Source organism: Brachybacterium endophyticum (genome assembly GCF_003130585.1).
In the GTDB taxonomy this organism is placed as follows: domain Bacteria; phylum Actinomycetota; class Actinomycetes; order Actinomycetales; family Dermabacteraceae; genus Brachybacterium; species Brachybacterium endophyticum.
The window spans coordinates 228,437-343,779 of record NZ_QFKX01000004.1 but is presented as its reverse complement, the minus strand read 5'-3'; the positions used below and the strand labels follow the sequence as shown (position 1 = coordinate 343,779).

At 71.5% G+C, this 115,343-nt stretch carries 98 protein-coding genes, 6 tRNA genes and 2 pseudogenes (2 of these 106 running past the window's edge); 68 read left to right on the top strand and 38 right to left on the bottom strand.

All coding sequences use genetic code 11. The annotated features are described in order from the left end of the window. The 7 genes from steA to DEO23_RS12015 all read left to right on the top strand — a co-directional run. A protein-coding gene (gene steA / locus DEO23_RS12045) for a putative cytokinetic ring protein SteA (RefSeq protein ID WP_109276266.1) crosses the window boundary here: on the top strand, positions 1-567 show its 3' end. 615 nt of this gene lie to the left of the window's left edge; 567 of the gene's 1,182 nt are visible here — the last part of the coding sequence; the start codon falls outside the window, past its left edge; it ends in the stop codon at positions 565-567. Positions 568-579: 12 nt separating this feature from the next. Then, the gene (locus tag DEO23_RS12040) at positions 580-1,611 is read left to right on the top strand and encodes a copper transporter (protein ID WP_109276265.1); all 1,032 of its coding nucleotides are present in this window, start codon (positions 580-582) and stop codon (positions 1,609-1,611) included. After that, a complete protein-coding gene (locus tag DEO23_RS12035) occupies positions 1,608-2,438 on the top strand; it encodes a hypothetical protein (RefSeq protein WP_205678959.1) in 831 nt (276 codons plus the stop codon). Before DEO23_RS12040 ends, DEO23_RS12035 begins: the two co-directional genes overlap by 4 nt. Further along, positions 2,435-4,132, top strand: coding sequence for a murein biosynthesis integral membrane protein MurJ (gene murJ, locus DEO23_RS12030; RefSeq protein WP_109276264.1), 1,698 nt, complete (start codon positions 2,435-2,437; stop codon positions 4,130-4,132). The genes DEO23_RS12035 and murJ overlap by 4 nt, the downstream gene beginning before the upstream one ends. Then, positions 4,129-5,301, top strand: coding sequence for a glycosyltransferase family 4 protein (locus tag DEO23_RS12025; protein ID WP_109276263.1), 1,173 nt, complete (start codon positions 4,129-4,131; stop codon positions 5,299-5,301). The genes murJ and DEO23_RS12025 overlap by 4 nt, the downstream gene beginning before the upstream one ends. A gap of 62 nt (positions 5,302-5,363) precedes the next feature. Next, the gene (locus tag DEO23_RS12020; RefSeq protein WP_165831824.1) at positions 5,364-7,157 is read left to right on the top strand and encodes a CTP synthase; all 1,794 of its coding nucleotides are present in this window, start codon (positions 5,364-5,366) and stop codon (positions 7,155-7,157) included. Further along, positions 7,154-7,741 carry an NUDIX domain-containing protein gene (locus DEO23_RS12015; RefSeq protein ID WP_109276261.1) on the top strand — a complete coding sequence of 196 codons (588 nt, stop codon included), beginning with the start codon at positions 7,154-7,156 and terminating at the stop codon, positions 7,739-7,741. Before DEO23_RS12020 ends, DEO23_RS12015 begins: the two co-directional genes overlap by 4 nt. A 9-nt stretch (positions 7,742-7,750) precedes the next feature. Here DEO23_RS12015 and DEO23_RS12010 read toward each other — a convergent pair whose 3' ends face one another. From DEO23_RS12010 to msrB, 3 genes are all read right to left on the bottom strand, one after another. Further along, complete coding sequence (locus DEO23_RS12010; protein WP_109276260.1) at positions 7,751-8,977, bottom strand: ribonuclease D; 1,227 nt, start codon at positions 8,975-8,977, stop codon at positions 7,751-7,753. Between the two features lie 4 nt (positions 8,978-8,981). Continuing rightward, complete coding sequence (locus DEO23_RS12005) at positions 8,982-9,590, bottom strand: DUF3000 domain-containing protein (protein ID WP_276309453.1); 609 nt, start codon at positions 9,588-9,590, stop codon at positions 8,982-8,984. A 91-nt stretch (positions 9,591-9,681) separates the two neighbouring features. After that, positions 9,682-10,104 carry a peptide-methionine (R)-S-oxide reductase MsrB gene (msrB, locus tag DEO23_RS12000; protein WP_109276258.1) on the bottom strand — a complete coding sequence of 141 codons (423 nt, stop codon included), beginning with the start codon at positions 10,102-10,104 and terminating at the stop codon, positions 9,682-9,684. 85 nt (positions 10,105-10,189) lie between these two features. Here msrB and DEO23_RS11995 point away from each other — a divergent pair, with 85 nt between their 5' ends. Continuing rightward, positions 10,190-11,545: an alpha/beta hydrolase family protein gene (locus DEO23_RS11995; protein ID WP_240613375.1), complete on the top strand. Its 1,356-nt coding sequence runs from the start codon at positions 10,190-10,192 to the stop codon at positions 11,543-11,545. A 28-nt stretch (positions 11,546-11,573) separates the two neighbouring features. Here DEO23_RS11995 and DEO23_RS11990 read toward each other — a convergent pair whose 3' ends face one another. Next, complete coding sequence (locus DEO23_RS11990; protein ID WP_109276257.1) at positions 11,574-12,326, bottom strand: dihydrofolate reductase family protein; 753 nt, start codon at positions 12,324-12,326, stop codon at positions 11,574-11,576. A 118-nt stretch (positions 12,327-12,444) separates the two neighbouring features. Between DEO23_RS11990 and zapE the strand changes: the two genes are divergently transcribed. Beyond that, positions 12,445-13,470 (top strand): cell division protein ZapE, encoded by a 1,026-nt coding sequence (zapE, locus tag DEO23_RS11985; protein WP_109276256.1) that lies wholly within the window; start codon positions 12,445-12,447, stop codon positions 13,468-13,470. A gap of 13 nt (positions 13,471-13,483) precedes the next feature. Here the strand turns inward: zapE and treZ are convergent, their stop codons facing one another. The 6 genes from treZ to DEO23_RS11955 form a co-directional block, all read right to left on the bottom strand. Next, a complete protein-coding gene (treZ, locus tag DEO23_RS11980; protein WP_109276255.1) occupies positions 13,484-15,295 on the bottom strand; it encodes a malto-oligosyltrehalose trehalohydrolase in 1,812 nt (603 codons plus the stop codon). Beyond that, positions 15,292-17,829 (bottom strand): malto-oligosyltrehalose synthase, encoded by a 2,538-nt coding sequence (gene treY / locus DEO23_RS11975; RefSeq protein ID WP_109276254.1) that lies wholly within the window; start codon positions 17,827-17,829, stop codon positions 15,292-15,294. The genes treZ and treY overlap by 4 nt, the downstream gene beginning before the upstream one ends. Positions 17,830-17,876: 47 nt before the next feature. Next, the gene (glgX, locus tag DEO23_RS11970) at positions 17,877-20,159 is read right to left on the bottom strand and encodes a glycogen debranching protein GlgX (protein WP_109276253.1); all 2,283 of its coding nucleotides are present in this window, start codon (positions 20,157-20,159) and stop codon (positions 17,877-17,879) included. A gap of 43 nt (positions 20,160-20,202) precedes the next feature. Next, a complete protein-coding gene (locus DEO23_RS11965) occupies positions 20,203-20,991 on the bottom strand; it encodes an NAD-dependent epimerase/dehydratase family protein (protein WP_109276252.1) in 789 nt (262 codons plus the stop codon). A gap of 127 nt (positions 20,992-21,118) precedes the next feature. Beyond that, a tRNA-Val gene (locus DEO23_RS11960) sits at positions 21,119-21,190 on the bottom strand. A gap of 26 nt (positions 21,191-21,216) precedes the next feature. After that, a tRNA-Gly gene (locus tag DEO23_RS11955) sits at positions 21,217-21,289 on the bottom strand. Between the two features lie 328 nt (positions 21,290-21,617). Here DEO23_RS11955 and DEO23_RS11950 point away from each other — a divergent pair. The 17 genes from DEO23_RS11950 to DEO23_RS11870 all read left to right on the top strand — a co-directional run bounded on the left by DEO23_RS11950 (position 21,618) and on the right by DEO23_RS11870 (position 37,744). After that, positions 21,618-21,689 (top strand) — tRNA-Val (locus tag DEO23_RS11950). Between the two features lie 26 nt (positions 21,690-21,715). Beyond that, a tRNA-Gly gene (locus tag DEO23_RS11945) sits at positions 21,716-21,788 on the top strand. Positions 21,789-21,866: 78 nt separating this feature from the next. Then, positions 21,867-21,937, top strand: a tRNA-Cys gene (locus DEO23_RS11940). 30 nt (positions 21,938-21,967) lie between these two features. After that, a tRNA-Val gene (locus tag DEO23_RS11935) sits at positions 21,968-22,042 on the top strand. Between the two features lie 250 nt (positions 22,043-22,292). Further along, positions 22,293-23,819, top strand: a complete 1,527-nt coding sequence (locus DEO23_RS11930; protein WP_109276251.1) for an L-lactate MFS transporter — start codon at positions 22,293-22,295, stop codon at positions 23,817-23,819. Between the two features lie 181 nt (positions 23,820-24,000). Next, positions 24,001-26,001 (top strand): threonine--tRNA ligase, encoded by a 2,001-nt coding sequence (gene thrS, locus DEO23_RS11925; protein ID WP_109276250.1) that lies wholly within the window; start codon positions 24,001-24,003, stop codon positions 25,999-26,001. A 5-nt stretch (positions 26,002-26,006) separates the two neighbouring features. Next, positions 26,007-26,561: an HIT family protein gene (locus tag DEO23_RS11920; protein WP_109276249.1), complete on the top strand. Its 555-nt coding sequence runs from the start codon at positions 26,007-26,009 to the stop codon at positions 26,559-26,561. 5 nt (positions 26,562-26,566) lie between these two features. Then, complete coding sequence (locus DEO23_RS11915; protein WP_109276248.1) at positions 26,567-27,868, top strand: PrsW family intramembrane metalloprotease; 1,302 nt, start codon at positions 26,567-26,569, stop codon at positions 27,866-27,868. A 73-nt stretch (positions 27,869-27,941) separates the two neighbouring features. After that, a complete protein-coding gene (locus DEO23_RS11910; RefSeq protein ID WP_109276247.1) occupies positions 27,942-28,703 on the top strand; it encodes a YebC/PmpR family DNA-binding transcriptional regulator in 762 nt (253 codons plus the stop codon). A 94-nt stretch (positions 28,704-28,797) separates the two neighbouring features. Next, positions 28,798-29,388 carry a crossover junction endodeoxyribonuclease RuvC gene (gene ruvC / locus DEO23_RS11905; protein ID WP_109276246.1) on the top strand — a complete coding sequence of 197 codons (591 nt, stop codon included), beginning with the start codon at positions 28,798-28,800 and terminating at the stop codon, positions 29,386-29,388. 26 nt (positions 29,389-29,414) lie between these two features. Continuing rightward, on the top strand, positions 29,415-30,035 hold the full coding sequence (gene ruvA / locus DEO23_RS11900; RefSeq protein WP_109276245.1) for a Holliday junction branch migration protein RuvA: 621 nt from the start codon (positions 29,415-29,417) through the stop codon (positions 30,033-30,035). An 80-nt stretch (positions 30,036-30,115) separates the two neighbouring features. After that, on the top strand, positions 30,116-31,138 hold the full coding sequence (ruvB, locus tag DEO23_RS11895; RefSeq protein WP_240613381.1) for a Holliday junction branch migration DNA helicase RuvB: 1,023 nt from the start codon (positions 30,116-30,118) through the stop codon (positions 31,136-31,138). A 177-nt stretch (positions 31,139-31,315) separates the two neighbouring features. Next, positions 31,316-31,759 (top strand): preprotein translocase subunit YajC, encoded by a 444-nt coding sequence (yajC, locus tag DEO23_RS11890; protein WP_240613374.1) that lies wholly within the window; start codon positions 31,316-31,318, stop codon positions 31,757-31,759. 50 nt (positions 31,760-31,809) lie between these two features. Continuing rightward, positions 31,810-33,603 (top strand): protein translocase subunit SecD, encoded by a 1,794-nt coding sequence (gene secD, locus DEO23_RS11885; protein ID WP_109276243.1) that lies wholly within the window; start codon positions 31,810-31,812, stop codon positions 33,601-33,603. Next, the gene (gene secF, locus DEO23_RS11880; protein WP_109276242.1) at positions 33,600-34,700 is read left to right on the top strand and encodes a protein translocase subunit SecF; all 1,101 of its coding nucleotides are present in this window, start codon (positions 33,600-33,602) and stop codon (positions 34,698-34,700) included. The genes secD and secF overlap by 4 nt, the downstream gene beginning before the upstream one ends. Then, on the top strand, positions 34,697-35,251 hold the full coding sequence (locus DEO23_RS11875; protein ID WP_109276241.1) for an adenine phosphoribosyltransferase: 555 nt from the start codon (positions 34,697-34,699) through the stop codon (positions 35,249-35,251). The genes secF and DEO23_RS11875 overlap by 4 nt, the downstream gene beginning before the upstream one ends. Positions 35,252-35,389: 138 nt before the next feature. Beyond that, positions 35,390-37,744 (top strand): RelA/SpoT family protein, encoded by a 2,355-nt coding sequence (locus DEO23_RS11870; RefSeq protein WP_109276240.1) that lies wholly within the window; start codon positions 35,390-35,392, stop codon positions 37,742-37,744. On the opposite strand, the gene DEO23_RS11865 is transcribed toward DEO23_RS11870, so the two are convergent. Both DEO23_RS11865 and DEO23_RS11860 read right to left on the bottom strand, forming a co-directional pair. After that, entirely contained in the window at positions 37,687-38,469 is a 783-nt protein-coding gene (locus tag DEO23_RS11865; protein WP_109276239.1) for a hypothetical protein, read from the bottom strand. The genes DEO23_RS11870 and DEO23_RS11865 overlap by 58 nt on opposite strands. Positions 38,470-38,572: 103 nt before the next feature. Then, a complete protein-coding gene (locus DEO23_RS11860) occupies positions 38,573-39,988 on the bottom strand; it encodes a DUF349 domain-containing protein (RefSeq protein WP_240613373.1) in 1,416 nt (471 codons plus the stop codon). 251 nt (positions 39,989-40,239) lie between these two features. Here DEO23_RS11860 and hisS point away from each other — a divergent pair, with 251 nt between their 5' ends. After that, complete coding sequence (gene hisS / locus DEO23_RS11855; protein WP_109276237.1) at positions 40,240-41,619, top strand: histidine--tRNA ligase; 1,380 nt, start codon at positions 40,240-40,242, stop codon at positions 41,617-41,619. Positions 41,620-41,645: 26 nt separating this feature from the next. Beyond that, positions 41,646-42,068, top strand: coding sequence for a thioredoxin (trxA, locus tag DEO23_RS11850; RefSeq protein ID WP_338067835.1), 423 nt, complete (start codon positions 41,646-41,648; stop codon positions 42,066-42,068). Positions 42,069-42,189: 121 nt separating this feature from the next. On the opposite strand, the gene DEO23_RS11845 is transcribed toward trxA, so the two are convergent. Further along, positions 42,190-44,103, bottom strand: coding sequence for a DEAD/DEAH box helicase (locus tag DEO23_RS11845; protein ID WP_109276235.1), 1,914 nt, complete (start codon positions 44,101-44,103; stop codon positions 42,190-42,192). Positions 44,104-44,271: 168 nt separating this feature from the next. Between DEO23_RS11845 and aspS the strand changes: the two genes are divergently transcribed. Then, positions 44,272-46,092 carry an aspartate--tRNA ligase gene (gene aspS, locus DEO23_RS11840; protein WP_109276234.1) on the top strand — a complete coding sequence of 607 codons (1,821 nt, stop codon included), beginning with the start codon at positions 44,272-44,274 and terminating at the stop codon, positions 46,090-46,092. A 138-nt stretch (positions 46,093-46,230) separates the two neighbouring features. Here aspS and DEO23_RS11835 read toward each other — a convergent pair whose 3' ends face one another. After that, positions 46,231-46,857, bottom strand: a complete 627-nt coding sequence (locus DEO23_RS11835; RefSeq protein WP_109276233.1) for a DUF3043 domain-containing protein — start codon at positions 46,855-46,857, stop codon at positions 46,231-46,233. An 89-nt stretch (positions 46,858-46,946) separates the two neighbouring features. Between DEO23_RS11835 and DEO23_RS11830 the strand changes: the two genes are divergently transcribed. The 6 genes from DEO23_RS11830 to DEO23_RS11805 all read left to right on the top strand — a co-directional run bounded on the left by DEO23_RS11830 (position 46,947) and on the right by DEO23_RS11805 (position 53,127). Next, a complete protein-coding gene (locus DEO23_RS11830) occupies positions 46,947-48,362 on the top strand; it encodes a dipeptidase (RefSeq protein ID WP_109276232.1) in 1,416 nt (471 codons plus the stop codon). A 73-nt stretch (positions 48,363-48,435) separates the two neighbouring features. Next, entirely contained in the window at positions 48,436-48,789 is a 354-nt protein-coding gene (erpA, locus tag DEO23_RS11825) for an iron-sulfur cluster insertion protein ErpA (RefSeq protein WP_109276231.1), read from the top strand. Between the two features lie 393 nt (positions 48,790-49,182). After that, positions 49,183-50,094, top strand: coding sequence for an aa3-type cytochrome oxidase subunit II (ctaC, locus tag DEO23_RS11820; protein ID WP_109276230.1), 912 nt, complete (start codon positions 49,183-49,185; stop codon positions 50,092-50,094). Then, positions 50,091-51,800 (top strand): aa3-type cytochrome oxidase subunit I, encoded by a 1,710-nt coding sequence (gene ctaD / locus DEO23_RS11815; RefSeq protein WP_109276229.1) that lies wholly within the window; start codon positions 50,091-50,093, stop codon positions 51,798-51,800. The genes ctaC and ctaD overlap by 4 nt, the downstream gene beginning before the upstream one ends. A gap of 3 nt (positions 51,801-51,803) precedes the next feature. Continuing rightward, positions 51,804-52,220 carry a cytochrome c oxidase subunit 4 gene (locus DEO23_RS11810; RefSeq protein ID WP_109276228.1) on the top strand — a complete coding sequence of 139 codons (417 nt, stop codon included), beginning with the start codon at positions 51,804-51,806 and terminating at the stop codon, positions 52,218-52,220. Positions 52,221-52,854: 634 nt separating this feature from the next. Next, positions 52,855-53,127: a hypothetical protein gene (locus tag DEO23_RS11805; RefSeq protein WP_109276227.1), complete on the top strand. Its 273-nt coding sequence runs from the start codon at positions 52,855-52,857 to the stop codon at positions 53,125-53,127. 166 nt (positions 53,128-53,293) lie between these two features. Here the strand turns inward: DEO23_RS11805 and DEO23_RS11800 are convergent, their stop codons facing one another. From DEO23_RS11800 to ctaE, 5 genes are all read right to left on the bottom strand, one after another. After that, positions 53,294-53,797, bottom strand: a complete 504-nt coding sequence (locus DEO23_RS11800; RefSeq protein ID WP_109276226.1) for a GNAT family N-acetyltransferase — start codon at positions 53,795-53,797, stop codon at positions 53,294-53,296. Positions 53,798-53,952: 155 nt separating this feature from the next. Beyond that, positions 53,953-55,644 (bottom strand): cytochrome bc1 complex cytochrome b subunit, encoded by a 1,692-nt coding sequence (qcrB, locus tag DEO23_RS11795; protein ID WP_109276225.1) that lies wholly within the window; start codon positions 55,642-55,644, stop codon positions 53,953-53,955. A 4-nt stretch (positions 55,645-55,648) separates the two neighbouring features. Next, complete coding sequence (gene qcrA / locus DEO23_RS11790) at positions 55,649-56,707, bottom strand: cytochrome bc1 complex Rieske iron-sulfur subunit (RefSeq protein WP_240613372.1); 1,059 nt, start codon at positions 56,705-56,707, stop codon at positions 55,649-55,651. A gap of 8 nt (positions 56,708-56,715) precedes the next feature. Beyond that, positions 56,716-57,516: a cytochrome bc1 complex diheme cytochrome c subunit gene (gene qcrC, locus DEO23_RS11785; protein WP_109276223.1), complete on the bottom strand. Its 801-nt coding sequence runs from the start codon at positions 57,514-57,516 to the stop codon at positions 56,716-56,718. Between the two features lie 70 nt (positions 57,517-57,586). Next, positions 57,587-58,303, bottom strand: coding sequence for an aa3-type cytochrome oxidase subunit III (gene ctaE / locus DEO23_RS11780; protein WP_109276222.1), 717 nt, complete (start codon positions 58,301-58,303; stop codon positions 57,587-57,589). A gap of 216 nt (positions 58,304-58,519) precedes the next feature. Between ctaE and trpD the strand changes: the two genes are divergently transcribed. Then, positions 58,520-59,581: an anthranilate phosphoribosyltransferase gene (trpD, locus tag DEO23_RS11775; protein ID WP_109276221.1), complete on the top strand. Its 1,062-nt coding sequence runs from the start codon at positions 58,520-58,522 to the stop codon at positions 59,579-59,581. Positions 59,582-59,586: 5 nt separating this feature from the next. Here trpD and DEO23_RS11770 read toward each other — a convergent pair whose 3' ends face one another. The 3 genes from DEO23_RS11770 to DEO23_RS11760 all read right to left on the bottom strand — a co-directional run bounded on the left by DEO23_RS11770 (position 59,587) and on the right by DEO23_RS11760 (position 63,463). Beyond that, a complete protein-coding gene (locus tag DEO23_RS11770) occupies positions 59,587-59,868 on the bottom strand; it encodes an Lrp/AsnC family transcriptional regulator (RefSeq protein ID WP_109276220.1) in 282 nt (93 codons plus the stop codon). A gap of 65 nt (positions 59,869-59,933) precedes the next feature. Continuing rightward, the gene (locus tag DEO23_RS11765) at positions 59,934-61,595 is read right to left on the bottom strand and encodes a DEDD exonuclease domain-containing protein (RefSeq protein WP_109276219.1); all 1,662 of its coding nucleotides are present in this window, start codon (positions 61,593-61,595) and stop codon (positions 59,934-59,936) included. Positions 61,596-61,642: 47 nt separating this feature from the next. Continuing rightward, the gene (locus DEO23_RS11760) at positions 61,643-63,463 is read right to left on the bottom strand and encodes an AMP-dependent synthetase/ligase (RefSeq protein WP_109276218.1); all 1,821 of its coding nucleotides are present in this window, start codon (positions 63,461-63,463) and stop codon (positions 61,643-61,645) included. Positions 63,464-63,710: 247 nt separating this feature from the next. Here DEO23_RS11760 and DEO23_RS11755 point away from each other — a divergent pair, with 247 nt between their 5' ends. Further along, the gene (locus tag DEO23_RS11755; RefSeq protein WP_109276217.1) at positions 63,711-64,655 is read left to right on the top strand and encodes an ROK family glucokinase; all 945 of its coding nucleotides are present in this window, start codon (positions 63,711-63,713) and stop codon (positions 64,653-64,655) included. A 42-nt stretch (positions 64,656-64,697) separates the two neighbouring features. Here DEO23_RS11755 and DEO23_RS11750 read toward each other — a convergent pair whose 3' ends face one another. Next, positions 64,698-65,072: a hypothetical protein gene (locus DEO23_RS11750; protein ID WP_109276216.1), complete on the bottom strand. Its 375-nt coding sequence runs from the start codon at positions 65,070-65,072 to the stop codon at positions 64,698-64,700. Further along, positions 65,069-65,866, bottom strand: a complete 798-nt coding sequence (locus DEO23_RS11745; RefSeq protein ID WP_109276215.1) for an alpha/beta hydrolase — start codon at positions 65,864-65,866, stop codon at positions 65,069-65,071. Before DEO23_RS11745 ends, DEO23_RS11750 begins: the two co-directional genes overlap by 4 nt. Here DEO23_RS11745 and DEO23_RS11740 point away from each other — a divergent pair. Continuing rightward, positions 65,865-66,665 carry a lysophospholipid acyltransferase family protein gene (locus tag DEO23_RS11740; RefSeq protein ID WP_240613371.1) on the top strand — a complete coding sequence of 267 codons (801 nt, stop codon included), beginning with the start codon at positions 65,865-65,867 and terminating at the stop codon, positions 66,663-66,665. The two genes, DEO23_RS11745 and DEO23_RS11740, sit on opposite strands and share 2 nt — an antisense overlap. A 36-nt stretch (positions 66,666-66,701) precedes the next feature. Further along, positions 66,702-68,108: a class II 3-deoxy-7-phosphoheptulonate synthase gene (locus tag DEO23_RS11735; RefSeq protein ID WP_109276213.1), complete on the top strand. Its 1,407-nt coding sequence runs from the start codon at positions 66,702-66,704 to the stop codon at positions 68,106-68,108. Positions 68,109-68,197: 89 nt separating this feature from the next. Here the strand turns inward: DEO23_RS11735 and pknB are convergent, their stop codons facing one another. Then, positions 68,198-70,303 (bottom strand): Stk1 family PASTA domain-containing Ser/Thr kinase, encoded by a 2,106-nt coding sequence (pknB, locus tag DEO23_RS11730; RefSeq protein WP_240613370.1) that lies wholly within the window; start codon positions 70,301-70,303, stop codon positions 68,198-68,200. Between the two features lie 106 nt (positions 70,304-70,409). Here pknB and DEO23_RS11725 point away from each other — a divergent pair, with 106 nt between their 5' ends. After that, positions 70,410-70,838: an Rv2175c family DNA-binding protein gene (locus DEO23_RS11725; protein ID WP_109276290.1), complete on the top strand. Its 429-nt coding sequence runs from the start codon at positions 70,410-70,412 to the stop codon at positions 70,836-70,838. 35 nt (positions 70,839-70,873) lie between these two features. Here the strand turns inward: DEO23_RS11725 and DEO23_RS11720 are convergent, their stop codons facing one another. Then, a complete protein-coding gene (locus DEO23_RS11720) occupies positions 70,874-72,004 on the bottom strand; it encodes a polyprenyl synthetase family protein (RefSeq protein WP_109276211.1) in 1,131 nt (376 codons plus the stop codon). Between the two features lie 131 nt (positions 72,005-72,135). On the opposite strand from DEO23_RS11720, the gene DEO23_RS11715 reads away from it, so the two are divergent. The 10 genes from DEO23_RS11715 to DEO23_RS16100 all read left to right on the top strand — a co-directional run bounded on the left by DEO23_RS11715 (position 72,136) and on the right by DEO23_RS16100 (position 83,082). Further along, complete coding sequence (locus tag DEO23_RS11715; RefSeq protein ID WP_109276210.1) at positions 72,136-73,395, top strand: hypothetical protein; 1,260 nt, start codon at positions 72,136-72,138, stop codon at positions 73,393-73,395. After that, a complete protein-coding gene (gene metX / locus DEO23_RS11710) occupies positions 73,392-74,543 on the top strand; it encodes a homoserine O-acetyltransferase MetX (RefSeq protein WP_109276209.1) in 1,152 nt (383 codons plus the stop codon). Before DEO23_RS11715 ends, metX begins: the two co-directional genes overlap by 4 nt. 121 nt (positions 74,544-74,664) lie before the next feature. Next, complete coding sequence (locus tag DEO23_RS11705; protein WP_109276208.1) at positions 74,665-75,072, top strand: universal stress protein; 408 nt, start codon at positions 74,665-74,667, stop codon at positions 75,070-75,072. Positions 75,073-75,244: 172 nt separating this feature from the next. Beyond that, positions 75,245-76,615 (top strand): RNA polymerase sigma factor, encoded by a 1,371-nt coding sequence (locus tag DEO23_RS11700; RefSeq protein ID WP_420808026.1) that lies wholly within the window; start codon positions 75,245-75,247, stop codon positions 76,613-76,615. 149 nt (positions 76,616-76,764) lie between these two features. Then, positions 76,765-77,523 (top strand): HAD family hydrolase, encoded by a 759-nt coding sequence (locus DEO23_RS11695; protein ID WP_165831817.1) that lies wholly within the window; start codon positions 76,765-76,767, stop codon positions 77,521-77,523. Next, positions 77,520-78,362, top strand: a complete 843-nt coding sequence (locus tag DEO23_RS11690; protein ID WP_165831816.1) for a MurR/RpiR family transcriptional regulator — start codon at positions 77,520-77,522, stop codon at positions 78,360-78,362. Before DEO23_RS11695 ends, DEO23_RS11690 begins: the two co-directional genes overlap by 4 nt. A gap of 67 nt (positions 78,363-78,429) precedes the next feature. Further along, complete coding sequence (locus DEO23_RS11685) at positions 78,430-79,311, top strand: carbohydrate ABC transporter permease (protein WP_165831815.1); 882 nt, start codon at positions 78,430-78,432, stop codon at positions 79,309-79,311. 77 nt (positions 79,312-79,388) lie between these two features. Further along, the gene (locus tag DEO23_RS11680; protein ID WP_109276203.1) at positions 79,389-80,738 is read left to right on the top strand and encodes an ABC transporter substrate-binding protein; all 1,350 of its coding nucleotides are present in this window, start codon (positions 79,389-79,391) and stop codon (positions 80,736-80,738) included. Beyond that, complete coding sequence (locus DEO23_RS11675; RefSeq protein ID WP_109276202.1) at positions 80,738-81,652, top strand: carbohydrate ABC transporter permease; 915 nt, start codon at positions 80,738-80,740, stop codon at positions 81,650-81,652. Before DEO23_RS11680 ends, DEO23_RS11675 begins: the two co-directional genes overlap by 1 nt. Then, positions 81,649-83,082 (top strand): MBL fold metallo-hydrolase, encoded by a 1,434-nt coding sequence (locus tag DEO23_RS16100; RefSeq protein WP_109276201.1) that lies wholly within the window; start codon positions 81,649-81,651, stop codon positions 83,080-83,082. The genes DEO23_RS11675 and DEO23_RS16100 overlap by 4 nt, the downstream gene beginning before the upstream one ends. An 89-nt stretch (positions 83,083-83,171) precedes the next feature. On the opposite strand, the gene DEO23_RS11665 is transcribed toward DEO23_RS16100, so the two are convergent. Next, positions 83,172-83,390 (bottom strand): DUF7455 domain-containing protein, encoded by a 219-nt coding sequence (locus DEO23_RS11665; RefSeq protein ID WP_109276200.1) that lies wholly within the window; start codon positions 83,388-83,390, stop codon positions 83,172-83,174. 153 nt (positions 83,391-83,543) lie between these two features. Between DEO23_RS11665 and DEO23_RS11660 the strand changes: the two genes are divergently transcribed. From DEO23_RS11660 to DEO23_RS11650, 3 genes are read left to right on the top strand one after another with little or no spacing between them, the layout of a single operon-like run. After that, the gene (locus DEO23_RS11660) at positions 83,544-85,721 is read left to right on the top strand and encodes a DNA gyrase/topoisomerase IV subunit B (RefSeq protein ID WP_276309452.1); all 2,178 of its coding nucleotides are present in this window, start codon (positions 83,544-83,546) and stop codon (positions 85,719-85,721) included. Continuing rightward, complete coding sequence (gene hisF / locus DEO23_RS11655; RefSeq protein WP_109276198.1) at positions 85,718-86,503, top strand: imidazole glycerol phosphate synthase subunit HisF; 786 nt, start codon at positions 85,718-85,720, stop codon at positions 86,501-86,503. The genes DEO23_RS11660 and hisF overlap by 4 nt, the downstream gene beginning before the upstream one ends. A 10-nt stretch (positions 86,504-86,513) precedes the next feature. Next, the gene (locus tag DEO23_RS11650) at positions 86,514-87,458 is read left to right on the top strand and encodes a metallophosphoesterase (protein ID WP_109276197.1); all 945 of its coding nucleotides are present in this window, start codon (positions 86,514-86,516) and stop codon (positions 87,456-87,458) included. 74 nt (positions 87,459-87,532) lie between these two features. Here the strand turns inward: DEO23_RS11650 and DEO23_RS11645 are convergent, their stop codons facing one another. Next, on the bottom strand, positions 87,533-88,444 hold the full coding sequence (locus tag DEO23_RS11645; protein WP_109276196.1) for a D-hexose-6-phosphate mutarotase: 912 nt from the start codon (positions 88,442-88,444) through the stop codon (positions 87,533-87,535). 83 nt (positions 88,445-88,527) lie between these two features. Beyond that, a complete protein-coding gene (locus DEO23_RS11640) occupies positions 88,528-90,993 on the bottom strand; it encodes a DNA gyrase/topoisomerase IV subunit A (protein WP_109276195.1) in 2,466 nt (821 codons plus the stop codon). A gap of 92 nt (positions 90,994-91,085) precedes the next feature. Here DEO23_RS11640 and DEO23_RS11635 point away from each other — a divergent pair, with 92 nt between their 5' ends. The 3 genes from DEO23_RS11635 to DEO23_RS11625 are packed head-to-tail and all read left to right on the top strand — an operon-like array spanning position 91,086 to position 95,585. Further along, positions 91,086-93,839 carry a GNAT family N-acetyltransferase gene (locus DEO23_RS11635; RefSeq protein WP_109276194.1) on the top strand — a complete coding sequence of 918 codons (2,754 nt, stop codon included), beginning with the start codon at positions 91,086-91,088 and terminating at the stop codon, positions 93,837-93,839. Positions 93,840-93,888: 49 nt separating this feature from the next. Continuing rightward, positions 93,889-94,461 (top strand): DUF5998 family protein, encoded by a 573-nt coding sequence (locus tag DEO23_RS11630; RefSeq protein ID WP_109276193.1) that lies wholly within the window; start codon positions 93,889-93,891, stop codon positions 94,459-94,461. After that, positions 94,458-95,585 carry an alkaline phosphatase family protein gene (locus DEO23_RS11625; protein WP_109276192.1) on the top strand — a complete coding sequence of 376 codons (1,128 nt, stop codon included), beginning with the start codon at positions 94,458-94,460 and terminating at the stop codon, positions 95,583-95,585. The genes DEO23_RS11630 and DEO23_RS11625 overlap by 4 nt, the downstream gene beginning before the upstream one ends. A 71-nt stretch (positions 95,586-95,656) precedes the next feature. Here the strand turns inward: DEO23_RS11625 and sepH are convergent, their stop codons facing one another. After that, positions 95,657-97,129, bottom strand: coding sequence for a septation protein SepH (gene sepH / locus DEO23_RS11620; protein ID WP_109276191.1), 1,473 nt, complete (start codon positions 97,127-97,129; stop codon positions 95,657-95,659). Between the two features lie 273 nt (positions 97,130-97,402). Between sepH and DEO23_RS11615 the strand changes: the two genes are divergently transcribed. Beyond that, positions 97,403-97,699, top strand: coding sequence for a DUF4193 domain-containing protein (locus tag DEO23_RS11615; RefSeq protein ID WP_109276190.1), 297 nt, complete (start codon positions 97,403-97,405; stop codon positions 97,697-97,699). A gap of 82 nt (positions 97,700-97,781) precedes the next feature. Here the strand turns inward: DEO23_RS11615 and DEO23_RS11610 are convergent, their stop codons facing one another. Next, positions 97,782-98,309 carry a DUF3093 domain-containing protein gene (locus DEO23_RS11610; protein ID WP_109276189.1) on the bottom strand — a complete coding sequence of 176 codons (528 nt, stop codon included), beginning with the start codon at positions 98,307-98,309 and terminating at the stop codon, positions 97,782-97,784. A 65-nt stretch (positions 98,310-98,374) separates the two neighbouring features. Between DEO23_RS11610 and dut the strand changes: the two genes are divergently transcribed. Genes dut through DEO23_RS11590 form a run of 4 tightly spaced genes read left to right on the top strand, consistent with a single transcriptional unit; the run spans position 98,375 to position 100,903 of the window. Beyond that, complete coding sequence (gene dut, locus DEO23_RS11605) at positions 98,375-98,881, top strand: dUTP diphosphatase (RefSeq protein ID WP_205678957.1); 507 nt, start codon at positions 98,375-98,377, stop codon at positions 98,879-98,881. A gap of 2 nt (positions 98,882-98,883) precedes the next feature. Next, positions 98,884-99,714: a DUF3710 domain-containing protein gene (locus DEO23_RS11600; RefSeq protein ID WP_109276188.1), complete on the top strand. Its 831-nt coding sequence runs from the start codon at positions 98,884-98,886 to the stop codon at positions 99,712-99,714. After that, the gene (locus tag DEO23_RS16420; protein WP_240613369.1) at positions 99,711-100,136 is read left to right on the top strand and encodes a single stranded DNA-binding domain-containing protein; all 426 of its coding nucleotides are present in this window, start codon (positions 99,711-99,713) and stop codon (positions 100,134-100,136) included. Before DEO23_RS11600 ends, DEO23_RS16420 begins: the two co-directional genes overlap by 4 nt. After that, a complete protein-coding gene (locus DEO23_RS11590) occupies positions 100,133-100,903 on the top strand; it encodes a DUF3159 domain-containing protein (protein WP_109276187.1) in 771 nt (256 codons plus the stop codon). Before DEO23_RS16420 ends, DEO23_RS11590 begins: the two co-directional genes overlap by 4 nt. A gap of 15 nt (positions 100,904-100,918) precedes the next feature. On the opposite strand, the gene DEO23_RS11585 is transcribed toward DEO23_RS11590, so the two are convergent. Beyond that, positions 100,919-101,653 carry a potassium channel family protein gene (locus DEO23_RS11585; RefSeq protein WP_109276186.1) on the bottom strand — a complete coding sequence of 245 codons (735 nt, stop codon included), beginning with the start codon at positions 101,651-101,653 and terminating at the stop codon, positions 100,919-100,921. Continuing rightward, positions 101,650-102,324 carry a potassium channel family protein gene (locus DEO23_RS11580; protein WP_109276185.1) on the bottom strand — a complete coding sequence of 225 codons (675 nt, stop codon included), beginning with the start codon at positions 102,322-102,324 and terminating at the stop codon, positions 101,650-101,652. The genes DEO23_RS11585 and DEO23_RS11580 overlap by 4 nt, the downstream gene beginning before the upstream one ends. 65 nt (positions 102,325-102,389) lie before the next feature. Here DEO23_RS11580 and DEO23_RS11575 point away from each other — a divergent pair, with 65 nt between their 5' ends. The 4 genes from DEO23_RS11575 (at position 102,390) to DEO23_RS11560 (ending at position 109,506) form a co-directional block, all read left to right on the top strand. Continuing rightward, positions 102,390-104,579, top strand: a complete 2,190-nt coding sequence (locus tag DEO23_RS11575; protein WP_240613368.1) for an APC family permease — start codon at positions 102,390-102,392, stop codon at positions 104,577-104,579. Between the two features lie 5 nt (positions 104,580-104,584). Continuing rightward, positions 104,585-105,916: a class I SAM-dependent RNA methyltransferase gene (locus DEO23_RS11570; RefSeq protein ID WP_109276184.1), complete on the top strand. Its 1,332-nt coding sequence runs from the start codon at positions 104,585-104,587 to the stop codon at positions 105,914-105,916. 174 nt (positions 105,917-106,090) lie between these two features. Further along, positions 106,091-108,880 (top strand): aconitate hydratase AcnA, encoded by a 2,790-nt coding sequence (gene acnA / locus DEO23_RS11565; protein ID WP_109276183.1) that lies wholly within the window; start codon positions 106,091-106,093, stop codon positions 108,878-108,880. Positions 108,881-109,083: 203 nt separating this feature from the next. Beyond that, positions 109,084-109,506: a PaaI family thioesterase gene (locus DEO23_RS11560; protein WP_109276182.1), complete on the top strand. Its 423-nt coding sequence runs from the start codon at positions 109,084-109,086 to the stop codon at positions 109,504-109,506. Positions 109,507-109,543: 37 nt separating this feature from the next. Here DEO23_RS11560 and DEO23_RS11555 read toward each other — a convergent pair whose 3' ends face one another. Continuing rightward, on the bottom strand, positions 109,544-110,260 hold the full coding sequence (locus DEO23_RS11555) for an SDR family oxidoreductase (protein ID WP_109276181.1): 717 nt from the start codon (positions 110,258-110,260) through the stop codon (positions 109,544-109,546). A gap of 93 nt (positions 110,261-110,353) precedes the next feature. Between DEO23_RS11555 and DEO23_RS11550 the strand changes: the two genes are divergently transcribed. The 3 genes and pseudogenes from DEO23_RS11550 to DEO23_RS16570 all read left to right on the top strand — a co-directional run. Next, the gene (locus DEO23_RS11550) at positions 110,354-111,313 is read left to right on the top strand and encodes a LysR family transcriptional regulator (protein ID WP_109276180.1); all 960 of its coding nucleotides are present in this window, start codon (positions 110,354-110,356) and stop codon (positions 111,311-111,313) included. After that, positions 111,280-112,095: pseudogene (locus tag DEO23_RS11545) on the top strand (PQQ-dependent sugar dehydrogenase); the annotation flags it as partial. The gene DEO23_RS11550 and the pseudogene DEO23_RS11545, both read left to right, overlap by 34 nt. 130 nt (positions 112,096-112,225) lie before the next feature. Continuing rightward, positions 112,226-112,348: pseudogene (locus DEO23_RS16570) on the top strand (PQQ-dependent sugar dehydrogenase); the annotation flags it as partial. Positions 112,349-112,495: 147 nt separating this feature from the next. Here DEO23_RS16570 and map read toward each other — a convergent pair. The 4 genes from map to DEO23_RS11525 form a co-directional block, all read right to left on the bottom strand. Next, positions 112,496-113,326 carry a type I methionyl aminopeptidase gene (gene map / locus DEO23_RS11540; RefSeq protein ID WP_109276179.1) on the bottom strand — a complete coding sequence of 277 codons (831 nt, stop codon included), beginning with the start codon at positions 113,324-113,326 and terminating at the stop codon, positions 112,496-112,498. After that, positions 113,323-114,309, bottom strand: a complete 987-nt coding sequence (locus DEO23_RS11535) for a COX15/CtaA family protein (RefSeq protein WP_109276178.1) — start codon at positions 114,307-114,309, stop codon at positions 113,323-113,325. The genes map and DEO23_RS11535 overlap by 4 nt, the downstream gene beginning before the upstream one ends. Positions 114,310-114,391: 82 nt before the next feature. Then, positions 114,392-115,177 (bottom strand): ABC transporter permease, encoded by a 786-nt coding sequence (locus DEO23_RS11530; protein WP_109276177.1) that lies wholly within the window; start codon positions 115,175-115,177, stop codon positions 114,392-114,394. After that, a protein-coding gene (locus DEO23_RS11525) for an ABC transporter ATP-binding protein (protein WP_165831814.1) crosses the window boundary here: on the bottom strand, positions 115,174-115,343 show its 3' portion. 733 nt of this gene lie beyond the right edge of the window; the window shows 170 of its 903 coding nt (coding positions 734-903); its start codon lies beyond the right edge, outside the window; its stop codon occupies positions 115,174-115,176. Before DEO23_RS11525 ends, DEO23_RS11530 begins: the two co-directional genes overlap by 4 nt.

Sequence of the window (115,343 nt, the reverse complement as noted above, 5' to 3'; positions counted from 1 at the left end):
GGCGGCGCCGACGCCGTCCTGGAGGCCGGGTGGGACCCCGACATGATCATCGGCGACATGGACTCCGTCTCCGACCGGGCCCTGGCCAGCGGTGCCGAGCTCGTCGTCCACGCGTACCGCGACGGCCGCGCCCCCGGCCTGGAGCGCCTGCGCGAGCTCGGACTCCAGGACAGATCCGTGGTGTTCCCGGCCGCCGGCACCAGCGAGGACATCGCGATGCTGCTGGCCGACGAGAAGGGCGCCAGCGTCATCGTCGCCGTCGGCACCCACGGCACCCTCGAGGAGTTCCTCGACAAGGGGCGCGCCGGCATGAGCTCGACCTTTCTGACCCGACTGCGCGTGGGCTCCAAGCTCGTGGACGCCAAGGGCGTCTCGCGCCTGTATCGTCAGCGGATCTCCACGCCCCAGCTGGTGCTGCTCGCCGTCGCCGGGCTGCTCGCCCTGGCCGTGGCCATGTGGGCCACACCGGGCGGACAGGCGACCTTCCAGCTCCTCGGAGCACGATGGGACGACGCCCTGTCGTGGTTCACCTCGCTGTTCGCCACTCGACCCGCCACCGGAACCTAGGAGCCACGGTCCGTGATCGACTTCCGCTACCACCTGGTCTCCCTGATCTCCGTGTTCCTCGCCCTCGCGGTGGGGATCGTGCTCGGGGCAGGCCCGCTGCGCGAGAACCTGGGGTCCCAGCTGACCGGGCAGGTCGAGCAGCTGCGCACGGAGAAGGATGGTCTGCGCGCCGACAACGAGTCGCTGACCTCCCAGAACGACGAGCTGGGGGCGTTCATCTCCAGGACCGGCCCGGATCTGGTCTCCGGGACCCTCCACGGCCGCAGCACGGCCGTGGTCTACGACGACGATTCCGTGAAGTCCCCGGCCGACTCGGTCTCCTCCCTGCTGGACGAGGCCGGGGCCGACACCCCGGTGTCCGTGAAGCTGCAGGGCTCCCTGTGGGACCCCTCCCAGGGGCGGAGCCGCGCCGAGGCACTCACCGAGCTCGAGAAGATCGACGGCTCCGTGGTCGCGGGCGCGAAGAAGGGCGCGGACTCCAACGCCGAGGCCCTGACCACCGTGACCGGGACCCTCCTGACCGACGGCTCCCTCGGCGCCGGCAAGCGCGAGCGGATGTGGGCCGTGCTCACCGATGCTCGGCTGGTCGCCGTCGACGGCTCGACCCGCGCGAGCGTGGACTCGGTGGTGATGGCGAGCGCGGCTCCGGACGACCTGGCGGTCGCGGGCGACGACTCGAAGACCTCCTCCGAGCGCACCCGGCTGCTGCTGCAGGCCCAGACCGGCCTGCTGCAGGCCCTGGTGGACACGAGCATCCCCACGGTCGTCTCCGGTTCGACCCCCACCAACGACGACAGCGCCGGACTGCTGCGCACGGTGCGCGGTGACTCGCGCTTCAAGGGCGTCTCGAGCGGGGACCGCCTGCAGTCCCCGGACGGGCCGACGATCGCCGTGCTGGCGCTGGCCGACCAGGTGCGGGGCACCACCGGCAGCTACGGGACCGCGTCCGATGCCCAGGACCGGGTCCCCGAGGTCCCCGGCGGCTCCGGCGCGGGCGACGACGGCGGCAAGGACACCGGCGGGAACGGCGGGGGCGAGGGATGAGCCGTCCCGATCCCCTGCGGGTCCTGCGTCGGCACAACCACGCCGGCCGCGAGGTGACCCTCGCCGAGGGCATCGCCGTCGCCGGCGGCGCGGTCGCCCTGCTGGCCGTCGGGCGTCGCCGTGTCGATGCGGTCGGCGTGGCCGGGATCGGCGCCCTCGGCCTCGCGGACGACGTCCTCGAGCCGTTCCTGCGCGCTCGCGGGATCGCTCCCAGCAAGGGTCTGCGCGGACATCTGGGCGCTCTGCGCCGCGGCACGCTCACCACCGGTGCGGCCAAGGCGCTCGGCATCCCCCTGCTGTGCCTGGGGACCGCGGCTGCCGTTCCGGGGCGCACCGCCGCGGGGGTCGTCCTGGACGGCGCCATCTCCGCGGGCGCTGCGAATCTCGCGAACCTGCTGGACCTGCGACCGGGCCGCGCGCTCAAGGTCACGACGGCCTGCGCGGCGCTGCTCGCGCTGCCATCCGGCGGCGGCGCCCGCGACACCGGCGGGCGCGATCTCGCGGTCCTCGCCGGAGCGCTGGGGGTCGCGGCCCTCCCCACCGATCTCACCGAGCGCGGGATGCTCGGGGACACCGGCGCCAACGTGCTCGGCGCACTCGTCGGCTCCGCGGCCGCCCGGCGTCTGGGGCCCGCCGGTCGACTCGGCGTGCTCGGGGTCCTCGGTGTGCTGACGCTGGCCAGCGAACGGGTGAGCTTCAGCGCGGTCATCGACTCCCGGCCCCTGCTGCGTCGACTGGACCATCTCGGTCGGCGCGTCCCGGACACGTCCTCAGCGGACGTCTCCTCGTCCGCGGCGGGCGCTGCAGCGACGGAGGAGGGCGCATGAGCGGGTCGGTTCCCGATCCCACTCTCGAGGGCGCCGGCAGCGGCCCCGAGGCCCCGGGGTCGCCGGGCGCGACCGCGCGCGCGATCGTCCGCGGCGCGACGCTGATCCTGGTGATCACCCTCGCCGCCCGCATCATCGGATTCCTGCGCTACCTCGTCTTCGGTGCGAGCGTCGGTGCGGGCGACGTCGGCACCGCCTACGCGAGCGCGAACCTGGTCCCGAACCTCCTGTTCGAGGTCGCCGCCGGCGGCGCGCTCGCTGCCAGCGTGGTGCCCCTGGTCGCCGGGCTCGTGGACAACGACGTGACGGGGGAGGGGCGCCGCCGGGCGGACACCATCATCTCGGCGCTGCTGACCTGGATGCTGCTGCTCACGGTGCCGCTGGCGATCCTGGTGGCCGCGCTCGCGCAGCCGATCGCCACGCTCGTGCTCTCCAGCAGCGACACGGACGACGCGGTGCTCTCGCTGGGCACCACGATGCTGCGGATCTTCGCGATCCAGCTGCCGCTGTACGGGGTGACCGTCGTGCTCGGGGCCTATTTGCAGGCCCGCAAGCGCTTCTTCTGGCCGGCGCTGGTGCCGCTGCTGTCCTCCCTCGTCGTGATCATCTCCTACCGGCTGTACGCCGCGGCGGTGCCGGCCGTCGCGACGGCCGGCTCGATCTCCCCGCTCGCCCAGGGGCTGCTGGCGTGGGGCACCACCGCCGGCGTGGTGGTGATGGCCCTCGCGGTGCTCGTGCCCGCCCGTCGTGCGGGACTGCGCCTGCGCTTCGCCGTGCGGATGCCCCCGGGGATGGCCTCGAAGGCGCTGCGACTGGCGGGAGCGGGCCTCGGCACGGTCGGGGCCCAGCAGCTCGCCCTCGCCCTCGTGCTGCTGCTGGCCATGCGCACCGGCGGCACCGGCACCCTGCCGGTCTTCCAGTACGCCCAGGCGATCTACCTGCTGCCCTACGCCGTGCTCGTCGTCCCTCTGATCACGAGCGTCTTCCCGCACCTGTCCGAGCAGCGGCTGGTCGGGGACCTGCGCGGGTTCGCGACCACGGCCCGCGCCTCCCTGCGCTCGGTGGTGGTGATCGCGACCGTCGGAGCGGCCACCCTGTTCGCCGCCGGCCCCGCGATCGAGGCCTTCTTCCACCACATCGACCGTGCCGGGGCCGACGGGGTCGGGGCGGCGGTCGCCGCCCTCTCGATGGGACTGCTGCCGTATGCGATCACGATGCAGTGCACGCGCCTGCTGTCGGCCGCGATGCGCGCCCGTGACGCCCTCGTGGTGGGGTCGATCGGCTGGGTCGTCGGCGGGGTGCTGATCGTGGGCGTCGCCGCCCTGTCCACCAGTCGCAGCGCCGCCGTCGCCGCGACGGCCTTCGGCCTCGCTCTGAGCGCCGGCATGTGGGTCTCCGGCATCACCGCACTGGTCCGGGTCGCCGACCTCCTCGAGGGGCCGGGCTCCGGCGCGCCGCTCGCGCGGGTGGTGCCCGTGGGTGCGCTGGTCTCGATCGCCGCGGCGATCCCCGGGCTCCTGCTGGGTCGGGCGCTCGTGGACCAGGGCACCTCGGAGCTGCTGTGCGTGCTGATCGGTCTGCTCACCGGGGCCACCGGCAGCCTGCTCGCCCTCGGCGCGATGATGCTGACCGATCGCTCGACGGCCCTCGGGCTGCTGCGCCGCCTCCGCTCACGACGGGCCGACCGAGCATGAGCGGCGCGGCACCGGGCCGGGCGGGCGGTCCCGCCGCTGCCCGTCCGCGGGTGCTGATCGTGGAGCCCACCGCGAGCGGAGGGCTCGCCGCGCACGTGCGCATGGAGCGGGAGGTCCTGCAGGCGGGCGGCGCCGTCCCCGTCGACGCCGCCGTGCGGATCCCCTCGCGCCCCTCGCCGCGGGACCTGGTCACCGTGCGCCGGCTGCGGACGGCGATGCACCGGGGAGGCGGCCCCGACGGCGTCGAGGCCGTGCACGCCCACGGTCTGCGCGCGGGTGCGCTCGCCGCCCTCGCCCGCGGCGGCCGTCCTCGCAGGCCCCGACTCGTGGTGACGCTGCACAATCGGGTCGACGGTCCGCTGCCCCTGCGCGTGATCGGACGGGCGCTGCTCGCCACGATCCGCCGGCGCGCCGACGTGGTGCTGACCGTGTCCCCGGACCTCGACGCGCTGGTGAGGGGCGTGGCCGCGCTCGAGCACGCGATCATCCCGGCGCCGTCCGGCCAGGGCTCGGGCAGCGCCGCGGAGGAGAGGCCTCCCGCCCGGGCCGGCGCGGGAGCCCGACCCCCCGAGGGCGAGACGGCGGAAGAGGGATCTCCGGCCGCTCGCACGCTCGAGGTGCTCACGGTCGGCCGGCTCGCCCCGCAGAAGGGTCTGGACGACCTGCTCGACGCCGTCGCCCACATCGGCCGCGTGCCCGCCGCCCCGCGCGTGCACGTGAGCATCGCCGGCGACGGGCCGCTCGAGCCGCACCTGCGCAGCAGGATCACCACCGAGGGCCTCCCGGTGACGTTGCTGGGCAGACGCGAGGACGTCCCCGCCCTGCTGCGTGAGTGCCAGGTCGTGGTCTCCGCCGCGCTGTGGGAGGGCCAGCCGGTCTTCCTCCAGGAGGCGCTGCAGGCGGGCCGTGCGGTGGTCGCGACCGATGCCGGCGGCACCCGCTGGGTCACCGGGGACGCCGCACGGCTGGTCGAGGTCGGGGACACCCGGGCGCTGGCGCAGGAGATCCTGGCGATGGCCGACCCCGGGGCGCGAGGCCGCGCCGCCGACGCCTCGCTCGCACGTGCCCGAGAACTGCCCGGGCCCGGCGAGCTCGCCCGGCAGCTGTCCGACGTGCTCGGGATCGCTCTGTCCGACCCGTCGCGCCGGGAGCGCGGAGGAGCCGTCTGATGCTAGGTTGAGATTCCGTGGCAGACAGCAGCGTGAACCCCCCGCAGACCCCGTCCGCATCGATGGCTCGCCCCGGCTCCGGCCCGGCCGCCAAGCCCTTCCGGAATCCAGGCACCACCAAGCACATCTTCGTCACCGGCGGTGTCGTCTCGAGCCTCGGCAAGGGGCTCACGGCCTCCTCGCTCGGGATGCTCCTGAAGAACCGCGGACTGCGGGTGACGATGCAGAAGCTCGATCCCTACCTCAATGTGGATCCGGGCACCATGAACCCCTTCCAGCATGGCGAGGTCTTCGTCACCGAGGACGGTGCCGAGACCGACCTGGACATCGGCCACTACGAGCGCTTCCTCGACGAGAACCTCTCCGCCGACTCCAACGTCACCACCGGCCAGGTCTACTCCGGCGTCATCGCCAAGGAGCGACGCGGCGAGTACCTCGGTGACACGGTGCAGGTGATCCCGCACATCACCAACGCGATCAAGGAGTCGATGCGCGCGCAGGCGAGTGACGACGTCGACGTGATCATCACCGAGATCGGAGGGACCGTCGGCGACATCGAGTCCCAGCCGTTCCTCGAGGCCGCCCGTCAGGTGCGCCAGGACGTCGGCCGCGACAGCGTGTTCTTCGTCCATGTCTCGCTGGTGCCGTTCATCGGGCCCAGCCAGGAGCTCAAGACCAAGCCCACCCAGCACTCGGTGGCCGCGCTGCGCTCGATCGGCATCCAGCCCGACGCGATCGTGCTGAGGGCCGACCGGGCCCTGCCGACCTCCGTCAAGTCGAAGATCGCCTCGATGTGCGACGTCGACCTCGACGCCGTCGTCACCTGCCCCGACGCCCCCTCGATCTACGACATCCCCCACGTGCTGCACGACGAGGGACTGGACGCCTTCGCGATCCGCCGCCTGGATCTGCTGAGCCACGACGTGGACTGGTCCACGTGGGACTCGCTGCTCGAGCGCGTGCACCATCCCGAGTACGAGGTCACCGTCGGCCTGGTCGGCAAGTACGTCGACCTGCCCGACGCCTACCTCTCGGTCACCGAGGCGCTGCGCGCCGGCGGTTTCCACCACTCGACCAAGGTCCGGATCGCGTGGATCGAGTCGGACGCGTGCCAGAGTCCCGACGGTGCCCAGGCCGCCCTCAAGGACGTCGACGCGATCGTCGTGCCCGGCGGCTTCGGCATCCGCGGCGTGGACGGCAAGGTGGGCGCCCTGCGTTACGCCCGCGAGAAGGGCCTGCCCGCCCTGGGCCTCTGCCTGGGCATGCAGTGCATGGTGATCGAGTACGCCCGCACCGAGCTGGGCTGGGAGGACGCGCAGTCCTCGGAGTTCGAGCCGGAGACCGCCCATCCCGTCATCGCGACCATGGCCGAGCAGGCCGACATCGTCTCCGGTGAGGGCGACCTCGGGGGCACCATGCGCCTGGGCGCCTACGACCACGAGCTCGTCCCCGGCAGCCTCGCGGCCCGCACCTACGGCAGCACCCGCGTCTCCGAGCGCCACCGCCACCGCTACGAGGTCAACAACACCTACCGGTCCGAGCTCGAGGACGCCGGCCTGGTGATCTCCGGCGTCTCGGCCGACCGCTCGCTCGTGGAGTTCGTGGAGCTTCCGGCCGAGGTCCACCCCTTCTACGTCGGCACCCAGGCGCACCCCGAGCTGAAGTCCCGGCCCACCCGTTCGCACCCGCTGTTCGCCGGTCTGGTCGGTGCTGCCGTCGAGCTGCAGAAGTCGACCCGCCTCCTCGAGGTCCGGGCCGATCACAGCGAGCACAGCGGCGAGGAGCCCGCCGTCGCCGCCGGCGCCCGGACGCCTGCGGGCGAGGGCACCGAGGACGAGGCCGAGGACCGGGCATGAGCGAGGCGCTCCGGGACGTGGCCGGGGCCCGTCCCGTCACCTCCCGGAGCGTCGTCCACCGGGGGGCGATCTGGGACGTCGTGCGCGACGAGGTCGACTTCGCGCCGGGTGTCGCGTTCGCCCGCGAGTACATCGCCCATCCCGGGGCGGCCGCGATCCTCGCCGTCGACGGTCCGCTGGACGGTGATCCCTCGCAGGTCCGGGTGCTCCTGATCCGCCAGTACCGCCATCCCGCCGCCCGCACCTTCTGGGAGCTGCCCGCGGGGCTGCTCGACCACGAGGGCGAGGACCCTCTCGAGGCCGCCGGCCGGGAACTGGCCGAGGAGACCGGGTACGCGGCGGGGTCGATGCGTCACCTGTTGGACATCCACCCCTCGGCCGGCAGCTCGAGCGAGCTGATCCGGATCCATCTGGCCACGGACCTCACGCGCGCGGAGGTCGACTTCGAGCGCGAGGACGAGGAATCCGAGATCGAGGTGCGCTGGGCTCGTCTCCCCGACGTCCTCGGGGCGATACGGGCGGGAGAGCTCACCAACGCGACCCTGGTCGCGGCCGTGCTGGCGCTGCGGGCCCTCGGCACCTGAGCGCGAGCCTCAGCCCGCGGCCGGGGAGCGCGTGGCCGTGCCGGCGAGGACGGGAGCGACGATCCCCGCCTGCCAGTCGCGCGCCCCGAGGCCCGTCAGCTGGGCGTGGATCTCCTCGGCCCCGCCCGGCGTCTCGTGCTCCCACACCCACTGGCGCAGCAGGCTCGGGGTGATCAGGTTCTCCGAGGGGAGGTCGAGCTGCTCGGCCCGCTCGGTGACGGCGCCGCGGATCACCTGGTAGCGCTCCCAGACCAGCGGCCACTTCTTCGACCACAGCTTGTGGGGCGGAGGGTAGGAGGGCTCCGCCCGAGGGGGCAGGTGCGCCTCAGGGGCCATCGCCCCCGAACGCGCCGCCTGCCACCAGGGCTCCTTGCCGCGCAGCGACTTCGGCAGAGCGGCCAGGAACGCCGTGTGGGAGACGGTCGCGACCTTCGCGGCGTCCACGATCGCGCGGTCCTTGATCACGCGGTGCGGGGAGAGGTCCTGGGCGCGGGCCAGCTCGTCGCGACGCTCCCACATCGCGCGCGCGGCCGCGAGCTGCTGGGAGGAGCGCAGCGCGCCGATGCCGTGCAGGCGGCGCCAGGGCTCGGCGCGGGTGGCCGGGAGCGGGTGCGCGAGCTCGTGGGCGAACTCCTCGCGCGCCCAGCCGGTCTTGCCGGCTGCCTCGAGTCGGGCGGCGAGCACGTCCCGCACCTCGACGAGGACCTCGACGTCCAGGGCCGCGTACACCAGCCACGGCTCGGGCAGCGGGCGCGTGGACCAGTCCGCCGCCGAGTGCTCCTTGGCCAGGCGGAGCCCCAGGGTGTCCTCGACGACCGCGCCGAGCCCCACGCGGGGCATCCCCAGCAGGCGGGCCGCCAGCTCGGTGTCGAACAGGCTCCGCGGCCGCAGGCCGATCTCTCCCAGACTGGGGAGGTCCTGGGTGGCGGCGTGCAGGACCCATTCCCGCTCGTTCATCAGCGTGAGGAAGGTCGAGGGGAGGGTGAAGGCGAGGGGATCGATGAGAGCGGTCCCCGCGGCCTCGGTGCGGATCTGCACCAGGTAGGCCTTCGCGCTGTAGCGGTAGGAGGAGGCGCGCTCGGCGTCGACCGCGACGGGCTCGTCGGGATCCGCGGCGGCGGCCTCGCACCAGACCAGCAGCGGCTGGATGCGGTCGATCACCGGCACCAGGCCGTCGCGCGGCGCGCTCAGCGGGGTGGGGTCCGGACTGTCGGCGGGGGAGGGGGTCTCGACCACGTGCTCAGTCCTCCCTGTCCGCCGAGCTGTGGCGCGAGCGCGCCCGGTGGGACGGCACCAGTGGCGCGACCTGCGCGGGAGCGGGAGGGAGACCGCCTGCGGCCGCGAGCATCGCGGTCCAGGCGGAGAAGTGCGGGGCCAGGTCAGAGGAGGTCGGGGTCCAGGAGACACGCATCTCGACGTCGACCGTGGAGGCCCGGCCGGCCAGTGCGCCGTAGCTCTGCGAGACCACGCGTGTGGCGGTGCAGCCCAGCTCACGGGCCTCCGCGTCGAACAGCTCGAGCGACTCGGTGACCCACGACCAGGCGACGTCCCCGAGCATCGCCTCGATGGCGAACTCCGGCTCGAGCTGCGCCTGCACCAGGACCACCATCCGGTACTCGCCCTTCCAGGTCTCCTCGCCCGCCGGATCGTGCAGCACCACCAGGCGGCCGCTGGCGACCTCCTCGTCGTGCAGGACCACCTCGCCCGAGGCGGCCCAGGTGTGGGGCGCCATCCGGCCGGGGGCGGGGATCGGGGCCCATTGCACCTCTGCTCTCAGCGGCGCACGGGTCATCTCCTCGATAGCCGTGCTGAAGGCGCGGGCGGCTGCAGGGAACTCGTGAACGGGCACGGCGGCGAGCCTAGCCCGGGGCCGTGCGCGGGTGATCGAGGCGCGCCGTGACCGTTCCCGGGAGCGTCCGGCAGCGACGCCGAGGCGCGGATCAGCCCTCGTGGACGAGGCTCAGGGAGTTGATGCAGTAGCGATCGTCGGTCGGGGTCGCGAAGCCCTCGCCCTCGAAGACATGGCCCAGGTGCGAGCCGCAGTTCGCGCAGCGCACCTCGACGCGCCGCATCCCCATCGAGGTGTCCTCGAGGAGCTCGACGGCGTCGTTGTCGCGCGGCGCCCAGAAGGCGGGCCAGCCGCAGTGGGCGTCGAACTGCTCCGCGGCGCGGAACAGCTCGGCCCCGCACGCGCGGCAGGCGTACGTCCCGGCGGGGCGCACCTCCTCGTACTCGCCGCTGAAGGGACGCTCGGTACCGCCCTCGCGGAGGACCTGGTACTCCTCGGGCGTCAGTCGCTCGCGCCACGCGGACTCGTCGAGCTGGATCGGGTACTGGCCGCTTCCGATCGGTCCGTTGCTCATGACTGGTTCCTCCGTTCGAGGGCTGGGCACATCGCGTGCCCGTCTGCGTATGGTCCGATCCTACGGCCGACGTAGACTGCCCGGCATGATGCGCCTGATCACGTCCCGCACGGCATCCACGAGGCCGGAGCGGCGCGATCCCGAGGGCGCGGGAGCAGCACGGCAGGCTCCCCGGGGCCGGTGGTCGAACACCCTGGTGGTCGGTGCGGTCGGCGCCGTGGGGGCGTTCACCCTCAGCGCAGCGGCGCTGACGGCCGCGGCGCGCGTGATGGCGCGCATCCCCCTGACCCCGCAGATGTCCCGCCACGCCAGGCCCGACCAGGCCGTCCGGGCCGTCCACGCCGACCGCGTGCACCTGGACGCGACGGCGGAGGCGCGGCGGGAGGGGTACCTAGCGCTGCGCCAGTCCGGCGGCGCCGCGCACGTGCGTCTGGGGACGGTGCTGGGACGGCCGACGCCCACGACGGTGGCCCGCTCCCTGCTCGCGCAGGACACCGACACGCCTCTCGAGGTCGGCCCCGCGGGCAGCGACGGATTCTTCTGGGCGGGCACGCCGGAGACCGCCCACGGCCTGCCCACGACGGAGGTCGAGATCTCCTCGCCCGTCGGCCCGATGCCGGCCTGGCTGGTGCCCGGGGACGGTGACCCCGCTGCGGACGGGGAGACCTGGGTCGTGCTCACCCACGGCCACGGCGCCACCCGCGGCGAGGCGCTGCGGGTCCTCCCGCTGCTGCACTCGCTCGGTCTGACCACCCTCACCCTGACGTACCGCAACGACACCGGGGCCGCGGTCTCGGCCGACAGCATGCACCACCTGGGTCTGGACGAGTGGGAGGACACCGAGGCCGGCATCGAGTACGCCCTCGCGCACGGCGCCCGACGGATCGTGCTGATGGGATGGTCGATGGGCGGCGGCATCACGCTGCGCACGTCCCTGCACACCGCCCACCCCGAGGCGATCTCGGGTCTCGTCCTCGATTCCCCGGCGGTGGACTGGCAGGACATCCTCACCTACCACGCCAAGGCGCTGCGGGCCCCGGCCCCGCTGCGCCGTCTGGCCCTGTGGATGATGACCAGCGTCCTCGGGGCGCGCGTGGTGCGCCTGCACGAGCCCCTCGCGCTCTCGGAGATGCACGCCGAGCACTTCGCCGCCCGACTGGACCATCCGACGCTGCTGATCCACGCGCTCGAGGACACGACCGTGCCCACCGGGCCGAGCGCGCACCTGGCCTCCCTGCGGCCGGACCTGGTGCGGTTCGTGCCCTTCGCCGGGGCCAGCCACACCAGGGAGTGGAACCGGGACCCGGAGCGGTACGAGCGACTGCTCGCCGAGCATCTCGTCGGGCTCCTCGGCCTCGAGGTCGACGTCGAGGCGCTGCAGCTGCCGACGAGGTCCCCTGCTGCCGCCCCGCTCGAGGGGTCGATCGGCACCCGCGTCTGACGCCCCGGCGACCGGGGAGCCGGTGACGTCAGGGGAGACCTGCGGCGCGACGGTAGCGGGTGATCGTCGCGTGGCCTCCCACGGCGAGCAGGTCGAGCTCCCAGTCCGTCCGTGAGGCCTCGCCCTGCAGGACGCGCGGCGAGTGGCCCCCGAGCGTGCGGTGGGTGGTGGAGAAGCAGAGCTCGTCGAGCTCGCCGGCGGCGGCGAAGCGCGCGAGCGAGGTGGTGCCGCCCTCCAGCTGGATCGCGCGGTACCCCCTCTCGGTGAGAGCCCTGCGGATCGCCGTGGGGTCCTCCGCGCTGATCACGTTCTGCTCGGGCAGCCCGCTGCGCTCGATCGCCTGCTCGCGATGGGCGGCACCTGTGACCAGGAGGGTGGGCCAGTCCGCCCGGATCGAGTCCGGCAGCTCGCCCGTGCGGGACATGATCGCGAGCGCCGGCCGCGCCGCCCCGGACGGACGGAGCGAGGGCTCCAGCAGGTCCCGGCGGCCCCGTGGCCTGCGGTAGTCCTCGACCCGAACGGTCTCGGCGCCGACGAGCACCACGTCGGTCACGGCCCGGAGCACCGAGAAGACGAAGGAGTCCGTGGGGTTGCGCAGGGGACCGCTGGTGCCGTCGTCGCCGATAATGGCCCCGTCGATGGTCGCGTTCATCATCGCGCGGATGCCGGGGCGCCCGGGATCGGTGGCGTACAGGTCGGCGAGCTGGCGGGCCCCGGCGTCGTCCTCCGTGATCTCACGGGGCGACGCGAGCGCACGGCCCCCGTTCCACAGCAGCTGCACGATGATCCTCCTGGTCCGGACGCGGGCACCCGGTCGGAACCCGGGGACGGGCCACGATGATCTCGCACCTCGTGGCTGTGCGGCCAGTCGGGACCGTCAGCCCCTAGACTGGTCGGCCGTGACCGAGTCCCTCACCGAGCGCACCCCTGCCCCGTCCCTCGATCGCCTCGTCGCCGATCTCGTGCCCCCGCCCCGCTTCGCGCGGGCCCGCCTGGACAACTACGTGCCCGATCCGCAGTACCCCTCCCAGGCCGAGGCGAAGGATCGCATCGCCGAGTTCGCGCGCGGCATCGGTCGCGGTCGCTCCACGGGAGGACTCAAGGGGCTGTTCCGCAAGCGCCCGACGGCCGCCCGCGGCCTCTACCTCGACGGTGGTTTCGGTGTGGGCAAGACCCACCTGCTCACCTCCCTGTTCCACGTCACCTCGGGCCATCGCGTCTACGGCACCTTCGTGGAGTACACGAACATGGTGGGGGCGCTGGGCTTCACCAAGGCCGTGGACCTGCTGGCCGACGCGTCGCTCGTCTGCATCGACGAGTTCGAGCTCGACGACCCCGGGGACACCCTGCTGATGACCCGGCTGATCCGAGAGCTCTCCGACCGCGGTGTCGCGATCGTGGCGACCTCCAACACGCTGCCCGAGGCGCTGGGCGAGGGACGCTTCGCCGCCCAGGACTTCCTGCGGGAGATCCAGTCGATGTCCGAGCGCTTCGACGTGCTGCGGATCGACGGCGAGGACTACCGGCGGCGCGAGGCCGTCGAGGAGGCCCCGGCCCTGCCGGAGCGGACCGTGCGCGAGCACGCCGACGCGACCCCCGGCGCGACCCTCGATGCGCTCCCGCCGCTGCTGGCCCACCTGAAGACGGTGCACCCCTCCCGCTACGGCGCGATGCTCGACGACGTCACCTGCGCGCACCTGACCGAGGTCGCCACGATCGCCGACCACAACAACGGTCTGCGGTTCGTGGTGCTGGTGGATCGGCTCTACGACCGGGAGATCCCGGTGCTCGCGAGCGGTCAGGAGGTCGCGGGCATCTTCACCGACGAGCTGCTGCGCAGCGGGTACCGCAAGAAGTACTACCGCTCGCTCTCGCGTCTGACCTCGCTCGCGCGCGACGGGGCGAAGATCCTCGAGGCGGCGTAGACCCGCTCCGCGCTCAGCGACGCCCGACGAGGACGCCGGGTCCCTCCAGGCCGGCGGCTCGGGCGCTCGACCCGGTGCCGGGTGCCGACACCGAGCCCTCCCGCCGCACCGCCCCGAAGGACGCGAGCAGCTCCTCGCCCTCGCGTGTCTCCCAGGTGGTGGTCCCGGCGCCCCGGGAGACCAGGATGCGCAGAGCGCCCCGATGCAGGATCAGCGAGTCCTCGTCGAGGACCTCCACGCGGACCTCCCGCAGGTCGGGATCCCGCAGCTCGGGGACGCCGCGCCGCAGGGCGATCAGGGTGCGGTGCCACGCGAGCATCTCGGCGTGGGCGCCCCGGTCCCGCTCGTCCCAGTCCAGGAAGGATGCGGTGAACGTGTCCCGGGACTGGGGATCGGGGACCTCGCTCTGGTCCCAGCCCATCTCGGCGAACTCCTCGCGGCGCCCCTGCGTGACCATCCGTCCCAGCTCCCGCTCGTGGTCGGTGAAGTACCTGAACGGTGCCGAGCAGGCCCACTCCTCGCCCTGGAACAGCATGGGAGTGGGCGCTCCCAGCAGGATCAGGGCGATCGCGGCGGCGTGCTCGGTCGCTGACAGGCCCTGGTGCACGCGGTCCCCGTGGGCGCGGTTGCCGACCTGGTCGTGGTCCTCGAGGAAGGTGACGAAGGAGTGCGCGTCGTAGCCCGCCCTCGGATCCGGATCCACCGGCGAGCCCCAGGTGCGCGAGCGGAACGTCGAATGGGTGCCGGCATGCTCGAACACACGGGTGAGGGTGCGGGCGAGCACGTCGACACCGCCGAAATCGACGTAGTACCCCTGGCGCTCGCCGCTGATCCATGCGTGCACCGCGTGGTGGACGTCGTCGGCCCACTGCATGTCCATGCCGAGGCCGCCGCGCGCGGTCGGGGTGACCGTGGCGGGATCATTGCGGTCGGACTCCGCGATCAGGGTCAGTGGTCGGCCGATCTCCTGCTCCCAGTCCGCGACCGCATCGGAGAGCTCGGCCAGGAGGTGGCGCGGGGAGTCGTCGCGCAGCTCGTGGACGGCGTCCAGGCGCAGTCCGTCCAGGTTCATGTCCACGAGCCAGTGCCGGGCGACCTGCAGCAGGAAGGCCCGCACCTCGTCGCTGCCCTCGTCGTCGAGGTTCACCGCCCAGCCCCAGGGCGTCTCGTGCCGGCGGGTGAAGTAGGGACCGAAATCGCCCAGGCGGTTGCCGTCCGGTCCCAGATGATTCATCACCACGTCGAGGACGACAGCGAGGCCGCGGGCATGGCAGGCCTCGACGAAGCGGGCGAGGGCTGCGGGGCCGCCGTAGGGGGCGTGCACCGCGCTCAGCGCGACGCCGTCGTACCCCCAGCCGCGCTCGCCGGGGAAGGACGCCAGCGGCATCAGCTCGACCGCGTCGACCCCCAGCTCCACGAGCTCGTCGAGCCGGCCGATCGCCGTGTCCAGAGTGCCCGTGCCGCCGTCGGGCGCGGGCGCGAAGGTCCCCACGTGCAGCTCGTAGAGGACGCCCCCGCGCAGGTCCCGTCCCTCCCACGGGGCGTGGGGGAACAGCGCGGGGTCCACGATCTCGCTCTCGCCGTGGACCCCGTCGGGCTGGGACAGCGACCGCGGGTCCGCCAGCCAGTCCCGCTGCTCGTCCAGGCGGAAGGCGTACCGGGTGCCCGGTCGCGGCCGCACCCCCGGCAGACGGTGCCAGCCGTCGGCGGAGCTCTCCATCAGCTGCTCGCCGCCGTCCACCCGCACGTGGACCCGGTGGGCGGCGGGCGCCCAGACCTCGAGGGAGCGCGGATCGCGCCAGGGGACGGGGCGAGCGGCGCTCATCGGGCCTGCCCGGGAACGTCCTCGCGGACCAGCAGGGCGGTCGGCCACTCCTCGAGCAGGGTGGAGAGGCGCACCGTGCCACTCGTGACCCGGCGTCCGCTGAGCAGGTCGTGCCAGCGGCCTTCGGGGAGCACCGCCACGGCATCGTCGAAGCCTCCGCGGTGGGAGAGACCGTGGGCCAGGCGGGTCAGGACGGTGATGACCTCGAGCTCGCCCTCGCCGACGGCCCGGCCGAAGGCGACGGCATGGGACGTGGAGGTCGGCACGGCACGGTACGCGGCGGTGCGCCCGCCGAAGAGATCCGGACGCCGTCTGCGCAGGGACAGCGCCCGATGGGTCAGCCAGAGCTTCTCGTCGGCCACCCCCTCGGGCCGGACGCCCTCGCGCAGTCGCCGCAGGCGCGCGGCGTACGACCCGTGATCCACGTCCCGACGGTTGTCGGGGTCCACGAGCGAGAGCTCGACGCTCTCGGTGCCCTGGTAGACGTCCGGGACACCGGGCATGGTCAGCTGCACGAGCTTCTGGCCGAGGATGGCTGCGCGCTGCGCCGGCAGCGTGCGGCGGGTGAGCTCGCTCAGCAGGCGATCCACGGCGGGGGAGGCGAGCGCGGCGCGTGCCATGGTGCGCACCTGCTCTTCGTAGACGGAGTCCTGCCGGGTCCAGGTGGTGAAGGACTTGGCCTCGCGCATCGCCTTGTCGAGGTAACCCAGCAGGCGCTCCTCGTCGATCCGGGGGACGGGCGCGCCGGGCAGCTCCCAGGTGGCCAGCAGGGTCTGCCACAGCAGCAGACGGACCGCTCCGTCGACCTGGTCCCCGATCTCCTCGCCCACGGCGCGTTCGAGGGCCGAGACCGTGGACGCCCACTCCTCGGGGATCTCGGTCAGCACGGCCAGGCGCGCCCGCACGTCCTCGCTGCGCTTGGTGTCGTGCGTGGACAGCGTCGTCATCGAATCCGGCTGCGTGTGGACCATCCGCCGGCAGTGCTCGTGCAGATCGTCGCCGTCCACCCCGATCCGCTCGGGATCGGCCCCGACCTCCGTGACCGGCAGGAAGCGCGGGAAGCGGTAGAAGGCGGTGTCCTCGCGGGCCTTGGCGTGCACCGGGCCGCAGGTCTGTGCGAAGCGCACGATCAGCTCGGAGCGGTCCGCGCTCGCCGTCCTCCCGGCGCTGCCGACCTCGTCACCGCACACCAGGGCGAGGACGATCCGGAGGGCGTCCAGGACGTCCTCGTCCTCGCCGAGGCCGAGACGAGCGCGTCCGGCCGCGGCCTCGAGCACCGCCCTCTCGCCGCCGTTCGCGCTCTCCCCGGGCACGATGTAGGCGCGATAGCGGTCCATCGCGGCGAGCAGCGCGACCAGCACCTGCTGGATGTGTCGTCGGGTCGTGTCGCGCAGGCGGATGTCCTCCGCGCAGATGCGGTGGACGAGGTCCGTCAGGCGCTCCACCTCCGCCCACAGGCTGGTGGAGATGATCAGGTCCGTGGACTCCGCCGCGACCTCCTCGAAGGGACGCAGATCCCCCGTGGTGCGCTGCCACAGCTGGGTCAGCCCCGCGGCTCCGTGCGGGTCGTGGAACAGCCCTCCCACCCGCCACAGGGCGTCATAGCCCGTGGTCCCCTCGCAGGGGAGGTCGCCGGGGAGCTGCTCCTCGCCCTCGAGGATCTTCTCCACGACGACCCAGGCCCCGCCGGAGGCGTCCTGGAGGTCGCGCAGGTAGCCGCGCGGATCGGCCAGACCGTCGATGTGGTCGATGCGGAAGCCGTCGATCACGCCCTCGGAGTGCAGGTCCAGCAGCAGGGAGTGGGTCGCGGTGAACACCTCGGGCAGCTCGACGCGCACCGCGGCCAGCGTGTCCACGTCGAAGAAGCGACGGTAGTTCAGCTCGTCGTCGGCGACTTTCCAGTAGGCCAGTCGGTACCACTGGTGCTCGAGGAGATCGGCCACGCCCAGCTCCTCCGTGCCCGGGGTGATCGGCAGCACGTGGTCGTAGTACCGCACCACGTTCTCCTCGCGCACCGAGCCGTCCGGCTGGGGGACGCCGGTGCGGGTCACCTCGATCTCGCCGTCGGCCAGCACGCTGCCGATCGGACGCCCCAGCACGGGCATCAGGATCGAGTTCTGCGCGGAGATCTCGACGTCGAACCAGGAGGCGAACGGTGAGGCGGGCCCGTCCCGGAGCACCGACCACAGGGCGTGGTTGTGCCAGACGGGCGTGGGGATGGCCATGTGGTTCGGGACGACGTCGACGACCAGCCCCATGCCGTGCGCGTGCGCAGCGTCCGCGAGCGAGCGCAGCGCCCCCTCGCCGCCGATCTCCTCGCCGATGCGCGCATGGTCGACGACGTCGTAGCCGTGGGTGGAGCCCGGCGCCGCCTGCAGGACGGGGGAGCAGAACACGTGCCCCACTCCGAGCTCGGCGAGATAGGGCACGAGCCGGGCGGCGTCCTCAGCGGTGAACCCCGCATGCAGCTGCAGCCGGTACGTGCTGGTGGGGACGATGCGGCTGCCGGGATCGGATGCGGACTCTCGGGCCACGGGCGGTGCTCCTTGTCAGCTGTTCTCGCGGATGCTCGACGGGGTCCTCAGCCGCGCTGGGGAGCGGCCGACGGGATCACGGGCGCCCCGAGCGGACCGGCGCTCTGGACCGACGGCGACCAGCCCCCGTCCCGAGGAGGGAGAGCAGCGCCCTCGCCGCGGCGGCGCTCGCCGAGGGCGCCGCCGGCCTCCTCGCCCCGGTCGCCGGCGACATCCGCGTCCTCGGGATGACGTCCCAGGATCAGCACGGAGTAGGCGGGGCGGGTGATGGTCCGTCCCGGTTCGAGCATCTCGCCCAGGTCGTGCTGATGCGCGGTGCCGGAGGCGACGTACCAGGCCGAGCCCAGGTCCTCGGACGGCAGGCGGAACTCCACGTCGTTGCCCGCCCAGTTGAACAGCATCAGCGCCGAGTCGTCGACGATGCGCCGCCCGCGGGCGTCGGGCTCGGGGATCGCGGAGCCGTTGAGGAACACGCCCACGCACTTGTTCAGCGGATCCTCCCACTGCTCGGGCGTCATCTCCTCGCCGTCGACGCCCAGCCAGAGCACATCGGGCAGGGCGCCCTCCTCCGCGCACGGGGGCGTCCCACCCAGGAAGCGGCGGCGCCGGAAGATCGGGTGCGTGCGACGCAGCGCGATCATGCTGCGCGTGAACTCGAGCATGTCCTGGGCGTCCTCGTCGAGGTCCCAGTCCACCCACGAGATCTCGTCGTCCTGGCAGTACGTGTTGTTGTTGCCGTTCTGGGTGCGGCCCATCTCGTCGCCGTGCAGGATCATCGGCACGCCCTGGCTCACCAGCAGCGTCGCCATCAGGCTCTTCGCCCGCCGCAGGCGCAGGGCGAGGATGTCGCCGTCGTCCGTCGGTCCCTCGACGCCGGAGTTCCAGGAGCGGTTGTGGCTCTCGCCGTCGTTGCCGTCCTCGCCGTTCGCCTCGTTGTGGCGCTCGTCGTAGGAGACCAGGTCGCGCAGGGTGAAGCCGTCGTGCGCGGTGACGAAGTTGACGGAGGCGATCGGGGTGCGCCCGGTGTGCTGGTAGAGGTCCGAGGAGCCGGCCAGGGACGAGGAGAAGCCGGGGAGCACGCCGTCCTGCGCGCGTCCGGCGTCGCGCATGGTGTCGCGGTAGCGGCCGTTCCACTCCGACCACAGCGGGGGGAAGCCGCCCACCTGGTAGCCGCCCTCTCCCAGGTCCCAGGGCTCGGCGATGAGCTTGACCTGGGAGATCACGGGGTCCTGCTGGATGATGTCGAAGAAGGCCGAGAGCCGGTCCACCTCGTGCAGCTCGCGGGCCAGGGTGGAGGCCAGGTCGAAGCGGAAGCCGTCCACGTGCATCTCGGTCACCCAGTAGCGCAGCGAGTCCATGATCATCTGCAGCACGTGCGGCGTGCGCATGGCCAGGGAGTTCCCGGTGCCGGTGGTGTCGTAGTAGTGGGCCTCGTCGTCCTCGACCAACCGGTAGTAGGCGGCGTTGTCGATGCCGCGGAACGAGAGCGTGGGCCCCTTGTCGTTGCCCTCGGCGGTGTGGTTGTAGACCACGTCGAGGATCACCTCGATGCCGGCGGCGTGGAGGTTCTTGACCATGGTCTTGAACTCCTGGACCTGCTGCCCGGCGTCGCCCGCGTAGGAGTACTCGTTGTGCGGGGCGAAGAAGCCGATCGTGTTGTAGCCCCAGTAGTTGCGCAGCCCCTTGTCGAGCAGGTGCCCGTCCTGGACGAACTGATGGACGGGCATCAGCTCCACCGCGGTGATCCCGAGCGACTGCAGGTGCCGGATCACCTCGGGGTGGCCCATCGCGACATAGGTGCCGCGGATCTCCTCGTCGATCCCCGGGTGGAGCATGGTGAGGCCCTTGACGTGCGCCTCGTAGACGACGGTGTCGTGGTACTCGTGGGCCGGCGGATGATCGGTGCCCCAGTCGAAGTACGGCGAGACCACGATGCCCAGCATCGTGTGCGCGGCGGAGTCCTCCTGATTGCGCCGCTCGGGGTCCTCGAAGTCGTAGGAGTAGAGGGAGGGGTGGTTCGAGGCCATCCCCGAGACCGCCTTGGCGTACGGGTCCAGCAGCAGCTTGCTGGGGTCGCAGCGCTGTCCCGCGAAGGGCTCGTACGGCCCGTGCACGCGGTAGCCGTAGCGCTGTCCCGGCTGGACGGCCGGCAGGTACACGTGCCACACGAAGGCGTCGACCTCGGTGACCTCGATCCGGGTCTCGGTGCCGCTCTCGTCGAGCAGGCACAGCTCGACGCGCTCGGCCGCCTCCGAGAACAGGGCGAAGTTCGTGCCGCTGCCGTCGAACGTGGCGCCGAGGGGATAGGGCCTGCCGGTCCAGATCTGCATGGATGCACAGTACCCGCGCGACCGCCCGATCCCGGACGGGCGCTCAGGACCCCTCGGGCCAGTCCTCCGGACTGTCGGCGCCGCCCTCGACGACCTCCTCCGAGGCACCGGGACGATCGGTCCAGGAGTCCTGGGGGCGGTAACCGAGGTCGAGCATCGTGTCGGTGATGTCCCAGCGACGGTTCGGGTTCGCGGAGATCGCGTAGTACAGGCCGAACGTCACCTCGGCCTCGATGGCGCTGCGCACGGCCCGGGCGGCGTCGTCGGGGGAGAGCCACATGGCGCGCAGCAGGTCGACGTCGGTGGACAGCGGGTCCTCGGACATCCAGCCGATGCGCAGGGCGATCACCTCGAGCCCCGTGTGGTCGTGGTAGTAGCGGCCCAGGGCCTCCCCGAACACCTTCGAGACGCCGTAGAGCGAATCCGGCCAGGGCACCTGACTCGCGTAGACGGGCCACTGCTCGTGCCGGTCGTAGCCGCCCATCGCGTGGTTCGAGGAGGCCAGCACCACCCGTCGCACACCGGCCCGGTGCGCGGCCTCGAGCACGTTGCGCTGACCGACGATGTTCGCCTCGAGCACCGCCTCCCACTCCGACTCCGGGGAAGCCGAGCCCGCGAGGTGGACGACGGTGTCGACGCCGTCCATCAGGGCGAGGACCTGCTCGTAGTCGGAGATGTCCGCGGTCAGGAGACGCTCGCGCAGAGCCGGGTCGTCGGTGTGCCGGCCGTGGGGGAGGATCTCGTACTCCTCGTCGAGCCTCTCGAGCAGGGCGGTGCCGACGCCTCCCGTGGCACCGGTCAGCAGGATCCGTCGCTTCGCATCATCGCTCATGGGGACATTGTCGGATGCCCGCCGGCGACAGGCCAGGGGATCGGCGGAAGAGACCGAACGGTGAGGGCGGCGCGAACGAGGTCCGAGGAACGGAAAAGGCCCCGGTCATCGACCGGGGCCTTAGGGGTGGGCGATACTGGGATCGAACCAGTGACCTCTTTCGTGTCAGGAAAGCGCGCTACCACTGCGCCAATCGCCCGATGCAGCACTGCTGCGAGGAGACGGAGCGGACGACGGGACTCGAACCCGCGACCCTCACCTTGGCAAGGTGATGCTCTACCAACTGAGCCACGTCCGCGTATCGGCATCGGGCGTCCCGAGGGGATCGTTCCGTGCTGACGAGCCGCAACACTACGGGGCTGGCCGCAGCGGATGCAAATGCGCGTGACGGGGAGCACCGAGGTGCCGCGGTCCGTCGCGGGCCGGTGGCCGGTGGCGCCTCCGCTCGCCGTGCGGAGCGCGTGCCCGGGCGTCCGGCGACCCAGGAGCGAGGGTGGTTCATGACACAGCCCGAAGTGGCCTTCCGGGTTCGGGTTCACGCCGCTGGTGGTGTAATCTCGTCCAGGTCCGATCGGGAGTTCCGCTCCTCGGGAGGGCACCGTGGATCCCGCAGCAGCGGGGCCGACGGGCGATTGGCGTAGTGGTAGCGCGCTTCCTTCACACGGAAGAGGTCACTGGTTCGATCCCAGTATCGCCCACGAGCGGATCCTCGGATCCGTCTCATGCGGACGTGGCTCAGTTGGTAGAGCATCACCTTGCCAAGGTGAGGGTCGCGGGTTCGAGTCCCGTCGTCCGCTCCGGGAGGCGGCGCGCCCGACACTGTCGGGAGCGCCGTTCCGTATGAGGGGGCCGTCCTGGTGGCGGTCGCCTCTCCCGGTGGGTTGGCCGAGAGGCGAGGCAACGGCCTGCAAAGCCGTGTACACGGGTTCGAATCCCGTACCCACCTCGACCCCCGCCCCTGGGCGCGGAGGGACACGGGCGATTGGCGCAGTGGTAGCGCGCTTTCCTGACACGAAAGAGGTCACTGGTTCGATCCCAGTATCGCCCACCACCAGAGCCCCGACCGGCAGAGATGCGGGTCGGGGCTCTTTCATGTCCCGACGTGCTCCGTGTGGTCTCCATGGCGGCGTTCGCACGGCACCTCCGGACCGCGCGATAGTCTCCTGCACGGTCGGGTTCCCTGCAGCGTCGCCCCGGCCGCTGGGCGTTTCCCGGCGCGACTCCGCCGGGGCTTCGCCGGCACGGCTTCCGGACGGCGGCCCCGCCCTCTCCCTTCCCCACTCGATGACGAGGAGTTCCCCATGTCGGTTCTCGACCGCGACGCGATCGTCGCGCCCGTGAGATTCAACCGCTGGCTGATCCCACCGGCGGCACTCGCGATCCATCTCAGCATCGGCCAGGTCTACGCCTTCTCGGTGTTCAAGGCGCCGCTGATCGAGCACTTCGGCTACAGCGAGGGACAGGGCGAGGTCGCCACCGGGTGGATCTTCTCGCTGGCCATCGCGATGCTCGGGATCTCCTCGGCGATCGCCGGGACCTGGGTCGAGCGGGTCGGTCCGCGCATGTCGATGGTGACCTCCGGGACCTTCTGGGTGGTGGGTTTCGCGGTCGCCGCGCTCGGGGTGGCCACCGGGCAGCTGTGGCTGGTCTACCTGGGGTACGGGGTCATCGGCGGCATCGGTCTGGGGATCGGGTACATCTCCCCGGTCTCGACCCTGATGAAGTGGTTCCCGGATCGGCCGGGTCTGTCCACGGGCCTGGCGATCATGGGCTTCGGCGGAGGTGCGCTCATCGCCAGCCCCGCCTCGAACGCCCTGATGGCGGCGTACGGCGGCGGTGTGGAGCACCTGGCCGACGGGATCACCGGGACCTTCCTCACCCTCGCCGTGATCTACCTGGTCGTGATCGCGCTCGGGGCCTACGTGATCCGTCTGCCCCATCCGGACTGGAAGCCGGCCGGCTTCGATCCGGCACGGGCGACGGCCAAGCCCCTGCAGTCCGCGGGCGATGTCTCCGCGCGGGGCGCCGTGCGCACGCCGCAGTTCTGGCTGCTGTGGGTGGTGCTGTTCGCGAACGTCACGGCAGGCATCGGCATCCTGGAGTCGGCCTCCCCGATGATCCAGGCGTCCTTCGGCATCACCGCCGTCGCCGCGGGCGGCTTCGTGGGACTGCTGTCGATCTTCAACATGGGCGGCCGTTTCGTGTGGTCCACGGCCTCGGACTACCTGGGCAGGAAGAACACCTACATCCTGTATCTCGGGGTCGGGATCCTGATGTACCTGCTGCTGGTGACCGTCGGCTCCCACGCCCTCGCGATCTTCGTGATCTCGGCGCTCGTGATCATCTCGTTCTACGGCGGCGGCTTCGCGACCGTCCCCGCGTATCTCAAGGACCTGTTCGGCGTGTACCAGGTGGGTGCGATCCACGGCCGCCTGCTGACGGCGTGGTCCGCGGCCGGGATCGTCGGGCCGCTGATCGTGAACTCGGTCGTGGAGACCCAGAAGACGGCCGGCCTCGAGGGCTTCGCGCTGTACCGCCTGGCCCTCGTCATCATGATCGGTGTGCTCGCGGTCGGCCTGGTGGCGAACCTCCTGATCCGCGCCCTCGACCCCCGTCACTTCGAGGGCCCCGACGTGGTGGCGAAGAAGGCCGAGCACGACCGCGAGGCGGCCGCGCGGGCCTCCTCCGCACGGCACGGGGAGGACGGCCGGGCGACCTCCGCGGTGCACACCGTCGTCGCGGGCGTGCTCGCCCTCGTCGTCGTGGCGGGTCTGCTCTACGGAGTCGTGCAGACGCTGGTCAAGGCGGCGGGACTGTTCACCGGCTGACCCGACGGGGCGGCCCCGCCGTACGCGCGGCGGGGCAGAGCGGGGGCGGCGGGGGCAGGGCGGAGTCGCTCTCCTCTCCCGAGGTGCGAATGCGCTCGTGGTCGGGGCGCGTCCCCGGATACGATCGCGGGTGGAGCCGGCATCGTCGGCCGGCTCGAACCGACCAGCAAGGAGCACGCCCGTGGCCCAGATCGCCATCACCCTCGACGGATCCCCGCAGCAGATCGAGGAGGGGACCACGGGCACCACGCTGTTCGAGGGGCGTTCCACGATCGTCGCGCTGCGGATCGACGGCGAGCTGCGGGACCTCGACACCGCCCTGTCCGGGGACCAGGAGGTCGAGGGCGTGGACATCACGAGCGACGACGGGCTGGCGATCCTGCGCCACTCGACCGCCCACGTGCTGGCCCAGGCGGTGCAGAAGGTCAACCCCGAGGCGAAGCTCGGGATCGGCCCGCCCGTCACCGACGGCTTCTACTACGACTTCGACGTCGAGACCCCCTTCACCCCCGAGGACCTCAAGGCCCTCGAGAAGCAGATGGGACGCATCGTCAAGGAGGGCCAGCGCTTCGTGCGCCGCGAGGTCTCCGACGAGGAGGCGCGGACCGAGGAGTCCTCCGAGCCCTACAAGCTCGAGCTGATCGGGTTGAAGTCCACCGCCGACGACGCCGCCGAGGGTGCGAACGTCGAGGTCGGCGAGGGCGGTCTGACCATGTACGACAACGTCACCAAGAAGGGTGAGGTGGTCTGGACCGACCTCTGCCGCGGGCCGCACCTGCCCTCGACCAAGCACATCGGCAACGGCTTCGCCCTCACCCGTTCGGCCGCGGCCTACTGGCGGGGCAGCGAGAAGAACCCGATGCTGCAGCGCATCTACGGCACCGCCTGGGCCAGCAAGGACGACCTCAAGGCATACCAGGAGCGCATCGCCGAGGCCGAGCGCCGCGACCACCGCCGACTGGGGTCCGAGCTCGACCTGTTCTCCTTCCCCGACGAGATCGGCTCCGGGCTGCCCGTGTTCCATCCCAAGGGCGCCATGATCAAGATGGAGATGGAGGAGTACTCGCGCCGTCGCCACGTGGAGGCCGGCTACTCCTTCGTCTCCACCCCGCACATCACCAAGAAGAACCTCTTCGAGACCTCCCGCCACCTCGAGTGGTACGCCGACGGCATGTACCCGCCCATGCACCTGGACGAGGAGCAGGACGCCGAGGGCAACGTCACCAAGCAGGGCCAGGACTACTACCTCAAGCCCATGAACTGCCCGATGCACAACCTCGTCTACCGCTCCCGCGGGCGCTCCTACCGGGAGCTGCCGCTGCGGCTGTTCGAGTTCGGCAGCGTCTACCGCTACGAGAAGTCCGGCGTGGTCCACGGGCTCACCCGCGCCCGCGGGTTCACCCAGGACGACGCGCACATCTACACCACCCGTGAGCAGATGCGCGACGAGCTCGCGAGCCTGCTGACCTTCGTGCTCGACCTGCTGCGCGACTACGGTCTGGACGACTTCTACCTCGAGCTCTCCACCCGGGACCCCGAGAAGTCCGTGGGCGACGACGAGACCTGGGAGGAGGCGACCCGCACCCTCGAGGAGGTCGCGAACGCCTCGGGCCTGGACCTCGTGCCCGATCCCGGGGGTGCCGCCTTCTACGGCCCGAAGATCTCGGTGCAGGCCAAGGACGCCATCGGCCGCACCTGGCAGCTCTCCACCATCCAGCTGGACTTCTTCGAGCCCGAGCTGTTCGAGCTCGAGTACACGGCTCCCGACGGGTCCCGGCAGCGTCCGGTGATGATCCACCGTGCCCTGTTCGGCTCGATCGAGCGCTTCTTCGGCGTGCTCCTCGAGCACTACGCGGGGGCGTTCCCGGTGTGGCTCTCGCCCGTCCAGGTGGTCGGCATCCCGGTGGCGGCCGAGTACGTGCCCTACCTCGACGAGGTCGCCCGCAAGCTGCGGGAGCGGGGAGTGCGCGTCGAGGTCGACTCCTCCGACGACCGCATGCAGAAGAAGATCCGCACGCACACCAAGGAGAAGGTGCCCTACCTGCTGATCGCCGGCGGCGAGGACCAGGAGAACGGGGCCGTCTCCTTCCGTCTGCGCGACGGCAGCCAGGACAACGGCATCCCCGTGGACGAGGCCGTCGAGAGGATCGTCGAGTCGATCCGCACGCGCGCGCAGGTGTGAGCGGCATGGAGACGGAGGACCCGAAGGACTTCCCCGGAGACCCGGACGACATGCAGCGCCTGTGGACGCCGCACCGCATGGTCTACATCCAGGGCGAGGGCAAGCCCGAGGACCCCTCGGACGATGCCCAGTGCCCGTTCTGCTCGGCGCCCTCGAGGTCGGACGAGGAGGCGCTGATCGTCCATCGCGGCGAGCTCGCCTTCGTGATCCTGAACCTGTTCCCGTACAACAGCGGCCACCTGATGGTGTGCCCCTACCGGCACGTCGCCGACTACACCGACCTCACGGAGGCCGAGGTGCTCGAGGTCGCCGACCTCACCCGCACCGCGATGCGCGTGGTCCGCGAGGTCTCCTCGCCGGGCGGGTTCAACCTGGGCATGAACCAGGGGGAGGCCGGCGGCGCCGGGATCGCCGCGCACCTGCACCAGCACGTGGTGCCGCGCTGGGTCGGGGACGCGAACTTCCTGCCGATCGTCGGCCGCACCAAGGCGCTGCCGATCCTGCTCGCCGACACCCGCGAGCAGTACGCCGCGGCCTGGCCGAGCGGCGAGGAGAGCTGAGTGCGATGAGCAGCGCAGCGGGCGCGAGCACCGGGTACGGCTACGACGTCGAACGGGTCGATCCCGAGGCGCCCGAGCGCCTGCGGCACGGAGCCGGTGGCCGCGGGCGTCGTCGACGCCCCTGGGTGCAGGTGCTGGTGTGGGGAGCGGCCATCGCCGCGCTGCTGCTGGTCGCCGCGGGGGTCTGGTTCTTCGCGATCCGGCCGCTCGGGACCGGGACCGCGCTGGTCGCCTTCACCGCGGCCCTGGTGCCGGTCTCCCTGGTCCTCGGCGCGGTGTGGTGGCTCGACCGCTACACGCCGCAGCCGCGGCTGACCCTGGTCTACGCCTTCGTGTGGGGCGCCGCCGGTTCCGTGGCCCTCACGTTCCTGATCGGCGGGGCCTTCACCTGGTGGATCACGCCCCAGGACGCCGGCGAGTCCGTCGCGAGCTTCCTGGCAGCTGTGGTGCAGGCCCCGATCGTCGAGGAGTCGATGAAGTCCGCAGGGCTGATCGCCCTGCTGCTATGGGGACGCCGGTTCATCGCCGGCCCCCTCGACGGCGTCGTCTACGCGATGCTGATCGCCGGAGGGTTCGCCTTCACCGAGAACATCCTCTATTTCGGGCGTGCCTTCCAGGAGGCGCAGGCCGCGGGCGAGGTCGGCGGCTTCTGGCAGACGTTCCTGCTGCGCGGACTGCTCTCCCCGTTCGCCCACGCGAGCTTCACCTCGCTGTGCGGGCTCGGACTGGGGATCGCCGCCGAGCGGCGCTCCCTGATGCTGTACCCGGGGCTCGGGCTGGGCGGGCTGTCGCTGGGCATGTGCCTGCACGCCCTCTGGAACGGGTCGACGTTCTTCATCCAGGTCGACCAGGCCGCCCCGATGGCCGGCTTCCTGCGGTACTACCTGGCGATCCAGCTGCCCCTGTTCCTGATCCTCGCCGGGATCATGACGTTCCTGCGCCTGCGCGAGAAGCGGATCGTGCGCACCCAGCTGTCCGCCTACGGCCGGGCGGGATGGTTCGCGCCCCATGAGGTCGGGATGATGGTCTCGATCCGCAGCCGGCGCCGGGCCGAGACCTGGGCCGGCACCCACGGCGCCGTGCCCCGGATCGCCATGCGCGACCTGATCCGGGCCGCGGTCGACCTGGCCATGACCCGTCACGGCGTCCTGCACGGTCGGCCCACGCCGAAGACCCGTGCGCGGGAACGGGAGCTGCTCGAGCGGATCACCGCCGACCGCCGGCTCATCGGCGCTCTCACCCAGCCCGTGGTGCCCGCACCCCGCGGCGGGGAGGGCGCGACCGGCGACGCCGATTGGAGGGCCTGAGGGTCCGGAGCAGCGCTCGTCGGCCGTAGACTGTCGGGGTCCGGACCGAAGGATCGACCAGTCGAGGAGACACATGTCGGGTCACTCCAAGTGGGCGACGACCAAGCACAAGAAGGCCGCGATCGACGCCAAGCGCGGCAAGCTGTTCGCCAAGCTCATCAAGAACATCGAGGTGGCGGCTCGTACGGGCGGGGCCGACCCGACGGCGAACCCGACCCTGTACGACGCGATCCAGAAGGCGAAGAAGACCTCCGTCCCCAACGACAACATCGACCGCGCGGTCAAGCGCGGCGGCGGGCTCGACGGCGGCGCGGTCGACTACCAGACGCTGATGTACGAGGGCTACGCCCCCGGCGGCGTCGCCCTGCTCGTCGAGTGCCTCACGGACAACAAGAACCGTGCGGTCTCCGAGGTGCGACTCGCCTTCACCCGCAGCGGCGGCAACATGGCCGACTCCGGGTCGGTCGCCTACATGTTCAACCGCAAGGGCGTCGTCACCGTGCCCAAGGAGGGCAACACCGAGGACGACCTGCTCGAGGTGGTCCTGGACGCCGGTGCCGAGGAGATCAACGACGAGGGCGAGACCTTCGAGATCATCTCCGAGGCCGGTGACGTGGTCGCCGTGCGCACCGCCCTGCAGCAGGCCGACGTCGACTACGACAGCGCCGAGGCGCAGTTCGTGCCGAACATCCGCACCGAGGTCGACCTCGACGGCGCCCGGAAGGCGCTGAAGCTGATCGACGCGCTCGAGGACAGCGACGACGTGCAGAACGTCTACTCGAACCTCGACATCCCCGCCGACGTCGCCGCCCAGCTCGACGAGGACGAGGACTGAGTCGGATCCCTCCAGGATCCCGACCCGTCCCGCGCGCTCGCGCCGCCGCCATGAGGACGCACGACCCACGGCTCGCATCCGGGGCGTCAGCACGATGACGCTCCGGGTGCTGGGTGTGGACCCCGGCCTCACGCGCTGCGGATACGGCGTCCTCGACGCCGGGAGCGGCCGCAGTGCGAGCCTCGTGGACGTGGGAGTGGTGCGCTCGAGCCCCGAGGACGGGATCGACCTGCGTCTGCTGGAGATCTCCCGCGGGCTCGAGGCGAAGATCGAGGAGCACGCGCCCGACGTGGTCGCGATCGAGCGGGTGTTCAGCCAGAACAACACCTCGACCGTCATGAGCACCGCCCAGGTCTCCGGGGTCGCGATCCTGCTGGCGGCCCAGCGCGGCATCCGCATCGCCATGCACACGCCCTCCGAGGTCAAGGCCGCCGTCACCGGCAGCGGGAGGGCGGACAAGAAGCAGATCCAGACGATGCTGGTCAAGCTGTTGAAGCTGGACGCACCGCCGAAGCCGGCCGACGCCGCCGACGCCCTCGCGATCGCGCTCACCCAGCTCTGGCGAGGCCCCGGGCCGGTGCGCCTGGACGGCGCCGGACGGGCGCGCACGAGTGCCCAGGCCGTCTGGGCCGAGGCGGAACGCAGCGCCCGGCGCGCCCGGGAGTCCTCGACCTCCCGCTTCTGATCGAACACGCGTTCTAGGGTGGTGCCGTGATCGCTTCTCTGACCGGAACCGTGGCCTCCATCGGCCTGGACTCCCTCGTCCTCGACGTCCACGGCGTGGGCTACCTCGTGCGGACGACGCCCTCCGCCCTCGCCCACACCCGTCACGGCGCCGAGCTCACGCTGCACACCGAGCTGGTGGTGCGCGAGGACTCCATGACGCTGTTCGGCTTCCCCTCCTCGGAGGACGCCGAGACCTTCCGCATCGTCCAGTCCGTCAGCGGGATCGGCCCCCGCCTCGCCCTCTCGGTGCTCGCGGTCCTCTCCCCGGAGGACCTGCGCCGCGCCGTCGCCGCCCAGGACGTCAAGGTCATCACGCGCACCCCCGGCATCGGCCCCAAGGTCGCCAGCCGCATGATCCTCGAGCTCGGCGGGAAGCTCGCCGCGCCCACGAGCGAGGAGCCCGGCGCGGAACCCGCCGGCGACACGGACGCCGGCGGTCCCGAGGACCCGCTGGACGCTCAGGTGATCACCGCCCTGTCAGGGCTCGGGTGGCCGGACAAGGCCGCGGCCGACGCCGTCGCCGGGGTCCACCAGGAGGCCGATGCGCCCGAGGACGCCGCCGGACTTCTCCGCGCGGCGCTGCGCCGGCTGGGAGGCAGCCGGTGAGCCCCGAGGAGGCGCACGGTGCCCAGGGCGCCGGTCACGACGGCTTCGGGCCCGGGAGCGAGGAGGGCGACGTCCGCTCGGTGACCAGCGCCGAGTCCGGCGCACTGGAACGTGCGGCCGAGGCGGCCCTGCGCCCCAAGCAGCTCGCCGACTTCGTGGGGCAGGAGGTCGTGCGCGAGCAGCTCTCGCTCGTCCTGGACGCGGCCCAGGGGAGGGGCCGGCCGCCCGAGCACGTGCTGCTCTCCGGGCCGCCCGGACTGGGCAAGACCACCCTCGCGATGATCATCGCGACCGAGCTCTCGGTGCCGCTGCGCATCACCTCGGGCCCCGCCGTCCAGCACGCGGGCGACCTCGCCGCGATCCTCTCCGCCCTCGAGGAGGGGGAGGTGCTGTTCATCGACGAGATCCACCGTCTCGCCCGCCCCGCCGAGGAGATGCTCTACATCGCCATGGAGGACTTCCGGGTCGACGTGGTCGTCGGCAAGGGGGTCGGGGCGACCTCCATCCCGCTCGAGCTGCCCCCGTTCACGGTGGTCGGCGCCACCACCCGCGCGGGTCTGCTGCCCGCACCGCTGCGCGACCGCTTCGGCTTCACCGGCCACCTGGACTACTACCGCTCCGAGGAGCTGCACCGGGTCGTCACCCGCTCCGCCCAGCAGCTCGAGGCCGACATCGTCGACGAGGCGGCGGCGGAGATCGCCTCCCGCTCGCGCGGCACCCCGCGCATCGCCAACCGTCTGCTGCGCCGGGTGCGTGACTACGCCCAGGTGCGCGGCAGCGGCCGTCTCGACCTCGAAGCGGCGCGCAGCGCCCTCGAGGTCTACGAGGTCGACGCCCAGGGCCTCGACCGGCTGGACCGGGCGGTGCTGCGGGCCCTGTGCACGCGCTTCGCCGGTGGGCCGGTGGGCCTGTCGACCCTCGCCGTGTCGGTGGGGGAGGAGACCGAGACCGTCGAGACGGTCGTCGAGCCCTACCTCGTTCGCGAGGGGTTCCTGACCCGCACCCCGCGCGGACGCATCGCCTCCCCGATGGCCTGGTCGCACCTGGGACTGCAGGCGCCGGAGGCCGCAGCGGGGACGACTCCGCCGCTCGGGCGGTTCTGACATCAGGGTTCCACCGCGTTAGCAGGAGGCGTTCGGGGAGGGCGGGTAGAGTGGTGCGGGTGCGCGTCGGCCCGACCCGATGGGTCCGCAGCACTCGCCCGTGCGGTGACACCGCACCCGACGATCAGAACGCGACCCGCCGCGACCGTGCGTGCGGGGACGCCCGAAAGGACCCCCGTGAAGTCTCTGCTCCCACTCATCGTGATGTTCGGTGCGATGATCCTGCTGATGGTCTGGATGTCCAACCGTCAGCGCAAGGCTCAGGCGGAACAGCAGAAGAAGGTCGCGGCCCTCGGTGTCGGCGACGAGGTGCGCACGCACTCCGGCTTCTACGGCATCATCGCCGACCAGTACGACGACGTCGTGATCCTCGAGACCGAGTCCGGTGCCCAGACCAAGTGGGCGCGCCAGGCGATCGCCGGCGCCGCCGCCCCCACCGGTGACGCCGGCGGTGCGCAGGCCGCCGCGCAGCCCGAGGGCTCGGACCGCGAGCTCGGGGCACCGGCCGATCCGGCACCCTCCGAGGAGCGGCCGGAGCAGCAGGACGGCACCTCGCGTCCCGCCGACGGACAGGTCCCCGGTGTGACCTCCCGCGGCGACGAGTCCGGCTCGGCGCGCTGACCCCGCCCCTCCCTGTCCTGGCCACCGTCCGCTGAGGAATCGCATATCGCATGTCCGCACGCCGCACGTCCCTGGGGGGACTGCTTCTCCTGATCGTGGTCCTGACTGCCGTCGTCGTCGGCGGCGTGTGGAAGGGCGGCTGGCAGGCCTCCCCGAAGCTCGCCCTCGACCTCGAGGGCGGCACGCAGATCATCCTCCAGGCGAAGACCACCGACGGGTCACCCATCGATGACGACTCGATGGACCAGGCCCGCGAGATCATCTCCCAGCGCGTGAACGCGATGGGGGTCGCCGAGACCGAGATCAGCGTGCAGGGCGGGTCGAACATCGTCGTCGACGTCCCCGGGACTCTCGACCAGAATACCCGTGACGCCCTCGGCCAGACCGCGGCACTGTCCTTCCGGCCGGTGCTCGGCACCCTGGATCCCAGCGGGAGCGGCGGATCGGCGAGCGACAAGGGCGGGGACGACCCCTCGCAGGAGACCTTCACCGGGTCCGTCACGCTGGACGACCCCCTGGCCCCGAACTCGACGTCCGAGGCGACCGGCAGCTCGGACGGCTCCGACGGCGGCAAGGGCTCCGGCGGTGGTGAGGACGCCTCGGGCCTCCCGGCCTCATGGTCCGAGGACTGGAACACGACGACGCTGCAGAAGCAGGCGCAGGCCGTGGACTGCAGCGACTCGAAGGCCCAGCAGGAGGTCGTCTCCTCGGCCGACAACTCCAAGCCCGTCGTCGCCTGCTCGAACGACGGGTCCGCGAAGTACGTGCTGGGGCCCGAGGCCCTCCCCGGCACCGCGGTCAAGAACGCGAGCGTGGGCAGCGACACCAACTCCTCCGGGCAGTCGACCGGCGGGTACCTCGTGAACATGCAGTTCACGCCCGAGGGCAACAAGACCTTCGGCACCATGACCAACGCCCTGTACGGCAAGAAGGGCGCGACCGACAGCTTCGCCATCGTGCTCGACGGGCAGGTCATCTCCGCCCCCTACGTGCAGACGCCTTCGAGCAGCGGCGCCTCCATCAGCGGGAACTTCGACCAGGACACGGCGCAGCAGCTGGCCGACCAGTTGAAGTTCGGCGCCCTGCCCCTGCAGTTCGACATCCAGTCGGAGCAGCAGATCTCGGCGACCCTGGGCGGCGACCAGCTCGAGAAGGGTCTGATCGCGGGCATCATCGGGCTCGTCCTGGTGGTCGCCTACGCCGCCCTGCAGTACCGGGTGCTCTCGATCGTGACCACCTCCAGCCTCGTGGTCACCGGGATCCTCAGCTACCTCACCCTGACCGTGCTCTCGCACATCCCCGAGATCGGCTACCGGCTCTCGCTCGCGGGCGTCACCGGGCTGATCGTCGCGATCGCGTTCACCGCCGACTCCTTCATCGTCTACTTCGAACGCGTGCGCGACGAGATACGCGAAGGGCGCGGCGTCGTCTCGGCCGTGGACCACGGCTGGGACCGCGCCAAGCGCACGATCCTCGCGTCGGACGCCGTGAACCTGATCGCCGCCGTCGTGCTGTACGTCCTGTCCACCGGCAGCGTGCGCGGCTTCGCGTTCACGCTGGGGCTGACGACGATCATGGACCTCGTGGTGGTGTTCCTGTTCACCCACCCGCTGCTGCAGTCGCTGGTCCGCACCCGGTTCTTCGGCAAGGGTCATCCGATGAGCGGTCTGGATCCCGCGCAGCTGGGACGCAAGGTTCCGGCCTACGCCGGGCGCGGGCGCGTTCGATCGGCCGCGGAACGAGGGGACGTCAGCGGCGAGGACATGCCCGAGCGCGAGACGCTCGCCGCGCGCAAGGCCCGCCTCGCCCGTGAGGCACGCGAGGACGGAGGGGACGAACGATGAGGACCAACACCGCGCGCCTGGGCAATGCCCTGCACTCCGGGCAGGCTTCCGTCCCGATCGTGCGCCGTCGGCGGACCTGGTACCTGATCAGCGTCGTCGTCGTGATCCTGCTGGGAGCGATCGCGATGCTGCGCGGACCCAACCTCGGCATCGAGTTCACCGGCGGCTCGGAGTTCCAGGTCTCCGGGGTGAGCTCCGCCCAGGAGTCCCAGGCGCGCGACATCGTGCGACAGACGGTCCCGGACAACGAGCCGAAGGTGACGATGATCGGCGGCAGCACCGTGCGCGTGCAGACCGCCCAGCTCGACACCGCCCAGACCCAGCACGTGGCCGGGGACCTCGCGAAGGCCTACGGCGTCCACGCGGACGACGTCTCCACCTCGTTCATCGGCCCGGTGTGGGGCAGCGACATCACCTCGAAGATGGCGCGCGGCGTGGTCGTGTTCATCGCGCTGGTCGCCGCCGTGATGGCCCTGTACTTCCGGAACCTCAAGGTCTCGCTCGCCGCGATGATCACCCTCGTGCACGACATGGCGTTCACCGCCGCCGTGTACGGCGTCGTGGGCTTCGAGATCACCCCGGCCACCGTGATCGGCTTCCTGACGATCCTCGGGTACTCGCTCTACGACACCATCGTCGTGTTCGACAAGGTGCGGGAGAACACCGCCCACCTGCGGGACCAGACCCGGACGACGTACGCCGAGGCGGTCGAGCTCGCCGCCAACCAGACCCTGATGCGGTCGCTGAACACCTCCATCGTGGCGCTCCTCCCGGTGGGATCGATCCTCGCCATCGGTGCCTTCGTGCTCGGCGCGGGAACCCTCAAGGACATCTCGCTGGCGCTGTTCATCGGCATCTTCGTGGGCACCTACTCCTCCGTGTTCCTCGCCCCCGGACTGGTGGTGACACTGCGTGGCGGGGAGAAGGACCTGGCCGCCCACCGCGACCGCGTCCTCGCCGCCCGCGGGGGAGCGGAGTACCGGCGGCCCACCGAGGGGGCCGGAGCCCCTGGCGCCGCGGATCCCGCCGAGAGCGACGCAGCGAGCGTCGCGGCGACGGCCGCGGGCGCCGACACCCCCGTCAGGAGACGACGATGACCCCCGCCCTTCTCGAGCCCTCGCAGCTCGAGGCGCTCATGTCCTCGCACATCGAGACCTTCCCGGACTTCCCCGAGCCGGGTGTCCTGTTCCGCGACATCACACCGCTGCTGCGGGACCCCGAGGCCTTCCGGGCGATCATCGGCCACTGGGGAGCGGTGCTGCCCAAGGAGATCGACCTGGTGGTCGGCGTCGAGGCCCGAGGGTTCGTCCTGGGAGCCCCGCTGGCCCTCTCGCTGGGAGCCGGGTTCGTGCCCGCCCGCAAGGCAGGGAAGCTGCCGGGCAGCCCGCGCAGCATCAGCTACGACCTCGAGTACGGCAGCGCCGAGATCGAGATCGGCGTGGACTCGCTCCCACGGGGCACCCGGATCGTGGTGGTCGACGACCTGCTCGCCACCGGCGGCACGGCCGCGGCGACGATCGAGCTCGTGCGGGAGTTCGACGTCGAGCTGCTGGGCGTGTCCTTCCTGCTCGAGCTCGAGGGCCTCGGCGGTCGTGACCGGCTGCCCGCGGGCGTGCCGGTGACGGCGCTCTCGACGGTGCCGAACTGAGCCCGCGGCACCGGCACCACGCGGGTGGTGCGGCCCCGGGGCGTGGGTGCCGGGGAGACCTCGTCGACACTCGGTGGATGCTGGGAACGCAGAGTCTCCGCGCAGTCGTAGACTCGTGAGACTTCTCAGGAGGTGCGGATGAGCGAGCACGGGACCACCCCCCGTTCCGAGAGCCGGCCGGTGTCCTCGCACCGGCGCTCCCGCTCGCCCTTCTCCTTCCTCGTCGGCCGGTCCTCGCCCGCGAGCCCGAACCCGAGCTCTGCCTATTTCGAGCCTCTCGTGCAGGCCGTCACGGCGGTCCATCCCAAGGAGGATCTCGGTCTCCTGACCCGTGCCTTCGCCGTCGCCGAGAAGGCCCACCAGGGGCAGTACCGCAAGAGCGGCGACCCGTACATCACGCATCCGGTCTCGGTCGAGATGATCCTCGCCGAGCTCGGCAGCCCCCAGGAGGTCCTCGCCGCAGCCCTCCTGCACGACACCGTCGAGGACACCGACTACTCGCTGGACCAGCTGCGCAAGGATTTCGGCGACGAGATCGCGGTGATGGTCGACGGCGTCACCAAGCTCGACAAGGTCACCTACGGCGACGCCGCCCAGGCCGAGACCGTCCGCAAGATGATCGTCGCGATGAGCCGCGACATCCGCGTGCTGCTGATCAAGCTCGCCGACCGCCTGCACAACGCGCGCACCTGGCGTTACGTCGCGGCGGCCTCCGCCGAGCGCAAGGCCCGCGAGACCCTCGAGATCTACGCCCCGCTCGCGCACCGCCTGGGTCTGAACACGATGAAGTGGGAGCTCGAGGACCGCTCCTTCCAGGTGCTGTACCCGAAGGTCTACGCCGAGATCGTCTCGCTCGTCGCCCAGCACGCCCCGGCCCGTGAGCAGTACCTGGCCTCGGTCTCCGGCCAGATCCAGGAGGATCTGCGCAAGGCCAGGATCAAGGCGTCGGTGACCGGGCGGCCCAAGCACTACTACTCGATCTACCAGAAGATGATCGTGCGCGGCCGCGACTTCGCCGACATCTACGACCTGGTGGGCATCCGCGTGCTCGTGGACACCGTGCGCGACTGCTACGGGGTGCTGGGCATCCTGCACTCGCGCTGGTCACCGATCCCGGGGCGCTTCAAGGACTACATCGCGCTGCCCAAGTTCAATCTCTACCAGTCGCTCCACACCACGGTGATCGGGCCGACGGGCAAGCCCGTCGAGGTGCAGATCCGCACCCGGGAGATGCATCGACGGGCGGAGTACGGCGTCGCCGCCCACTGGAAGTACAAGGCGATGGCGGGCAGCGATGCCGGCACCAGCACGGGCTCGGGCGAGGTGGCCTGGCTGCGCCAGCTGATGGACTGGCAGAAGGACACCAGCGATTCCGGCGACTTCCTGGACTCCCTGCGCTTCGAGATCAACAGCCAGGAGGTCTACGTCTTCACGCCCAAGGGGGACGTGATCGCGCTCCCGCAGGGAGCGACCCCCGTGGACTTCGCCTACACCGTCCACACCGAGGTCGGGCACCGCACCATCGGTGCCCGGGTGAACGGCCGGCTGGTGCCGCTGGACTCGGCACTGAGCACGGGGGACGTCGTCGAGGTGTTCACCTCGAAGGCCGAGGGGGCAGGCCCCAGCCAGGACTGGCTGGGCTTCGTCAAGACGCCGCGTGCCCGCACCAAGATCCGGCAGTGGTTCTCCAAGGAGCGCCGCGAGGAGGCGCTCGAGAAGGGCAAGGACGAGCTGTCCAAGGCGCTGCGACGCCAGGACCTGCCGATGCGCCGCCTGCTCACGCACGACACCCTGCAGTCGGTGGCGCTCGAGCTGGACCAGAACTCCGTGGACGCCCTCTACACCGCCATCGGCGAGGGCCACATCGGCGCCCAGCACGTGGTGGAGAAGCTGCGGGCGACCTTCGGCGGCGCCGACGGCGCCGAGGAGGACGTCGTCGAGACGACGCTGCCCTCCAAGGTGCTCGCGCGACCCTCGAGCGCCCAGCGCCACACCAGCGAGACCGACCAGGGTGTGATCGTCGACGGGCAGAAGGACCTCTGGGTCAAGCTCGCCAAGTGCTGCGCTCCGGTGCCGGGTGATCCGATCGTCGGCTTCGTCACCCGCGGCTCCGGGATCTCCGTGCACCACGCCGACTGCAGCAACGCCCAGCTGCTGCAGAAGGACCAGTCCGATCGGATCGTGGACGTGCACTGGTCGGGAAGGATGGGATCGACCTACCTGGTCCACATCAAGGTCGAGGCCCTGGACCGTGATCGCCTGCTGACGGATCTCGCTCTGGTGATCGCCGATCAGCAGGTCAACCTGCAGTCCGCGGCGTGCCAGTCCCATCGGGACCGTCTCGCCACCGCCTACTTCTCCTTCGAGCTCGCCGACCCCTCGCACCTGCAGGCCGTGATCGCCCAGGTGCGCAAGGTCGAGGGTGTCTACGACGCCTACCGTGTGACCGCCGACGGCAAGGTCGTCGAGGGCTCGGGCGCCTTCGAGGCCTGAGGCCCCGGTCCCAGCAGCAGGCGCGCCGGCTCGCCCCGAGCCCACTGCTCGATCGCCCTGGCATGGTGGACGGCGCGCTCGCGCGGGGTGCCCTCCGGGCAGGCCCGCAGCCGCGCCTCGTCGTCCCGATGGATCGTCTCCAGCAGTCCGAGGCCCCTGCGCGTGCCGCGATGGCCCCCGGCCGCACGCAGGTGCGTCTCGATCTGCTCACTCGTGCACAGACCGACCTGCACCAGGGTGCCGGCGGCCGCGGCGGCCCCCGCACCCTCGAAGCGCAGCAGGTCCGCTGCCGTGCGCGCGGGCGTCGTCACCGGCGCCCCGGAGATCTGCTCGACGTCGCAGGGCGTGAACCGTGCGTTGCGCACTCGCGTGCCGGCGGGCAGGGCGCTGCGATGGGAGCTCGTCATCAGGTCGATGGGATCCGGGAACTCCGTCCCGATGTGCACCCACAGGGCGGAGCGACCCGCCAGCACGTGGTGCGGCCGCAGCCTGGCACCGATCGCGCAGCCGACCAGGAGCGCCCGGTCACCGGGACGGGACACGTGGTCACGGGGCACCAGCCGCCCCGGTCCGATGCGCACGAGGGACCCGTCCTTCACGCAATGATCGTGGGAGGGGACGTCGGGCCAGCAGGCGATCTCCTCGACGAGAGCGGCGGCGAGGTCCGCCGCCTGCAGCGACCAGGCCGAGCAGGGCGCAGGGGCGGGTTCCTCGGCAGCACGCATGCGGAGAGGATCCTCGCCGCGCCGCCGCACGGCAAGGTGCCCGCCCACGATTGTGGACGGGCACCTGTCGGGGAGGGAACCGCGGGCGGGGTCGGGGGAGAGGTCAGCCCAGGTCCCGTGCGGAGCGCTCGATGACCTCGAGCCACTGACGACGGGCCTCGAGCGCCTCCTCGGCCTTCCTGATCCGCTCGGGGTCCCCGCTCTGACGGGCGCGATCGAGATCCTCCTGGTAGCTCGAGATCGCCTCGTGGAGCTGGGAGGAGGCTCCTTCGACACGGGCGCGCGTACGGGGATCCGTGCGGCGCCACTCGTCCTCCTCCGCCTGGCGCAGGGAGCGCTCGACCGTGCGCAGCCGGTCCTCGATGCGCCGCATGTCGCTGCGGGGCACCTTGCCGGCCTCGTCCCAGCGGTCCTGGATGCTGCGCATGGCCTCCTTGGCCTTCTCGAGGTCGGTGCTCGGGTCCAGGGCCTCGGCCTCGGTCAGCAGCTCCTCCTTGCGGGCGAGGTTCTCCTTCTGCTCGGCGTCGGTCGCGCGCAGGTCCTCGTTGCGCGCCGTGAAGAACGTGTCCTGGGCGGCCTTGAACCGTGCCCACTGGGCGTCGTCCTTCTTCCGGTTGCCGCGAGGCGCCGCGCGCCACTCGTCCATCAGGGAGCGGTAGGCGCGGACCGTGGGACCCCAGTCCGTCGAGTGCTGCATCTCCTCGGCACGACGGATGATGTCCTCCCGGACCTTCTCCGCCTCGGCGTGCTGCTCGTCGAGATGGGAGAAGAACTGCCGACGCTTGCGGTCGAATGCGCTGCGGGCGCTCGACAGCCGCTTCCAGAGGGCGTCCTCGGTGGCGCGGTCGAGCGAAGGGCCCTCCTTCTGCATCCGCTTCCACTCGCCGACCATCCCGCGCATGCGCTCCCCGGAGCTCTTCCAGCTCATGCGCTCGGGGTCCGTGGCCACGAGCTCCTCGATCGACTCGACGAAGGCGGTGCGCTCGGTGGTCGCGGTCTCGCGGGCCTCCAGGCGCTCCTGCTCGAGGACGTGGATCTTCTCCTTCGCCGCCTCACGCAGCTCGGCGGCCCGCGCCCGCAGGGCGGGGATGTCCCCGATCACCTGCGGCTCCTTCATGTTCTTGCGCAGGTTCTCCAGCAGGCGGTTCAGGTCGGCCTGTGTGAGCGCCGGCGCCGCGAGCCGCTGCTGGGTGACGTCGAGGAAGGCCACGAGGTCCAGGTAGCCACGCGCGAACGGGGTGAGCGCCTCGTCGCGGTCGGTCGAGGTGGCCGGACCCAGCTCCCGCTTCTGCGTCCCGTCCTGGACGACCACGACGCCGTTCTCGTCGATGTCGCCGAAGGCCAGCGCCTGCCGGATCGAGTCCTCGTCGTAGTCCTGGACCGGCGGTGCGACGGGGATCAGCGGGGCCGAGGGCTTGCGTCCCGCCAGGGCCGCCGGGCTCGGGGGCTTCGGCCGCGGCGCGGGTCGAGGCGTGGGACGCGGGGTGGGAGTGGGGTCGGGAGTCTCGGACTCGCTCACGGGGAGCTCCTTCGGTCGTTCCGCTGGGTCGCGGGGCACTGCCGTCGGCAGGGACGGCGTCATGATCGTGGCGCATCGCACCATCGCGTCGAACTCTACCGTCAACAGGACGACCCGGCGTCCGGCATCGCGCCGTGGTCCCAGCGCACGGGCCGATGTCCTCATCCGCTCCGCGCAGGGTCGATAATGGAGGCAGGGACCGCCGCGCGAGCTGCGGTCCCTCCTGCGCCCGCGCATCGAAGGAGCACCCTGTGGCGAAGATCAGCGCCCTGTCCGGATTCCCCGAGCACCTGCCCGAGCAGCGACTCGTCGAGCAGCACGTCATCGACGTGTTCCGTCAGGTCGCCGAGCTCCACGGGTTCGTGGGCATCGAGACCCGCGCGGTCGAGCCGATGGAGCAGCTGCTGCGCAAGGGCGAGATCGACAAGGAGGTCTACGTCCTGCGCCGGCTGCACGCCGAGGAGGACGAGGCCGCCGAGGCCGACGCCGCGCGCCAGCTGGGTCTCCACTTCGACCTCACGGTGCCCCTGGCCCGGTACGTGCTGGAGAACCAGAACGCGCTCGCCTTCCCCTTCCGCCGGTACCAGATCCAGAAGGTGTGGCGAGGGGAACGGCCCCAGGAGGGGCGCTACCGCGAGTTCTACCAGGCCGATCTCGACATCGTCGGCCAGGACGTGCTGCCCTCCCACCAGGAGGCCGAGGTCGCCATGGTGATGGCCGAGATCCTCGCGCTCCTGCCGCTGCCCGGGTTCACGATCCACGCGAACAACCGCAAGCTCTCCGAGGGATTCTTCCGCTCGATCGGGTTCGCCGATCACGAGCCGGTGCTGCGCACCATCGACAAGCTGCCCAAGATCGGTCCGGAGGCCACCGCACAGCTGCTGGTCCAGGAGGCGGGCGCCACGGAGGAACAGGCCCGCGCCTGCCTCGAGTTCGCCACGATCCGCACCTCCGATTCCTCGTTCGCCTCCCGTGTGCGGGAGCTCGGCGGCAGCGGTGAGCTGCTCGAGGAGGGCATCGAGGAGCTGACGGCGGTCCTCGAGAAGGTCAGCGAGAGCGTGCCCGGGGTGATGCTCGCCGACCTCTCGATCGCCCGCGGCCTCGACTACTACACGGGGACCGTCTTCGAGACCTTCGTGACCGGCCACGAGTCCCTCGGGTCGATCTGCTCGGGAGGGCGCTACGACCGCCTGGCCTCGGACAACCGCCACACCTACCCGGGCGTGGGGCTGTCCATCGGCCTGTCCCGCCTGGTCTCGCGTCTGCTCTCGGCCGATCTCGCGCGCCCCAGCCGCAGCGTGCCCACCTGTGTGCTGGTGAGCGTCGCCTCGGAGGAGACCCGGGGGAGGAGCGAGGCGGTCGCCCGGGCCCTGCGCGGACGCGGGATCCCGACCGAGGTCTCGCCGACCTCGGCGAAGCTCGGCAAGCAGATCAAGCACGCCGACCGACGCGGCATCCCCTTCGTCTGGTTCCCCGCCACGGCCCCCGACGGTGCCGACGGGCACGAGGAGGACGGAGCGGGCGACGCGGTGCGCGACATCCGCTCCGGTGAGCAGGTCGCCGCCGACGCCACGAGCTGGGAGCCGCCGACGGCGGATCGCGGTGTCGAGGTGCGTCCCAGCGCTCCCTGAGACGGCCCGCCGTCGCGGAGATCTGCATCACCGCAGCGGCAGCCGGGAATGTTGAGTGGCGTACGCGCGTTGCGCAGGGCATGGCTACAGTCACGCTGACGTCCGAGAACCACGACGAGACCGTCAAGGACGGCATCGCCCTCATCGACTTCTGGGCGGGCTGGTGCGTCCCGTGCCAGCGCTTCGCCCCGATCTACGAGGAGTCCTCCGAGCAGCACGAGGAGGTCACCTTCGCGAAGGTCGACACCGAGGACCAGCAGGAGCTCGCGATGCGCTACGGCGTCACCTCGATCCCGACGCTGGTGGCCTACCGCGACGGCATCCCTGTCTTCCAGCAGGCCGGTGCACTCCCGCAGGCCGCCCTCGAGGACCTGATCACGCAGATCCAGGGCCTGGACATGGACGAGGTGCGCAAGACCTACGCCGAGGCGCAGGCCCAGCAGTCCTGATCTCCGCTCCCGGCGCCCCGCGCCGGACCGTCGGGAGTCACTGACCTCGACGCCTCGCAGGAACCACGAAGCCCCCGCACCGGATGGTGCGGGGGCTTCGTGCTGGGCCGAACCCGCGGTCTCAGCGACCGCCGTGGGGGCGCTTGCCCTCGCGACGGGGCCCGCCGAAGCGGTGGCCGCCCTCGTGGCGCGCGCCGTCCCTCGAGTCCCCGCGGCCACGGCCGTGCTCGCGACGGCCTCCGGTGCGGGGCCCGCGGTCCTCGCTGATGCGCAGGGTGCGGCCGGCGATCTTCGCGTGACCGATCCGTGCGATCTGGTCCTCACGCAGCGAGCCGCGGATCTGGACCAGCGAGAACGAGCCGAAGATGTCGATCTTGCCGATCGACTTCCCGTTCAGCCCGCCTTCCCCGGTGATCGCGCCGACGATCGCGGCGGGCTTGGCGCCGTGGGAGTGCCCCACGGAGACCCGGTAGCTGGTGAAGCCCTTCTCGGGCTGACCGGGGGCGGGCCGAGAGCGTCCGTCGCCGCCGTCGCCGTCGCGGTCGTTGCCCGATCCCTTCAGCCGCGCGCCAGTGAACTCCTCGTCCTCCTCGGTCTCCGCGCCGGGGCCCTGGTCGCCCACGGCCGTGGCCGCGAGGACGGCCGCCAGCACGCGCGGGTCCATCTCGGAGGACTCCAGGAACGTGTCGATCTTCTCGAGGTACAGCTCGAGGCGCCCGCGCTCGGCGCGCTCGCCGACGGAGGCCAGCAGCTTCTCGGCGCGGTGGGCCGAGACGTCCCGCGGGGAGGGGATCGTGATCTCCCGGAGCGTCTGCCGGGTGGTCTTCTCGATCGCCTTGAGCTTGCGCCGCTCGTGGGGCGCGACGAAGGTGAGGGCCTCACCGGTGCGACCCGCGCGGCCGGTGCGGCCGATGCGGTGCACGTACGCCTCCGGCTCGCCGGGGACGTCGAAGTTCACGACCAGGCCGATCTTCTGGACGTCGAGACCGCGGGCGGCGACGTCGGTCGCGACCAGCACCTGCAGCGATCCCTCGCGCAGGCGCTCCACGATCTTCTCGCGCTCCTTCTGGGGCACGTCGCCGCTGATGGTCGCGGCGACCACACCGCGGGAGACCAGAGCGGTGCCGACCTCCTCCGCGGCCGAGCGCGTGCGCACGAAGACGATCGCGGCCTCCGCGTCGGAGGTCGCGAGCACGCGGGTGAGCGCCCCGGTCTTGTGGCGGAAGGGCACAACGGCGAAGCTCTGGGCCACGTTCGTGGTCGTGGAGGCCTGACGCGAGACGCTCACCCGCACGGGCTCGCTCATGTGCTCCTCGGCGACCCGCTGGATCGCCGGCGGCATGGTCGCCGAGAACAGGGCGACCTGCTTGGAGTCGGGGGCGTGGGTGAGGATCTCGTCGACGTCCTCGGCGAAGCCCATGCGCAGCATCTCGTCGGCCTCGTCGAGGACCAGGTAGCGCAGCGTCTCCAGGCGCAGGTTGCCGCGCTTGAGGTGGTCGATGACGCGGCCGGGGGTGCCCACGACGATCTGCGTCCCGCGGGAGAGCGCGCGCTCCTGCGGGCCGTAGGGGGAGCCCCCGTAGACGGAGGTCACCGAGAGGTCGGTGACGTTCTGGGCGAAGCTCGCGATGGCCTCGGCGACCTGCATGGCGAGCTCGCGGGTGGGGGCGAGGACGAGGGCCTGGACCGAGCTGTCGGAGGCGTCCAGCGCGGTGAGCATCGGCAGCCCGAAAGCAGCGGTCTTGCCGGTGCCGGTCTGGGCGACGCCGATGACGTCGCGACCGCCCAGCAGGTGCGGGATCGCCTCGCGCTGGATGGGGGAGGGCGTGGTGAAGCCGAGCTGGTCGACGGCGCGCCGGATCACCGGCGGCAGGTCGAGGTCGGCGAAGGTGGGCTCAGCGGGCTCAGCGGGCTCAGCGGCCTCGGCGGGCTCAGCGGCCTCGGCCAGATCGACGGCAGCGCGCGAGTCGGGCCGATCCTCCGTGCCGGTCTCGTCGTGCGGGCCGGTGGAGTGGCTGGGGGCGGCGTCGTTCATGGTGTCCTTCGACTGCGGGGGTGGGGCGGACCCGCCGGCAGTGCAGGTCGGGACGAATATCCAGGATACGGAGGGCACCGGGGCCCGGCACAGGGGCGACGGGGGCGAGATCGCTCACCCCGCGATAGCATCGGTGGGTCCACACCCCACCGTCGAAGGACTTCTTCCGTGCTGCGCACCCATTACGCAGGTGAGCTCCGCCCCGAGCACATCGGCCAGACCGTCACCCTGACCGGCTGGATCGCCCGTCGCCGCGACCACGGGGGCGTGACCTTCCTGGATCTGCGCGACATCAGCGGCGTCGCCCAGGTCGTCGTCCGTGAGGACGAGGCCATGCACCTGCGCAACGAGTACGTGCTCAGGGTCACCGGAACCGTGGACCGTCGGCCCGAGGGCAACGAGAACCCCGCGCTGCCCACCGGGGAGATCGAGGTCACCGCGAGCGACGTCGAGGTGCTCAACACCTCCGCACCGCTTCCCTTCCAGCTCGACGACCACACCGAGGTCGGCGAGGAGGCGCGTCTGCGTTACCGCTACCTCGACCTGCGCCGCTCGGGCCCCGCCCAGGCACTGCGTCTGCGTTCGCAGATCAACCGCGCCGCCCGCGAGACGCTCCTGGACGACGACTTCGTCGAGATCGAGACGCCGACCCTGACCCGCTCGACCCCCGAGGGGGCCCGCGACTTCCTGGTGCCCGCGCGCCTCGCACCCGGGTCCTGGTACGCCCTGCCCCAGTCCCCGCAGCTGTTCAAGCAGCTGCTCATGGTCTCGGGCATGGAGAAGTACTTCCAGATCGCCCGCTGCTACCGCGACGAGGACTTCCGCGCCGACCGTCAGCCCGAGTTCACCCAGCTCGACATCGAGATGAGCTTCGTGGACCAGGAGGACGTCATCGCCCTCACCGAGCGTCTGCTGGCGAACGTCTGGAAGGTCGCGGGACGTGACATCACCACGCCGATCCCGCGGATCACCTACGAGGAGTCGATGCGGCGCTTCGGGTCGGACAAGCCCGACCTCCGCTTCGATCTCGAGATCACCGAGATGACCGAGTACTTCCAGGACACTCCCTTCCGGGTGTTCCAGTCGCCCTACGTGGGTGCGGTCGTGATGGCGGGAGGTGCCTCGCAGCCCCGCCGCACCCTGGACGCATGGCAGGACTGGGCCAAGCAGCGCGGCGCGAAGGGACTCGCCTACGTGCTGATCCAGGAGGACGGTTCGCTCACCGGCCCCGTCTCCAAGAACATCTCTGAGGCGGAGAAGGCCGGACTCGCCGAGAAGGTCGGGGCCAAGCCCGGGGACTGCGTGTTCTTCGCCGCCGGCGAGCCGAAGTCCTCGCGCGCCCTGCTGGGCGCCGCGCGCGGCGAGATCGCCGAGCGTCTGGGCCTGATCGACCACGACGCCTTCGCGTTCGTGTGGGTCGTGGACGCTCCCATGTTCGAGCCCGCGAGCGACGCCGTCGCGGCCGGGGACGTCGCCGTCGGCTCCGGCGCCTGGACGGCCGTGCACCACGCCTTCACCTCGCCCAAGCCCGAGTTCCTCGACAGCTTCGACACCGACCCGGGCAACGCCCTGGCCTACGCCTACGACATCGTGTGCAACGGCAACGAGATCGGCGGCGGCTCGATCCGCATCCATCAGCAGGACGTGCAGGAGCGCGTGTTCCGTGTGATGGGGATCGACCAGGAGCAGGCGCGCGAGAAGTTCGGCTTCCTGCTGGACGCCTTCGCCTTCGGCGCCCCGCCGCACGGCGGCATCGCCTTCGGCTGGGACCGCATCGCGGCCCTGCTCGCGGGCACCGACTCGATCCGCGACGTGATCGCCTTCCCGAAGTCCGGTGGCGGCTACGACCCGCTCACCCAGGCTCCCGCGCCCATCACCGCCCAGCAGCGCAAGGAGGCAGGGGTGGACGCGAAGCCCAAGCGAGCCGAGGGGGGCGACTCCTCCGCGGATGGCGCGGGCACCGAGGACTCCTCGAGCTCTCGCAGCTGACGGGCAGGGGCCGGCCGCAGTGCCGGCCCCGCGCCTGATCCACGAAGGGCGGGCCGACTGCTTCTCAGCAGGCGGCCCGCCCTTCGTGGTCGGGGCCTCGTCCGGGGGATCGGGGCCTCGTCGGGGGGAGCGGGAAGGTCAGCGCACCTCGTCGCCGTGGCGCACCTGCGCACGCGGCAGGCGCCAGCGCCGGATCTGCAGCGAGCGCATGATGCCGTAGCCGACCAGACCCTGGCGCACCTCGCCGAAGCGCTCGGTCAGGCGTGAACGGATGCGGCGGCGCAGCACCAGGGAGTCGATCACGCACAGCAGGATCCCGCCCCACAGCACGACCAGCATGATCACGCTCATGCTCGTGTACAGCTGCGGCATGATCAGCGGCAGCAGCAGGGCGGCCAGCATCAGGATCAGGGCGACGGGGAAGAAGAGCTCGGCGACGTTGCGTCGCGTGTCCACGACGTCGCGCACGAAGCGGCGCTCGCTGCCCTTGTGCTGGGCAGGCATGTGGGCCTCGTCGCCCGTCATCATCGCCTGCTGGGCCTGCTGACGTTCCTGGGCGGCGTGCGCCCGGTCGCGGCGGCGGGCCTCCTTGCGGTCCGTCACCACGATGGGGCGGCGACGGGCGGCCTCCGCCTCCTTGCGGGTGCGGGTCGGGCGCCCCTTCCCCTCGCTGTGCGACGGGGACGAGGTGACGCCGGGGACCTCCTCGCCGCCGCGGCGGGGAGTGGTCGAGGGCTCGGACTCGGAAGACTTGCGCGGACTCACCGGGCCAGTCTAGGCGGAGCGGAGGGCGGCTTCGACCCGGCGCGACCGACGTGCCCGTCGGCTGCCGACACAGCGCTACGGTGAGGGGCATGTCCCACCACAGCGCCCCTTGGTCCCCGTCGTCCGACCCCGCCGATCCCCGCGCGGTCGAGCAGCTGCGGGAGAAGCTCGAACCGATGCTCCCGCGAGCGATCGAGGACCTCTCCGCCCTGGTGCGGATCCCCTCCATCGCCTTCCCCGGGTACGACCGGGCGCCCGTGCACGAGAGCGCCGAGGCGGTCGCCTCCCTGCTGCGTGACGCCGGCATGTCGGAGGTGTCCATCACCCACGTCGACGACGGCGCCCCGGCGGTGATCGCCCGCCGCCCCGCCCGCGAGGGGATGCCCACCGTCCTGCTCTACGCCCACCACGACGTCCAGCCCACCGGGGACCCGGCGAGCTGGACGACGGATCCCTTCGAGCCGACGCGCAGCGGTGATCGTCTGTTCGGGCGCGGAGCGGCCGACGACAAGGCCGGCGTGATGGCGCACGTGACCGCGCTGCGGCTGGTGGGGGAGGAGCTCGCCGAGCTCGGCGTCGGCGTCACCGTCTTCGTCGAGGGCGAGGAGGAGGCGGGATCCCCGACCTTCCGCCGGTTCATCGAGGCCCACCGCGATCAGCTCGAGGCCGACGCGATCGTCGTCGCCGACTCCGCGAACTGGGCCGTGGGCACACCGGCCCTGACCACCAGCCTGCGCGGTGTCGTCGACCTCACCGTCACCGTGCGGGTCCTCGAGCGCGCCGTCCACTCGGGGATGTTCGGCGGGCCGGTGCTGGACGCGCTCACCCAGATGGGGCGGCTGGTCTCCACGCTGCACGACGACGAGGGGTCGGTCGCCGTCCCCGACCTCGTGCGCGCCGAGGCGCCCGCGGTGGAGATGCCGGAGGAGGACTACCGGCGCGACGCCGGCATCCCCGCGGGGCAGCCCCTGGCCGGCACCGGGTCGCTCACCTCGCGCCTGTGGTCGGCGCCCGCCCTCTCTGTGATCGGCATCGACGCCCCCAGTGTGCGCGACGCCTCCAACACCCTGGTGCCGGCGGCGCGGGCGAAGATCTCGCTGCGCATCCCCCCGGGGCAGGACCCGGCGGCGGCCATGGACGCCCTGGTGGACCACCTGGAGCGCAACGCGCCCCGCGGCGCCGTGGTCGAGATCGAGCGCGGGGAGCAGGGGCGTCCCTTCCGCGCCCCTGCCGACACGCCCGCGATGCGCCTGGCCCGCAGTGCATTCCGTGACGCCTGGGACACCGAGCCGGTGGACACGGGACTGGGCGGCTCGATCCCGTTCATCGCCGACCTGCTCGAGGTGTTCCCGGGGGCGGAGGTCCTCGTCACCGGTGTCGAGGACCCCGACTCCCGGGCACACGGCGTCGACGAGTCCCTGCACTTGGGGGAGTTCTCCCGGGTCTGCCTGGCCGAGGCGCTGCTGCTGCGCGGAGCCGCTTCGCTCCCGCGGCGCGAGGTGTGAGCTGACCGGCGCTGGTGCACCGAGCGCCGCGCAAGGCGTAACCTGGAGGTACCTGCAGTGAGGAGGAACCCGGATGACCACCATCGATACCGAAGCGCCCGCCCATGCGGTGACGCTCACCAGCGGGGCCGCGGCGAAGGTCACGTCCCTGCTCGAGCAGGAGGGCCGCGATGATCTGCGACTGCGCATCGCGGTGCAGCCCGGCGGCTGCTCCGGACTGATCTACCAGCTGTACTTCGACGAGCGGCTCATGGACGGCGACGGGACCGTCGACTTCGACGGTGTCGAGGTCGTCGTGGATCGCATGAGTGCGCCGTATCTCGCAGGTGCGACGATCGACTTCTCGGACACCATCGAGAAGCAGGGGTTCACGATCGACAACCCCAACGCAGGCAGCTCCTGCGCCTGCGGTGATTCCTTCAGCTGACGCCGTCCGAGGTCCTTCGGGACCCCAGGTCCCTGCGACGGGCCCGCACTCGCTCCGCCACCGGAGCGGGAGCGGGCCCGTCGTCGTCATCTGTGCACGTCGTCACGGCAGCCGACACCGGATCCTGAGAGCTGAAGACAGGCGGGGGAACGCGTATGATGACGCTGTGCCGTCATGTTCGTCCCCACGGGTCCGACCGCTGGTCGTCGGCGGCGAGGATCCTTCCCTCGCCGGCGCTGCCGCGATCGCCCGCACGGGATCGACCACGAGACACGTCACCGGGTCTGCCCCGACCCGCGAAGCACACGTCCTCCGCGCACGCGGCGCGCGCTGCCCCCGGCATGCGGCACACCGTGTTCCCCGACGGAGGGCCGACGAGTGGAAGGTCATCCTGTGATCCCCCAGTCCCCGCAACGACCTCGGCGCCTGCGCCGCGTGGCCGCTGGTCTCGCTCTGGCGACGATCGCGCTGGCCGGCTGCACGCCGGCGCAGAAGCGCGGCTTCCTGCCCGGCGCCGACGACGGTGTCCAGATCACCGACAAGACCGAGCGCATCACGCAGCTGTGGACGGGATCCTGGATCGCGCTCGTGCTCGTCGGGCTGGTCGTGTGGGGGCTCGCCATCTGGTGCGCGATCGCCTACCGCCGCCGCAAGAACGACACCGGCTACCCGGTGCAGCTGCGCTACCACATGCCGATCGAGATGATCTTCACCCTCGTCCCGGTCGTCATGATCATGACGCTCTTCTACTTCACCCAGCGCGACGTCGGTGACATCGTGGATCAGAAACCCGATCCCGATGTGACGGTCAACGTGGTCGCGAAGCAATGGAGCTGGGACTTCAACTACGTCGACGCCGACACCCACGAGGACGCCGGGGTGCAGTCCTTCGAGACCGGCACCCCCGGCGCCGCCGACTCGCTGCCGGTGCTGTACCTGCCGGTGAACAAGTCGGTCGAGTTCCACCTGGACTCCCGCGACGTGGTCCACTCGTTCTGGATCCCGGACTTCCTCTACAAGAAGGACCTGTTCCCCGGGCACACCAACTCCTTCCAGGTCACCCCGACCCGTGAAGGCACTTACGCCGGCAAGTGCGCCGAGCTGTGCGGCGAGTACCACTCGGACATGCTGTTCAACGTCAAGGTGGTCTCCCAGGAGGAGTACGACAAGCACATGCAGGAACTCCGGGACAACGGGAACGACGGTCAGCTCGACAACACGCTGAACCGCAACCAGGAGGACTGGAACATGCGCGAGAAGGACGACGCGGCCAACGGCCGCACCGGAGATGAGGTCCACCAATGAGCACCCAGGTTCCCACGGCGCCCGTGCGCGAGGGGGTCACGTACCAGCCTGCACGTGAGTCCTCGCTCGGCCGGCGCTTCGTCAAGGTGATCACGACCACCGACCACAAGGTCATCGGTCTGCTCTACCTCGGCATGGCGTTCTTCTTCTTCTGCTTCGGCGGTGTGCTGGCGCTGATGATCCGCGCCGAGCTGTGGGCCCCCGGCCTGCAGGTCGTGGTCTCCAAGGACCAGTACAACCAGCTGTTCACGATGCACGGCACGATCATGCTGCTGATGTTCGCGACGCCGCTGTTCAACGGCTTCGCCAACTACTTCGTGCCGCTCCAGATCGGCGCGGTCGACATGGCCTTCCCGCGTCTGAACATGTTCGCCTTCTGGATCACGCTGTTCGGCTCGATGATCGTGGTCGCCGGCTTCCTCACCCCCCAGGGCGCGGCCTCCTTCGGCTGGTTCGCCTACGCCCCCTTGTCGGACACCACGTTCACACCGGGACTCGGCGGTGACCTGTGGGTCTTCGGCCTCGGATTGCAGGGCTTCGGCACCATCCTGGGCTCGGTCAACTTCATCACCACCATCATCTGCATGCGCATGCCCGGCATGACCATGTTCCGGATGCCGATCTTCACCTGGAACGCGCTGATCACCGCGCTGCTCGTGCTGATGGCGTTCCCGGTCCTGGCCTCCGCGCTGCTGGCACTCGGAGCGGATCGACGCTTCGGGGCCCACATCTTCGACCCGGAGAACGGCGGCGCGGTGCTCTGGCAGCACCTGTTCTGGTTCTTCGGCCACCCCGAGGTCTACATCATCGCCCTGCCGTTCTTCGGCATCGCGACCGAGATCTTCCCGGTCTTCAGCCGCAAGCCCACCTTCGGGTACAAGACGCTCGTGTACGCGACGATCTCCATCGCGGCCCTCTCGGTGACCGTGTGGGCGCACCACATGTACACGACCGGCGCCGTCATGCTGAACTTCTTCAGCTTCATGACGATGCTGATCGCCATCCCCACCGGCGTGAAGTTCTTCAACTGGGTCGGCACGATGTTCCGAGGGTCGTTGACCTTCGAGACACCGATGCTGTTCTCCCTGGGCTTCCTCACCACGTTCCTCTTCGGTGGCCTGACGGGCGTGATCCTGTCGAGCCCCGCGCTGGACTTCCACCTGTCCGACACCTACTTCGTGGTGGCCCACTTCCACTACGTGGTGTTCGGGACGGTCGCCTTCGAGATGTTCGCGGGCTTCTACTTCTGGTGGCCCAAGATGTTCGGGTACAAGCTGAACGAGAAGCTGGGCAAGTTCCACTTCTGGATGTTCATGATCGGCTTCCACCTGACGTTCCTGATCCAGCACTGGCTGGGTGTGGAGGGCGCTCCGCGTCGTTACGTCAACTACCTCGCCGAGGACCAGTTCGACTGGATGAACAAGCTCTCCACGGTGGGCGCTTTCGTGCTCGGCGCCTCGACGCTGCCCTTCCTGCTGAACGTGGTCATCACCCACGTCCAGGCGAAGAAGATCGAGGTCGACGACCCGTGGGGCTACGGCGCATCGCTCGAGTGGGCGACGTCCTGCCCGCCGCCGCGTCACAACTTCCATTCCCTGCCGCGCGTGCGCTCCGAGCGCCCCGCCTTCGACCTGCACCACCCCGAGGTGGGGGCACAGTCGCACCTCCTCGCGGAGGAGCCGATCAAGAACCCGAGGAGCAACTGACACATGCGCACCACCGCCCTGATCTTCTGGATCCTGGCCGCGTTCTTCCTCGTCGTGACGATCGCCTACGGCATCCTGACCGGCGTCTGGTCGCCGCTGGGCATCGAGACCGCTGGGTTCCCCGCGTTCATCATGGTCTCGCTGCTCGCAGCGCTGATCGCGACCACCCTCACCTGGGCCTCGCGTCGGTTCCCCGACCGCGCCGAGGAGAACCCCGAGGCCGAGGTCTCCGACGAGGCCGGTGTCCAGGGAAGCTTCTCCCCGTACAGCTGGTGGCCCATGTGGACCTCCATCGGCGCGGGCCTGTGCTTCCTGGGCATCGCGGCTGGCTGGTGGATCCTCGCCATCGGCACGATCTTCGCGATCGTCGGCCTCGTTGGCTGGGTCATGGAGTTCTCCCGCGGGCAGCACGCCCACTGAGGATGAGCTCGAAGCCGAGCAGACACCCCTCAGCAGGCCGCAGCGCTCAGGCCGCACGCGGCGGACCGCTCACACGATCCCCGCAGCACCCCGTCTTCCCGGGGAGCTGCGGGGATCGTCCTGTGTGGGGCCACAGGCCCGGACGGTGTGGGTGCGGTGGTCGTGGCGGGCACGGGACGGTGCCGGGCTCGGTGGGATGACCTCGGGACCACGCGCTCGCATCGCGACGTCGCGCGTCTACTGGAGGCTCCCGGGTGCGTTCGATGGCTCCGGGTGAGGTCTCGACGTCCTATGAGGCGTGAGCCCTCACGTGGAGCCATCGGCGGACACTGACGAGAGGTGCCACGACGCGGACGGTGGGCGGAGGCGTGGACCGGCCCGCCGTCACAGCCGATCCCCCCCCAGGGCCCTGAGAGCCCGGAAGCGCCGACGCGGAGGAGACCGGAGGCACCGGCGTGTCATGATGTGGCTCTCGGCGCACGCCGCGCGACAGAGGACGCGCGTCCGCACGCGAGCGGCAACGGACCTACGCCAAGGCTCACTTTCAGGCCCGGAGTCGGCGGACGTCGGCCCGGTCGCCGGGGTCGTTGAGGATGGTCGAGGCCATCGCGGTACCGGGGGAGAGGAGCTCACGATGATCGGAGGCATGCCGCGACGGCTGCGCGAGGCAGAGCTGGTGGTTCGCGGACTCTTCGCCGATGCCGGGGCACTGGAGCGCGCCCGCGAATGGGCGCGGAGCCTGCTGGCGCAGCGGAGGATCAATCCCCGCCGACGGCCCCGCCGGGCCGTTCGCGCACTGCTCGCCGCCGAGCCGCGACTGACACCGGTCACCGCGCGCTGGCTCGTCGCTCATCTCGATCGCGACCCGCGACCCGGTGAGGGGGCGCGTCCACCGCAGCTTCGCTGACGCCGTCGAGTGCCGTGCTGGTGCGCAGTGTTGAGGAGCGAAAGCCGGGGGAGAGATGCGCCGCCGTCCATCCACGGGTCGGATCGCTCATCGCCCTCGTCGTCTGACCGCTGAGCGGTTCACGACGATGCGTCGCGGCACGTGTCGTCATCGCGGCGGCTTGCTGTCACGTCCACAAACGTCCCGAGGGTCGGTGCTGGACGTCAGGGCGCCAACGCAGCCATACGGCGGCGTTGCCTGACCATGGCGGCTCCGTGGCAATGAAGCCCTCCCGTGCGTAGAACGTGGCCGCTCTCGAGTTCTGCGGGTCGTACTCCGTCAGAAGATCGCAGCCATGTGATCGGGCTCGTTCCTTGGCGGAGCCGACGAGCGCGTGCCCGACTCCCGAACCCTGCTCCGAGGGCAGCACGTAGAGCTTCCACAGGACCAGGTCATCGTGGAGCTCGTCGACCTCGGTCATGCCGATCACCCGGCCCGAATCCTCGGCGACATCGATCCGCCCCGCGGCGATGCCGGCGCCGATCTCCTCGGCGTTCCAGTACGAGTCGATCCCGCCCATCACGTATTGGGCGCCCTTGACGGCACCGTAGGTCGGTGGCCAGACGGCGACGCCGACGAACCTCACCGCGGGCAGATCGGCGGTGACCGCTCGGCGGATCCTGATACTCATGACGGACAGTGTCCCAGGGTACCGAGCGCACCGCAGGTCTCGGAAGGAGAACCCCTGCCGGTTTTGCCTCCCCCCCCCCCCGGACGACCACAGACAGCAGCGGGCCCCGAACGGAAGAACCGTTCGGGGCCCGCTGCTGCGATGCCGGGACGAGGTCAGTGGCGCCGCGCGTCCGGCGTGGTGTAGTCGCCACCGGTGAGCTCGTCGATCCGGTGACGCTCGTGACCGGCGTGCTCGAGGGCCTCCCGCAGCTCCGAGGGCGCGACGGGCGCGACGCGGTCCTTGAAGAAGAACGAGGTCGCAGCGGCACGCAGCGAGGAGACACCCTTGCCGGCCTTGAGCGGACGGTAGTCGTCGTGCTGGACCAGCACCCAGCGGTCGAACTCGTTGAGCGGCTCGTGGATCTCCAGCATCTGGCCGTCCTCCATGCGCACCACCTTCGAGGTCTCCTCGCCGTGGAGGGCGAGGTCCCGCTTCTGGCGCTGCATGGCGATGCACAGTCGCTTGGTCACGTAGAAGACGATGATCGGTGCGAGGAAGAACGCGATGCGGAACGTCCAGGTGAGGTCGTTGATCGACAGGCGCAGCTTCAGGGCGATCAGGTCGTTGGTCGCGGCCATCGCCAGGATCAGGTACTCCGAGAGCCAGGCGACGCCGATGCCCGTGCGGACCGGGGCGTTGTACGGCAGGTCCAGCAGGTGGTGCTCGCGGTCATCGCCCGTGACCCACTGCTCGATGAACGGGTAGAGGGCGAGGAAGACGAGCAGACCGCCGTAGACCACTATCGGGAGCAGGATGTTCAGGGAGACCGTGTACCCGAAGATCGTGAACTCCCAGCCCGGGATCAGGCGCAGGCCGCCGTCGGTCCAGAGCATGTACCAGTCCGGCTGGGATCCGGCCGAGACGGGGGAGGGGTCGTAAGGTCCGTAGATCCAGATGGCGTTGATGGCGGTGGTCGCGGAGATCAGCGTGATGATGCCGAACACCAGGAAGAAGAAGCCGCCGGCCTTGGCCGCGTACACGGGGAAGACGGGGAAGCCGACGACGTTGCGCTCGGTGCGACCGGGCCCGGGGTACTGCGTGTGCTTGTGCAGCACGAGCATCACCATGTGGATCGCGATCAGGCCGAGGATGGCCGCCGGGACCAGCAGGATGTGGATCGTGAAGAAGCGCGGGATGATGTCGTGCCCGGGGAACTCGCCGCCGAACAGCAGCATCGAGATGTACGTGCCGACGATCGGGATGCCCTTCATGAGGCCGTCGACCACGCGCAGGCCGTTGCCCGAGAGGACGTCGTCCGGGAGGGAGTAGCCGGTGAAGCCGGCGACCATGCCCAGCACCATCAGCGCGAAGCCGACCAGCCAGTTCAGCTCACGGGGCTTGCGGAATGCTCCGGTGAAGAACACGCGGAACATGTGCACGAAGATCGCGACCATGAACACCAGGCAGGACCAGTGGTGCATCTGGCGGAACAGCAGCCCGCCCTTGACCTCGAAGGAGATGTGGAGCGTGGACTCGTAGGCCTTCGACACGTGCGCACCCTGCAGGGGGGCGTAGATGCCGTTGTAGACGACCTCGTCCATCGAGGGGACGAAGAACATCGTCAGGTAGGTGCCGGAGATCAGCAGCACGACGAAGCTGTAGAGCGCGACCTCGCCGAACATGAAGGACCAGTGGTCCGGGAAGATCTTGCGGCCCATGAAGCGGAGCAGGCCGGCGCCCGAGACGCGGCGGTCCAGCCAGTCGCCGCCGACGGCGCCGAGCCTGAGCATGCGTCCGTCCCCGGAACCCTGGGAGGCGGGGGCCTCTGCCTCCGTGGAGGGGCGAGTGGGAGTCGTGGTCGACATCAGATCACTTGTCCTTGTGCAGATCCCAGAAGCTGGGACCGATCGGCTCGGGGAAGTCTCCGCCGGCGACGAGGTAGCCCTCGGCGTCGACCTCGATCGGGAGCTGCGGGAGCGGACGGTGCGCCGGGCCGAAGATCACCTTCGCGCCGTCGGTGACGTCGAAGGTCGACTGGTGGCAGGGGCAGAGCATGTGGTGCGTCTGCTGCTCGTACAGCGCCACGGGGCATCCGACGTGCGTGCAGATCTTCGAGAACGCGAGGATGCCCTGGTAGCCGTTGTCCAGGCTGTCCTGGTTCTGTCCGAGCTCGGGATCGATGCGGATCAGCACGGTGGCGGCCTTCGCGCGCTCCTCGAGGTAGTCCTCGAGATCCTCGGTGAGGCCCTCGGGCATGACGTGGAAGATCGAGTTCATCGCGACCTCGGATGCCTTGATCGGCGTCCCGTCGGTGTCGCGGGTGATCCGCAGGCCCTTCTTCCAGAAGGTGTGGTGCAGCTTGCTGCCCGGCAGGGGCCCGAAGGTCGACAGCGGGGCGAGCACGGCGATCGGCAGCGCGGTGAGCGCCGCGATCATCGCGGTGACGATCACGGGGCGGCGGGCGATGCCGGACTCGTCGAGCCCGTCGGTGATGATGCCGGCGGCGACCTCGCGGGTCTCGTCGGAGCCCTCGATGTGATGACGCTCCTCGACCCATTCCTCGTCGGGCATCAGGGTCTTGGCCCAGTGCACGGCGGCGGCGCCGATGAAGAACACGGCCACGGCGAGTCCGACACCGGTGAACAGGTTGGACCAGCGCACCGCGTGCAGGGTGCCCGGCTCGCCCAGCAGGTTCGTGCCCATCGGCGTGAACACGAAGTAGGAGGCGATGAAGACGACGGTGCCCAGCACGGAGAGCAGGAACAGTCCTGCGACCATCCGCTCGGCGCGCTTCTCGGCGCGGGGGTTCTCGTCGGCCTGGCGGTGGACGTGCGGCGGCAGGCCCGGGTTCGGGAAGCCACCGCCCTCCTTCGGGGCGACGGTGCTGACGGTGCCGGAACTGCGGGGGGATTCGGGATTCTCGTTCACGTGCTCGCTCACTTGGCCTTCGCCCCCAGCCACACGGCGCAGCCGACGAGCAGGGACAGCACGATGGTCCAGGCGTACAGGCCCTCGGTCACGGGACCGAAGGAGCCCAGGGAGATGCCGCCGGGAGAGCCGTTCTCCTCGAGGGCGCCCAGGTAGGAGACGACGTCACGCTTGTCCTTGGCGGAGATGTTGTCGTCGTTGAAGACGGGCATGTTCTGCGGGCCGGTCTCCATGGCCTCGTAGATGTGCTTGGACTCGACGCCCTGCAGCGGCGGGGCGAACTTGCCGCGGGTCAGGGCACCGCCGGCGCCGCCGGCGTTGTGGCACATCGCGCAGTTCACGCGGAAGACGTTGCCGCCGTTCTCGAGATCGGCCTTGGAGGCGTCCAGCTGGTCCTCGTCCGGGACCGAGGGGCCGGGGCCGAGGGAGGAGACGTAGGCGGCGAGCTGACGGGTCTGCTCGTCGTTCATCTGCGGGGCCTTGCGCCAGGCCTGAGCACCGGAGTTCTGCATCGGCATGCGACCGGTGCCGACCTGGAAGTCGACGGCCGCGGCGCCGACACCGATCAGCGAGGGACCGAGCGTCGCGCCGCTCTTGTCCTGCATGCCCTGGGCGTTGGTGCCGTGGCAGCTGGCGCAGTTGGCGAGGAACAGGTCCTTGCCGGCGTCGACGTCGTCCTGGGAGTAGGACTCGGCCTGGGCGTCGCGGGGCTGGAACGCGGCGTACAGGCCACCGGTCGCGGCGAGCGCGAGCAGCAGGATCACGACGAACGCCAGGGGGTGGTGTCGGCGCGCTGCGAGTGCCTTCACGATGAGGACCTCGTTTCGGTGTGCGGGGCGGGCGGGAAGCGATCCCTCGGGGCAGGAGGGACCCGGACGATCAGAAGAGGGAGGAGAAGAAGTCGAAGTGCCACGGGACCGTGCCGTTCAGCAGCGGGTCCATGAGGTACACGACGAAGAACAGCCCGATCCAGACGACGTCGACGAAGTGCCAGTAGTAGGAGATGCAGATCGCGCTGATCTTCTCGTGCTGGGTGAACTCCTTGGCGGAGAACGCCCGCGCGAGGACGAACAGGAAGGCGATCAGACCGCCGATCACGTGCAGGCCGTGGAAGCCGGTGGCGAGGTAGAAGATCGAGCCGAAGGGCGTGCCGTTCAGGGCCACGCCCGCCTCGGCCAGCTCGGTGTACTCGTAGGCCTGACCGGAGACGAACACGGCGCCCATCAGGAAGGTCAGGGTGTACCACTCGACGACGCCCCACCCGGCGATGTTGAAGATCGAGCCGGTGCGGGCCTTGCGGAACTCGCCCTTGGCCCAGGGCAGCGATCCCTCGGCGGCCATCACACCGATCTGGCAGGTGACCGAGCTGAGGACCAGGATCACCGTGTTGGCGATCGCGAAGTCGTGGGTGAAGTGCTCCCCGCCCTGGATGAAGGTCTCGGGAGCCATGGCGTGCAGCGTGAAGTACATCGCGAACAGGCCGGCGAAGAACATGAGCTCGCTGGAGAGCCAGACGAGCGTCCCGATCTGCGTGGAGTTCGGGCGGCCGACTGCGGGGGCAGGGCCAGTGCGCTGGGGCAGGGTCGCAGTAGTCACGTCACCATTATGCCGTGTCGTCAGATTCAGTGCCCCGGGTACACGGCCGACCAGGGGAACCGCTGGGGCACGAGGCCCTGACGGACGATCCCAGCATAACGCTCACGACACGCTGTCACGAACCTGGACACGCTCTGTGGCGAGGGCCTCCCAGCTGGGGATCCTGTCATCCGGCCGGCCACGCACGGACGGGCCCCGGGGTGGGATGATCGGCACATGACTGAGGAGACTGCGAGCTGGGCGGCGCTGACCGCTCGACTGGTCCGCCACGAGGATCTCGAGCCCGCGCAGGCCGCTTGGGCGATGGACGAGGTCATGAGCGGGAACTCCTCTCCCGTGCAGCTGGCCGCGTTCCTGGTGTCCCTGGAGTCCAAGGGGGTCACGAGCCGGGAGCTGGGGGCGCTGGCCGACCGGATGGTGGCCCACGCGCGTCCACTGGACGTCGAGCGGCGCGCCGTCGACATCGTCGGCACCGGCGGCGACATGGCGCAGACCGTGAACATCTCCACCATGGCGTCGATCATCATCGCGGCCTCCGGACGTCGCGTGATCAAGCACGGCAACCGTGCCTCGACCTCACGATCCGGCTCCGCGGACGTGCTGGACGCCCTCGGCGTGCGACTGGACCTCCCCGTCGAGGACACCGTGCGCGTCCTGGACGAGGTCGGCATCGCGTTCCTCTTCGCGCAGGTGTTCCACCCCTCCATGCGGTTCGCCGCCGAGGCCCGCAAGGGCCTGGGGATCCCGAGCGTGTTCAACGTCCTGGGGCCGATCACCAACCCGGCGCGCCCGCTGGCGAGCGCGGTCGGCGTCGCCAACAGGACGATGGCTCCGACCATCGCCCAGGTGTTCGCCGGCAGGGGGACGAGCGCTCTGGTGTTCCGCGGCCAGGACGGTCTGGACGAGCTCAGCGTCGGCGCGCCCTCCGACGTCTGGGAGGTGCGCGGCGGCCAGGTGCGCCAGCACCTCCTGGACCCCGAGGAGCTGCTGGGGGTTCCCCGTCACGGCATCGAGGCGCTGCGCGGCGGCACCGCCGAGGACAACGCGGATGTCGCACGGGGCCTGTACGAGGGGACCGGGAGCGCGGCGGTGCGCGATGCGGTGCTGCTGAACGCCGCCGCCGGGCTGCTCGCCCACGACGGCATCGATGACCCGTCCCCCGAGGGCGATTTCGAGGATCGCTTCCGCGGCGCCTTCGCCGAGGCGACCAGGGTCCTGGACTCGGGGGCGCCCGCGCGGCTGCTGGCCGACTGGGCGAGGGCCGCCGCGCGGAACTGATCCGGTCAGTCCACCGCACCCAGGTCGAACGCGACATCGAGGTCGTCGCTCGAGTAGGTGCGGAAGGCGATGTTCGTCGAGGTGTCGACGACGCCGTCGATCTTGCTGATGCGGTCCGCGATCACCCCGGCGAGATCCTCGTGCTCGCGCACCCGGACGATCGCGATCAGGTCGGCATCTCCCGTGACGGAATAGACCTGCTCCACGCCGGGCACCGCGGTGATCTCCTGCGCAGCCTCCGGGATGCGGTCGCTGCGGGCGTTGATCGAGACGATCGCGGTGATCATGGCGGTCCTCCTGGCCTCGAGAGGCGATGGTGGGGTGGTGCCGGACGCGGCGCCGTCCCGCCAGGTTAGTCCGCTGCGGCGAACGCCGCCTGGAGGGTCTGCGGATCGAACCGGGCCCGAGCGGGGACGGACCAGGTCCCCTCGACCTGCACGATCCGCATGCCCTCGCCCGAGAGCCAGGACAGCAGCAGTTCGGACTCCTGGTGGTGTCCGTGGCAGAGAGGCCCTGCGGGGAGGTCCTCGACCAGCTCCCCGCGGCGTGCGAGCTCGTGCGCCACCGGCACCGGATCCATGCCGCGCGGGACGATCGCCGTGCCCACGTGGCGCCCCCGCCGCACCGCCAGCAGCTCCCAGCCGCCGCCGGGATTGCGGTCCGGTTCCGCCGGGCGGGCGGCGACGAGCATCGGACAGGAGGCCAGGGCGCGCAACCGCTGGGCCCTCGCGGCCGCCTCCAGGAAGGTCTCCGCCACGCCGCGGATCCTGGCCGCGTCCTCGTACCGGTGCCCGCGCACGTGGGAGCGCATGCGACCCGCGGCGTGCGCGACGAGGGCCGACGGGTCCTCGAGCATCAGCGCGCGGATCCGTGCATGGACACCCGGTTCGAGCTTCCCGCGGGGACCGGCCCCGCCTCCCTCCAGCGCCGCCCCGCGGCCCATCACCGCGTCGGTCAGCAGGGCGCGCAGCCCCTCGACGTCGTGGCGGGACCGCAGCGGACCGATCTGCGCCGAGCCGTCCGCCTCCTCCCGCGCGATCCGCGCCGCGCGGAGCCCCTCGGCGCCGGGGCCCAGCCGCAGCCAGAGTGCCTTCTCGGGTCGCAGGCCGTGCCGGTTCGCCGGCGGCTGCTCGCGTGCGATCACCCGCAGCTCGCGCACCGCGGCCTCGAGACGTGAGGCGCACTCGATGCTGCGGACCTCGTGGATCCTCGGGATCACGTCGAGCACCCGCTTGCGGGTCTCCGAGGCGCTGAAGTAGGTCCGCACCCGCGAGCGCAGATCGTGGGACGTGCCCACGTACAGCACGGCGCCCTCGCGATCGACGAACTGGTAGACCCCCGGGACCGCCGGGACGGTGTCGGCGAGGTGGCGCTTGCGGGCCTGCGCGGGGGTGACGCGCCGATGGGCCGAGGCGAGGTCCTCGACGGTCTGCGCGCCCCGCTCGCCGAGCCGCTCGATGATCGCGTGCAGGACGTCGACCGTCGCGCGCGCGTCGGACAGAGCGCGGTGATCGGGCGTCACCTGGGCGCCGACGTGCCGCGCGAGCGTCCCCAGCTTGTGGTCCCGGACCTCATCGCGGCGGTACACGGTGCGGGCGAGGGCGAGGGTGTCCAGCACGGTCGGCTGCGGCCACGTCACCTCGACGCGGGCGGCCTGCGCACGCAGGAAGCCGACGTCGAAGCGGGCGTTGTGGGCGACCAGCACCGCGTCGTGGGCGAAGTCCAGGAACATCGGCAGCACGGTGGCGATGGTGGGGGCGCCGCGCACCGTCGCATCGCTGATCCCCGTCAGGGAGGCGATGTAGGCGGGTATCGGCCGCTGCGGGTCGACGAAGGTGCGGAACTCCCCGAGCACCTCGCCGGCGCGCACCTTGACCGCACCGATCTCGGTGATGGCGTCCTGCGTGGGATCCGTGCCGGTGGTCTCGAGGTCCACCACGACCATCTCCGCCTCCGCGAGCGGAGTGCCGAGGTCGCCGAAGCTCAGCTGTCGACGGCGCGCGGAGGGTGTCATGCCCGCACGGTAGACGCCGAGCCTGACATCCGAGCGGCCGCGGGGTATCAGTCCTTGTTCGGCTGCTCCTGCTTGGGACGCGAGTAGATGGTCTCGATGAGCGAGGCGTAGTCCTTGGTGACCAGGTTGCGCTTGAGCTTCAGCGAGGGAGTCAGGTAGCCGTTCTCCTCGGTGAAGTCGGTGTCGATGACCTCGAACACCCGGATCGACTCGGCACGGGAGACGGACTCGTTGGCGCTGTCCACGGCCTCCTGCAGGGCCGCGTGGACGGTCTCGTCCTGCGCGGCCTCGGCGGGGGTCATCTCGGGCAGTCCGTGGTTCTTCAGCCAGGTCGGCAGCATCTCGGGATCCAGCGTGATGATCGCGGCCACGAAGGGCTTCTGGTCCCCGACCACGATGCACTGGCTGATCAGCGGGTGCGATCGCAGTCGGTCCTCGAGCGGGGCGGGGGAGATGTTCTTACCGCCCGCGGTGACCAGCAGCTCCTTGGTGCGGCCGATGATCGTGATCGAGCCGTCGTCGTCGAGGGAGGCGAGGTCGCCGGTGCGGAACCAGCCGTCGGTGAAGGCCTCCTGCGTGGCCTCGGGGTTCTCGTGGTAGCCCTTGAAGACCATGACGCCCTTGACCAGCAGCTCGCCGCTGTCGGCGATCGCGACCGCTCCGCCGGGCAGCGGCGGGCCGACGGTCCCGGGCTTGACGGCCCAGGGGAGGTTCACGGCGACCGGGGCCGTGGTCTCGGTCAGCCCGTAGCCCTCCAGGACCGTCACCCCGATACCACGGAAGAAGTGCGCGAGGCGGTCGCCGAGCGGGGCGCCGCCGGAGACCGACCAGCGCACCTTGCCGCCCATCGCGCCGCGCAGCGTGCGGTACAGCAGGGCCTCGAACACGGCGTGCTTGGCTCGCAGGACGAGGGGGACGCGTCCGGCGCTGAGAGCCTTCGAGTAGGCGATCGCCGTGTCGGCACCGGCATGGAAGATCCTGCCCTTGCCGCCGGTGATGGCCTTCTGCTCGGCACCGTTGTAGACCTTCTCGAACACCCGCGGCACGGCCAGAAGGAAGGTGGGCTGGAAGGCGGCGAGGTCGGGCAGCAGGTTCTTGGTGTCCGGGGTGAACGCCGTGGTCGCGCCCGCGAGGGTCTGGGCGACGTGCAGGAGCCGGGCGAAGACGTGGGCCAGCGGGAGGAACAGCAGGGCGCGGGACCCGGGCGGCAGGACCTCCTCGCCCAGGAACTGCACCGCGCTGCGGGAGGTGTCCACGAAGTTCGCGTGGGTCAGCTCGACACCCTTGGGACGGCCGGTCGTGCCGGAGGTGTAGATCAGGGTCGCGACGTCGGCGAGACGGCGCGAGGTGCGCCGCTCCTCGAGCTCCTCGTCGCTGATGGCGCTGCCGCCGTCCGCGAGGGCGCCGAGGTCGGAGTCGTCGATGACCCAGATCTTCTCGAGGTCCGGCAGCTCCCCGCGCACGGACTCGAGGTCCTCGCGGTGGCGGGTGCTCTCGACGACGGCGAACCTGGCGCCGGAGTTGCCCGCGATCCACTGCACCTGGGAGGGCGAGGAGGTCTCGTAGATCGCCACGGAGACGGCGCCGCTGAACCACAGCGCCCAGTCCACGAGGACCCACTCGAAGCTGGTGCGGGCCATGATCGCGACCACGTCGCCGGGGCGGACGCCCGCGGCGATGAAGCCCTTCGCCAGCTCCTGCACCCGCAGCAGGAAGTCGGTCGAGGTGAGGGGGCGGAAGCTGCCGCCCTCGTCGCGCAGCTCGAAGAGCGGGACGCCGGCGTGGCGGCGGTGGCGCTCCAGCAGCAGGTCCGTGACGTTCTCGTCCTCGCGGCTGGTGTGGTTCGCCGGTGTGCCGAACTGCTTCACGAAGGCTCCTTCGGGCGGGGCGCTCGGGTGCTGGCGAGCTGCCCCGCGCGGTTCTGATCATGGGGGTCGCGGTCGTCCGTCGGCGTCCTCGCCGGCGCCGCGGCCCCGTCGTTCCCGTGCATCCTACGGCAGGTGGGCCCGTAGGATGGGACGGCGCGGGAGAGGTCGGCGGGAGCGCGGACCGCTCGCGCGCGATCCCCACACCGTGCGCCCGGACCGTGCGCGCCTGCTGCTGCGAAGGAGACCCATGCACTCGATCGGCGTCGACATCGGCGGAACGAAGATCGCAGCGGGCGTCGTCGACGAGAACGGTCGGATCCGCGCGCGCACGCGGCGGGACACCCCGGCCACCGACCAGGACCTGATCGAGGGGGCCGTGGTCGACGCGGTCCAGGAGCTGCGTGCCGACCACGAGATCGCGGGTGTCGGCATCGGTGCCGCCGGCTTCGTGGGGGCCGACCGACGCACGATCGTATTCGCGGCGAACCTGGCCTGGCGCGATGCCGCCCTGGCCGACGGGATCGAGTCCCGCATCGATCTGCCCGTCGTGGTCGAGAACGACGCGAACGCCGCCGGCTGGGCCGAGTTCCGCTTCGGCGCCGCTCGCGAGGCCGGCGACATGCTCATGCTCACCGTCGGCACCGGACTGGGAGGGGCGCTGGTGATGGACGGCAGGCTGGTGCGCGGCAGCGGCGGCTTCGCGGGCGAGGTCGCGCACATGAACCTGGTGCCCAACGGCCAGTGGTGCGGCTGCGGCCGACGCGGCTGCCTCGAGCAGTACACCTCGGGCACGGCGCTCGTGCGGATGGCGAGGGCCCGCGCCGCCTCCTCGGACGCCCTGTACGCGCCGCTGCTGTCGCGGGCCGAGGGCGACATCGCCCGGATCGACGGGCCCACGATCACCGATGCCGCGCAGGAGGGCGACGAGGGCGCGATCGCGCTGCTCGACGAGCTCGGGTACTGGCTGGGCTACGGCGCGGCGAGTCTGAGTGCGGTGCTGGACCCGCAGATGGTCGTGATCGGGGGAGGCGTCGGGGCAGCCGGTGACCTGCTGCTGGATCCGGCCCGCCGTGGTTACGCCGAGGAGCTGGTCGCCCGCGGTCATCGCTCGCTCGCCGAGTTCGCGATCGCGCGCACCGGCAACAGTGCGGGGATGATCGGCGCCGCCGACCTCGCGCGTCAGGCGGCCTGAGGCCCCAGGGGTCTCGGGCACGCGCGGGGTCGGGCCGCACCCTCAGACCTGGGCGCCGTCGGTCGGATCCGACCGGTCCTTCGGGATGTGGGCGAGCAGCGAGATCAGCCCGCCCACGGCCGCGGCGCCGCCGAGCGCGCCGAGCCAGGTCGGGATCGAGTCGAGCACAGCGGCCAGGAGCGTCAGCACCACCCCGCCGATCAGCGCCGTCCAGGACCACACCATCGCGTCGCTGGCCGGCGGCAGGTCGGGGTCCGGGGGCTCGAAGTCCTCCGCCGCCTCGGCCTCCTCCGTGTCCTCCGCCGACTCCTCGTCCTCCCGGTCGGAGGGCAGACCCTCGGTCTCGAGGATCCGCGTGAACTCCGCGTCGTAGTCGCGCTCCGGATCCTCCCGCCCGGGATCGTGCGGCGTGCTCATGGCCTCTCCGTCCTCTCGCCGTTCTCCGACTCGTGCGCGTCGAGCATGGACTCGGCGAGATGTGTGCGAGAGCGCTCGAACAGCGCCCCGGCGTCGTGGTCCAGGGTCGCCAGGTGCCCGCTGCGGGGCAGTGTCAGGCGCTGCGGCGTGGTGCCGATCCCATCGGCGATCACGTCGCTCGAGCGGGCGGGCACGGTGCGGTCCTGCGGGGAGACGGCGATCAGGGTCGGCATCGTGATCGACGCCAGCTGCGCACGGGTGCGGCGCACGAGGGTGCGCATCTGGCCGACGGACCGCACCGGGGTGCGCTCGTAGGCCTCCTCGATCACGCCCTCCCGGCGGATGTCCCCGCCGAGGCCTCCCACCGTCGGGACCAGGCGCGAGAGCAGCGGGGCGAGTCCCCAGACCGGTGAGTCGATCATGGCCGCGTTGACCAGCACGAGCGCGCCGATGCGCGGAGCCACAGCGGGGTCCTCGGCGAGGGCGGCGGCAAGCGTCCCGCCCATCGAGATCCCTCCCACCGCGATGAGACCGTGGGCGGCCTGCAGGGCGAGAGCGTGCTCGCGCACGTGCTCGTACCAGTCCTCCCAGCGTGAGCCGGCCATCTCCTGCCAACTGCGGCCGTGTCCCGGCAGCAGCGGGGCGTCCACGTCCCACCCTGCGGCGGCGTGGTCCTCGGCCCAGGGCCGCACGGCGTGGGGCGTGCCGGTGAACCCGTGGCACAGGAGGAGCCCGCCCACCGGGTTAGAGTGAGGCGCGCTCCGCCACGGCTGGGACAGCTCGCTGAAGGTCATGCTCCATGGTCGCACCGTTCGTGCGTCCGCGGCGCGGCCGACGGGGCCGGCCGTCGCGGCCCTCCCGATCCCCACCCCCATCGACAGGTCACCGACGATGCTCTACGAGGTCGCCAAACCGATCGTGCGCGAGGTGCTGCGTGCGGTGTACGCCCCGCAGGCCCACGGCCTCCACCACATCCCCGAGCAGGGCGCCGCGATCCTCGCGAGCAACCACCTCTCGGGCGCCGACACGGTCTTCATGCCCGCGCAGGTGCGTCGCACCGTGCACTTCCTGGCCAAGTCGGACTTCTTCGCCGGCACCTCGCTGCCCTCGCGCGCGCTCGGCGCGCTGCTGCGCGGCCTCGGGGTGATGCCCGTGGACCGCACGGGCGGCAACGCCTCGCACAGCGCCCTGCAGGGAGCGCTGGACGTGCTCGAGTCCGGCGGTCTGCTGGGGATCTATCCCGAGGGGACACGCAGCCCCGACGGGCGACTGCACCGCGGCAAGACCGGCATGGCGCGTCTCGCGCTCGCCACCGGTGCCCCGATCATCCCCATCGGGATGGAGGGCAGCTTCGAGGCCCAGCGTGGGCGCCGGTTCATCCCCCGGCGCCGCCCGCGGATCATCGTGCGCGTGGGTGCCCCGATCATGCCGGCCTCCGTGGCGGGGGAGGGTGAGGGCGCCCACGAGGACGCCGCCCGCCTGCGGGAGCTCACCGACCTGGTGATGTCCCGGATCCAGGAGCTCACCGGGCAGGAGTACGTGGACCTCTACGCCGCGGACGTCAAGCGCGGCGGGACGCCGGACGGACGCTGAGCGCGCAGCGCCGGCACTCCTTAGTAGGGTGACCCGGTGACCTCCACGACCCGCACCACGCCGGCCCGCGCCCACGCCTTCTCCCTCTCCTCGACGAGCGAGGAGCTCGCCGCCCTGGGGACCTGGCGCGAGTACCCGCGCGTCCAGCAGCCGGCGTGGCCCGACGAGGCCGAGCGCTCGGCCGTCTTCGACCGTCTGCGCACGGCGCCCCCGCTGGTCTTCGCCGGCGAGGTCGACGTGCTGCGCTCGCGACTGGCCGACGCCGCCCGCGGTGAGGCGTTCCTGCTCCAGGGCGGGGACTGCGCGGAGACGTTCGCCGATTCCACGGCCGACCGGATCAGGGCGAAGATCCGCACGATCCTGCAGATGTCGGCCGTGCTGACCTACGCGGCGTCCGTGCCCGTGATCAAGATGGGTCGGATGGCCGGCCAGTTCGCCAAGCCCCGTTCGGCCGACGACGAGACCCGCGAGGGCGTCACCCTCCCCACCTACCGCGGCGACGCCGTCAACGGATACCCGTTCACCGCCGAGGCACGCATCCCCGACCCGCAGCGGCTGTGGGAGATGTACACCACGAGCGCGCAGACCCTCAATCTGCTGCGCGCCTTCACCAGCGGCGGCTTCGCCGACCTGCGTGAGGTGCACAGCTGGAACCAGGGGTTCGTGCGCGGCCCCGGGTACGACCGCTACGAGCAGGTCGCCCAGGAGATCGATCGGGCCGTGCGCTTCATGGAGGCGATCGGTGCCGACTTCGAGGCGCTGCAGAGTGTGGACTTCTACGCCTCCCACGAGGCGCTCCTGTTGGACTACGAGGAGGCGATGAGCCGCATCGACTCCCGCAGCGGCGAGATCTACGGCTGCTCCGGTCACTTCCTGTGGATCGGGGAGCGCACCCGCCAGCTCGACGGCGCGCACGTGGAGTTCATGTCGCGCCTGCGCAACCCGATCGGGGTGAAGCTCGGGCCGTCCACCAGCGTCGACGATGCGCTGCGCCTCATCGACCGTCTGGATCCCGACCGCGAGCCCGGCCGGATCACGTTCATCACCCGCATGGGTGCGCGACAGATCCGCGACGTGCTGCCGGCCCTCGTGGAGGGTGTGCGCGATGCGGGGGCGACCCCCGCGTGGGTGACCGACCCCATGCACGGCAACACGATCACCTCCTCCAACGGGTACAAGACCCGACGCTTCGAGGACATCCTCGACGAGGTCGTGGGCTTCTTCGAGGTGCACCGCGCACTGGGGACCGTCCCGGGAGGACTCCACATGGAGCTCACCGGCGACGACGTCACCGAGGTCCTCGGCGGCACCGGCCACATCGACGAGGCGGGACTGGAGCGCCGCTACGAGACGCTCGTCGACCCGCGTCTGAACCACCAGCAGTCCCTCGAGCTGGCCTTCCTCGTCGCCGAGATGCTGGGTCGCCAGAACTCGGGTTCCTGAGGCATCGGGCCCGGAAGCGCCCCCGCCCCCGGCCCGCTCGAGCCGAGGGCTCCGGCCCGGGACGGCTCGAGCGGGCCGGGTGCAGCGGGTCAGAACACGGAGATCGTGATCGTGGATCCCTTGGCGGCCTTCTCGCCGCCGTTGGTGGACTGGGCGTAGACCGTCCCGAGCACGGGGGCGCCGCGGTCGTACTGCACCTTCGGGGTGAAGCCCGCCTTCTTCAGCGTCTTTGTGGCGTCGTCCTCGCTCTTGTTGAACACCGAGGGCACCTTGACCATCTCGGGCCCGCTCGAGATCGCCAGCTCCACCGTGTCGCCGCGGTGGCCCGTGCCGTCGGCGGGGGACTGCGCGGCGACCTTGCCCTTGGGGACGTCCGAGGAGTGCTTCGTGCTGGTGGTGACGGTGAAGCCGGCGTCCTCGAGAGCCTTCGTCGCCTGGTCCTCGCTGCGACCGGACTGGTCGGGGATCGAGATCGGCGTGCGGCCCTTGGACACGACCACGTGGACCTCTCCGCCCTTGGGCAGGGCGTCGGCCTTCGCGGACTGGGAGATCACCACGCCCTGGGGGACCTTCTCGGAGTACTCGCCCTCGTCCTCGACCAGCTTCAGCCCGCGGGACTCGACCTGGTCCTGGGCATCGTCGAGACCGCTCCCGGTGACCTTGGGCACGGGGAACGTCTCCACACCCTTGGAGACCACCAGCTGAACGCTCTGGTCGCGCTTCAGCACGGTCCCCGGCGCCGGGGTCGAGGAGATCACGTGACCCGACGGCACGTCGGAGCTGAAGGACTCCTTGGTGGTCGTCTCGAGGTCCTGGGAGCTCAGCGTCGAGTCCGCGGCTCCCAGGTCGGTGCCGGCGAGGGAGGGGACGGTGCGGTCCCCGCCCGGCCCCTGGTGCAGGTACCAGTGACCGCCGGCCCCGGCGCCCCCGAGCACGAGCGCGAGCACGGCGGCCGCGGCAGCGCCGCGCAGCACGCCGGAGGTGCCACGCAGCGGACGGGCGAGGTGGCGTCCCCGTCGCGTCGGCACCGCGGGCAGCGCGACCTCGCGGGCGACCGTCCCGGCCTCGTCATCGCTCTCGGAGAGGCCGTGGGCAGCCGGCGCAGTCACCGGTGGGGCGGCAGCCACCTGCGCGGATGACGGCTCGTCGGCGTCGCCCTCGGTGAGGTCGGAGGCGACGAGGGCCTCCTGCTCGGACGTGATCGGTCGCTGCCGATCTCCCGCCAGCGGGAAGGAGCTCGCCGTCGCGGCGGCCGCGAGGTCCACGTCCTCCAGATGCGCGGTCACCCGGGGGACGTCCTGGGTGTCCGTGTCCTGCGGCGCCGCGGGGGCTGCATCCAGCACGCCCGCCGGCAGGCTGCGCAGGAGATCGCGGATCCCGGACAGCAGGTCCGCCGCGGCCCGGGGACGGTGCTGGGGGTCCCGGGCGCAGGCCCAGGTCAGCAGGGAATCGACCTCGCGCGGGACCGTCGCGACACGTGCGGACGGTGCCGGCATGTCCTCGTGCACGTGCTGGAAGGCCACGTGCACGGCCTGCTCGCCGGTGTAGGGCTGGACGCCGGTGAGCATCTCGTAGAGGACGACTCCCAGGGAGTACAGGTCGCTGCGGGCGTCGCAGTGCCCGCGGGTGACGACCTCCGGGGAGATGTAGGCGACGGTGCCGAGCAGGGAACTGCTGGCCGTCGAGTTCGCGCTGCCGATAGCGCGGGCGAGCCCGAAGTCCGCGACCTTCACCGTGCCGTCCTCCGCGAGCAGGATGTTCTCCGGCTTGATGTCGCGGTGGACGATCCCGGCGCCGTGGGCGGCTCGCAGGGCCTCGAGGACCTCGGCCGTGATCCGCAGCGCTTCGCGCACGGTCAGACGACCTGCCTCGGTGATCCTGCCGCGGAGCGTCGTTCCCTCCACGAGCTCCATCGAGAGGTAGATCCGATCGCCGTCCTCGCCCTGGTCGAACACGCCGACCACGTGGGGATGGGCGAGCCGGGCAGCACTGCGCGCCTCGCGGGCGAAGCGACGGCGGAACTGCTCGTCGATCGCGAGGTGCGGATGCATGATCTTGAGGGCCACGGTGCGGTCAAGACGTTCGTCGTGTCCGCGATAGACCGTGGCCATACCGCCGCGGGCGATCAGCTCCTCGACGGCATAGCGGTCATCGAGGAGCACGCCGGTGTCAGGGGAAGTGGCAGGCGCGCTCACGTGGCTCACCATACGGCGCACCCCGCGCACCTCCGTGCAGCGACACGAGCACTCAGTCGACGTTCAGGATGTTCGTCGAGGGCCCTGCACGTGGCACCCTGTGGGGGTGAGCGCATCGCACCATGACCCCCGCGGCACCCAGCCCGCCCGGCCCGAGACCGACGGGCCCACGACCTCCGAGGAGCCGCCCCTCGACGACCTGGTCGGCGCCTGGCTGACCCTCCCGGACGCCGCCGAGGAGCTCGGCGTGGAGGTCTCGGCCGTCCGTCGGATGGTCGACGAGGGCGACCTCGTCCAGATCCGACGCGGCACCCCGAAGGTCCGCTGCGTCCCGGCCGAGCTGATCCTCGAGGGGCGGCCGACGCCGTACATCAGCGGCACCCTCACGGTCCTGCGGGATGCAGGGTTCACCGAGGAGGAGCTGCTGAGGTGGCTGTTCACGCCCGATGACTCGCTCCCGGGGCGCCCGATCGACGAGCTGCGCGCGGGCCGACGCGGCGAGGTGCGCCGACGCGCCCAGGCGCTGGCGGTCTGATCCCGAGGGTGCGGTCCGCCGAGGAGGGCTGACCCTCAGTCCGTCACCTCGAGGCCGGTCAGATCGGTGGCGGCCTCGGCGAGCGCGCGGAGCCCGGCACGTCCCGTCGCATCCAGCCCCGCGGTCGCCTCGAGGACGGTCGCCGCCCGCGTCCGCAGGCCGTCGATGTCGCGAGCGACCGATGCCACGGAGCCCGTGCTGCGCATGAGCTCCTGGACCTGCTGCACGTCCGCGGCCTCGGCGCCCTCGTTCCCGACCACGCGCTCGAGCAGGGCGCGCCCTTCGGCGTCGGCCGCCGCTCGCGTGCGGGCGAGCAGCACGGTGCGCTTGCCCTCCCGCACGTCACCGCCGATCGGCTTGCCCGTCGCCTCCTCGTCGCCGACCACGCTGAGCAGGTCGTCGCGCAGCTGGAAGGCCGTTCCCACGGCCTCCGACCAGTCCGAGAGCGCGGCGATCGCGTCCTCGTCGGCCCCCTGCCCGCGAGCGCCCATCAGCACCGGGCGGCGCACCGAGTAGGAGACCGTCTTCCAGCGGATCACCGCGAGAGCCGCGGATTCCTCGTCGGGCGGGGAGTCGAAGCCTCCGGCCTGGTGCAGCACGTCGAGGTACTGGCCGCTCATCACCTCCGTGCACAGCAGCGAGAACTCGGTGCCGCCGGCGAGGTCGCGGGCCCAGCTCAGGGCGAGGTCGCCGAGGATGATCGCGGCCGCGGAGCCGAAGGCGGCCGCCTCGCCGTCGAGCTCTCTGCGGCGGTGCTGCTCGGCCATCGCCACGTGCACCGCGGGACGTCCGCGGCGGGTGGGGGAGCGGTCGATCAGGTCGTCGTGGAGCAGGGCTGCGGCCTGCAGCAGCTCGATGGCGGCGCCCTCCCGGGCGAGGCCCCGCATCCGCTCGGGATCCTGGGCCGACGAGGAGATCGCCCGAGCCGCCCAGAAGCACAGCCGCGGGCGCAGCAGCTTGCCGCCGACCAGGAAGCCCTCGAGCACGTCGACGAGCTCGGACGCCTCGGGTGCCAGCTCGCCCAACTGCTCACGCCGCTGCCCGAGCTCGGCGGCGAGCACCTCGTCGAGTGTGGCGCGGAAGCGATGATCGATCGCCGCCAGCTCGTTCTGCGGAGACTGCGGATCGACGGGCCCGTCGTCCGTCGGCACGGCGGGTGAGGGCATCGGGCGGCTCCTTGGCGTGGGGACCCTGTGATCCTCCCACGACCCTCACCGATGGTCCTCCCCAGACACCGGGGATCCACAACCGGGAGGGGGACCTTCCTCGGGCAGGTCCCACCGGGGACGCTTCCTCCATGAGCACAGCAACGCCCGACCGCACGCTCCGCGCCGACGACCCCTCCGAGCTCCTCGCCGAGACCTACGTGACCCTGGGGGACGTGCCCCGGGACTGCCTGGTGCTGATCGGTCACGTCGACCGCCTCACCTCGCCGCTGTCGACACGCGTCGCCCTTCGCGATCTGCGGTGCGCCGACGACCCTCGCCCCGTGGGCCTGGAACGACATCTGGGGATCCTCCGCGTCGCCGGCTGCACGGGCGCCTTCGCACTCTCGATCGCCGGGAACGGACTGGCGCCCTCCGACGGGCTGCCGACGACCGCGGGCGTGCAGGTCGAGAACGCACGACGGGTGGCCCTCGGCGTGGTGCAGGCGGCCACGCTCCTCGAGCCGGACGGCTTCGATGTGCCGGAGGTCTGGGTGCTCGCCGACGGGTACGCCGAGCGCTACGCCCTCGAGGTGGATGACAGGGGTGGGGCCCGCCTCGCCGCACCACACCCTCCCGAGGTGCTGAGGAACCCGCAGGACACGCTCGTGGCCGTCCAGGAGGTCCGTGCGGGCCGCGTCATGCCGCAGGACGAGTCCGCCTGCGAGAACACCCTGCGCGGGCTCGGTGACCAGGTGCGGTCGCTGCCCGCCGGTGACGGGCCCGGCGCGAACCGCGGTCGCCGGACATCCTGGCGGCAGCACTGGCAGCAGCTTCCCGAGCTCATGCACCGCGCCGCCGGTCTCGCCGGCGGAGGCGGCGACCAGGCGGCCCCCGACGGCGAGCAGATGACGCTGTGTGAACAGCTCGTGGTGCTGCGTGAACGACTCGCCGGCTCGGGGGCGCCCGCCGCTCTCCTGCGAGCGGTGATCGACCCCGACCCTCCGGCCTCCCCGCGCACCCTCGAGGCTCTCGTCGCCCGGATCTGGCAGGACGGGTCCCTCCGTCCGCCCCGGGCCATCTGCGCAGGTGGAGAGGGGTACAAGGCGATGGAGCGACTCCGCGTGGTGTTCGAGGGGACCGGAGAGCTGCCCCTGACCGGAGAGACCCTCCGGGCATGGTCGTCCGTGAGCGCCTCGCTGGGGATCCTCGCCTGGTGGAACCACCGCTTCGCGCGCGCCGGCGAGATCGCCGAGGAGATGCTGGTGCGCCGGGCGGAGGATCCTCTGGCACCCTTTCTCCTGCAGCTGGCCGATCTCCCGTCCGTCCCGCCTGGCGACCCCCGGGGTGCTGAGGCCGGCGGATCGCGCCCACGCGCCCGCTTCGGACCCCCAGGAGAACGCACCGGATGACCGCCCCCACCGTTCCGCCGCTCGCACGGCCGCTGGTCCCCGCCTCGGGAGCCTGGGGGCCGGAGCAGGGACCCGGCCGGAGACGCTTCGTCGACATCGGCTCGCTCGATCTCGAGAGCGGTCGGACGCTCCCGTCGGTCACCATGGCCTACGAGACCTGGGGGACGCCGACGGAGGACGGCTCGAACGCCGTCCTCGTGCTGCACGCACTGACGGGGGATTCGCACGTGATCGGCGACGCCGGGCCGTCGCACCCGACCGCGGGATGGTGGGGCGACCTGGTGGGGCCCGGCCGGCCCGTGGACACGGATCGGTACTTCGTCGTCGCCCCGAACGTGCTCGGCGGTTGTCAGGGGAGCACGGGGCCGAGCTCGCCGGGGCCGGACGGCCGCCCGTGGGGATCACGCTTCCCGCAGCTGACCGTCCGGGACCAGGTCGCCGCCGAGCGTGCGCTCGCCGAGCAGCTGGGGATCCAGCGGTGGGCACTGGTGATCGGCGGCTCCATGGGAGGGATGCGCGCCCTCGAATGGGGTGTCAGCGCACCCGAGGCCACGGAACGACTGGCGGTCATCGCCTCGAGCGCCCGCGCGAGCGCCGACCAGATCGCCTTCAACGATGCGCAGATCGCCGCGATCCGCGCAGACGTCGGCTTCCTCGGCGGGGACTACTACGAGAGTCACGACGGCGAGGGGCCGCATCGCGGACTCGGGGTGGCGCGCCGGATCGCCCACATCACCTATCGCACGGCCGCCGAGCTCGAGGAGCGCTTCTCGAACCGCTCCCAGGGCGAGGAGGACGTGCTGGAGGGCGGGCGTCACCAGGTCACCAGCTACCTCGACCACCATGCCGACAAGCTCTCGCGTCGCTTCGACGCGAACTCCTACGTCTGCCTCGCCGGCTCGATGAGCACCCATGACGTGGGGCGCGGACGCGGAGGCGTCGCGACCGCGCTGGAACGGATCAGGGCCCGCACGCTTCTCGTCTCGATCTCGAGCGACCGACTCTTCCCGCCCGCGCTGGTGGCGGAGGCCGCCGCGGCGGTCCCCGGCGTCGACCACCGGGTGGTCGAGAGCCCGCACGGCCACGACGGCTTCCTGCTGCCGCACCCCGCGCTGCGCGAGTGGCTCGGCGACCTGCTGGGGCGTTAGGCTCCCGGGACCGGTCGGAGTCCTCGCCCGCACCCTGCGAGGGGTGCGTCGGGGGACCGTCCTCGACGGTCCGGCACGCGGCCGGCCCGTCAGAACCTCTGCAGAAGGGTCCGGGTGCTCCATGAGCGTCGTCGTCGGTTATTCCCCGTCAGCCCAGGGCGATGCCGCACTCGCGGCCGCCGCTCGGGAGGCCCTGCGGGGTGGGGACGGCCTCGTCGTGGCCTCTCATGCATACCACGACCCCGAGACGGGTCGCGCGGTCGCCACCGCGGACGTCGTGCGCGAGGCGCTTGCGGCCACGGGCCTCGAGCAGCTGCCCGAGCTGCGGGTCGTCACCGGTGAGGAGCTGGAGGTGGGGGAGTTCCTGCTGCAGGTCGTCACGGATGCCGCCGCACGGATGCTCGTGATCGGACTGCGGCGCAAGTCGCGCATCGGCAAGCTCAATCTGGGCGCCTCCGCCCGTCGCGTCGTCCTCGAGAGTCCCTGCCCGGTCCTCGCTGTGAAGCAGGCGGACGCGACCGCCGCCTGAGCTCCTCACGGAGACCTCCGTCACACGGGAATAGATTCCCGCTGTTCCTCGTTGCACCCCCCGAGGCTTGACGGCACCGCCCCTTCGTGCGCCCTCACGCAGGTATCCTTATGGGTCGGGTGGTGCTTCGGCCCCACGCACCACCGTTCGCCCGCGACACACCGGTCCGGCCCTGCGAAGGACCGGCGGAAGAAGGAACTCAGTGACTGCTTCGCACACCACCGTCGACGAGAAGACCGCCGCCATCGATGACGCGAAGGACGCAGCTCCCGCCACCACGAAGAAGGCCGGTGCGTCCGCCCCCAAGAAGTCGGCAGCCAAGAAGTCGGCAGCCACGAAGACCGCTGCGAAGAAGACTGCCGCCTCCTCGGGCGCCGCTGCGAAGAAGAGCACCAAGTCCTCCGCGAAGAAGGCCGCTGCGAAGGCCGAGGACACGGCGCCCGTCGAGGAGGACCTCGAGCAGACCGAGGACGAGGACCAGGTCCCCGGCGAGGCCGAGGGCGAGGAGGCCGAGGAGAAGGATCCCAAGGGGGTCCACAAGGAGAACCCGAAGACCGACGAGGAGTCCGGCAGCCTGGTCATCGACTCCTCGGAGGACGATTCCCCGGCCCAGCAGGTCGTCACCGCCGGTGCGACCGCCGACCCGGTCAAGGACTACCTCAAGCAGATCGGCAAGGTCGCGCTGCTGAACGCCGCGCAGGAGGTCGAGCTGGCCGAGCGCATCGAGGCCGGCCTGTACGCCGAGCAGCTGCTCAAGCGCGACGAGTCGATCGTGCGCACCAAGAAGGGCCGCGAGCTCGGCATGATCGTCGAGGACGGCCGCGCCGCCAAGGATCACCTGCTCGAGGCGAACCTCCGGCTCGTGGTGTCCCTCGCCAAGCGCTACACGGGGCGCGGGATGCTGTTCCTGGATCTCATCCAGGAGGGCAACCTGGGTCTGATCCGCGCGGTCGAGAAGTTCGACTACACCAAGGGCTACAAGTTCTCGACCTACGCGACGTGGTGGATCCGTCAGGCGATCACCCGCGCCATGGCAGACCAGGCCCGGACGATCCGCATCCCCGTCCACATGGTCGAGGTCATCAACAAGCTCGCCCGCGTGCAGCGTCAGATGCTCCAGGACCTCGGGCGCGAGCCCACCCCGGAGGAGCTCGCCAAGGAGCTCGACATGACCCCGGAGAAGGTCGTCGAGGTCCAGAAGTACGGGCGCGAGCCGATCTCCCTGCACACCCCCCTGGGTGAGGACGGCGACAGCGAGTTCGGTGACCTCATCGAGGACTCCGAGGCCATCGTGCCGGCCGACGCCGTGAGCTTCACCCTCCTGCAGGAGCAGCTCCACTCGGTGCTGGACACCCTCTCCGAGCGGGAGGCGGGCGTCGTCTCGATGCGCTTCGGCCTGGAGGACGGCCAGCCCAAGACGCTCGACGAGATCGGCAAGGTCTACGGCGTGACCCGTGAGCGGATCCGTCAGATCGAGTCCAAGACGATGAGCAAGCTGCGTCATCCCTCGCGTTCCCAGGTGCTGCGCGACTACCTCGACTGATCCCGACACCTCGCAGCTCACAGCGGCCCGGCACCACTCGGTGCCGGGCCGCTGTGCGTCCGCGGTGGGCGTGAACGCGTCGTGAACAGTTGTTCCGGATCTTCCGGAACTGGTGGTCGACCGTTCCATCGCGGCCTACGCTCGGTGGTGTGCCCCACCTCTCACCCCCGCTCGCGACGGCCGCGCGCCCCGTCCGTCGACCGGTCGTCGTCTTCGACTTCGACGGCACCGTGTGCCTGGGCGAGGGGCCCGTGCTCGCCTACGCCGAGGCCGCCTGCGACCGGATGGAGCCCGCCGACGCGGAGCGCGTGCGCGCGGGCTTCCAGGACTGGCTGCAGGGCGATGCCGCCGAGCAGCACGGGGACGCCTATGTCGCGCTCGCGGCCCTGGCCCGCCCGATCCTCGGCGAGCAGCTCTCCGAGGCGTACCTGGACTCCCGTCGGCGCCTCGTCGAGGAGGACCTCGGCGTCCATCCCCCCGAGGGCCTGACGCAGCTCCTGGACGATCTCGAGGCGGCGGACTGCGAACGCGTCCTGCTGACCAACGCCCCGGCGACCGGGATGGAGCACACCCTTGCACACCTGGGGGTGCGCACCCGCTTCGACCAGATCGTCGTCTCCGCCCGCAAGCCCTCACGGATGCCGACCCATCTGCGCACCCTGCTGGCCGACCAGCCCCCGCACCGACTGGCCTCGATCGGCGACAACTGGACCAACGACGTCGCCCCGGCCGTCGAGCTCGGAGCGCTCGGCCTGCTCGTCACGGGAGCATGGGGGTCCTCCGCTCTCCCTCCCGAGGCGGACGCCGCGCTGCGCGCCCCGCAGCTGGCGGATCTCGCCCCCACTCTGCGGTCCTTCGCCGGGGATCCCGATGCCTTCGCCCTCGCGACCGAGGCTGCGACCCGGTGAGCACCACGCCCACGCTGGCGGCCCGACTCGCCGCCGCATCGCGTTCCCTGGGACCGGCCGAACAGCAGGTCGCCCGGGTGCTCGTGGAGCATGCCGATGAGCTGCCCGACCTGTCCACGACCCGACTGGCCGAGCTCTCGGGCACCTCTCGCGCGAGCGTGGTCCGCACCTGCCAGCGCCTGGGCTACACCGGTTACCAGCAGCTGCGTGTGCTCGCCGTGCGCGACGCCGCCCCGCAGCGCCCGGGGACCGAGGCGGAGCCCGCGGCCGATGCGGTGATCCCCACCGCCCGATCCCTCGCGCTGCAGACGGCCGAGGCCACGGAGATGCTCGTGGAATCGGAGCTCGCGCTCACCGTCGCCGAGGTCTCCGAGGCCCGTCGCGTCCTCGTCGTCGCCTCCGGCCTGAGCGCACCCGCCGGAGCCGCCCTCGCCGCCCGACTGCTGCGCCTGGGCCTGGCCGTGATCGCTCCGGCGGATCCCCTGGACGCCGAGATCGCGGCCGCGGCCCTGGGGGCGCAGGACGTGTGCGTGGCCGTCTCGGCCTCCGGGGTGAACGCCGAGACCCTGCGGTGCGTGCGGGCGGCAGGAACCGCCGGTGCCCGCACGATCGGGCTCACCTCCTTCGTGGCGACGCCGCTCGAGCAGGTGGCCGACCGTGCCCACATCACCCCGCTGCCGCACCGCCACTACCAGGACGAGTTCCACAGTCCCTCCCGGCTCGCCCAGCACGTGCTCGTCGAGGCCATCGGGGTTGCCCTCGAGCATCGACTGGGGGAGAGGGCGAAGGCCGCGCAGGACCGCATCCTCGAGGTGGTGAGCGGCCATGTCGACGAGTGAGGCCACTGTGGCACCCGTCCGCGCGCCGGCTCGGAGCGAGACCGCGCGGCCGCCCCGCGGGCGGAGGGTGCGGCGTGCCCTGAGCTCGCCGATCGCCTACCTCTTCGTCGCCCCGGCGCTGCTGATCTTCCTGATCTGGACCATCGTGCCGACGCTGTACACCTTCCGTGTCTCCACCTTCGACTGGAACCAGCTGAACCCCGCCCTGAGCGAGTTCATCGGCCTGGGCAACTACTCCGACATGGTCTCCGGCGCCACCAATCCCTCGTTCTGGCAGACCTTCGGGGTCTCCTGCTACTTCGTGATCGCCAACGTCGTGGTGGGCACCGTCCTCGCGCTCGTCCTCGCCCTGCTGGTACGGCGCACCTCGCGGATCATGGTCGCCGCGCGCACCAGCTTCTTCCTGGCCTACATCGCGCCCGGCGTCGCCACCGCGCTGATCTGGCTGTGGATCTTCAACCCGCGCTTCGGTCTGGCCAACAGGATCCTCTCGCTGCTGCACCTGCCGGTGATCGACTGGCTGGGCGACTCGCGCTACGCGATGCTCTCCATCATCATCTACTCGGTGTGGCACGAGGTCGGGTTCCTCGTGCTGGTGTTCCTGGGCGGTCTGATGACCACGAGCGGTGAGCTCTCGGAGGCGGCGAAGGTCGACGGTGCCGGCGCCTGGCAGGAGTTCATCCGCGTCACCCTTCCCCAGCTGATCCCGTACGTCGCCTTCGTCGTCATCATCTCCTCGATCTCCTCGCTGCAGGCCTTCACGCAGTTCTTCGTGCTCACCGGCGGCGGACCCGGCTATGCGACCTCTACCCTCGGCTTCCAGCTCTACCAGCAGGCCTTCGTGCTCGGGAACACGGGCTACGGGGCCGCGCTCGCCGTGGTGCTGTTCCTGATCACCCTCGTGCTGTCCGTCCTCCAGCTGCGCATCTCCGCCCGCCTCGCACGGTGACCTCCCCGGACCCCGTGCCCAGAGCGTCCACTGCCTCACCCGACCCGATCCCGCGTCGTCCCGAAGGAACGAGAACCATGGACCACCGTCTCACCTCCGATCACGCCCGCCCCATCCCGACGAACCGCGCGAGCCGCCGTACGGTCCTGGCCGGGGCCGCGGCCTCGGCCGGCGTCCTCGCACTCGGGGCCTGCTCCTCGGGCTCGAAGGGGTCGGACAGCGGGAGTTCCGAGGACGCGGTCCCCCGCTTCGACGAGAAGAAGACGACGACCATCACCTTCATGCATGCGATGTCGGCGGGCGACCAGAAGGAAGCCCTCGAGAGGATCGTCGCCGACTTCGGGAAGAAGCATCCGAACGTCACCGTCGAGCTGCAGGACCAGCCCGACTACGGCACCCTGCAGACCAAGACCAAGGCGCAGGTCGGCGCCGGGAGCGCACCCACCATCGCCCAGGCCTACGGCAACTGGGCCAGCGAGTACGCCGACTCCCAGGTGATCGTCCCCCTGGACGCCTACGCGAGGACCAATACGGACATGGCCGACTTCGCCGAAGGGGTGAAGAAGGACATCCAGCTCAGCGACGGCAAGGTCTGGATGTGGCCGTTCAACAAATCCGTCGTGGTGGTCTACCGCAACGCCGAGATGGTGAAGGAGGAGCCCGCCACCTGGGAGGACTTCGCGAAGATCGCCAAGGACGTCTCGAAGGACGGGGTGGTCGCCCTCTCGATCGATCCCGGCAGCGCGAAGGGACCCGCGGGAGGCACCGCTCTGTTCGAGATCCTCGCGGAGGCCATGGGCGGCCCCGTGTTCGCCGAGGACGGCACACCGCAGTTCGACGAGGAGGGCGGCGTGAAGGCCCTCGAGTACCTCGTGGACCTCAAGAAGGCGGGCGCCCTCGCGATCGCCTCGGGCTACCCCGGCCAGGAAGCGCTGGGAGCCCAGAAGGGCGCTTTCGACGTCTCCTCGGTCGCCTCCTTCCCCTTCAACGAGGAGGCCGTGGGCGGCGCGTTCGAGATGGGCGTGAGCGCCCTGCCCGAAGGGACGTCGGGAGCGGCGAACCAGCTCGCCGGCACCAACATCGTGCTGTTCGCCGACGCGAGCGACCAGGAGAAGGCCGCGGCCTGGGAGTTCATGCAGTTCATCACGACCCCCGAGCAGCAGGCCTCGTGGGCGGCCAGCACCGGTTACCTGCCCGTGAGCGCGAGCTCACTGGAGCAGGAGGTGCTGAAGAAGGTCGTCGACGAGAGGCCCTGGGTGGCCGACGCGGTGGAGCAGATAGACACCGCCCGAGGACTGCCGCCGGTCACCTCCGTCACCGAGGCCTCGGGGCTGCTCTCGGTCGCCCTGCAGAACGCCCTGCAGGGCAAGGCCGAGCCGAAGGACGCCCTGGCCGACGCGCAGAAGAAGGCGGCGGCGCTGAGGTGATGAGCACCCCCAGGACAGCGCCGCCACAGGGACGGGCCGGGTCAGCGCCCGCGCCCGGGCGCCGACGTCGTCGACGCCCGGGCGCTCTCGTGCTCTCCTCGCTCGCCGTGCTCGCGGCGCTGGCCTTCCTGTTCCCCCTGCTGTGGACCCTGTACACCTCGATCTCCACGCCGGCCGACGTGTACACCCTGCCGCCCAGGATCAAGCCGGTCGGCCAGTGGGACGAGTACGTCGCGGCGGCGGGAGAGAACTACGCGCGGGCGTGGGCCGCCGCACCCTGGCCCCGCTATTTCGGGAACACGGTCCTGATCGCCGTCTGCGTGGTGGGACTGACCCTGCTCACCGGCCTGCTCGCCGCGTTCGCTTTCTCGCGCATGCGCTTCCGCGGTCGCGGAGCGCTGTTCCTGCTGGTGATGAGCGTGATGATGGTTCCGCAGACCGTGCTGCTGGTGCCGAACTTCCTGCTCGCCCAGAAGATGCACCTCTACGACACCTACGCGATCCAGATCCTGCCCTGGGGCGCGTCCGTGTTCGGGATCTTCCTGCTGCGCCAGTTCTTCCAGACCCTGCCCACGGAGATCTTCGAGGCCGCGGAGCTCGACGGTGCCGGGGCGGTGCGGATGCTGGTCCAGGTCGCGGGGCCGCTCGCCGTCCCCACCATGGTCCTGGTGGCGTTGAACGCCTTCATGGGCTCCTGGAACTCCTTCGTCTGGCCCTACTTCATGACCAAGTCCGATCAGCTGCGTCCGATCGAGGTGGGACTGCAGACGTTCCAGTCCGAGAACGGCAACGACTGGACCGCGATGAGCGCGGCGGTCGTGTTCACCACCATCCCCGTGATCCTGCTGTTCCTGTTCCTGCAGAAGTACTTCGTGCACGGGACAGTCACCACCGACGGGGCGGTGCGAGGGTGAGCGCCGCGCCCGCGCCGCGTCCCGACACGGAGGGTCCGGGCGAGGCGGGCCCCGAGGGGACGCGAGCCGCCACGACCCTCGAGGTCCACGGCGGGGTGCGGGTCATCGGGGGCACGAAGGTGCTGGTCTCCACGCCTCGTGCCCGGGTGCTCCTGGACATCGGCGAGGACATCCCCTCCGGCGTCGACCTGCTGCGCGACCCGACGCGATCCCGCCCGCGCCAGGCCCTCGCCGACGCCCTGCGTCTGGGCGCCGCGCCGCGGATCCCCGGTCTGTTCGACCCGCGCGCGCTCGAGGCCGTCGGCCCCGGGGCCGAGCAGCTGCGCGTCCTGGCGGACCCTGACCCGCGGCCGACGCTCGTCGTGCTCTCCCACGCCCACATCGACCACGACGGGCTGCTGCCGCACCTGCGGGAGGACGTGCGCGTCCTCGCCCATGCCGACACGATCGCACTGCATCGTGCCCTCGAGGAGGCGGGGGCCACGGCGCCGGGGACGGCGGATCGCCTCGAACCCCTCGCCGAGGGGACGGAGGTAGTCGTCGGGGATCTCTCGGTGCGGATCCACCGTGTCGATCACGACGTCCGCGGCGCCGTCGGGACCCTGGTCCGCGCCCCCGACGGCGTCCTCGCCTACACGGGCGACATCAACCTCCACCGCGACGGCGGCACGCACACCCGCGCGTTCCTCGAGCAGGCGCACGGGGCGGACGTGCTGGTCGCGGAGACCACCATGCTCAGCTTCGATCCGCTGCCCGAGGAGCCCCGCAGCGAGGACGAGGTCGCGCGCATCGTCGCCGAGACGCTCGCCGGGAGCACGGACCTGATGCTGCTGAGCGCCTACGAGCGGGACGTGGACCGGGCGGCGCGACTGATCCGCGCCGCCACCCAGGCGGGCCGCACCCTGGTGTGGCCGGGCGTGCACGCCGCCGTCCTCGCCGCCCTGGGCATCGGCGGGGTCGTGACCTGGGACCCCACTCGGCCCCAGGGCCGCCGGCAGCGACGCGCCGGGGAGCTCGCCGTCTCCCGCGGGGCACGCACCACGGGGCTCGCCGAGGTCGCGGCCGCGCCCGGGCGCTTCCTCGTGCAGATCGACCCCCGGGACTTCGCGTCCCTCCTGGACCTGCCGCTGGGGGAGGGCAGCGCCTGGATCCACTCCCAGGGCGAGCCGTTGGGGCCGTTCATGCCGGACTGGCCGCTGTGGCAGGACTGGCTCGAGCACCTGGGCCTGGCGACGATCCCGGCGGGGTCCTCGGGGCATGCCGGGCCGGCCGCGCTGCACGAGATCGTCGGCGCCGTCGCTCCCGGGCGTGTGATCGCCCTGCACGGCTTCCATCCCGAGCGTCTGCAGGTCGAGGGGATCCCGACGCTGCTGCCGGAGATCGACGTGAGCATCCCGCTGCGACCGGGTGCCGGGAGGTCTGCCCGATAGGTCCCCGTACGCACGGGACGGGGGCACCCACCGTTGGGTGGATGCCCCCGTCCCCGTCCTCGTGCGCGGTGTGGTGAGCCGCGGTCGGCTCAGTCCTCGACCGGCACCGGGCGGGCGTGCAGGCGATCGCTCTCGTCGATGACCTCGGAGGCGATCGGTCGGAACGCGTCCTCGTGGGCGCGTGCATGGTGGGCGCAGAACAGGAGCTCGCCGCCGGCGGAGAGGGAGACCTTCACGTAGGCCTGGGCGCCACAGCGGTCGCAGCGATCGTGCGCGGTCAGTCGCGGGGCTTCGACGGTCGTGTTCATGCCTCATATTCAAGCACTGCGAGCGCCCGCGCGCCGTGATCTGCGCCGCCGGTTCGCTCACCGCGCAACGACGGCCGCCCACCGGCGTCGTGCGCCACGCCGCACGGGCCCGTCGGCCCTGGTCCGAGGGGGAACGGCCGTAGGATGTCGAGCGTGTCAGACAGCACCGGTACCACCTCGTCCAGCTCGCGCTCGCGCGGCGCCACCTCGTCCTCCGGGTCCAAGGGGGAGAAGCAGTCCGCGTACGACGCCCGGCACCTCCAGGTGCTCGAGGGCCTGGAGGCGGTCCGCAAGCGCCCGGGCATGTACATCGGCTCGACCGATTCGCGCGGTCTCATGCACTGCCTGTGGGAGATCCTGGACAACTCGGTCGACGAGGCGCTCGGCGGCTACGGCGAGAGCATCGAGGTGATCCTCCACAAGGACGCCTCGGTCGAGGTCCGCGACACGGGACGCGGCGTCCCCGTGGACACCGAGCCGAGGACCGGCCTCACCGGCGTCGAGGTCGTCTACACGAAGCTGCACGCGGGCGGGAAGTTCGGCGGCGGCTCCTACGCGGCCTCCGGCGGACTGCACGGCGTGGGCGCCTCGGTGGTCAACGCGCTCTCGGCGCGCCTGGAGGTCGAGGTCGACCGCAAGGGCGTCACCTACGCGATGAGCTTCCAGCGCGGTGTGCCGGGCGTCTTCGCGGACGGCCCCGACGGGCCCTCGGCCGATGCACCCTTCACGGCGGCCGACGGCCCCGCGGAGCTGCGGAAGGTCGGGAAGGTCAAGCGCGGCGTCTCCGGCACCCGCGTGCGCTACTGGGCCGACCCGCAGATCTTCATCAAGGGCTCCCACTTCTCGAGCGAGGAGCTGATCCGCCGCGCCCGCCAGACCGCCTTCCTGGTCCCGGGGCTCGGCATCACCATCTCGGACCGTCGGCCCGAGCGCAGCCCCGAGCAGGAGGAGGAGCGCTCCTTCCGCTACGACGGCGGGATCTCCGAGTTCGTGGAGTACCTCGCGCAGGACCAGAAGATCACCGACGTGGTGCGGCTCCAGGGCAGCGGCGACTACACCGAGACCATCCCCGTGCTGGACTCCAAGGGACACATGGTCTCCAAGGAGGTCGATCGCACGGCCGAGGTCGACATCGCCCTGCGGTGGGGATCCGACTTCGACACCACCCTGCGGTCCTTCGTGAACATCGTCGCGACGCCCAAGGGCGGCACGCACACCACCGGCTTCGAGCAGGCCCTGCTGAGGACCCTGCGCAAGCAGGTCGAGAACCAGGCCCGACGGGTCAAGTTCAACGCCAAGAACGAGAAGATCGAGAAGGAGGACACCCTGGCGGGCCTCACCGCCGTGGTCACCGTCCGTCTCGAGGAGCCCCAGTTCGAGGGCCAGACCAAGGAGGTGCTGGGCACTCCCGCGGTCCGTCAGATCGTCTCCAAGGTCGTCGAGCAGAAGCTCACGGAGTTCCTGACCACCACGAAGAAGGGTGAGAAGGAGCAGGCAGGCCTGGTCGTCGACAAGGTCGTCTCCGAGATGCGCGCTCGCATCGCCGCGCGCATGCACAAGGAGGTCTCGCGCCGCAAGAACGCGCTGGAGTCCTCGACCATGCCCACCAAGCTGGCCGACTGCCGCTCGACCGACGTCGAGCGCTCCGAGCTGTTCATCGTCGAGGGCGACAGCGCGCTGGGCACGGCGAAGAACGCGCGCAACTCGGAGTTCCAGGCGCTGCTGCCGATCCGCGGCAAGATCCTGAACGTCCAGAAGGCCTCGATCACCGACATGCTCAAGAACGCCGAGTGCGCGGCGATCATCCAGGTGCTCGGCGCCGGGTCGGGGCGCACGTTCGACCTGGAGGCCGCGCGTTACGGCAAGATCATCATGATGAGCGACGCCGACGTCGACGGCGCGCACATCCGCACCCTGCTGCTGACCCTCTTCCACCGCTACATGCGACCGATGCTCGAGGCCGGGCGGATCTTCGCGGCCGTGCCCCCGCTGCACCGCGTGGAGATCATCCACGGCGGCTCGAAGAAGAACGAGCTGGTCTACACGTACTCGGAGAACGAGCTCAACCGCCTGCTGAAGAGCCTGGACAAGCGCGGCAAGCGCTACAAGGAGCCCATCCAGCGCTACAAGGGCCTGGGCGAGATGGACGACGACCAGCTGGCCGACACCACCATGGATCCGCGCCACCGCACCCTGCGCCGGGTGCGGATCGAGGACGCCGAGGCGGCCGCCTCGATGTTCGACCTGCTGATGGGCAGCGACGTCGCCCCGCGCAAGCAGTTCATCATCGAGGGCGCCGAGGAGCTGGACCGCGAGAGGATCGACGCATGAGCCTCGCCGTCCGCGTCATCCCCTGCCTGGACGTGGACGACGGCCGCGTCGTCAAGGGCGTGAACTTCCAGGGTCTGCGCGATGCGGGGGACCCGGTCGAGCTGGCCCGGCGCTACGGTGCCGAAGGCGCCGACGAGCTCACCTTCCTGGACGTCAGCGCCTCGGCGAGCGGGCGCGGGACCATGCTGGACGTGGTGCGCCGCACGGCCGAGCAGGTGCTGATCCCCCTGACCGTGGGCGGCGGCGTGCGCTCGGCCGAGGACGTGGACCAGCTGCTGCGGGCAGGTGCCGACAAGTGCGGCGTGAACACCGCTGCCATCGCCCGCCCCGAGCTGATCACCGAGATCGCCCAGCGCTTCGGCAACCAGGTGCTCGTGCTCTCGGCCGATGTCCGTCGCGTCACCGAGGAGACGCCCGACGGGCCCGCTCGCGCGGGCTCGGGCTTCGAGGTGACCACCCACGGCGGCCGGCGCGGGACCGGCATCGACGCGATCGCATGGATCGCCGAGGCCGCCGAGCGCGGCGCCGGGGAGATCCTGCTGAACTCCATGGACGCCGACGGCACCACGAGCGGGTTCGACCTCGAGCTGATCCGGCAGGCGCGCGCGGCAGCGGGCGTGCCGCTGATCGCCTCGGGCGGCGCGGGACGCGCCGAGGACTTCCCGCCCACCGTGCAGGCGGGCGCCGATGCGGTGCTCGCCGCGAGCGTCTTCCACTTCGGCACCCTGGGCATCGGTGAGGCGAAGCAGGCGCTCGCCGCCGAGGGCATCCCCGTCCGCTGAGGGCACTGCGATGCGCACCGCAGGGGGCGTCCCGCCGGCACCGTCTCCGTCGCTGCGCCGTCCCACCCGTCGCGCGGTCCTGGCCGGCGCCGCGAGCGGTGCTCTGGCCCTGGTCGCTGGCGGCGGCTGGCTGCTGTGGGACAACCGTCGCATCGTCTCCACCCGCTACGCGGTGCACTCCGAGCGAGTGCCCGCGTCCTTCGACGGCTATCGCATCGTGCAGGTCTCGGATCTGCACTCCGCTCGCTTCGGCGAGGGCAACCGCAGGCTGCTGACGGCGGTGCGCGAGGAGCGACCGGACCTGGTGGCGCTCACCGGCGATCTGGTGGACCGCACCGACACCGATCCCGGTATCGCCCTGGAGACCGCTTCAGCGCTGACCGAGCTGGCGCCGGTCGCCTATGTGACCGGCAACCACGAGGCCGAGTCCGCCCTGCTCGGCGAGCTGATGGAGGGCCTGGAGGAGAGCGGCGTGATGATCCTGCGCGATGCCTCTCGGGCGCTCGCACGCGGCGCGGAGAGAATCCGCCTCCTGGGACTCGAGGATCCGTTCTTCCCCCGGCCGGAGGAGGCCGTCGGCAGGGGACTCGACGAGGGCGCCCGGACACGACAGCGCCTCGCCGGGATCCTGGCGATGACGCCGGAGGGCGCGGATGCGTGGGGGAAGGACCCCTTCACGGTCCTGCTCGCCCACCGGCCCGAGCAGCTGCCGATCTATGCCGAGACGAGGATCGACCTGGCGCTGGTCGGTCACGCCCACGGAGGGCAGGTGCGCTTGCCCGGGGTCGGCGGACTGTTCGCCCCCGAGCAGGGCCTGCTGCCGGCGCTCACCGCCGGGGTGGTGCATCGCGGGCGCACGGACCTGGTGATCAGCCGCGGACTGGGCAACTCGGTCGCACCCGTGCGGGTGAACGATCCCCCGGAGATCGTGACGATCTCGCTGCACCGGGGCTGAGGCGCCGGCGTCCGGGCGGGCACGAGGCTCCGCGCGGACGGCGAGGCCTCACGCCCGGCGGATACGACGAGATCTCACGCCCGGGAGATCTCGTAGCGCGCCTTGAGGCAGTGCGTCTCGCCGGGCGCGAGGGAGACGAAGCCGTCCTTGTTCACGGCGGTCTCGACGCACACGAACTGCCGCCATGCGTCCAGCGGCATGTCGTCCATGTGGGCGGCGCCGTCGCTCCACGGGTTCCACAGCACGGTGCGGCTGGAGCCGTGAGGGGTCACCACGATGTCGCGCTCCAGCACCGGGTCGTGCACGGTGACGGGGGAGGCGACCTCGTAGACCCGGTCCACGGGGCCGTCGATGACGGGTTCGCCCTGCTGCTCGGTGGGGGCGAGGTCCCGCAGGTTGTCGAGGTAGCGCGAGTCCGCGAGGCCCGTGAAGCGGGTCGCGGTGACGTCCCCGACGGAGAGATAGGTGTGCAGGGCGGACTCGAGCTCGAGTCCCTCGCTGCCGGCGGTCACCTCGAGGTGCACCTGCAGGTGGTCGGCGCCGATCACGAACTGCGCCTGCGCGGTGATCCCGGAGCCCGAAGGATCCGCGCCCTCCAGGCCCAGGGTGATCGCCACGGAGTCCGAGTGCACGACGTCGGCGTCCTCGTCGGCCCAGCCGTGGAAGTGTTCCCCGGAGACCAGCTCCCAGCGCGCGGTGCGCAGCCAGCCGTGCGCGGGGGAGGTGCGCCCGTCGCGCCCGGGACCGAACCAGGGGCCGATCAGCGGGATGCCCCCGCGGATCGCCTCGCCCTCGGCGTAGACGGCGTCGGGGCTGGTCCACACCACGTCGTCCTCGCCCTCGGGCACCCACGAGGTGAGGTGGGCGCCGTCGAGGTGGATGACGGCGGAGCAGGCGGGGATGTCGACCACAAGCGCGGGCGTGCCGTGCAGGTCCTCGAGGCTGACTCCCTGGGGCAGATCATCGGGGCGGGTCGTGGTGCTCATGGTCCTATGGTCGCACCGAATCGTCCCGACGAGCAGAGGGTGGACGATTCCGTCGGAACCGTCCACCCCGAGGGCCGGGCCCGTCAGCCCACGGCGGCGACCGGCACGGCCACCGGGGAGCCCGAGCCGTCGCGACGACCCACCGGGCCCGGCAGGTCCACGGGCTGGCCGGCCTCCGAGCAGGCCCGCGCGGGGGAGTTCACCGCCCAGGCGCCGATCAGGGCGTCCTCGCCGCGCAGGAAGCGGTGGCAGCGCACGCCGCCGGTCGCCCGCCCCTTGGCCGGGTACTCGGTGAAGGCACTGACCTTGAGGGAGCCCGTCTGCGTCATCGGCAGAGCACCGGAGGTGCCCGAGATCGACACCACCTCGGCCTCTCGGGTGACGTCGACCGCGCCGAAGGACACCACGTGCGCGCCCTCGGCCAGCTTGATGCCGGCCACGCCGCCCGCTCCGCGTCCCTGCGGGCGCACGCCGGAGGCGGGGAAGTGCAGCAGGTGCGCGTCGGAGGTGATCAGCACCAGGTCGGTGTCACCCGCCTGCGCGTCCTCGGGGAGGTCCACGACGCCGATGACCTCGTCGCCGTCCTTGAGGGAGACGATCTCGAAGCCGTCCCCGCGGGGGAAGTCGAGCGTCACCCGCTTGACCACGCCCTGGCGGGTCCCCAGGGCGAGGCTGCCGCCGCGTGCGAGATCGTCCGCGCCGACCCGCACGAGCCCCACCACCCGCTCGCCCTTCTCGAGCGTGAGCAGGTCGGACAGCTTGGTGCCGCCCGAGAGGCTCGGCGGTCCCGCGGTCGGTGCGAGCGCCGGCAGCTCCACGACGCCCACGTGCAGCACGCGGCCGCGGGAGGTCACGGCGCCCACCTGGGAGCGGGCGGTGGTGAGCACGTCGCCGACCACCACGTCGTGGGAGGAGCGCGATCCCTCGCGGGCGATCTCCTCGGCGTCGCCGGTGCGGGCGATCAGCCCGCTCCCGGACAGCAGCACCCGGCAGGGCTCGTCGGCCACCTCCAGCGGAGCCGCCTGCGAGGCGACCTGCTGAGACCCCGACTCGAGCAGGACCGTGCGGCGCGGGGTGCCGTGCTCGGCGGCGACCTGGGCGAGCTCGTCGGAGACGACCTCGCGCAGCAGCTCCTCGGAGGCCAGGATCTGCTCGAGCCGCTCGATCTCGGCGCGCAGCTCGTCGCGCTCGCTCTCCAGCTCGATGCGGGAGAACTTGGTCAGTCGCCGCAGGCGCAGCTCGAGGATGTACTCGGCCTGCGCCTCGGAGAGGTCGAAGGCGGTCATCAGGGCGGTGCGGGCGCGCTCGCCGTCGTCGGCCGCGCGGATGATCTGGATGACCTCGTCGATGTCGAGGATCGCGATCAGCAGGCCCTCGACCAGGTGCAGGCGGTCCTTGCGCTTGCGCAGACGGTAGGCCGTGCGGCGACGCACCACCGTGAGCCGGTGGTCGATGAACACCTCGAGCATCTGCTTGAGGCCCAGGGTGCGCGGCTGCCCCTCGACGAGGGTGACGTTGTTGATGCCGAAGGACTCCTCCATCGGCGTGTACCGGTACAGCTGCTGGAGGACCGCGTCGGGGTTGAAGCCGGACTTGACCGTGAGCTCGAGACGCAGCCCGTGACGGCGGTCGGTGAGGTCCTGGTAGTTGCTGATGCCCTGGACCTTCTTCGCCTGCACCGCGTCGCGCAGCTTCTCGGCGAAGCGCTCGGGGCCCACCTGGTAGGGCAGCTCGGTGACGATGATGCCCTTCTTGCGGCTGGTGATGTTCTCGACCTTCGTGGTCGCCCGCATCTTGAAGGAGCCGCGGCCGGTGCGGTACGCGTCGCGGACGCCGTCGAGGCCGACGATCCGTCCGCCGCTGGGGAGGTCGGGGCCCGGCACCAGGCGCATCAGCTCCTCGAGCTCCGCGTCGGGGTGCGCGATCAGGTGGCGGGCCGCGGCGATGACCTCGACCAGGTTGTGCGGCGCCATGTTCGTGGCCATGCCGACGGCGATCCCGGAGGCGCCGTTCACCAGCAGGTTGGGGTACTGGGCGGGCAGCACCGAGGGCTGCAGCAGCTGGTTGTCGTAGTTCGGGATCATCTCGACGACGTCCTCGTCGAGCGAGGCCGTCATCAGCTGGGCGGCGCGCGCCATCCGCGCCTCGGTGTACCGGGCCGCGGCCGGACCGTTGTCCAGCGAGCCGAAGTTGCCGTGGCCGTCCACGAGCGGCACCCGCATCGAGAAGCTCTGGGCCATGCGCACCAGGGCGTCGTAGATCGCCGAGTCGCCGTGCGGGTGGAGCTTGCCCATCACCTCGCCGACCACGCGCTGGCTCTTGACGTGCCCGCGATCGGGGCGCAGCCCCATGTCGTCCATCATGTACAGGATGCGGCGCTGGACGGGCTTGAGACCGTCGCGCGCATCGGGCAGGGCACGCGCGTAGATCACCGAGTACGCGTACTCGAGGTACGAGGTCTCCATCTCGCTGGTGACGTCGACATCGACGACGACGCCGTCGATGTTCTCGTCCTCGTCGCCCGCTGTGGTGCTGCTGCGTCGTGCCATGGCGTTCATCCTGCCGCATCGACGTGCCGGATCCGTGCAGGCGGGGGCGGTGATGTCGCCGACGCCCGGGGAGTGCTCAGTATGATCGGGGCATGGGAGCACGAGGCGAGGACGGCATCGGCCGCTCCGACCGGACGCCCGCAGCGGCCTATCCCGCGCACTGGGAGGCCGACATCGCCCTCAGCGACGGCAGCGCGGCGCACCTGCGGCCGATCCTGCCCGAGGACGCCGAGGCCCTCCAGCGCTTCCACACCGCCCAGTCCGAGCACTCGAGGTACCTGCGCTTCTTCGCGCCCATGCCCACGCTCTCGGCGCGGGACCTCGAGCGCTTCACCGTCGTGGACCATCGCGACCGGGTGGCGTTGATCGTGCTGATCGGGGAGAACATCGTGGCCGTGGGCCGCTTCGACCGGATCGAGGACAGCAGCGAGGCCGAGGTCGCCTTCAACGTCTCCGACTCCCAGCAGGGGAAGGGCCTGGGCTCGGTGCTGCTCGAGCACCTCGCGGCCGCCGCCCGTGAACACGGGATCACGACCTTCCTGGCCGACGTGCTCCCGCAGAACAGCCGCATGATCAACGTGTTCATCGACGCCGGCTTCGACGTCCGCCGGACCTACGACGACGGCGTCGTCGTGGTCGAGTTCGGCATCGACCCCACCGAGCGCTCCCGCGCCGTGATCGCCGAGCGCGAGCACCGTGCCGAGTCCCGGGCGATGGAGCGGATGCTGCATCCGCGCTCGATCGCGGTGCTCGGGGTCTCCGCGCAGCGCGACTCCATGGGCGGGCGGATCCTCTCGCATCTCGAGGACTCCGGCTACGACGGCTCCGTGCACGTGATCGCGAAGGACGCCCTCGAGATCGGCGGGCACCGGACCGCCTCCCGGATCTCCGACGTCCCCGGCCCCGTGGATCTCGCCGTGATCGCGCTCGCCCGCGCCGAGGACTGCATCGCCGCGGTCGAGGAGTGCGGCCGCGCCGGCGTGCGTGCCGTCCTCGTGCCCACCGAGGCGTTCACCGCGACCGGAGGGGACGCCCCCGCCGGGGAGCCGGGCCGGGGCGGGAGCAGCGGGCGCGCCGGTCTGCAGCGACGGCTCGTCACCGCGGCACGACGCGAGGGCGTGCGCGTGCTCGGACCGGGATCGCTGGGCTTCCTGCGCACCGGTGAGGACCCGCTGAACGTCTCCCTGATCCCGCACGCCCCCCGCACCGGCGGTGTCGCGCTCGCCGGTCAGTCCGGGGCGCTCTCGGCGATGCTGCTCAGCGGGGTCGACGCACGCGGCATCGGCATCCACGAGTTCGTCGCCGTGGGCAACCGCGCCGACGTCTCGCTCAACGACACCCTCCAGCACTGGCAGGACGACGAGGACGTCCGCGTGATCGCTCTCGCCCTGGAGTCCATGGGCAACCCCCGCAAGTTCACGCGGATCGCCCGGCGGATCACCCGGGACACCCCGCTGGTGGTGCTCAGGCCGCCGGGGACCACCACCGGCGCCCCGCCCGGACACGACGTGCGCCGCTCGACGCTGCCCCGTCGCGCCCTGGACCACGTGCTGGTCTCCGCGGGTGTCGTCCCCACCGGCAGCGTCGACCACCTCACGGACGTCGTCGACGCGCTGGATCGGCAGGGGGTCCCGCCCGGCGATCGGGTGGGCCTGCTGGCCAACACGGCCGCGCTCGGGGAGTCCCTGCGCGGCGCGGCGGACGCCGCGGGCCTGCACGTGGTGCGGGACGACCGCCGCACGCCGCTGAGCACGGACCCGCGCTTCGTCGAGCGCACCTTCACCTCGCTGGCGGCGCTCGGCGACGTCGACGTGGTCGTGGTGGCGCTGCTGGACGCCCTCGGCGAGGACCTCGCTCCGTCCCTCGCGCGGATGGCGCGGACCGCCCGCTCGGCCGATGTGCGCCTGGTGGTCTGCGTGGTCACCGACCATGTCCGCCGCGAGGCACTCGAGGAGGCCACCCGCACCGACGGGGCCATGCCTCCGCTGCACCCCACGCCCTTCCTCGGGATCCGGGCGGCCGCCGGGATGCTCGCCGCTCGACGCGGCGCGATCGGCGGCGAGGCACCCGCCGGCCGTGAGGGCATCGAGCGGGAGCGTGCCCGGGAGATCGTCGGCGAGGCGCTGAGCGCGACCGGATTCCCTGCCGGCGCGCCCCGCACCCTGGACCAGGAGACCACCGCCGAGCTGTTGGCCGCCTACGGCCTGCAGCTGCTGACCTCCCGCACCGTGAGCGATGCGGAGGAGGCCGTGCGCGCCGCCGAGGAGATCGGGTACCCGGTCGCTCTCAAGAGCGCCGATCCGGTCCTCAGCCACCGCTCCGACCTCGGCGGTGTGCGCCTGGACATCTCCGACGCCTCCCAGCTCCGCCAGGCTGTCGGCCTCATGCGCCGGGATCTCGCCTTCTCCGGCGCCGACCTCACCGTCCAGGCGATGGCCGCCCCCGGCATCCCCGTGGTGGTGCGCAGCGTCGAGGACCCGTCGCTGGGACCGGTGCTCGCCTTCTCCCTCGCGGGGGACGCGACCGACCTGCTCGACGACGTCTCCTACGCCATCCCGCCCCTGGACGAGGAGTCCGTGGGGCGCCTCATCGACGGCCCGGCCACCTCTGTGCGCCTGCGCGGTCACCAGGGCCTGCCCGCAGCCGACAGGACGCAGCTCGAGGACCTCGTGATCCGCGTGGGCCTGATGGCCGAGGACCTCCCGGAGCTGCACTCCCTGGTGCTGCACCCCGTGGTCGTGGGCCGCAGCGGCTGCGCCATCGTGGGCGCACGCGCCGAGGTCGCCCACGCCCCGAACCGCAGCGACGGGCTGCGTCGCACCCTGAGCGGCCCGGCCTCGACCTGAGGCGTACCGGCGTCCTCCGGGCTTCCTCCCGCGTGGAAGGATGGGGGACATGTCGACCGCCCTTCCTACCGATCTGCTCGGCGAGCTCGAGACCGCCGGGTACTTCCCGCAGACCGCGGCCGCCTGCGTGCAGCGCGCCCTGCGGACGGCCCCGGTGCGGGCGCACCTGGTGCGGCCGGAGACCACCTTCGACGGCCCCGAGGTGCGCCGTCACCTGACGGTCCTGGTGATCACGGCGCGGCATCTCGTCGTCACCCACCTCGACGACGACCCGGCCGACGAGCTCAATCCCAGCCAGGTGGTCTCGACCACGGAGCGGATCCGCCTGGACCAGGTCCGCACGACCGGCATGTCGCAGGTCTTCGACTCCGACGGCACCCGCGTGCGCGGCAGCGAGGCCGAGGTCACGATCGCCGTCACCTGGGGCGGCAGCCGCCGCCTCGAGCTCGAGCGCACCTGGTGCGAGGACCCCGAGTGCCAGGCCGATCACGGCTGGAACGGCTCCCTCGCCCCGGCGGACCTCGCCCTGCGGGTGAGCGCCCTGGCCGACGGCCAGGACGCGGTCGACGCCGCCGTGCGCTTCCACGACGAGCTGCTCGACGCGATCGACGACGCCGGATGACCCCGTCGCCGGGGAGCGCCGGGAGCCTGCTCGAGGCGCCCTTCGCGGACGGTGCACACCCGGGTCAGATGGACGTGCTCGCGCCGCTGCTCGCCTCGATGTCCGGTGGCCAGGACCTCGTCGTCCTCGTCGACGGGCTCGGGGCTCAGCTACTCGAGGATCATCTCGCCCTCACCCCGACCCTGCGCCGGCTCCGCTCCGAGACACGCACCCTCCGCACGGTCGCACCGTCGACCACCGCGACGGCCATGACGTCGCTGGTGACAGGGATGAGCCCGCTGCAGCACGGGGTCCTGGGGTACCTCACCCGCGACCCTGCTTCCGGGCGCGCGATCAACCAGCTGAAGGGTGCCGAGGACATCGACCCCGGGCAGTGGATGCCGCTCCCGGTGCCCGCCGAGCGGGCCGAGCGCCCCGTGCTGCAGGTGGCCCCCGCCAAGCACGGGCGGAGCCTGCTGACCGGGGTCGCGTTCCGGGGCTGGGAGTTCTTCGCCCAGAGATCCCGCGACGGCCGGGTGGGAGCCGCCCTCGCCGCCCTGCGCGCCGGCGGCGACGGTGCGCTGGTGCATGTGCACGTCGACGACGTCGACCATGCCGGCCACCGGTACGGCATCGACTCCGATCCCTGGCGGGACGCCCTGGCGCAGGCCGACGCCCTGATCGCAGCGCTGCTGCGTCGCGTGCCCTCGGGGACCCGCCTGCACGTCACCGCTGACCACGGCATGGTCGACACCTCACCCGCGCACCTGATCGACCTCGCCACCTCGCCCGCCGTCACCGACCGCCTGGCGGGCGTGGCCGGGGAACCCCGGGCGCTCACCCTGTTCGCGCGCGAGCGGGACGAGGCACCCGATCTGATCAGCGCCGTGCGCGAGAGGGTCGGCGAGGACGCCCTGGTGCTCGACCGCGCGCAGGTGCTGGAGGTCGGCCTGCTCGGCCCCGTCGGCCTCGACGTCCCCGCGCACGTGCAGGGCAGGCTGGGTGACGCCATCGTGCTCAGCCGCGGACGCACCGTCGTGGACGACTCGCGTCGCCACCCGCCGGACAGACGCCCCGAGATCGGCGTCCACGGGTCGCTGACGGTCGCGGAGTCGCTCGTGCCGCTGCTGACCCTGGAGGCCTGAGCGCGCAGGAGCGCCCGGGGCAAGCAGCCCCGGGCGCTCCGCCGTCCGGTGTCGTCGCCCCTCGGCGTCGCTCAGTCGTGCTTGGAGCCGAAGACGATCTCGTCCCAGCTGGGGATGCTCGACCGCTTCGCCCGTGAGGGCGAGGAGGAGCCGTTCTTCTTCTCGCCCTTCTTCGTGTCCTTCTTCGTCCCGCGCCGGGGACCGCTGTCCGGGGCCGGGTCCTCGCTCTTCGCAGCGGTGTCCTGCTCCCCGCTGTTCGCGGACGCACGGGTGGGGACGTCGTCGAAGCCGGGCAGGGGAGTGAGGTCGACCGTGTCGTTGCTGGGCACGGCAGCGGCGGGCCGCTCACCGGCCGCTCCGCGGGTGGCCTCCCCGGTCCCAGGGGTGTGGGTGTCCTCCCGCGGGTCCTCGGTGCCCTCGGCCACGGACTCGTCGAGAGTGCGGCCCGGGACCACGAGCGGTGTGCGGCCGTCCGCCTCCGGGTCCTCGCCCGGGTCGGTGTCGCCCTCGGGGCCCCCGGTGACGTCGAGCTGGTCGTCCTCGGGACGGTCGGTGCCGCCGTCGACGTCGTCCTCGTCGTAGGCCTCCGGCAGGGTGTCCTGGTCCGGGTGGGAGCCGCTGACGGCGTACTCGCGCTCCGCCTCCTCGTCGGCCGCGCGCGTGCTGCGTTGCTCGTCCTCCTCGAGGGTCGACCAGGTGGGCTCCTCGTCCCCGGCCAGCGGGACGGGCCGCAGGCCTCGGCGCGCGTTGATCTGCTCGAGCGCGTCCTCGTCGATCGGGTCGCCGTCGGCGGCGGAGCCGGTGCCGACGGGGCGCTCGTCCTCCGCGGTCTGCTCCTGCGGCGGCACGGAGCCCGGGCGCTGCAGGCTGCGGGGCGTGCTGCGACGAGGCCTGGCGGAGGCGCCGTCGGCGTCCGACTCCTGGTCGTAGACGGAGCTCTTGAGGGAGGTCAGGCGCGCCCTGCCCACGACGGGCTGGTCCAGCGCGTCGTCGTCCAGGCTGAGCCAGCGGGCCTCGTCGTCCTCGGCCACCACGATCTGCCGGATCATGTCCGCGATCCAGTGCGCCTCGCGCTCGCGGCCGCCGGAGCGGAAGACGAGCTCGAGGTTCCAGGTGCCGTCGGGAAGGCGCCAGGCGTCCCAGCGGGTGCCCTCGAGCGCCTGCCGGGCGGCGAGCCGCTCGGTCACGATCGAATCCAGGACCGGCCCGCCCGAGCGGTCCACCTTGAAGGTGCGGGCGCGTTCGGCCGTGAAGCCGCGCTCGGCGAGCACGGGCCCCTCGTACCGGCGCACGTGCTCAAGGTCGATGGAGGCCATCTGGGAGATGTTCTCCGCGGTGTGTCCGGCGCGCAGCATCGCCTGGATCTCGCGGGGTCGCAGGGCGGTCGCCTCCGAGGACTGGATCAGTCCCAGTGCGGGGCGGTCCCGTCTCACGGCGGCGCGCACGGCCTCGTCGATCCGCAGCGTGTACTGCTCGCCGTCGAGATCGCGCAGGACGATGTGCTCACCGTCGTCATGGATCCCGTCGAGCTCGAGCTCTCGCATCGTGGTCCTCTCCCGTCGCAGCAGGTTCCGCGACGTGATCGAATCATAGAACCCGAGTGCGCCGCGACCACGGCTGACGCGCGGGACGCAGCGCCCCGATGGCACCGCGGGGCCGCGATGTTGTGATGTGAGCCCTCCTCTGCAATAATCGCGCCGCATCCGGCGTGGATAGACACCGAGGGGCACGCCGGGGGAGTCCGAAGCCGCGCAGGCCAGCGGCTCCTTTTCTGCCCGGTCACCCGACCCTTCTCCTGATCGAGGTATTGACTTCTGATGGCCACTGATTACGACGCACCGCGCAAGAACGACGACGAGTCCTCCGAGGATTCGATCGAGGAGCTGAAGGGGCGTCGGAACGAAGCCGCGGCACCGACCGTTGACGAGGACGAGGCCGAGGTCGCCGACGGCTACGAGCTCCCGGGGGCCGACCTCTCCGGCGAGGAGCTCTCCGTCCGGGTGCTGCCGCGCCAGGCGGACGAGTTCACCTGCGGCAGCTGCTTCCTGGTGAAGCACCGCAGCCAGATCGACCACGTCGAGGGCACGGTCATCATCTGCAAGGAATGCGCCTGAGCTCGCGCTGAACCCACTGCGACGAGGGCGGGGGCGGTCACCGGATCGGTGACCGCCCCCGCCCTCTCTCGTGCGCCGGTGCTCAGCCCTGTCGGGCGGTGCGGAGCGCCAGTGCCAGGTCCTCGGGACGACGGCTCGAGAGCACCCATGCCGGTGCCGGGTCCTGCTCGTCCAGCACGGGCACCCGGATCCCAGAGTGCACCCATCCGCGCGTGAGGTGGAAGGCCAGGGGCTCGAAGCCGCGCGACATCGCGTCCTCCCAGCCCTCGCGACCGAGCACCTCGGGCTCGCCCAGCAGACCCACCGGGATCTCCGCGCGGCCGGCCCGCAGACGATCGCCCACCACCTCGATCACGGGGCTCGCGAGGACCAGCAGCAGACACATCGAGGCGATGCCGAGGATCCCCGTGAGGATCGCGAAGAAGTGCGAGAGGGGCACCAGGATGACGCCCAGCACACTGCCGAAGGCGATGCCCACGATCCACGTCCCCACACTCGGGAGCAGTCGTTCGCGATGCAGGATCTCCCCCGCGGAGACCGCGTCGGCGGCATCGGGATCACCCAGGTCGGAGGAGGGCGGAGCGGTGTGATCGGACGAGGCGTCGGACATGCGCTCATCGTCTCACGCGCGCCCGGGAGCGGCCTGCGTGCAGATGTTGCGCCTACTCTGGGGACATGAGCATCGACGAGACCACCGAGGCGCCGGGTGAGCCCGCCCCGAGCATGCCGGTGGTGCTGACGAAGGACGCCGTCCTGCCCTACCGGGCCCACGCCGACGACGCCGGGTTCGACCTGGTCAGCTCGGAGGACGTCGTGATCCCGAGCGGAGGCCGCGCGCTCGTGGGCACCGGGGTCGCCGTCTCGCTGCCCAGCGGCACCGTGGGTCTGGTCTGCCCCCGCTCGGGCCTCGCCGTGCGCCACGGGGTGACCGTGCTCAACGGCCCCGGCGTCGTCGACGCCGGGTACCGCGGCGAGATCCGCGTGGCGCTGGTCAATCTCGACGCCGCCGAGGACGTCGCCGTCCATCGCGGTGACCGCATCGCCCAGCTGGTGGTGGTGCCGTTCATCGCCCCGCACCTCGAGGTCGTCGAGACCCTCGAGGACACCGACCGCTCGGACGGCGGCTTCGGCTCGAGCGGCGGACTGCGCGCATCCGCCGGCACGGCGGATCGGAAGGAGTGAGCATGGGACTGTTCTCGAGGAAGAAGGACGCACGGCGCGCGGAGGCCGGGACCAGGGCCGACGCACCTGACCAGGAGACGCCGGAGCAGCCGAGCGGCGCCGCCGAGGAGACCGCCGCGGCGTCGCACGTCGACGCCGATCCCACGGCCGCCCCGGCCACGGCCGAGGCCGTGCCCGCGGGCGAGGACCGGACCGAGGGGACGGTGGAGCCGGACGAGGACCGCTCGCACCTGGAGGACGGTCCCTTCGACGCGGACGAGGCGCCGGAGGAGGACCGCATCGACCTCGGCGGCCTGCAGGTGCCGATGGTCGAGGGCATGGAGCTGCGCATGGAGATGGACCAGCGCACCCATGCCGTCACCGGCGCGAACCTCGTGGTCGAGGGATCCGCGCTGCAGGTGCAGGCGTTCGCCGCCCCGAAGTCCCGCGGCCTCTGGGAGGAGGTGCGCGGTTCGCTGCGCGGTTCGGTCGTTGACCAGGGCGGCACCGCCGAGACCCGCACCGGCCCCTTCGGCACCGAGCTGATCACCCGCTTGCCGGTGAAGAGGGCCGACGGGCGCGTGGGGTACCGCCCCGCGCGGTTCATCGGCGTCGACGGCCCGCGCTGGCTGCTGCGGGCGATCCTCTCCGGCCCGGCCCTCGGCGATGCCGAGGCCTCCCGAACCTTCGAGACCCTCCTCTCCCGCATCGTCGTCGTCCGCGGCAGTGACGCGATGGCACCCCAGGAGCTGATCCCGCTGAATCTGCCCGGGCAGCGACCCGGGGTCGTTCCCGCGGAGGACAACCCCCTCGACCCGCTCGCGCGCGGTCCCGAGATCACGGAGATCGGATGAGCACGCGCACGCCCCACCGTCACGCCGAGAGCACACGGCGGGCCGAGAAGCTCGCCCAGCGCGTGCGTGGGCACTTCGTGGACAGCGAGGTGCTCGACGCGCGCGAGGCCGGCCGTCGTGCCCGCGAAGCGGGCTTCGACTGCGCCCAGGACATCGAGCGTCGGCGGCCCGTGCGCGTCACCGGCTTCGTCAGCTCGGTCGTGATCCAGCCCGCGAGCGCCCCGTGCTCGGTGGAGATCGACGTCTTCGACGGCACCGGGACGGTGACCGCGATCTGGCTCGGGCAGTCCCGCATCCCCGGCATCGGCCCCGGCACCCGGCTCGTCCTGGAGGGCGTCGCCGCCCGTCGTGGCGACCACCGGGTGATGTACAACCCGCGCTACGAGATCACCGGCCTCCCGGACGAGGAGGAGGACGCATGAGCGCGACCGGCGGCGGCTCCGCCGGTGGCTCGGATCCCCGGCCCCGACCGTCCGCCGGCACGCATGCGGCACCGCGCTCGGGCATGGGGTCCGTGCTGGCGGGGGAGGAGTTCTCGGTCTCGGCAGCTCTCGGAGGGCCCCGCGGCGTCCTCGAGTCGGCACTGCCCACCGCCCTGTTCGTCGTCCTGTTCGTCCTCACCCGGTCGATCCCGGTGGCGGGCATCGCCGCCATCGCGGTCGTCGCGATCGCCCTGGTGGTCCGGCTCGTGCAGCGCCAGAACCCCTCCCAGGTGGTCGGTGGGCTGGTCGGGGTGGCGGTGGGTGCGATCTGGGCGATCCGTTCGGGGCAGGGCACCGACTTCTACGTGCCCGGGCTGATCGTCAACGGCGTGAGCGCCGTCATCCTGCTGATCACCATCCTGGTCGGTCACCCGCTCGTCGGCCTGGTGGTCTCGCTCCTGGATCCGCGCGTTGCGGCGTGGCGCTCCCTGCCCGCCGCGCGTCGTGCGTACACGCTCGCCACCTGGATGCTCGTCGGTCTCTACGCCCTCAAGCTGGCCGTGCAGCTGCCCCTGTACCTGACGGGGGCGGTCGCCGCGCTGGGCGTCGCCAAGCTGGTGATGGGGCTGCCCCTGTTCGCCCTGGTGATCTGGCTGATCTGGATGCTGCACCGCTCGGTCGTCGCCCGTCTGGAGGCGACGGAGAGCTCGGCGGACGGGAAGACGGATCCGACCGACGCGGCGGGCGAGGGCCCCCGCGTCCCCTGATCCGAGGCGAGCGCTTCAGCGCTCCTCGGCGCGTGCCTCCGGCTTCTCGTCACCGCGGATGCTCGGGAGCTCCTCGGGATCCTCCGGGGTGCTGGGCGGGGCCAGCAGCTGCTCGAGCGAGGAGAGGCTCCCGGCCTCGGCGAGGAAGAGCAGCTCGTCGTGGGCCTCGAGCCCGTCGTGGGGGCTCGGCGCGAGCGGCTGACCGTCGCGGATGATGCCCACCAGCACGCAGGCCGCGGGCCAGCGCATGGACCCGACGGCCCGACCGACGACGGGACTGCGCCGGGGGATCGTGATCTCCACCATGTCGGTCCCCGACCCGGAGAAGCTGAAGATCTTCACCGTGCGCCCGACGCTCACGGCCTCCTCGACCAGTGCGGTCATGGTGCGCGGTGTCGAGACCGCGACGTCCACGCCCCACATGTCCCCGAACATCCACTCGTTCGAGGGGTGCGAGACGCGGGCGACCGTGCGCGGCACCAGGAACTCGGTCTTGGAGAGCATCGAGGCGACCAGGTTGACCTTGTCGTCACCGGTCGCGGCGACCACGACGTCGGCGGCGGCCACATCGGCCTCGGAGAGCACGGCGAGCTCGGCCGCGTCGCCCTCGACCCACTGCACTCCCGTCACCGAGGAGCGCTTCTCGGGGGAGACCTGCCGGTCCACGAGCGTGACCGAGCGACCCTTGGTCAGCAGCTCCCGCGCGATCGAGCGGCCGACGCTGCCGGCTCCGATGATCACGACCCTCATCGTGCGTCCTCCTCGACGGTGCGGGGGTGCGTCAGCGTGCTCTCGATCTCGGCCAGCCGAGCGGTGGGGACCATCAGGTGCAGCACGTCGCCCTCCTGGAGCCGGGTGGTGGGGTTCGGCAGGACGCCCTCGCCGAGCCGCGTCAGCAGCGCGACCCGTGCCTCCGTCTCCTGTTCGATGCGGGTCAGCGGCACCGCCATCCAGGAGCCCTCGGGCACGACCGCGATCATCGTGACCTTCCCCGAGATGTCCTGGTACTCGCGGCTCGCCGCCCCGGGGATCAGACGCCCCAGCATCTGCGCGCTGGTCCAGCGCACCGTCGCCACGGTCGCCACCCCCAGGCGCTCGTACACCTCGGCGCGCCGGGGGTCGTAGATGCGGGCCACGACGTTGCGCAGGCCGTACTCCTCGCGCACCACCCGGGCGGCGATGATGTTGGAGTTGTCACCGCTGGAGACCGCCGCGAAGCCGGCGGCGGAGCGGATGTCGGCCTCCTCGAGGGTCTCCCGGTCGAAGCCGATGCCCGTCACGCAGCGCCCCGGGAAGTCCCGGCCCAGACGCTGGAAGGACACGGGATCACGGTCGATCACCGTGACCTCGTGCCCGGTGGCGAGAGTCTTGTGGGCGAGCATCGCCCCCACTCGGCCGCAGCCCATGATCACGAAGTGCACAGGGCCACGATAGACCGCCCGGCACGTGGATCTCAGTGGGCTCCGGCGCCAGTAGAGTGGACGCCGTGCCTGGCCCATCCGGAGCGCTCAAGCGACTCGTCCTCGGGCGCGCCTTCGCGACGGACCGTCTGTCCCGCGAACGGCTGCCCAAACGGCTCGCGCTGCCGACCTTCTCCTCGGACGCGCTGAGCTCGGTCGCCTATGCCCCGGACCAGATCCTGCTCACGCTCGCCCTGGCCGGTGTGACCGGGTACGTCATCAGCTGGTGGGTCGCCGTGGCCGTCGTGCTGCTGATGGCCGTCGTGGTCCTCACCGGGCTGAACACGGTCCGGGAGTACCCCGGGGGCGGCGGCGACTACGAGGTGGTGCGCCGGAACCTCCACCGCGGTGCCGGCAGGCTGGTCGGCTCCGCGCTGCTGGTGGACTACGCCCTGACCGTCGCGGTCTCGGTCGCGCAGGCCGCGAACTACTCCTCGGGCATCCTGCGCGTCCTGCACCACCACGAGATGTGGGTCGCGCTGGGGCTGATCGCACTGATCGCGCTGGTGAACCTGCGCGGGGTGCGTCAGTCCAGCGCGCTCCTGGCGATCCCCGTCTACCTGTTCATCGCCGCGATCGGCGTGCTGATCGTGCTGGGCGCGGTGCAGTCGCTGACGGGTGGTCTCGGCAGGGCCCCCAGTGCCGATCTGGAGCTCGTGGCCGACCCCGGCTTCTCCCACGGGCTCACCGCCTTCGGTGGTGCGCTGCTGGTGCTGCGGGCGTTCTCGAGCGGCAGTGCCGCGCTCACGGGCGTGGAGGCGATCGGCAACGGGGTGCCCTCGTTCCGTCCGCCCAAGGCGCGCAACGCGGGCCTCGTGCTGATCGCCCTGGGGGCGATCTCCTCGGTGATGGTGCTCGGGATCATCGCCCTCGCGGCCCGCACCGGCGTGAAGTACGTCGAGGACCCGGCGCACGAGCTCACCCGCGGCGGCGCACCGGTGCCCGGCTATCAGCAGCTGCCCGTGATCGGTCAGATCGCCGAGGCGCTCTCCGCCCCGGGGTCGGCGCTGTTCTATGCGGTCACCGCCGTGACCGGTGTGGTCCTGTTCATCGCCGCGAACACGGCGTTCAACGGCTTCCCGAATCTCGCGAGCGTGCTCGCCGCCGCGGGCAGCTTCCCCAAGCAGATGCGCGTGCGCGGGGACCGCCTGGCCTACTCCAACGGGATCATCCTGCTGGCGGCGGCGTCCGCGCTGCTGGTGTGGTGGACCGGCGCGCGGGTGAGCGTGCTGATCCAGATGTACATCGTCGGGGTCTTCCTGAGCTTCAGCCTGGGCCAGCTCGGCATGGTCCGGCACTTCACGCGGGCCATCCGACTCGAGATCCGCGGCGGGATGCGCCGCACCCTGCGTCTGCGACGGGTCGTCAACGTGATCGGCTTCGTCGTCGTCGCCACCGTGCTGCTGATCGTGGTCACCACCAAGTTCATGCACGGCGCCTGGGCCGCGCTGGTGATCATCGCACTGCTGTGGGGGCTGATGACCCTCATCGAACGCCACTACGCCTCCGTGCGCGCCCAGCTCACGATCCCCGCCACGGGCGAGGGCGCCGACGAGGCGGCAGGTGCTGACGCGGCGGCAGGCGCCGACGTCGGCCCCGGCACGGCCCTCGGGGAGCGGGAGCTCGGGTCGGCGCCCGTTCTCGGACCCCACCTCCCCGGCGCGGGCGACGAGGGCACCGCGCGTCCCTCGCGCTCCCACGGGATCGTGCTGGTCTCGGGGCTGGACCGGCCGACGATGCGCGCCCTCTCCGTCGCCTCGGCGGCCCGGCACACGACCCTCGAGGCGGTGGCGGTCCACGACGAGGAGGCGGACACCCGCGCGGCGGTCGAGCGCTGGCACCGTCTCGGTGCCCAGGTCCCCCTGCGCGTGCTCTACTCTCCCTATCGGGACATCAGCTCCCCGGTGCTCGCCCACGTGCGCAGTCTGCTCTCGCGCAACCCCCGTGACGTCGTGATCGTCTATCTCCCCCTGTTCCTGGTGGGACACTGGTGGCTCTCGCCCCTGCACAACCACTCCGTGCGCCGTCTCGGCGACCGGCTCGCGCATCTGCCGCGGGTCGTCGTCGCGAGCGTGCCGTGGCAGCTCGGGCGGGACGCCGGACCGGCCCGGGGCGCACCACCGCGGGCCGGCAGCACGCCGGCGACCACCGAGGACCACCGCAGCGCCCGCCGGGCGCGCGAGCACGCGAGGAGCTCAGGGCTCCCGGAAAGGTGAGGACGATGGCACGGGAGAACCGGGGGCGCGCGACGAACGCCGAGCCCGAGCGGACGGCTCTCGGCAGGCTGCTCACGCTGACGGTCGGGGCCCCGGCCGCGGGCGGCACCTTCGTCGCCCGGCACGAGGGCCGGGTGGTCTTCGTGCGCGGCGCCGTGCCCGGGGAGACCGTCGTCGCCCGTCTGCTCGAGGACTCCCGCAACTCGGCCAAGGCCCGGTTCTGGCGGGCCGAGACCCTCGAGATCCTCGATCCCAGCCCCGACCGGGTGCCCAGCGTGTGGCCCCAGGCGGGGACCGACGGCGTGGGCGGGGCGGAGTGGGCGCACATCGGTCTGCACGCCCAGCGTCGACTCGCCACGGAGGTGCTGCAGGATCTCCTGACCCGCGCGGGGGTGAGCACCTTCGAGGTCCAGGAAGCCCAGGTCGAGCCCGCGCCCCACGACACCGACGGGCTGGGCTGGCGCACTCGTGTGCGGCTGACCCGCGGGAGCGACGGGCTGCTGGGGATGCGCGGCTGGCGCTCCCACGAGGTCCGCCCGGTGGGGGAGAACCCCCTGGCGGCCGACGAGATCCGTGGCCTCGGCCTGCCCGAGCTCGAGTACGCGCCGGGCGTGGAGGCCGTGGACGCCGTCGCACCCTCCACGGGGCGCCCCGCCGTCGTGCTCGTGGGGGAGCGCCTGGATGCGCGCGAGGTGACGGTGCCCGCGGGTCTGGAGGACGTCGACCTCGCGGTCCTGGGCTCCGGGGGGCTGACGCCCCTGCAGGGTGACGGCATGGTGACCGAGGAGGTCCAGGGGCGTCGTTTCCGCGTCGGCGCCACGGGTTTCTGGCAGGTGCACCGCCAGGCGCCCGAGGTGCTCACCACCGTGGTGCTGCGACTCCTGGAGGCCCACGAGGGCGAGACGGTCTGGGACCTCTTCGGCGGCGTCGGGCTCTTCGCCTCCGCGATCGCCGACGAGGTCGGCGCGGCCGGCCGGGTGCTGAGCGTGGAGGGGGACAAGCGCGCCGGAGCCCTCGCTGCCGAGAACCTCGCCGAGACTCCGCAGGCGAGCGCCGAGACCGGCGACGTGACCGACTGGGTCCGCGCCCAGGGCGCCGGAGCCGATCGCGTGGTCGTCGACCCTCCGCGAGCGGGTCTCGGTCCCGAGCTGATGGGGCTGCTGTGCGAGCGCACCCGCGAACGGATCGTCTACGTCTCCTGCGAACCCTCGACCCTCGCCCGGGACCTACACGTGGCAGAGGAGTCCGGCTGGCGCATCGAGGACCTGAGGGCCTTCGATCTGTTCCCGCACACCCATCACATCGAGTCGGTGGCGGTCCTGACGCCCGCGTCATGATATATTTATCTTGACGTCAAGAGAAAAGGTCCGGACGCGGAGCGCCCGACGCTCCCCGGAGGCCCCCGGAGGGGCGGACCTGCTGCGAGTCGTCGAGCACTGCGAGCCACCGGATCCGCACGCCCCTGCGGATTACGATGGCGACACGCCCCACAATCGAAGGAGTTGCGCTCCGTGAGCACCGTGAACTCGTTCGGCGCGAGGGAGACCCTCGCCGTCGGCGACACCGAGTACGAGATCTATGGCATCGACAGCGTCGAGGGCCACGAGAAGCTTCCCTACAGCCTGAAGGTCCTGCTGGAGAACCTGCTGCGCACCGAGGACGGCGCGAACATCACCGCGGATCACGTCCGCGCCCTGGGGTCCTGGGACCCCGAGGCCGAGCCCGAGACCGAGATCCAGTTCACGCCCGCCCGCGTGATCATGCAGGACTTCACCGGCGTCCCCTGCGTCGTCGACCTCGCCACCATGCGCGAGGCCGTCGAGGACCTCGGTGGCGACCCCGAGAAGATCAACCCGCTCGCCCCCGCCGAGATGGTCATCGACCATTCCGTGATGATCGACGTGGCCGGCCGTCTCGACGCCCTCGAGAAGAACATGGAGCTCGAGTACGAGCGCAACAAGGAGCGCTACCAGTTCCTGCGCTGGGGCCAGACCGCCTTCGACGACTTCAAGGTGGTGCCGCCCGGGACCGGCATCGTCCACCAGGTCAACATCGAGTACCTCGCCCGCACCGTCATGACCCGTGAGGTCGACGGCGCGCTGCGCGCCTACCCGGACTCGTGCGTCGGCACCGACTCCCACACCACGATGGTCAACGGCCTGGGCGTGCTGGGCTGGGGCGTGGGCGGCATCGAGGCCGAGGCCGCGATGCTCGGCCAGCCCGTCTCGATGCTGATCCCGCGCGTGGTCGGCTTCAAGCTCACCGGCGAGATCCCCGCGGCCGCCACCGCGACCGACGTCGTCCTCACCATCACCGAGATGCTGCGCCAGCACGGCGTGGTCGGCAAGTTCGTCGAGTTCTACGGCGAGGGCGTGGGCCAGGTCCCGCTCGCCAACCGCGCGACGATCGGCAACATGAGCCCCGAGTTCGGGTCGACCTGCGCGATCTTCCCGGTCGACGACGTCACCATCGACTACCTGCGTCTGACCGGCCGCTCCGAGGAGCAGCTCGCGCTCGTCGAGGCCTACGCCAAGCGCCAGGGCATGTGGCACGACCCCTCGACCGAGGCGAAGTACTCCGAGTACCTCGAGCTGGACCTCTCCACCGTGGTCCCCTCGATCGCGGGCCCGAAGCGACCCCAGGACCGCATCGTCCTCACCCAGGCCAAGGAGAGCTTCCGCGAGGTGCTCCCGAGCTACGCGGGCGACGGGGCGACCGTCAGCCCCAACGCGGACGGCGGCGACGGGTCCTTCCCGGCCTCCGACCCCTCGACCCCCGACTCGGACAACGAGGGCGGCGGCCGCGCCCCCAAGCACCAGCCCGTCGCCGGGCGGGCCTCGAACCCCACCGAGGTCTCCGGGCACGATTTCGCGATCGACCACGGCATCGTCTCGATCGCCTCGATCACCTCGTGCACGAACACCTCGAACCCGTCGGTGATGATGGCCGCCGGCATCCTCGCCAAGAACGCGGTGAACAAGGGCCTGGCCTCGAAGCCGTGGGTCAAGACCTCGCTCGCCCCCGGGTCCCAGGTCGTCACCGGGTACTACGAGAAGTCCGGGCTGACCGAGTACCTCGACAAGCTGGGCTTCCAGCTCGTGGGCTACGGCTGCACCACCTGCATCGGCAATTCCGGTCCTCTCGCGCCGGAGATCTCCGACGCGATCAACGAGGCCGACCTCGCCGTCACCTCGGTGCTCTCGGGCAACCGCAACTTCGAGGGCCGCATCAACCCCGACGTGAAGATGAACTACCTGGCGTCCCCGCCGCTGGTCATCGCCTACGCGCTCGCCGGCACCATGGACTTCGATTTCGAGAACGATCCGCTGGGCCAGGACGCGGAGGGCGACGACGTGTTCCTGCGCGACATCTGGCCCTCGCCGGCCGAGGTCGAGGACACCATCGCCGAGAACATCTCCCAGGAGATGTTCAAGGACGATTACGCCGACGTCTTCACCGGCGACGAGCGCTGGCGTTCGCTGGACACCCCCGAGGGTGCGACCTTCGCCTGGGACGGCGAGTCGACCTACGTCCGCAAGCCCCCGTACTTCGAGGGCATGGGCAAGGCCCCCGAGCCCGTCGAGGACATCGCGGGTGCCCGGGTGCTCGCCAAGCTCGGCGACTCGACCACCACGGACCACATCTCGCCCGCCGGGGCGATCAAGGCCGATTCGCCGGCCGGTCGCTACCTGCGTGAGCACGGTGTGGAGCGCAAGGACTTCAACTCCTACGGCTCCCGCCGCGGCAACCACGAGGTCATGATCCGCGGGACGTTCGCGAACATCCGCATCAAGAACCAGCTGCTCGACGGTGTCGAGGGCGGGTACACGAAGAACTTCCTGACCGGTGAGCAGGAGTTCATCTACGACGCCGCCCAGGCGTACGCCGAGCAGGACATCCCGCTCGTCGTGCTCGCCGGCAAGGAGTACGGCACCGGATCCTCGCGTGACTGGGCCGCCAAGGGCACCAAGCTGCTGGGCGTCCAGGCCGTCATCGCCGAGAGCTACGAGCGCATCCACCGCTCGAACCTGATCGGCATGGGTGTGCTGCCGCTGCAGTTCCCCGAGGGCGAGAACGCCGAGTCGCTGGGCCTGACCGGCGAGGAGGCCTTCGACATCTCCGGGATCACCGCCATCAACGAGGGCGCGTCCCCGAAGACCGTCAAGGTCGTCGCGACCCGCGAGGGCGCCGATCCGATCGAGTTCGACGCCGTCGTGCGCATCGACACCCCCGGCGAGGCGGACTACTTCCGCAACGGCGGCATCCTGCAGTACGTGCTGCGCTCGCTCGTCGCGGCGTGATCGGCACGATCCCGGAGCGGCCCACCCGCTGACGCGCACCGTCGGCGTCCCCGCTTCGACCACCAGCGCCCCGTCAGGCTCCGGCCCGGCGGGGCGCTCGTGACGTCCCGGCGCGCGAGCCCTGCTCGCGGACGCCGACGAGCCCGCAACCGACCCCTCGAACGAACGGAGCGCTCCATGACCACAGCCCCGATCCCAGCACCATGACCGGCCTGGAGCAGCTGCGCTGGGTCATGGAGCACGAGGGCGACGACGTCCCGTCGATCCGTCGCCTGCTCGGCATCCGCGTCACCGAGGTCGAGCACGGCCGTGTCGCGATGACGGTGACGACGCAGCCGGACTTCGCCAACCCCCAGGGCACCGTGCACGGGGGCGTGACCGCGACCCTGCTGGACTCTGTGATGGGATGCGCGGTCCACTCGACCCTGCCCGCAGACACGAGCTACACGACCCTGGAGCTGAAGGTGAACTACGTCCGCGGCGTCGCACTGGACGGCCGGCAGCTGACCGGCGAGGGGCACACCGTCCACGTCGGTCGACGCACCGCCGTCGCCGAGGGCCGGGTGCTGGACGAGCACGGGAAGCTCGTCGGCCACGCCACCACGACCTGCCTCATCCTGGCGTGAGGTGGATGCAGGCGGAGTCCGGCACCGCCCGGCGGCATCACCAGGGGATCTCTCCGTCGTCGTCGTAGAAGCCCCCACGGGGGCCGTCGTCGGGCAGTGCGGCGAGCCGCAGCGCGACGGCTGCGCCGGCCTCCGGGGTACGGCCCTCGCCGTTGCCGGTGAAATCCGTGGAGACGAGGCCGGGGGAGACGGCGTTGATGATGACGGGCGTCCCGGCGAAGCTGCGGGCGTACTGGGCCGTGATGCTGTTGAGCATGGTCTTGGAGGGTGCGTAGGCGGCCATCCGCGGGCCGGCCTGCAGGGTCAGGGAGCCCATGGAGCTCGACATGTTGACGATCCGGGGTGATGCCGAGCGGCGCAGCAGGGGCAGCATCGCGTTGGTCACCCGCACGACGCCGTACACGTTGGTCTCCAGCACGGTGCGCAGCACATCGAGGTCCAGGGTGGTGGGGTCCTGGGCGCCGCCGTCGGTGCGTCCCGCGATCCCGGCATTGTTCACGAGCACGTCCAGCGTGCCCGCCTCCTTCTCGAGGGCATCCGCGGCGGCGTCCACGCTCTCGGAGGAGGTGACGTCGAGGGCGACGCCGAACGCGTCGAGTCCCTCCTCGCGCAGCGACGCGACGGCTGCCTCGCGCTTCTCCTCGTCCCGCGCTCCGATGCCGACCCGTAAGCCGGCGGTCCCGAGCCCCCGGGCGATGGCGAAACCTATTCCCTTGTTCGCGCCGGTCACCAGCGCAGTCCTCGTCTCGTTCATGCTCACCATCCTCGGGAGGGCGGCACATGCCGTCCAGGACCGATCGGGTGGCCTGTGATACCTGTGCGGTATCGACAGCACTAGGATGACCGCATGGACGAACTGGAGGTCCGCGAGCTGCGCTACTTCTCGGCCGTCGCCGAGGAGCTCCACTTCGGTCGCGCGGCCGAGCGACTCGGCATCGCCCAGCCGCCGCTGTCCCGCGCGATCCGTCGGATCGAGAGCCGCCTGGGCGTCCAGCTGTTCGAGAGGGACCGGCGCGGGGTCGCGCTCACCGAGGCCGGCAGGGTGTTGCAGCGTGAGGCCGGGCCCGCGCTGGACGCGATGACCGCAGCGGTCCGCCGCGCTCGGCGCGCGGGCGCCTCCGAGCGATCGCTCGTGCTCGCGACCAAGGCCGGTGCCTCCCACCAGCTCTTGCAGCGGCTGCTCGAGGAGTGCGCCGCACAGTCCGACCTGCCGCCGCTCGAGGTGCTGCTGTGCGAGGTGGGGGAGCAGGCCGGCCTGCTGCGCACGGGCGCGGCCGACGTGGCGCTCATGCACCGCCCCGTCGACGACCTCGACGGCTTCGACGCCGAGGAGCTGCTGACCGAGAACCAGGTCGCGATCGTCCCCGCCGCGCATCCTCTCGCCCGTTCCGTCGAGCTCACCCTGGCAGAGGTGACCGACGTCCCCGACCTGCCGATGGCGCGCTGGCCGCGTCTGGACGGCACCTACCCGGAGGGCCCCGGCCCCGAGGTGCACACCCAGACCGACATCGCCCAGCGGGTGGCCCTCGGCACCTGCCTCCTGCTGATCCCCGCCTCGAGCAGGGCCTGGCAGTGGCCCGAGCACGTCGCCGTGCCGGTCGTCGACGCACCGCCGCTGACCACCGTGCTCGCGTGGCCCGCCACCAGCACGTCCCCGCAGGTCGCGCGGATCGCGCGGACCGCTGCCCGTCTCGCGGCCTCCACCGAGCAGGGGCCGATCGGGATGTCACGGGAGACTCCCGAACCCAAGACGCCCGGCCTACAGTTGTCGCCATGGACACCGGGGCCGAAGCGCGCGCGCTCCTGACCACGAGCGGTGCGAAGGCCGGCCCCGAGGGCGTCGGCCTTCCCGCCGGGCCGCGCCGCCGCGTGGCATCGGTCCTGCTCACGCCCCTCTTGGCCGCGAGCGTCCTGCTGGGCTGCACGGGCGATCCCGATCGGACATCGCCGGGGGAGCCCACCCGGACGGCGGCCTCGGCGACCAGCGCCCAGGGCTCCCGCGACGTGGACGTCACCACGCTCGGCTCAGGCCTCGAGGCGCCCTGGTCCCTCGCCGTGGACGGGGAGAGGACGCTGATCAGCGAACGGGACTCGGGTCGCATCCTCGAGCTCTCGACCGACGGCGACCTGCGCGAGGTCGGGACGATCGAGGGCGTCACCCCGATGGGGGAGGGCGGGCTCCTGGGCATCGCCGCCCGCGACGGCCATCTCTACGCCTACTCGACCGCGGGTGAGGAGAACCGCATCGAGCGCTACGAGCTGACGGGCGAGCCCGGCGCCCTCGGGCTGGGGGAGTCGGAGACGATCCTCGACGGGATCCCGGCGGCGAGCGTCCACAACGGCGGGAGGATCGCCGTCGGGCCCGACGGCATGCTGTACGTGACCGTGGGCGACGCAGGGAACAGCGCCGGCGCGCAGCAGCGCGACTCGCTCCCGGGCACGATCCTGCGGCTCACGCCGGACGGCGGGGTGCCGCAGGACAACCCGTTCGAGGGGTCCCCGGTCTACAGCTACGGGCACCGCAATCCCCAGGGACTCGCGTGGGACGAGGAGGGGACGCTGTACGCCAGCGAGTTCGGGCAGGACACCTGGGACGAGCTCAACCTGATCGAGGCCGGCGGGAACTACGGCTGTCCCGTCGTCGAGGGCATCGCCCACGACGACCGCTTCGTGGATCCCCCTGCAGCAATGGTCGCCTGCCGAGGCCAGTCCCAGCGGCATGGCCGTCGTCGACGGGTCGATCTGGATCGCGAACCTGCGCGGGGAGCGGCTCCGCGAGATCCCGCTGCGGGACACGTCCTCCGCGACCGAGCACCTCGTCGGCGAGCTGGGACGCCTGCGTGACGTCGCCGTGGCCGCCGACGGCTCGCTGCTGCTCCTGACGAACACCACGGACGGCCGCGGTGACCCGCATCCCGACGGCGACCGCGTGCTGCGGGTGCGGACGGGCTGATCACCGCGACGTGCGGCCCGGCGGCGCCGCACCGTCTCAGGCCCCGGCGCGCACCCCGACCCTGAGCTCCTCGCCCTCGCGCGCCGTGAGCACGATCGGCGGCCCGTCGGTGACCTGCAGCGTGTGCTCGGCGTGGGCGCCGCGGGACCCGTCCACGGACATAACGGACCAGCCGTCGCGATCGGTGATGTGGACCTGATCGGTGCCGTGCATGAGGAACGGCTCGACCGTCAGCAGCATGCCCGCACGCAGCTCGGGGCCGGCGCCCGGCTCTCCGTGATTGGGGACGAACGGGGACTCGTGCATCGTGCGGCCCACGCCGTGGCCGCCGAACTCGTGATTGATGACGTGGCCCAGCCGGCGTGCCTCGGCCTCGACCGCGTGCCCGATGTCCCCGACGTGCGCGCCGGCGCGCACCTCCGCGATCCCCGCCCACATCACGGTCTCGACGTCGTCGATCAGGGCGAGGTCGGCGGGATCCGTCGCGTCGGCACCCACCACGAACGAGAGCGCGGAGTCGGCGACCCACCCCTCCAGCTCGATCGCGAAGTCCAGCGAGAGCAGGTCCCCGGCCTCGAGCACCCGTTCGTAGGGACGGCCGTGCAGGACGGTGTCGTTGACCGACGTGCACATCACGCGACCGAAGGGGTACGCCCCGAAGCGCGGGTGGTAGTCGAGGTAGCAGCTGGTCGCCCCCGCCTCACGGATCATGCGGTGCGCCTCGGCGTCCACGTCCAGCAGCGAGTCGCCGGGGCGCACGCTCTCGCGCAGGTGCGAGAGCACCCCGGCGACGAAGCGACCCGCGGGGGCCGCCTGCGCCGTGGTGGGCAGCTCGAGCCTGCGCTCCCGACGCCTGCCCCGGATCATCGCTGCTCCGAGGGTTCGACCACGCGCACGTCGGCCGCGGACTCGGCGAGATCGGTCCACGAGAAGCAGGTCGAGACGATCGCGGTGACCGCGGCGGTGAACAGGGCCGCGCCGGTCATGTGCAGCCCCACGAGGACCTCGGGCAGGCCCGTGAAGTACTGGGTGTAGCCGATCACCGCCTGCAGCGCCGTCACGGCGACGACCAGCCAGGCCGTGCGCCGGGTGCGGCGCGGCGCCTTCATCAGGTACAGGCAGAGCATCAGTCCGACGAGGAGACCCGAGAAGAGCATCACCGAGTCCGCGTGCAGCCAGGAGACGGTGCGGGGATCGAGTCCCAGGCGCATGGTGGCGTCGATGTCGCCCGAGTGCGGACCGGAGTTCGTGGTGAGCGTGCCCAGCAGCAGCACGGCGGCGGAGACCACCGCCATCACCACGGACAGCGCGACCAACGGCGCCGGGACCACGCGTCGGATCCGGCCGTCCCCGTCGTGCACGCGCACCACCAGGACGGCGGAGACCACCACCAGGACGATCGAGATCAGGAAGTGCGGGGCGACGGCGACCGGATGCAGGTGCAGCTTCACGACCACCATGCCGACGATCGCCTGCGCCGCCGTGCCCACGAGCGGGAGGAGGGCCGTGAGGACGAACGAGCGGCCCTTGCCGCGCAGCCAGAGGATCGTGACCACCAGCAGGGCGATCGCGAAGATCCCGAGCACGCCGGTGAGCGTGCGGTTCCCGAACTCGATGAACGGTCGGATCCCCATCGACGCGCTGTAGCGCGGGGTGAACTGGCCCGGCTCGCAGCTGGGCCAGGTCGTGCAGCCCAGCCCCGACTTCGACAGACGGACGACACCGCCGGTGACGATGATGCCCATCTGGCAGATCAGGTTCCCCCAGAAGACGATCCGGACGGCGCGGCGTTTCCACGGCGCCAGGGCGGCGAGGGAGGGCGAGGCGTGCGAGGCGGGCACGGGTGTCATGGGGCGGTCCTCGGGGGCGTGGGTGATGGGCGAGAGGTGCGAACGGTCGGACGAGCCGTTCGGGAGCGGGCGGGAGAGGCGCTCACGCGGAGGTCCAGCGGAACCAGCGTGCGACGGCGAAGCATCCGGCGACCGCCCACAGGATCAGCACGACGAGGGAGCCGGCAGGGAACGAGCCCCCGGCGAGCACCGAGCGCAGCAGTTCCCCGAGGGCCCCCGAGGGCAGCAGGTCCACGAGCCCCCGCAGCAGACGGGGGTAGGACGAGGTCGGGATCGCGACGCCGCCGAGCGCCACGAACAGCACGAACAGCACGTTGGAGACCGCGAGCACGGCCTCGGTGCGCAGGGTCCCGGCCACCAGCAGTCCGATGGCCCCGAACGCGACCGTCCCCACCAGCCAGATCGGGAGCGCGGCGAACAGTCCGCCGACGCCCGGGTGCCAGCCGAGGGCCAGGGCGATCAGGGCGAGCACGACGACCTGCAGCAGATGGACGCAGAGGGTCGCGAGGATCTTGCCGGCCAGATAGCCGTCACGCCCCAGGGGCGTGGTCGCGATCCAGCGCAGGACCCCGCCGCGACGGTCGAAGCCGGTCTGGATCGCCTGCGAGGTGAACGAGGTCGAGATCAGGGCGGTGGCGGCGGTGGCGGCGACCGCGGTGTCGATCGAGGAGACCCCGTCGAGGCGGCCGACGGGCACGAAGCGCAGGGCGATCAGCACCAGCGCGGGCATCAGGATCGCCACCATCAGCTGCTCGCCGTTGGTCAGCAGCACCCTCGCCTCGAGCCGGGCGTGGGCGAGGATCCGCTGCAGGGCCGGTGCGGGCGATGCGGGACGACGCGTCGGCGAGGTGGTCGGGACGGTGCTCATCGGGCCTCCCGTGTTCGTGCGGTGGCGGCGGCGAGGCCGCCGGCGTCCGGCTCGTCGATGAGGTCCAGCAGGACGCTCTCGAGGTCGGCGGCACCACCGGTGCTGAGCTCGAGGTCGACCCCGTGGAGGCGGGCCGTTGCCCGCAGATCGGCGCTCAGCGCCTCGG

Coding starts and splice junctions, on each gene's coding strand:
- DEO23_RS11680 (WP_109276203.1), top strand. CDS start 79,389: ATGGACCACCGTCTCACCTCCGATCACGCCCGCCCCATCCCGACGAAC.
- DEO23_RS11720 (WP_109276211.1), bottom strand. CDS start 72,004: ATGCCCTCACCCGCCGTGCCGACGGACGACGGGCCCGTCGATCCGCAG.
- DEO23_RS11740 (WP_240613371.1), top strand. CDS start 65,865: ATGCTCCATGGTCGCACCGTTCGTGCGTCCGCGGCGCGGCCGACGGGG.
- DEO23_RS11610 (WP_109276189.1), bottom strand. CDS start 98,309: ATGTCCGACGCCTCGTCCGATCACACCGCTCCGCCCTCCTCCGACCTG.
- DEO23_RS11650 (WP_109276197.1), top strand. CDS start 86,514: ATGCGCACCGCAGGGGGCGTCCCGCCGGCACCGTCTCCGTCGCTGCGC.
- DEO23_RS11715 (WP_109276210.1), top strand. CDS start 72,136: ATGAGCACAGCAACGCCCGACCGCACGCTCCGCGCCGACGACCCCTCC.
- DEO23_RS11530 (WP_109276177.1), bottom strand. CDS start 115,177: ATGAGCACCGTCCCGACCACCTCGCCGACGCGTCGTCCCGCATCGCCC.
- DEO23_RS11875 (WP_109276241.1), top strand. CDS start 34,697: ATGACCCCCGCCCTTCTCGAGCCCTCGCAGCTCGAGGCGCTCATGTCC.
- DEO23_RS11765 (WP_109276219.1), bottom strand. CDS start 61,595: ATGACACCCTCCGCGCGCCGTCGACAGCTGAGCTTCGGCGACCTCGGC.
- DEO23_RS16420 (WP_240613369.1), top strand. CDS start 99,711: ATGAGCACGCGCACGCCCCACCGTCACGCCGAGAGCACACGGCGGGCC.
- DEO23_RS11635 (WP_109276194.1), top strand. CDS start 91,086: ATGGGAGCACGAGGCGAGGACGGCATCGGCCGCTCCGACCGGACGCCC.
- ctaD (WP_109276229.1), top strand. CDS start 50,091: ATGAGCACCCAGGTTCCCACGGCGCCCGTGCGCGAGGGGGTCACGTAC.
- DEO23_RS11770 (WP_109276220.1), bottom strand. CDS start 59,868: ATGATCACCGCGATCGTCTCGATCAACGCCCGCAGCGACCGCATCCCG.
- DEO23_RS11590 (WP_109276187.1), top strand. CDS start 100,133: ATGAGCGCGACCGGCGGCGGCTCCGCCGGTGGCTCGGATCCCCGGCCC.
- DEO23_RS11865 (WP_109276239.1), bottom strand. CDS start 38,469: ATGCGTGCTGCCGAGGAACCCGCCCCTGCGCCCTGCTCGGCCTGGTCG.
- DEO23_RS11915 (WP_109276248.1), top strand. CDS start 26,567: ATGAGCAGCGCAGCGGGCGCGAGCACCGGGTACGGCTACGACGTCGAA.
- dut (WP_205678957.1), top strand. CDS start 98,375: ATGAGCATCGACGAGACCACCGAGGCGCCGGGTGAGCCCGCCCCGAGC.
- DEO23_RS11910 (WP_109276247.1), top strand. CDS start 27,942: ATGTCGGGTCACTCCAAGTGGGCGACGACCAAGCACAAGAAGGCCGCG.
- DEO23_RS11615 (WP_109276190.1), top strand. CDS start 97,403: ATGGCCACTGATTACGACGCACCGCGCAAGAACGACGACGAGTCCTCC.
- DEO23_RS11585 (WP_109276186.1), bottom strand. CDS start 101,653: ATGAGGGTCGTGATCATCGGAGCCGGCAGCGTCGGCCGCTCGATCGCG.
- sepH (WP_109276191.1), bottom strand. CDS start 97,129: ATGCGAGAGCTCGAGCTCGACGGGATCCATGACGACGGTGAGCACATC.
- DEO23_RS11665 (WP_109276200.1), bottom strand. CDS start 83,390: ATGAACACGACCGTCGAAGCCCCGCGACTGACCGCGCACGATCGCTGC.
- DEO23_RS11625 (WP_109276192.1), top strand. CDS start 94,458: ATGACCCCGTCGCCGGGGAGCGCCGGGAGCCTGCTCGAGGCGCCCTTC.
- DEO23_RS11675 (WP_109276202.1), top strand. CDS start 80,738: ATGAGCACCCCCAGGACAGCGCCGCCACAGGGACGGGCCGGGTCAGCG.
- DEO23_RS11800 (WP_109276226.1), bottom strand. CDS start 53,797: ATGAGTATCAGGATCCGCCGAGCGGTCACCGCCGATCTGCCCGCGGTG.
- secD (WP_109276243.1), top strand. CDS start 31,810: ATGTCCGCACGCCGCACGTCCCTGGGGGGACTGCTTCTCCTGATCGTG.
- glgX (WP_109276253.1), bottom strand. CDS start 20,159: ATGCAGATCTGGACCGGCAGGCCCTATCCCCTCGGCGCCACGTTCGAC.
- erpA (WP_109276231.1), top strand. CDS start 48,436: ATGACCACCATCGATACCGAAGCGCCCGCCCATGCGGTGACGCTCACC.
- DEO23_RS12035 (WP_205678959.1), top strand. CDS start 1,608: ATGAGCCGTCCCGATCCCCTGCGGGTCCTGCGTCGGCACAACCACGCC.
- treZ (WP_109276255.1), bottom strand. CDS start 15,295: ATGAGCGCCGCTCGCCCCGTCCCCTGGCGCGATCCGCGCTCCCTCGAG.
- DEO23_RS11920 (WP_109276249.1), top strand. CDS start 26,007: ATGGAGACGGAGGACCCGAAGGACTTCCCCGGAGACCCGGACGACATG.
- DEO23_RS11560 (WP_109276182.1), top strand. CDS start 109,084: ATGACCGGCCTGGAGCAGCTGCGCTGGGTCATGGAGCACGAGGGCGAC.
- msrB (WP_109276258.1), bottom strand. CDS start 10,104: ATGAGCAACGGACCGATCGGAAGCGGCCAGTACCCGATCCAGCTCGAC.
- DEO23_RS11755 (WP_109276217.1), top strand. CDS start 63,711: ATGCACTCGATCGGCGTCGACATCGGCGGAACGAAGATCGCAGCGGGC.
- DEO23_RS11640 (WP_109276195.1), bottom strand. CDS start 90,993: ATGGCACGACGCAGCAGCACCACAGCGGGCGACGAGGACGAGAACATC.
- DEO23_RS11870 (WP_109276240.1), top strand. CDS start 35,390: ATGAGCGAGCACGGGACCACCCCCCGTTCCGAGAGCCGGCCGGTGTCC.
- qcrB (WP_109276225.1), bottom strand. CDS start 55,644: ATGTCGACCACGACTCCCACTCGCCCCTCCACGGAGGCAGAGGCCCCC.
- DEO23_RS11555 (WP_109276181.1), bottom strand. CDS start 110,260: ATGAACGAGACGAGGACTGCGCTGGTGACCGGCGCGAACAAGGGAATA.
- DEO23_RS11845 (WP_109276235.1), bottom strand. CDS start 44,103: ATGAACGACGCCGCCCCCAGCCACTCCACCGGCCCGCACGACGAGACC.
- DEO23_RS12025 (WP_109276263.1), top strand. CDS start 4,129: ATGAGCGGCGCGGCACCGGGCCGGGCGGGCGGTCCCGCCGCTGCCCGT.
- DEO23_RS11745 (WP_109276215.1), bottom strand. CDS start 65,866: ATGACCTTCAGCGAGCTGTCCCAGCCGTGGCGGAGCGCGCCTCACTCT.
- DEO23_RS11705 (WP_109276208.1), top strand. CDS start 74,665: ATGAGCGTCGTCGTCGGTTATTCCCCGTCAGCCCAGGGCGATGCCGCA.
- DEO23_RS11645 (WP_109276196.1), bottom strand. CDS start 88,444: ATGAGCACCACGACCCGCCCCGATGATCTGCCCCAGGGAGTCAGCCTC.
- map (WP_109276179.1), bottom strand. CDS start 113,326: ATGATCCGGGGCAGGCGTCGGGAGCGCAGGCTCGAGCTGCCCACCACG.
- secF (WP_109276242.1), top strand. CDS start 33,600: ATGAGGACCAACACCGCGCGCCTGGGCAATGCCCTGCACTCCGGGCAG.
- metX (WP_109276209.1), top strand. CDS start 73,392: ATGACCGCCCCCACCGTTCCGCCGCTCGCACGGCCGCTGGTCCCCGCC.
- DEO23_RS11630 (WP_109276193.1), top strand. CDS start 93,889: ATGTCGACCGCCCTTCCTACCGATCTGCTCGGCGAGCTCGAGACCGCC.
- DEO23_RS11805 (WP_109276227.1), top strand. CDS start 52,855: ATGATCGGAGGCATGCCGCGACGGCTGCGCGAGGCAGAGCTGGTGGTT.
- DEO23_RS11600 (WP_109276188.1), top strand. CDS start 98,884: ATGGGACTGTTCTCGAGGAAGAAGGACGCACGGCGCGCGGAGGCCGGG.
- DEO23_RS11810 (WP_109276228.1), top strand. CDS start 51,804: ATGCGCACCACCGCCCTGATCTTCTGGATCCTGGCCGCGTTCTTCCTC.
- DEO23_RS11750 (WP_109276216.1), bottom strand. CDS start 65,072: ATGAGCACGCCGCACGATCCCGGGCGGGAGGATCCGGAGCGCGACTAC.
- DEO23_RS11995 (WP_240613375.1), top strand. CDS start 10,190: ATGATGCGCCTGATCACGTCCCGCACGGCATCCACGAGGCCGGAGCGG.
- hisF (WP_109276198.1), top strand. CDS start 85,718: ATGAGCCTCGCCGTCCGCGTCATCCCCTGCCTGGACGTGGACGACGGC.
- murJ (WP_109276264.1), top strand. CDS start 2,435: ATGAGCGGGTCGGTTCCCGATCCCACTCTCGAGGGCGCCGGCAGCGGC.
- DEO23_RS12015 (WP_109276261.1), top strand. CDS start 7,154: ATGAGCGAGGCGCTCCGGGACGTGGCCGGGGCCCGTCCCGTCACCTCC.
- DEO23_RS11930 (WP_109276251.1), top strand. CDS start 22,293: ATGTCGGTTCTCGACCGCGACGCGATCGTCGCGCCCGTGAGATTCAAC.
- DEO23_RS11570 (WP_109276184.1), top strand. CDS start 104,585: ATGGCACGGGAGAACCGGGGGCGCGCGACGAACGCCGAGCCCGAGCGG.
- DEO23_RS11550 (WP_109276180.1), top strand. CDS start 110,354: ATGGACGAACTGGAGGTCCGCGAGCTGCGCTACTTCTCGGCCGTCGCC.
- ruvC (WP_109276246.1), top strand. CDS start 28,798: ATGACGCTCCGGGTGCTGGGTGTGGACCCCGGCCTCACGCGCTGCGGA.
- DEO23_RS12020 (WP_165831824.1), top strand. CDS start 5,364: ATGGCTCGCCCCGGCTCCGGCCCGGCCGCCAAGCCCTTCCGGAATCCA.
- DEO23_RS11535 (WP_109276178.1), bottom strand. CDS start 114,309: ATGACACCCGTGCCCGCCTCGCACGCCTCGCCCTCCCTCGCCGCCCTG.
- DEO23_RS11965 (WP_109276252.1), bottom strand. CDS start 20,991: ATGAGCGATGATGCGAAGCGACGGATCCTGCTGACCGGTGCCACGGGA.
- DEO23_RS11830 (WP_109276232.1), top strand. CDS start 46,947: ATGTCCCACCACAGCGCCCCTTGGTCCCCGTCGTCCGACCCCGCCGAT.
- trpD (WP_109276221.1), top strand. CDS start 58,520: ATGACTGAGGAGACTGCGAGCTGGGCGGCGCTGACCGCTCGACTGGTC.